Here is a 100,426-nt window from a genome sequence, read left to right as displayed (position 1 = left end):
AATCATCGACGTGGCAAAACAAAGCTTCTAAACTAAGCATGGGCGGGTAGATACTTGAGAACTCAGCACTTTCAGCGTATCTGCTCCGCCCTTTTTTATCCCGAACTCACGTTGTTGAAACAACCTAGATTAATAACTTAATTTTAAAAACGATTAAGACCCAAGGATACAAAGACTATTGTATTTTTGATAGGCTGTTAACTCTGTCTGCCCTCACTAAAAGGCCATGCTCAATCCCAATCTGGATGAAATCCAGCTTTCCAAAGAAGAATACGAACGCTACTCTCGCCACCTAATCCTGCCCAAAGTTGGACTGGAAGGACAAAAACGCCTCAAAGCCGCCAGTGTCCTGTGTGTTGGTACAGGTGGACTGGGTTCGCCCCTGCTGCTGTATCTCGCAGCTGCTGGTATCGGACGCATCGGCATTGTCGATTTTGATGTCGTTGATAGTTCCAACTTACAACGGCAAGTCATTCACGGCACCTCTTGGGTAGGGAAACCCAAAATTGAATCGGCAAAAAACCGGATTTTAGAAATTAATCCTGATTGCCAAGTTGATTTGTACGAAACCCGCCTGAGTTCAGAGAACGCCCTGCAAATTCTTGAACCCTACGATGTTGTCGTAGATGGCACCGATAACTTCCCCACACGTTATCTCGTTAATGATGCTTGCGTGCTGTTAAACAAGCCCAACGTCTACGCCTCTATCCTCTTTTTTGAAGGTCAAGCAACGGTATTTAACTACGAAGGGGGTCCCAATTACCGCGACCTCTATCCGGAACCGCCACCACCCGGATTAGTTCCTTCTTGTGCTGAAGGAGGCGTTCTCGGCGTTCTGTGCGGCGTGATTGGCACCATCCAGGCAACTGAAGCCATCAAAATCATCTTAGGTCAGGGGAATACCCTGAGTGGGCGGTTGTTGCTGTATGACGCCTTGCAAATGAAGTTCCGGGAACTGAAACTGCGTCCGAACCCGGAAAGACCAGTCATTGACAAGTTAATTGATTACGAAGAATTCTGCGGTATTCCACAAGCAAAAGCAGAAGAGGCAAAACAGCAGATGGAAATGTCAGAAATGACAGTTCGGGAATTGAAGGACTTGCTCGATAGCGGTGCAAATGATTTTGTCCTGCTTGATGTTCGCAATCCTAACGAGTACGAAATTGCTAAAATTCCGGGTTCCGTTTTGGTGCCGTTACCCGATATTGAAAACGGTGCGGGTGTCGCCCAAGTGAAAGAATTGCTCAACGGTCATCGCTTGATTGCCCACTGTAAGATGGGTGGACGTTCGGCGAAGGCGCTGGGTATTTTGAAACAAGCTGGAATAGAAGGCACCAACGTCAAAGGCGGAATTACCGCTTGGAGTCGAGAAATTGACCCTTCGGTGCCTGAATACTAAAAAGGTTTAAGGTTACAGCTTTGAATTTAGTAACCTTTAATAGAGGCGTTCTGTGAGAACGTCTCTATTTTTCTAGATTTGATTCTAGATTTTAACTTGCTAACTTCTTGGGTGCAGATGTGGGGTTCGATTGTTATTCGCTTTTGGAGTGCGATAGCCTAGCGCCGACCTGTCGGTTCGCTTCCCTAGGCGCATTTTTAGTTGCAGCCGATAATATTAGACTGAGTGCAAAGGTGCAAACTGCTACCAATGTCCAAGTAGGATAGCTTGTGACCTACTTATGTAGAACTATCATGCAAAACAAAAGTAGCGAACGTGCCTTGTCTCGTTCCCGACGATTATCCACGACTGGGCTAGCCCTTACCGCAGGATTTTTGGCGATCGCTGTTGAGACCGTTCCTGCCACCGCCACCCATTTCAGCCCCTTTCAATACTGCGCTGCCGAATTAAGGGCGGTTGGTATCTCTACAGAACTCTCTGCCTCTAGCTGTTCGGATGCCCTTAAACCCACAGATTTATCTGCTTGCGTGTTTAATATTAACCGAGAAACTCAGATTGCCTCACAAGATGCTCTGGCTGCCTGTCTCCGAGTGCGACGTCCCATCGAGTTAGGCAGGTGCGTGATTAATATTTCCCAAGATACCAAAAACCCGCCGTTGCTTGAGGTACTCGAATCCTGTCGTCGTAGCCTCCTACCCGTCCGCTTTGCTGAATGCGTTGTTGGCTTGAATCGTCAGTTAGAGATTTCTGCCACTAAGGCGCTGGATACCTGCATTTCCGCAGATAATTTGCCCCGCAACTTATCCCCCACCTTTGCGCCACCGCCACCCGCAAAGCCGACGCCTGACTTTACGCCGCCACAGGCACCTCTTCCTCAGTTGTCACCATTGCCCAATTTGGAAGCAGAACCAGTTGTTCCGGCTGCGCCGGTTAATCCTTAAATGGTAATCGGTAATGGGTAATCGGTAGTAGGTAATGAGTAAAAGGTAAAAAGTTTATTGCGTCTCTACAACTCAAAATTCAAAACTCTTATTACCCATTACCTCTCCCAAGTCAGCTGGTGTGTTGCAATTAAATAAGAGCGATCGCTCAGTTAGGGGCAGTTCTTGTACGGGATGTTGAGACAACCATTGCTGAAAGGATCTGCCCCCTTTATTAATGAATTCAGTCAAGCTAGGCAAACAGCGACGGCGATAAAAACCGCATAACGGTTCCCAGCCTTTGGGATGTCGGGGGAGGAAGGCAATACAATCTTCTGGTACCTCTGGTAAATGCTGTACCCAATTCTGCAAAACTTCCTCTTTCAAATTGGGCAAGTCGCAAGCAAGTAACAGCACCCATTCTGTTTGCACTGGCGCGAGTCCTTGGGCAAAGCCAATCAGTGGCCCGTGGGGTTTCTCCTCTGTAGAAAAAGGGCGGGGTTCTCCTGTCCCGACTTCTTGAATTAATTGACAGGTGCTGGGTACAATATCTTGGTATCGTTCGATCCACGGCGTTACTACATACACTTTTGAAGCACACGCTTGGGCAATTTCACAAACCCGCCGAATCAGGGGAACGCCGTTAACAGAAATCAAGGCTTTATCCCGCCCCATACGAGAACTTTTTCCACCTGCCAAAACAATTGCTGTCAGCGATACAGCCGAGGATGGGTTCATTGAATATTCATTAAACAATCGGGGAATCGGGAATCGGTAATTTTAGAGCGATCGCGCATAAGCGGTGAGTCATGAGTGATTTATTCAAAACTCAAAAATTTAACCGATTATAAATTACCCATGACCCAATAAATTGAAAGCAAATTAATAGGTTGTTAAAACGACTGTGCGGGTTGGATTGTCCCATTTAACGGATACTTTAAATGGCTGCAAATCTACCGCTTTGATATATTCGAGATTCCGGTGAGTAGTGGTGCGGAAGTCTGCGACTTTACTCGGATCGATTCCTAAAGACTTTAGGAAAACAACCGGAATACAAGCATTCCCATTCACCAAAATTCCTTGATTTTGATATAGCTGGGCGTTGATTTTGACACTAATAACGGGGTAGCTAGGAGGAGGGGGAGGCGTTAAGCCCTGCCTCTGAGCTTCCTTCCGACTCCATGCTTCTAGACCGTCCGCCAATCCACGGGCGAAGTCTGGACGCTTCGTTTGAAATAAAGAGCGATCGCTTGGATTGGTAATAAACCCCAACTCCATCAGCACAGAGGGAATATCCACTTGACGGCAGAAACCTAAACTACCAACACCCGTGGCAATATCCGATTTAACGCCACGAGACGGCAAACTGGGAACTGCCTTGAGTAAGGATTGCAGCAGCAACTGGGCATCGGTTTCGCGTTGCTCGTTGCCATCAGTATAGAAGGCGCTGGCACCCCGGATATTGGTGTTCCCGACGGAATCGGCGTGAATTTCTAAAGCGACGTCGCCACGGCGGGAGTAGGCGTTGATCCAAGTAATCGTTTCCTTCAAACTCAGGGAATCGGGAACCGAGGAAACCTCTAAACCGCGCGATCGCATTTCCTTAACCGCAGCATCGCGGGTAAGCCGCATTTCTCTGTCTTCTGTAGTGCCTCCAGATTGTGCGCCCGGATCGCCAGCACCATGTCCAGCGGAAAGAAAAATTCGTACCATTTTACGATCTCTCCAAAATTTTAATCGCCTTGAATGTTGTCGTAATTCATTCCGATCCATCCCCACAAAGATAGAATCCCCAGGCTCAGATGATACTTTCTTGCCCACACATCCAGGCTATGATACGCCGTATTGTAACTTAGCCCTGAGAGAGTCGATGGAGCGGTTGATTTCAGCACTGGGGTTGGCTGTTTTTGTAGGATTATCTTATGCCTTCTCAGTGAACCGGCGTGCTGTGCGTTGGCGTCCGGTATTTTGGGGGCTTGGGTTAGAGTTTATTTTTGCACTGCTGATTCTGAAAACTCCCGGCGGTTTAGCTGTATTTAAGTTTCTCGGCGATGTCGTTAGCCGCTTTTTAGAATTCTCTGATGTGGGTGCCAAATTTGTCTTTGGAGATAACTTTGTCGAACACTTTTTTGCTTTTAAAGTGCTGCCGACGATTATCTTTTTTTCTTCCTTCATCACGGTGCTATACCACTACGGCATTGTGCAGCGAGTGGTGAATGGGATGGCGTGGGTCATGATGAAGACGATGGGAACATCAGGGGCTGAGTCTTTATCGTGTGCGGGGAACGTCTTTTTAGGGCCAACGGAGTCACCGTTACTGGTGAAGCCTTATGTGGCGACGATGACGCAATCAGAACTTCATGCAGTAATGACCGCGGGCTTTGGGACAATTGCGGGTGGCGTATTAGGGGCATATCTCTCCTTTGGGATTCCACCGGCACATCTGATTGCCGCTTTCTTCATGACTGCCCCGACTTCGCTGGTTGCCTCAAAATTGCTTTATCCAGAAACGGAAGTCCCCAAGACGGTTGGCAAGGCAGGGATAGAGGTGGAGAGTACCTTTGTGAATGCGATTGACGCAGCAGCTGGGGGAGCAATTGACGGGACGAAACTGGCAGTGAATGTCGCGGCGATGATTATTGCCTTTTTGGGGTTACTGGCTTTCGTCAATGCGCTCCTGGGATGGTTGGGGGGGCTTCTTGGCGTGCCTTTGCTGTCGTTGGAGTGGATGTTGTCTTTTGTAATGGCTCCCGTTGCGTGGCTGCTCGGAGTGCCTTGGGCTGACTGCGCTCAGGTGGGGGTGTTGTTAGGAAAAAAGACGATTTTGAATGATTTTATCGCCTATCTGGATCTGAAGACGCTGATTGAGCAGAAGGCGATATCCGAACGGGCGGTAATTATCTCAACCTACGCTTTGTGCAACTTTGCCAATATTGGCTCGATTGGAATCACAATCGGCGGGATTGGCGGGATGGCACCGAACCGTCAGAAAGATTTAGCGAGAATGGGTGTCAGGGCGATGATAGGCGGTTTGTTCGCGGGTTTTATGACTGCTGCGATCGCGGGAATATTATTGTGAGCAAGGCATTCAGTTGAAGAATTCTCTAGAAGCACTAATTCTCTAGAAGCACTATTGTTATGTTAATTCGCTATAGCTAGAGGTTCGGGTAGTCGCAGCAAAGGATATCATTGGCGGTGGTGAAGGCGATCGCTTATCCCGTTACTTTGCTTCCCGCCCGGATGTTGTTGTAAGTTAAAAGCGAAGCGATCGCAGGTATCAATATGGAAAAATACATCCCCCTCATAGCACGGGCTTTCTTAGCCGCCATTTTTTTAAAGTCTGGCTTTGACAAGATTACGGGCTTTAGTGGCACGCAGCAGTTTATGGCTAGCAAGGGCTTACCCCTGACAGCATTGTTGCTCGTTGCGGCAATTATTCTTGAATTGGCTGGCGGATTATCAATATTGCTTGGTTACAAAGCGCGTTGGGGAGCGATCGCACTAATTATCTTTATGATTCCGGCTACGCTAATTTTTCACACCGATTTTGCCGACCGAATGCAAGTAAATGCCTTCATGAAAAATTTAGCAATTATCGGTGGATTACTGATGGTGTACTATATTGGGTCTGGGCCAGTGAGTTTAGACGAACAGATGGCATCTAGGCGTTCTGATTAGCTCACTAACGTGGTTGATGAAAGATGCGATCGCGTCAGGAATGTGGATTAAATAACTTAACAAAATTCACAATAAGTAGGGGCACTGCCATGCCCCTACTTATTTGCAGTGCTTTCTAAATTTATCCTTGTATCTCCTCCACCATCTGCTGCTCTAATCGCTCTAGCAATGTATTAACATCTGCGGCGATTTTCTCAAAGCAAGCGGGAGGTGGAGGTTCTGGTTGAAACTGAACTAGCTTTATTTGCCCCTCACCAATTCCAATGATCAGAACCTCCACTTCAGGGTTATGAGCCTCCACAACTCCTACCATCTCCTGAAGCTGGTTTTCGACTTTATTATTGAGTGTTTCTATTGCCTCTTTTGGACAATAGACGAAATGCGGCTTTGGTTGCACATCGATCCCTAGATAACCTTGAGTGTCTCCATTTTCTAACCACAAACCCCAAGATAATGCTGCCAATTCTTGCTGATTAGCTTTGACAAACTGAGCCAGCTGGTTTCGCCAGTTTTTTTCTCCGGAATCAGAAGGAGTTTTACCAAATTGAATCATTGCTTATCTTCTTGGGTGGTTACAGATGCATTTGGCGCTGCGAATGAGAGAAAAACTCAACAGCGAGATCGCTGGTCAAGTCTGAATTCTCGCTGACGCGATCGCGCAGCGGATGCGCCTAAGCAGAGAATATTAACTCTCAGGAGACTTTAAAGCTTGATCTAACACGCTCCGAGCTTGCTCTGCTTTTGAGCGAGCCTCGTGGTAGCGCAGATTCACTTGAGCAAAGGTTTTGAGAACCTTAAAACCGTCCTTGAGTTGCGCGATTTCCTCTTCACTCACCGACTTTTCTGAAAACAGGATATCTACTTGAGCGCGAACCTTCAGCGCCTCGGCGCGTGATTCCTGCACCTTCAGCTTCAGTGTGGCAAGGTTGCTCAGAACTTGTACAGCTTGGGTTACGGCGTCTTCATCGCTAGTCCCATCCGCTTCTAGCTCTTTGACTTCAATCAGTTGTTCCGGACTAAATCCATCTTCAAGATCGGTGGGTAGCTTGTCTGCATCCATGAGTTCCATGAGCTGCTCCATCGCTTTCTCACGGGCTTTTTTTGAATCTTTGCCTGAAACAGTCAGGATGACTTCTGGGCTTTGTGCGAGAGTGTACTGAACCATATCTAATGCAGGGAGAATGCAGAGAGAACTTGTCTAGCCGTAACTTGTCTAGCCGTAAAAGGCTGGTTAGTTTAACCAAGCCGACAGGATTATTTTAAGGCAAACGAAAGCTGTTCCTGTAGGAGATATGCTGACTGGGGGAAAATGAGAACTGACAAGTCAGCGCGAGGCTAATCCCTTGCTTCGCTGTTTTCATGCCCAAAGGGCTGTACGCGATCGCGCCTTTGGCATATCTGCCAAGTATGCGTTACCGAATCCAAAGAGGTTGCATACAACGTCTCTAGACAAAATTCTCGCTCATCAAGACTGATTTTCAACCCCCTTCCTTTGCGTAGCCGCAAATTTCTCTTCGCTAGGGGAATATGTTTTAAGTCTGCCAAGCTTTGAGAACCTTATCCCAAACAGTGGTCAGTGATTGTTTCAATTGGTACTGACGATACCATTTCTGAAAGGCTTTTTCGTAATCTTCGCCTCCAGATTGAAAGGTATTCAAAGCATTAAGCCCCAGAGCTAATCCCCAGAATAAGGCGATATATAAAGACCAAGAAAGCTGACCGGCATTCACGATATTCAGCAGCATCAAAAACGAATTGACGATTGTATATTTGCCAGCTTGTTTCTGTAATTTGGTGCGTCGGTAGAGATTAAAATCCTGCCGCTTTTGGATTTCTCCCTGTTTGGCTTGCCACTGCTGTTCTGCCACCTGAAGACACTCTGGAGAGATTTCTAATTCAGAGGCGATTTCCAGTAGCTGTTCGCGGGTAAATTCTGTGTCGTCAGTTTGACGCGCGATCGCAATCTGGAGAATTTGCTGAATCTCTTCTTGATTGTAAGAGCGGGTGATTTGAGTTTCGGAGACGGGCATAGGGAAACACCTGCGGTCGTCGAGGTTGGGAGAGCTTTTCTGCCCCAAGGACGTGATGCAGAAGTCAGCCTTTCAAGAGCAGTACTGATTCTATTATGCCGAGGCAAAAGTAAGAATGGCTCACACTAGGCTATTCCAAAACCGAACCTTAACGGACGGATAGTACGGTAGCTGAAAGATTAAAATCCTCGTTACATATCGTTACGATGAAGAGGTGCAAGAAAGAGAGGTTCAATTTAAGCCTCTCAGATGTTAAAGCAGAGGTGGCGTAATGAACGGCACGATTCGCGTCGGCAATTTATTCGGAATTCCCTTCAACGTACATCCAACCTGGTTCTTTGTCCTGGCTTGGGTGACGGTGAGTTATGGCAGTGGACTAGCGGCTCAATTTCCCGGACTCGGCGGGGGATTACCCTGGCTACTGGGATTAATTGCGGCGCTGCTGTTGTTTGCATCCGTCTTGGCGCACGAACTGGGACACAGTTTTGTGGCTATCAAGCAGGGAATTGAAGTTAAATCTATCAACTTATTTCTGTTTGGTGGTCTCGCCAGCTTAGAAAAAGAATCAAAGACCCCAGCAGGAGCATTCTGGCTGGCAATCGCAGGGCCTTTAGTCAGTTTGGCGCTGTTTGGTCTAATTAGCGCGATTGGCTTTACCACGAGCATTTCCGGGCCGTTTGGAGCAATCCTCGGAGTGCTGGCTTACGTCAACTTAGTGCTGGCGCTGTTTAACCTGATTCCTGGCTTGCCCCTGGATGGTGGGAATATCCTCAAGGCGTTGGTTTGGAAGATCACCGGCAATCCTTATAAAGGTGTCGTGTTTGCGGGTCGCGCCGGTCAAGTCATTGGTTGGATAGCGATCGCTTCTGGTCTGGTTCCGCTACTATTAGGCGGCGGTCTTAACTTCTGGAACTTGTTAATCGGTTGGTTCTTGCTGCAAAACGCGGGTCGAGCAACCCAGGCTGCTAGAGTGCAGGAACAACTAGCCGCTTTGACCGCAGAAGACGCAGTTATGAGTGATAGCCCAATTGTGTCTGAATCGCTTTCCCTGAGAGAGTTTGTTAACGAGTACATCATTGGCAAAAACGAAGCGTCGCGGTTCTTAGTTACCAATGAGGAAGGACAATTAGTGGGAGCGATCGCAGTTGACGATCTCAAAGCTGTCCCAACCTCCCAGTGGACTGAAATATCAGTCGCACAGCTAACAAAACCCGTCGAATTCTCCACAACCGTCAAATCCGATCAATCTTTACTAGAAGTGGTGACACTGCTAGAACAAGAAAAACTCACTCAACTACCCGTGATTCGTGAAAACGGCGTGCTAGTAGGACTTCTGGAAAAAGCTTCGATTCTCAACTTACTCCAGAGAAGAGCGCAAGCAAATCCTGCTTAATCAATTTCGGATTTTGAATTCAGCTAAATAACAAGTGCGCTTAGATGTAGGGGCGGGTTATTAACCCGCCCCTACTGCTATACATCCCAATCTTGCAAATATTCCTGGCGATTAGAAATCGCGGCTACGCCAACCCCCTTACCCCCCTTCAAGAAGACGGGGGGCAGAAGTTGCTTCGCTTCTATTCAACAAAATCCGCTTATGCGCTAACGCACACGCTACGCTAACGCGGACTTTTGAAACCCGCATAGGTGGGTTTAGTCTGTATAGATGCGAATTCTATTCGCCCTCTTTACTAAGAGTATTTACAGCAACCAACTTTTTGAGGCAAAATCAGCAGGCTCATCGGTTGGAGGTTCAGAGAAGATGTTAGATACCCGCTCAGATGTTTTGTGCTTCTGTGGTTGAGCAGCTTGCGGCGCTTTGTGTAGAGCATTGGCTTCTTCAATTAGCTTAGAGTTCGCTTCTGCAAGTTGCATCGCTGCTTTTTTGGCTTGCTCCAGCTCTGCTTTCAACTGTTTGGCTTGCTCTTGAGCTTTTTGATGCTTGTTTAGCAATTTTTTTTGCTCATCCAAATCCGCCTGCAAATTGGCAATTTGCTGGTGTAAAGAGGTTTCCACTTTGCGTGTTTCCTTCACAACACCTTTCAAGTCAGCCATCAGTGATTTTTGCTCATCCAAATTCGATTGCAAATCGGTGATTTGCTTCTGTAGAGCTTCCTCCCTTTGGCGTGCTTGATCCAGAGCTGTTTTTAACTCTGTCACACTTGCTTCTAAGTCAGCCTTCGTTGGATTTGAGTTTTTAGCAGGAGTTTTATCGGACGTATCTGTTGATGAATCCTCTATTATTTCCGCCTCTACTTCTATAACTTCCTCAACGGTCGCCTCTAGAACAGGTTCAGCTTCTGAATCTGGCGATTTTTGTGCTTCTTCGTGTAGTAAGTCTGAGATACGTTTTTTAGCCATTATTTTTAGTCTCTCCAATCACGCTGTATTTCATTAGCCACGCGGCGATAGTCTGCTTCCGCCTCCCGCGCCTTTTTCCCCGCCCATTGATGAATCGGCACCCCCTCAAGAGCCGCTCGTTCGTGGGCTTTGTAGGCACGGACAAAGCTATGGCAAGCAGGAATTCCTAGCTCTTGAAGTGTGTTTTGAGCCTCCAGTGCTTCCCCCAAACTTCGCGCATCCACCTTTGTCAGAAGTACCCGGTGGGCGATTCCAACTGGCATGACGGTTTCCCTTACTGTCTCAATGAGTACAGCCAGATCCATCGGCGCACAAGGCGTGGGTAAAACCAGATAATCAGCGATCGCTACTACCGCCGCTAATGCTTCCGATCGCAATGCTGGAGGCGTATCCACTACTACTAAATCGTAGCCTTCTATCTTACGTAAACGACCTAAAAGTTTTGGATCTGTCTCTTGAGCGAGATCGAAGCCCATTCCTTTCTCGCTACGCTCAACCCACCAAGTCGCCGAACCCTGAATATCTGCATCGACCAGAAGAACCCGTTTTTCTTCCGAGAAGGTTGCAGCCAGATTGACTGCTGTAGTGGTTTTACCGACTCCTCCCTTTCCGTTGAGAATCGCAATTATTCTTGGCACTGCTCGCTTGTGATGCTGACTCCACCGAATATACCGCTTAATGGGATCGAGGGGAGCTTTTTGTGCCTTAGCGCAGCGCTTGACTGGCGCAATCTTTGTCAATCGCTACGATAAGAAGCAAGCGATCGCCCTCTGAGGACATCGGGTTGAAAGCCAACACTCCGCCCTCCAAACTCGCCACAATAGAATCGAATAGCTCTGAACACAAAACGCCTCAATGGAACTCACTCATAACCTGCCTAAGGGGCCAAACACTCCGCGATCGCTGCGGTTAATGAAATTTATTTTTCAGCCCATCAAGTACCTGGATGATTATGCAAAAGCTTATGGTGACACCTTCACCATCCAGGGAAGCCAGGGGACTCCGATTGTCTATTTCAGCCAACCCCAAGACCTACAAACGATTTTCACTGCTGATTCTAGTCAGTTAGACGCTGGGCGAGGGAACAGCGGGTTAGAGTTTTTAATGGGAGAAAATTCTCTGCTACTGCTGGATGGCGATCGCCATCAGCGCCAACGACAGATGTTAACCCCTCCCTTTCACGGGGAACGGATGCGGGCTTACGGTCAGATTATCTCTGAAATCGCCGAGCAGGTGATGAATCAATGGACGGTTGGCAAACCCTTCAACATCCGTGCGTCGATGCAAGAAATCACCCTGCGCGTCATCTTACGGGTGCTGTTTGGACTGGATGAGGGGTCGCGTTTGGAACAACTACGCAGCTTAATCGGTTCAACCCTGGACTTAATGACTTCCCGCTTCAACTCCAGCGCCTTCTTTTTTGAGTTTCTTAAACAAGATTTAGGCGATTGGAGTCCTTGGGGTCGGATGCTGCGCCAAATCAAACAAATTGACGAACTGATTTACGCTCAGATTGCAGAACGTCGAGCGGAAGCTAACCCGAATCGGCAAGATATCCTCAGTTTGATGATGTCTGCTCGCGATGAAGCGGGTCAACCGATGACGGATATAGAGTTACGCGATGAGTTAATGACTCTGCTAGTCGCCGGACATGAAACCACCGCTTCTGCGCTGACGTGGGCTTTGTACTGGGTTGACCAATTACCGCAGGTGCGCGACAAACTGCTCGCTGAGTTGGACTCGGTTGACGCCGATCCAGATCCAAGTGCCATTGCCAAACTACCCTATCTAACAGCGGTTTGCTCTGAAACGCTTCGTATCTATCCAATTGCTGCGAATACCTTTGTTCGGGTTGTGCGATCGCCCATTGAGATATCCGGCTACAAATTGCCCCCAGGAACGGTTATCGTCCCCAGTATCTATTTAGCCCACCATCGGGAGGAAACTTTTCCGCAGCCGAAGCATTTCAAGCCAGAGCGCTTTTTAGAACGGCAATTTTCTCCATACGAGTATTTGCCTTTTGGTGGCGGAAATCGTCGCTGTATCGGGATGGCATTTGCCATGTATGAAATGAAATTGGTTCTCGCGACAATTGTGTCGCATTTTCAAGTGTCGCTCGTTAATAAGCGTCCGGTGATTCCAGTGCGTCGGGGTTTGACTTTAGCCGCACCGGAAGGAATGAAAATGGTTGCAACTCCTCGGCTAAAGAAGCTTGTAAATACTCCAGTCTCGGTGTAATTCGGTTTTTGAAAACTTAAAATCAAACTCCCTCAGATCATCTGGGGGAGTTTTTATCGATTTATTGCCAATGAACATGGACTAAATAACTTACAAAAGTCCCAATCTGTAGGGGTATGGCAATGCCATACCCCTACGCCGGAAATGGGGGGTTAATCAACCCATACTCCTAAGCGCCCAATCCGTGTCAATAGATGTAACTTAATAGCTGTCTCCGCCTGCAACTTGGTCGCTATCAGTAGGCACGCAAAAGTCTTGATCTAGGGAAGCATCGCGGATGGCTTGCCACTTACAAATGAGTTCAGTACCGCTGATATCGCTAGTGATGTATTGCTCAACGGCTTGTTCCAATTCTTGTGGGGTTTTGGGAACGGGAACAGTACAGATAAGTTCTGGCATAAGACAACCTCTGCTGATAGAACGGGTGCGCGGTAAGACCGTATAAGTCATATTTTAATGACATTTTCAGTAAAAAGTAGCTAAAGTTACATTTTTGAAACATGAGTTAGGGTAAAGACTTGAAAGGCCCCAAGCATAAGCGCGATCGCGTTTATGGATGAATTGCAAATGACAAGCACAGTTTGTCAAGCGATCGCTACTCGCTCAGCCATCTACCAGAAACTTTGCTACAAGGAGAAAGCGGCTGGTGATAACTCTAATCGGATCTTCTGGGGATGTTCATGAAAAAGTTGTGCATGGCGAGTGCCAAAGCAGCGATCGCAAAGCCTCGGCGCGTCCTTGCGCTTCTCACTCTCTTCAGCGTTTTGGGATTTCCGAATCCGGCTTCGGCAGAGAATTTTAATCAGATTTATGTTTTTGGAGACAGCCTCTCCGATGTTGGCAATGTATTAGAGGCTACCAACGGGCAATATCCTCCAAATCCACCCTACTTTCAAGGACGCTATTCCAATGGCCCGGTTTGGGCAGATTATCTCGCCTCTAAGCTGAAATTAAAATCCAGTACAGAGACGAATTTCGCCTACGGAGGCGCGACTACAGGCAATTCTAAGCAGATTCCCCCTGGATTGCTGGCACAAATCGAGAGCTTTAAGGCAACCCATTCCTCGGCTAACCCAAAGGCTCTGTATGTTGTGTGGGCTGGTGCGAATGATTACCTAAGAGGCGCTACCGACTCTACCGTGCCAATTAACAATTTAGCGATCGCGGTGAAGTCCCTCTCGGCAGCAGGCGCAAAAAATATCGTAGTTGTTAACTTACCAGATTTAGGAAAGCTTCCCGGCACGCGCACAACTCAACGTTCCGGCTCCCTCAACGTTTTAACAAAGAAGCATAATTCTGGATTAGCCGCATCCCTCAACGGTTTGCGTCAGCAACTCAACTCTGATATCAAAATCACCTATCTTGATGTCAATTCTCTTTACAATCAAGTCACCAACAATCCAAAAAAATTCGGTTTCACGAATGTAACCAACGCCTGCGTTAGCAGATCCAAAATATGTAACATTCCAAACGAATATTTATTTTGGGATAGCATTCATCCTACGACTGCCGCCCATAAGTTATTTGTAGAATTAGCCTTCCCAGCGCTAAAATCTACGCTCGAACCTCGCACAGTTTCTAGCTCTCAAACCACGGTTGAACCTACTATCGCAGTAGGCGGGATTATATTATTAGGTGCTGTTGGTGGCGGATTAATCGTGACGCGCATTCAGGGGATGAAAAACAAATCCTAAGAAGCGATTTGCCCTTTCCTGCGTGGCTAGTATAAGAAGGACGCGATCGCGTTAGCATCGCTAACTTGTCAGTTTGCATTTTTCTCTTTTGCTAAGGGCTAATAATCTCCAACACATTTAGCGATTAGTGAGGTTCTCAATGAACGTGCAATACATATTGTTTGTAAGGACACGGCAATGCCGTGTCCCTGAGAGTTAACAAGGTAGAGACTTCAAACTGAAGACATCTGCAAAAATACCATTCGGCTTCACGACTCTATTCTCATCCGGAGAATCATAAACCACCATTAGAGAATTTGGTTGTCCTAAACAGGGAAACAGTGCCAACCCTTCCGCATGATCGGAACCAAATCTGAAAGGCAGATCAAACAACACTTCCAAATCTCCCTCTTTCTGCCAAGAGATGCTGTTTTCATCACGTTGTAAGGCATTTTTCAGGCGGAAGACTCTCAGCGCACCTTCTAAATCCATCGTGGGTCCCGCTAGAACGATCAAGTCTTCACCATCCAGACATAGTTCCCGGACACCTAACCCATTCAACTCTACAAAATGTTTTTTGTATTGCTTCCCATCTTTGCCAATTTTCTTCAGCGTTAAAATTCCTGGCTCGGTTTCTGCAACTTCAACCTCTAAAATAATTGCCCACCCTCTCAGTACAGGGCCTCGCAAGCCGATAAAAATCCTATCTCCCCGAATCGCTAAGCCTTCGATATCAAATCCATTTTCTTTAGAGGGGATAGAAGTTGTTAGAAATGCCCCTAGGTGCCGATCCTGTTTGAGTGCTTCTATCAGAACGTTACTATTTCCTATTTTTTGCAGACAGGCTGCTGTCAGTTTTTTATCTGGCTGTTCTGGGTGAGAGACTGATTTAACTAATTCACCTTTTACTACAGGAATCCGGGCAAGTAAATAACGGTTTGGTTCAAACTTTATGGTTGCTAGTTTATCAAGATCCTTCTCAAGGTCTTTGCCCTTTATTTTTTTACGCTTTGTACTGTGGGAACCGATGAACCAAAGATAATGGTTTGTATAATCCATTCCCTCGATATCGATTTCGCCTTCCGGATCGGCTAAATCGATGAAATCTTTTACAAAAAATTGCTGATGTTTGCTGAAGATATATGGCTCGACAGGGGATAAGCGCTCAATCGTTCTCGTTTCATCAGAACCTACCCACAAGCTGCCATCAGGTGTCAAAGCAGCCGCTGATAAATCTTGGCTAAGAGGTTCATCAGCTTTGCCGTTGAAGCGAATTAGTACGCGGCTGAGCAAGAAACTTTCTGGCATAACGGCTGCTTTCCTAAAACGGTTTGGACTCGATAGAAATCACTGCCAGCATAGCTCACGCTTAACTGGTTTTTACCCTCTACCGGAAGACAGAAGTTTTGGAAGTATTTGAGGAGGCAAACTGGAAGGTAAGGCGATCGATGCTCACCCGACTATCTTGAGAGTGCGATCGCTTAGAGGCTATTGATCAACTCCGCCGTATCATTCATTGGTTTATTTACCTTTGTGCTGACTGGATAAGTTGCCATTTCTTCTGCTGAATATGGACGCAACAAAGGCTGTAATAACTCCGGCTTTTGCACCTGTGAATCCAACCACAAATCATAATCTTTTGGATCGAGAATGACTGGCATTCGGTTGTGAATCGGGCGCATTACCTCATTGGGTTCTGTTGTCAAAATTGTGCAAGAATCTATTTCCTCACCATCCTCTCCTTCCCAATGCTCCCACAAACCAGCAAAGCCGAAAGGTTGTCCATCATTGACGCGACAATAAAATGGCTGCTTTTTCCCGTCTTGCTGCTTCCACTCATAAAAACCATCCGCCACGACTAAGCAACGGCGTTGTTTAAAAGCTGCCCGAAAAGCTGGTTTTTCTGCCACCGTTTCCGCCCGTGCATTAATTAGCTTTGCTCCCATTTTGGTGTCTTTTGCCCAGCGGGGAATCAGCCCCCAATGCAACATCTTGAACTGTCGTTGAGACTGTTCTGTATTTTGTAAAACTGTCTGTACTGACTGGGTAGGGGCAATGTTATAACGAGGCGTCAGGAGAGGAACATCATTTACCTGGAATGCTTGGGCGATTGTCTCAGCGGACTTACTTTGGGTAAATCTTCCACACATACTTCTATCCCACGCGGTAAATTACAAATTTGCAACCTTATTTCAATCGAGCAATTAACACTCAACGGTCGAATAATATATACATCCTATTATAACAAATACCAATAATTCAATAAAATTGTACGGCAAATACTTTACGTTATTTTATGGGTAAACAGTTATCTTGCATAAGATGTGATTAATAATTCAGATATTTTACCCCGTTTTCTAGCGTTGGAATTAATCATTCTGGAAGCTGATATTTCATAAATATTAAAATTGCTGTAAATTTCTCGGATAAACAGACAGTCAGAATTAGAAAGCATCACTTTGACACCACGATTCGCAAGCTCTGCAAAGACATCCCTAAGCCGAATTTGGTCAGCTTCATTAAAAGAATTACGGCTATAGGCGGTAAAGTTACTAGTAGGGCTTAGAGGATAATAAGGTGGGTCAAAGAAAACAAAATCTTCAGCGGTCTTTGCAGATTGCAAGACAGCTTCAAAAGGTCTAACATCAATCAGGGCACTCTGAAGCGCAGCGGAAACCGATCTGAGTAAAGCTGGATTACAAATCTTTGGATTTTTGTATTTCCCAATGGGAACATTAAATTCCCCTTTTGAGTTTTCTCGATATAATCCGTTAAAGCAAGTTTTGTTGAGGTAAATAAATCGAGCAGCTCTTTCTAGAGGGGTGTTAGGTTGCATCAATCGCACGCAGTAATAATACTCCTTACTATGATTCATTTGATGCTGGTGCAAGAATTCAATTAGCGGTCCTACTTCATCCCTTACACATCGGAAAACATTGACTAACTCGCCATTAATATCCGTCAAAATAGATACTTTCGGCAATAAATGAAAGAAAAGAGCGCCGCCACCCAAAAATGGCTCATAGTAAGTTGTAAATTTTGGGGGAAAATAGGGAATATATTGCTGAATTAGCTGGCTTTTCCCACCAGCCCATTTTAGAAAGGGACGCGCTATTTCTTGTTGTGTCGCCTGAGTTGACATTGCTTCTAGCTATCTAAAAAAATTAAAGCGTTTGTAACAGTTGTTGTGGAAGTGGGGGGATATGATTTAATTTAGAATACCTAGCGGGTTCGACAAGAGGAAAAAAATGACTATCACCGCGACCAAAACACGCGATCGCTCTTATGAGTCCGTGTGTTATCGGGCAATGTGTTATGAGTCAATGGGTCGCGGTTGGACAAATATAGCGGGTAGTAACCTGCTACCACCGAACGCTTGGCGAACCATCTCTCGACGAAACCCCATTTAGGGGCGATGCCGAGCTTGTCGAACTCGCAGACAAATGTTACCAGTTAAGATGCAGTGACTTATCGCCGCTTTTTGTGTCGGCTACTTTAAATAATATGTTTGATGGCTTTTGGGAAAATATCTCTCGCTACCCCCGCTACTTTGTCACCATTATCCTAGGGGTATTCTTTTATACCTTTGGGTGGTTGAAACCGCTACTCCAAAATCGAACCAGCGCGATCGCTTTGATGGGCTTTCTGGTGGCAGCCTTAACTTTTATTACCCTAACCCTACGGGCGATGCTGGGAGTGAGTCCGATTTAGGTAGGATGAGTAAAAGCATTGCTCACACTGTCTTAAAGGCAGCAGATGATTATGGCTACAAGTCGCCGCGTTTCTCGCGTTGCCGCATTGATTAAACGCGAAATCAGCCAAATGCTGCTAACCGAAATCAAAGATGATCGCGTGGGTGCTGGCATGGTCAGCGTCACCGATGTGGATGTGTCAGGCGACCTACAACACGCTAAAATCTTCGTCAGCATCTATGGCACCGAGGAAGCAAAGGTAGAAACGATGGCTGGGTTAAGAGCAGCAACTGGCTTTGTCCGCAGCGAACTCGGTCAACGGTTGCGACTGCGTCGGACACCAGAGTTACTGTTTCAGGAAGATCGTTCTCTGGAAAGAGGCGATCGCATTTTGTCTTTGTTGAATCAGCTTAATCAAGACCGTCCGGCTGCGAGAGTGGAAGAAGAAGACATCGTTGAGGCAGAAGATTGAAATCTGTGGCATTGCTGCCGGAGTGGGAATCGCTCTCTCTAGCAGAACAGGTAGCGCAAATGGTCGTGGTACGGGCGTCAGGCTACCTGTTCGACCACCAAATTCAGTATCCAGATTGGGAACCCCCGGCGGCAGTTCTGCAACACTGGGTGCAGGATTTGGGCGTCGGGGGGGTCATTTTGTTGGGAGGCAGTGCTGGAGAATTAGCACTGCGATCGCAACAACTCCAAGATTGGGCAAAAACCCCCTTGCTGATCGCGGCTGATATTGAAGAAGGCGTCGGACAACGCTTTTCTGGGGCAACTTGGTTTCCGCCACCGATGGCAATCGGGGCAGTATTCCGGAAAGATGCCTCTCTTGCCTTGAAATACGCCGAACAAATGGGAGGCATCATCGCCTCAGAAGCCCTAGCAATTGGCATCAACTGGGTGCTTGCGCCGGTTGTGGATGTGAATAACAATCCTAATAATCCAGTGATTAACGTCCGGGCATTTGGCGAAAACCCAGAGGAAGTGACTCAACTAGCGTCTGCTTTCATCCGGGGGGCGAAAGCTTATCCGGTGTTAACGACTGCTAAGCATTTTCCCGGACATGGCGATACGGCGGTGGATTCCCATCTAGATTTGCCCGTCTTGCCCCATTCCCCGGCACGACTGGCTGAGATTGAGTTACTGCCGTTTCAAGAAGCAATCGGTACAGGTACAGCCTCCGGTGTAGATGCCGTAATGAGTGCCCATCTCCTGATCCCGGCTTGGGATGCCGAACGCCCTGCCACCCTTTCCCAACCGATTTTGACTCAACTGCTGCGGCAACAGCTGGGATTTGAAGGATTAATTGTTACCGATGCATTGGTGATGGGAGCGATCGCCAACCGCTATGGAGCAAATGAAGCTCCAGTCTTAGCTGTCGAAGCCGGTGCAGATATTTTGCTGATGCCAGTCGATCCTGCGGGTGCTATCCAAGCGGTGTGCGACGCGGTAGCACAGGGACGCATTTCAGAGGCGCGAATTCGTGCCTCTGTTGAGCGTATCTGGACAGCCAAGCGCCGAGTCCAACAAGGCACAGCACAGCCGCCTGTAGAGGCAAGGGCGATCGCGCCTGAAGTCCAACCAGCGCCTTCCCCATTCCCTCCCCATCTCCTCCAACTAGCTCAACCACACGCCCTCGCCACATCTGCCAACATCGTGCGAGAGGCGCTCGTCGTTCATGGCGAAATTCCTTTACTTCCCAGTCAGGGCAACTTACGCAACTTAATCGTGGTGGATGACACCCTGAATTGTGATTTTCTCGATAAACAAGCACCGGCTGTGGCTCTGCCAAAACAGCACGGCTATCAACTCCAACTACTCGATCCCCACACCACCTTAATTCCTGGCTGGGTGTTTTATCATAAATCGGGTTTAAATGCCCAGCCAACCCTACTCCAGCTGTTCATCCGTGGGAATCCTTTCCGAGGCAGTGCTGGCTTGACACCGTTGGCTCAGGACTTGTTTAAAAAACTCTTAGGCAATGCCGAACTCCAAGCGCTAGTGATTTACGGCAGTCCTTATCTTCTGGAACAGTTTCTCCCACACCTGCCCCCACACATCCCTTGTGTGTTTTCTTACGGACAGATGCCAGCAGCTCAGGCGATCGCCCTTGAAGTTTTGTTCGGTGCCCCAGCTCTAAGCATTTAGCAACTGTGCAGCACATTGATTAATTTTGTTAATCAATGTCATAACCGTTATCACCGATTATTTACGGTGTCTTCAATTTGAAAATACAGGCTTAATTATAAATAGATCCGTTCTTCGACAATTTCATCAGCATAAGGATATATTTTTATGTCAAAGTTCCCTGACTTTTGAAATCCTTATTAAACGAATAAATTCATTTGTAACTTGATATACTGTTCAAAAATTATTTCCGCGCTAGGCAGTATTGGATTATATTAAGTTATAGTCGTAGCTCGTTAGTTTCGAGGCTGAGACCATGACTGCTGATATAATGCCGCCTAAATCATCTGTGCAATACTCCATCGACGTTCTTCAAGAAGAAGCCCGTCAATTAGTGGAGAAAGGAATTGTGACTCGTCAGCAACCCATCTACGTTCTGTGCCAGTACATCCCTGCACGGGAGTGGGTTTGTGTTGAGTGTGAATTAGAAAGATGCAATATCTTACTCCGCGATCGCATCGGCGATCTGATGGGGCAAGAACAATGGGACAACGATTGATATTTTTTTACCTTTAAGACAATCCTACAGTTCCACTGAAAACAGTGAAACTCAGGACAAGCTTGATTCCACGCTTGTCTCAACTTAAGGAAAGACTGCTTTTATTCTTTCACCTGTTGATTCTTAATTAGCCTGGTTTGGAGAATATTCTGATTCTTTCTAGTGCGAATAATTAAGTTCGCTTCTTAGACCTATCCAAAAAGTGAAGATGCCATTCTGAGCAAAACGTAGTGGAGCGTTGGCGTAACGTTGCGATCAACAATCGCGCTGCGATCGCGCAAATCTCTTTGCAGGATCTCTGCTCAAACCGAGATGCGTGACAACACTTCAACTCCTTCGTTTTGCTCAGCACAAACTTTCAGATAGGCTACTAGGAGCAAGCCTAATAAATGCTTTGATAAAGCTGCTAGCAATCCCCGACCTAAATCCCTGAGTTGGGGTCGCGCAGCTTTTCTAACTCAGTTCGCATTGCAGCAATTTGTGCAGTTAGCTCCTCTAGCTCCAATTGCGTATCTGGCTGGGCAACCGTTGTCACCGGCGTTGTCGCAGGGCGGCTCGGAGTTCCAGAAGATTGTGTGCTAGCTGCATCATTGGCTTGCGCCATTAGAGAATTCAGGAAAGTGCGGGCTTCAAGCTCCGTAATCTCTCCTTTTTCTGCTAGTTGTTGAACCACCAGATTGACGTCTGACTTTAACAGCTCAAGATTTTGCTCTCGCTTTTGAGTGTCTTGTACGCTCTCAACTAGAGAAGCGGTTGCACCCAAAGTAACGCGAAATCCTTTTTGTACTAACTCCAGCAGATTATTAGAGTTCATTAGATAAATCAGTCAGATTGAATGAAGGTTAGACAGCCCTTAGCGATCGCTTTCGATAAATAACCGCTCGGCACCACTCACTTTTAAGTTTCTAGCTTTCGGCTTTCCGCCAAGCGAGTAAACAAACGCAGGATCTGGCGTCTTAATGCTACCATTTAGCACACACAAAGGGACATTTTGCAGACTTCTTAGGGGAGTAGCATCCGTCCTAAGAAAGAATCTAAAGCAACCATTTGCCCGCCCAGTTTTAGCCCATCTGTTCTAAATACTGATTAACATCCTCAATTAAGCGAGTGAGTTCTGCCTCCGTAGTCAGGCGAATGCGGTCATCTCGGAGGGAGATCAAAACTTTAGCGGCAAAGGGAGTCGGCCAGATATTAGGATTGCAGAAAATCTCTAGAAAGACATCCCCCGTGTATCGATATTCCATTGGTTTTTGGGGATTGGTTTTGCCGCCGCCACCTGCAATGACTTTGAGACTCTGCATCAACTGAGCGATCGCGCCTTGTAAATCTTGGGCTGCCTGGGGCGTAAAGCTGAAGGAAACAGAACCTTCAACTAAGTTGAGGATGAGTTTTGAAGAAGACATGAGCAATCAAGAGTTTTGAATTGTGAATCAACTTATCACTCATAACTTAGAACAGACAGCATTTACAAGAGGATATATGCAAGGTGAAGCCACAAGCTTTAGACTGAATGCCATAGAACTCTAAATGGCGAGTGAGGAAAATTCTGTGGTAGCAGATAACCGCTCGGCAGTGCGTAAGGTTTTAATCATTACCCTACTGCTCAATCTGTTCGTCATGACGTTGAAGGCAGTGCTGGGGTCATGGACGGGTTCTCTCAGCTTGCTAGCGGATGCCTTGCATAGCGTTACCGATAGCGCCAACAACATTTTGGGATTAATTGCCAGCCGATTTTCTTCGCCCCAACCCGATCGGGATCATCCTTACGGACACCAGAAATTTGAGGGCGTGGGAGCGTTAGGAATTGCCGCCTTCTTAGGAATTGCCTGCTTTGAAATTCTGCAAGGGGCAATTGAACGAATTCTCAGCGGCGGTGGTAAACCCGTCATCATTTCCCCCTCTGAGCTGTGGTTACTGCTGATTGTGCTGGGCGTGAATATTTTTGTCACGTTCTACGAACGCCATGTTGGGCAGCAGGTAGGCAGCCCCATTTTAATTGCAGATGCCCAGCACACCATGAGCGATGTCTGGGTGACAATTGCTGTTTTGGGTGGGTTGATTGGCGTCTGGCAAGGACAGGTATTGAATCTGCCGCAACTTCAGTGGTTGGATATTATTCTCTCCTTTCCCGTTGCCTTGTTAGTGTTTCGCAGTGGTTGGAACGTGATTAAAGATAATTTGCCCTGGCTAGTCGATGAGATGGCGATCGCGCCCGAAGCCATTCATGGGATCGTCATCCAAGTTCCAGGAGTGATTAATTGTCACGAAATTGCTTCTAGAGGCGTTGTTGGGCGTCAGGTATTCATCGAAATGCACTTGATTGTAGACGTCACCGATGTAGAAACTGCCCACCAAATTACAGAAGAAGTCGAGAACCGCCTAAAAGAAAGATTTAGCCCCGTCCGAATTTTGATTCACATCGAGCCACCTGCTTACCAATCCGATCAAATTACCTACGAAGCAGAATCAAAATCTAGGTAGTTTTCCACAGATGAGGGGACTTTTCCACAGAATTTTACGAGTTTTCCACAAAAGTTAAAGAAAACATAATTTATTTCAAAATCCAGTTGAACCGCTCTTTCAAGCCAAAAAGAGACAGAGCTTTCACTCCGTCTCTTAAACTTTGCGTACCTTGGCGCTAACCTTTGGGTACCTTTGCGTTAAAAATTCTTACTACTTTATTATTCCCACTCGATAGTTCCAGGTGGCTTAGAAGTAATATCGTAAACCACTCGATTCACACCCCGAACTTCATTCACAATTCGGGTGGAAATCGTTTCCAACAAATCGTAGGGAACACGCGCCCAGTCTGCCGTCATGCCATCTTCGCTAGAAACAAAGCGCAAGACAATCGGGTAAGCGTAGGTGCGCTGATCGCCCATTACGCCTACGCTGCGGATCGGCAGCAACACGGCAAAAGCTTGCCAGAAGTCGTGGTACATCCCCTGGCGATTAATTTCCTGACGAACAATTAAGTCAGCATCCCGCAGGATATTTAACCGTTCTGGCGTCACTTCGCCTAAAATGCGAATCGCCAGTCCCGGACCAGGGAAGGGTTGCCGTTGTACAATTTCCTCTGGCAATCCAATCGAGCGACCGACTTTTCGCACTTCATCTTTGAACAATTTTCGTAAAGGTTCGATCAACTTGAAGCGCAAATCTTTGGGCAAGCCGCCGACGTTGTGATGACTCTTAATTTTCACTGCCACCCGTTCGCCACTTTTGGGATCGACGTTCGTGTCGGCTGATTCAATGACGTCGGGGTAGAGAGTACCTTGGGCAAGGTAGTCAAAGGGGCCAAGGCGTCGAGATTCTTCTTCAAATACGCGGATAAATTCGTGCCCGATGCGGCGACGCTTTTCTTCAGGATCGCTAATTCCTTCAATTTGATTGAGGAAGCGATCGCGTGCTTGCACATACTCGACAGAAATGTGAAATTGCTCGTGGAACAGCTTCACCAACCGTTCTGGTTCATACTTACGCATGAAGCCTTGGTCGATAAATACGCACGTCAGTTGGTCGCCAATTGCCTTGTGCAGCAAAAAGGCAAGCGTGGAAGAATCAACGCCGCCAGAAAGTGCTAGCAACACCCGCTTATCGCCGACTTTTGCCCGAATCTCTCGAATCGACTCCTCAACAAACGCCGCTGTTGTCCAAGTCGGTTCGCAGTCGCAGATGTGATAGACAAAGTTACGGATTAAGGCAATTCCCCCAATCGAATGGACGACTTCGGGGTGGAATTGAACTCCGTATAGCTTTTTCTCGTGATGAGCGATCGCTGCGGCTGGCGTATTTATCGTGTGTGCCAACACTTCAAACCCCGACGGCATCTTGGTTACAGAGTCCCCGTGGCTCATCCACATGGTCGTGCCATCTTCCACATTGGTGAGCAAATCTGTGGGATCGTCAATCAATAGCGACGCCTTGCCATACTCACCCCGGTCAGCTTTGGTGACTTCCCCACCCAATTGCTGCACCATTATCTGCATCCCGTAACAGACTCCCAGGACGGGAATCCCCAGGTTCCATATTTCCGGATCGCAATGGGGGGCACCCGTGTCATACACCGAACTTGGACCACCGGAGAAGATAATCCCCTTGGGATTTAGCTGTCGTAGCTGTTCGGCAGTGGTGCGATAGGAAAGAACTTCCGAGTAAACTTGTGTTTCCCGAATCCGACGGGCAATCAGTTCAGAATACTGAGAGCCGAAGTCAAGAATCACAATCATTTGGCGATTTAGTTGCCCCAAATACTCGATTTGAGGCGGTGTTTCAGTCTGGAGAGTCACCGGCTTATCCTGAGTAGGTAGAGTACAGATGTACAGATAGTCTTTAATGGATTAAAAACTGGCTAATTGTTTATTGCTATTAGCCAGTCTTCCATGATTCGATTACGCCACTGACAATAGCGGCAGATAAAAAACTTCTTTATTGCTATTTATTAAGTTGATGTGTATTCATATAAAACTAACACACTTGATACAGTAACGAGGTACCTGTTTTACTTTTAACGATAATTTGGCGATCGCGGTCAAACAGGACGGAACCGACCGTAACGAGTTGTTCGCTGTGAGTGCGGATGTAATCGTGCGATCGCTTGTCAATGCTTTGAGCGATCGCGCCATAAACTTGCCCCACCCAATCGGTACTACCTGCTGCATCCAATTGGCGCAGGTATTTCAAGGCGTCTTCAGCAGTGGCGCTCTTCAAAACTGCCTGCAATACCGGCGTTGGTAAACCGAGATTCGCACAATGAGCGGTCAAAATTTCCTGACGTCCATCTGCCAAGTGATGATGGGTGTGAAAAATCCCACCCGCAAGTTTCATCAATTTTCCGTGGTAGCCAAATAATAAGATATTCTTGACTTTTTGCACTCCTGATGATGCTAGCAATGGTCCCAGCCAATTCGCTGTCTTAATCATTCTTTCTGGATTGATTCCCAACCGCTGGGCTAAATCTAAGCCATTTTCCCCGATACAAAACACCAAACAATCAAAACAGTTAGCCTTCTGTTGCAGTTCCTCGCGGAAAGCCTCCAGTTGTCCGGGGGCACTCAGGGGTTGGGAAATGCCGCTTGTTCCGAGTAAGGAGAGTCCTTCCACAACCCCAAAGGCTTCATTTGAGGTGCGTTGAGCGAGTTTACGCCCTTCTGGCAAAATAATCGTCACCTGGATTTTCTCGTCAGGTTCCAGCATCCGCTCCAAATTCTCTCGGATCAGCCGCTGAGCATAACGATAAATAGCAGGTTGATCGTCAGCACTCACCAAACGCCCGATCCCTTCACCGCCTTTGATCGTGACTGAGGGCGGAGGATCTAAAAACTCTTTTTGTTCATTATTAATTTTTAATCCTTGATTTTTAATTTCTACCAGCGCCCAGACTGGCGTGTTGCGGGTAAGGTCAAGGTTATCGCCAGGATCGCTACGAGCGATCGCTAACGCCATCCCTTCACCGATACCGGCAACCTGCTCAATCGGAATCAACACCGTTTCGGCGGGTTCAATTAAATCTACTGGCACGGCGTCCAACGGTGACGCTCCTTGCTGCAACCAGCGCAAGGCGGCAACAGCAGCGGCACAGGCAAACACGGGCAATGTATATCCAGACCGGGGTTGGGGACAGATCATTGTTTAATAGCGATCGCAAACACTGACAAGCGTGACATTTGACATCAGAACCTTCGGGATTTTAGTGGAATGTGTTTGTAGATAGGTTGTGTTCTTCGATTGACGACACGTTTTAAAAAATCCCATGAAAGCTATTATGAACTCAGTCACCAAGCCTCGCGCTCAAGTTAGCTGCCAGGAAATTCGCCCTAGCACAGTGGTACTAAGACCCAGCGGTTGTCTAGATAGTGTCACCAGCCCCGCCTTCAGCAAGTCTCTAGAGCAAGCCTTGGAGTTGGCAACTGACACTGTCGTAGTAGATCTGCTGTCAGTCAACGCCGTGAAAAGGGACGGAGTCAAGTGCTTACTGACTGGAATGAAGCGAGCCGTAGCACTAGGCAAGAATCTTTCGATTGAATTTCTGGATGTGGCGACGCAAACAGTCCTGGAATCGGCTCAGAACAACTTTGCGTTATAGCAGTTGTCAATGAGCGTTCTAATACATCGGGAGGTTAACACAGAGCTAGCTGTACTAACCTCCCGATGTATTAAACGTCAGTGAGAACCGCTCAATCATCCCAGTTGTGAGCCAAGATGGAGACTCATATTATTTCGGAGCGGACAAACTTAACTCCTTACCTTACTGCTTTGTCTGGTTCAGGAGTCACTTCATCAGTACAAGTGAATTCAGCAATGGCAGTCTTTTCAGAATTCATTCGCTTGTTATTGGTCATAAAGCGATCGCCTTAACGAATTGACAGGAAAAACGGTTCTCGACTCAACATTTGGGTGGTATAGATTTCTTCTCCAACAGTCGATTTATTACATTGTGTTGCTATATCTAACTCTCCGAAATTAGAAAACCCGTAAATATACTCTACTGATCCCGTGAGTTCTCGCTTAGGTTCTATCTATGAGCCTGATGGCTCTCAATTATTCCTTAACTGAACTAAATAGAAGAAGTTATTTGTGACTATGGCAACGCGATCGCACGACCCCCAAAAAGCTCCGCAAAATTCTACTTTCGTACCAGTTAACAGCCAGTTTAAGCCGCGCCCTTTCCCAGTTCAGGAGAAACCCCAAACTCACGAAACACCAGACCTACAGGCACAACTGGAAAGTGCCCAGCGTTTTGGTCACAATTTCGCCAATATTTCAAGCCAAAGTCCTGACATCCCAATCCCAACACCGTCACTGATTCAACCGAAACTCACGATTGGAGAGCCAGGGGATAAATACGAACAGGAAGCAGACAAGACAGCAGCAGAAGTGGTGCAACGGCTTCATGCACCCATGCCGAGTTATGGAAGGGATCTTAGCCAGCCAGAAAGTAAGTTGGCTCAAACCATAAAAGCTGGCATGGTGCAAAGCTCCAACGCGATGCATCAACAGGGAATCCCGAATCATCAAAACAAATTGATGAGAAAGTTGGATGTACCCACTCTGCAACGCGAGGTGATGCCAGAAGAGGAAGAAGAAAAAGAACTCCAGATGAAGCCGATGATACAGTGTCAGTCTAGTGAGGATGGGAAACCCGCCTCAGCGGATCTCGAAGCAACCATCCAACAGGCACGAGGAAGCGGACAGCCACTGGCGCAGAGTATTCGCGAACCGATGGAGCAGGCGTTTGGGGCTGACTTCAGTGGGGTGAAGATTCATACGGATGCTCAATCTAACCAGTTGAATCGCTCAATCCAGGCGAAGGCATTTACAACAGGGCAGGATATTTTCTTCCGGGCGGGAGCATATGAGCCGGGAAGCCGGGGCGGACAAGAGTTGATCGCCCATGAACTTACTCACGTTGTTCAGCAGAATGGCAGTGCAGTGCAGCGATCGCTGCAACCGCAGCAAAAGTCCGTTATTCAGCGCCAAGGCGATCAAAGTCCTGCACAGTCAACAGCAGGATTTAGTGGAGATGTGGCAGGAGATTTAGACAAACTCTACAAACAAGCAGAAGAAGCTCAACCGGAACTGTACGAAAAAGTCACTCAAATTGCCAGTGAGACCTCTGGGGTGGCAAAGCTACCTCAAGCCTTAAAAGGGCGAGAACGAGCAATGGAGAAAACAATGGCTGATTACAAGGGGGATGTTTCTAAATTAGTAGATATTGCACGCGGTTCTATAGTTTACAAGTCATTTCCTGACTTAATGGGTGGGCTAGATGTCTGCAATCGAAATTTAACGCTGGTGCGAGAAAAGAATCGCTTTGCACAACCTACCCCAGCTGGCTATCGCGATATTCTTCTAAACGTTCAGCTATCAAATGGTCATATTGCAGAATTGCAACTCCATCTAACCCAAATTCTAGAGGTTAAGTCAGGTGCAGGGCATAAAATATACGAAGAGGTTCGGAAAATAGAGGCAGCAGCTCAAACAGCCGATCGGGCTTTAAGCTCAGAAGAAAAAGCAAAAATTGATCAGCTTAATGCAGAAGCAAAAGCACTTTACGATCAGGCTTTAGCTAACGCGGGTGGATGATTGACATTGACTGGATAACTCAAAGTAATGTCGGTATGCACTCAATAGAATCGGTACAAGCAGCGAATCAAGTTAACTAGCGGATCATCATATTATGGACTTACCACTCTACTGCATTGTAGGAGATCGACCCGTTAAGGCAATCGAGACCGAAGACGGGGGCATGGATGTTCTTGCCTATGAGTGGGATACTGGCGAGTTTAAGCGTGCAATGCAGTATCTTTCAAAGATTACTTTGGGAGACGGGGAAATAGATTATGTTTCTGAGCAAGAGTTTGAGCAGTATGTCGAAAAACTGCGTCAACAAGCATCATAGGCAGTAAAACCCCTGCAATCATCGTGCAGGGGTAAGGTATCAGGTAGAAGATAACGATCGATCAATGATTGTTATCGCAAGTTGCCACCGATCTCAATCAACCGCCTAATAAAGCCCTTGCCTTCGCTTCAGCAGGGACAATGACTTTGTTCTTAAAAGAGGCGATCGCTTCCTCAAAGGCGTTATACCAATATGTTTCCAACACCCAAGGATAGCGTTGGAAATCTTCAAACATCGCGTATTCTTTCTGGGCTGAAGTATGTAGCAATGGCTGCACCGGCACCGATTGCAGATTGGGAATAATGGCGTGCAATTCTTGAGGAATACTTCTAGGATCGGTGAGATCGGCAATGATGAACCGCGAAATTTGAGCCAGCGTCGAGATGGTTTCCGTCAGGTCTTTACTTGTCGATGTCTCGCAGTCTATAACCACCGGCAAATAGTTATATTTGCGAAGTGCATCCAAGATTGGCTTGCGCTCCTGGGTGCAGCGACCCAGAACCAGTATGACTTTAGAAGAGATAGTGTTATTGAAATCGGGGATTTTTTGAGTGTTGAGCAACCGACTGATAAACTCGGCAACTTCCAGATTGTCCACTGCGATCGCGGGTTCACTGCCAGAAGTGATGGCTAGACTCAACTGCTTGGCTCCCTTCAGTTTTAATCCCAAAGTGGAAATTCCACAAATTGAACACTCCTCAAGGTTGGCTCCCTCTAAATTTGTCCGCACCACTTGAGCCTCACTCAAGTTTGCCCATCTCAGGTCTGTCTTGCGGAAGTCTGCCACGCTGACGACTGCTCGTCTCAGGTTTGCCCATCTCAGGTCTGCCCCACTGAAGTTGGCTTCACTGATTTCTGAATTGCTCAAGTTGCTTCCGCTCAGGACTGTCCCTTTTAAGTTGGTTTTGTTGAATTTTGCCTTGCTGAGATTGGCAGCACTTAGGAGTGCGCCATTGAGGTCTGTCCCATCTAGGAGTGCGCCGCTGAGGTCTGCCCATCTCAAGTCTGCCCCGCTGAGGTTGGCTCTACTGAGGTTGGCTCCGCTCAGGTTAGCCGAGGTCAGATTAGCCCCGCTGAAGTTGACTAAGGAGAGGTCTGCCCCACTGAGATTGGCTGTGCTGAGGTTGGCTCGTTTAAGGTTAGCCATCTTTAGGTCTGCTCGGATTTGAGGATTCTGTTGTCTTTCCTCATTCCAGGCTTTCACTCCTTGTTTGAGCAGATCCAATTGTTGCTTATTTGTCCGATTTTTCAACCGGGTTTCAATCTCAATTCCTGTCGGGTTTGTTTTAAAATCTATGTTGTTTTTTGCCATATAGCTTTCCATAAATCCTCTCTAAATTCACAAACATTCAATACTTGAACTCAGATATCCAAACATACTTCAAGTGATTGCGACCAGCGACTTTACGCTTTTGCTGGCAGCTAATTTTTGTAATTTTGGATTTAACAAATTAAGTAACTACGTAATTACACGTAAATGGTTTAATTTGATGATCTATATCTTAAGGAATACGCCTTGAGTCTGACTACCATTAAGAGTACATATTTACACAATCTTTAAACAAGTAGTATATTTACTGAGCTTAAAGATAAATTTCGCCATAAATGTTACTAAGTATACAGACAAGAATGACATAATATGTAGAACAACAAAAAAGGCTTTTGTTTTGAACTAGGTGAGATTACGGGGGCACACCAGAAGAAGAGGGGAAAAGCGATCGCATTTAGCGATACTGCCAAGGGTTTTATTTAGACTAAAAAGCATACTGTGATTGCTTTATAGCCGTTCTTGGATAAGGTGAAAAACATTTGTCAGTTTAATCGCTTTGTTATCGGCTTCGCGATCGCTCATCCGCTCGGTACGCAATTCTAGAAAAACTACTCGGTAAAATTGAAACTCAGTTTCCGCCGAAGTAAGCAGAGCTTTGTCAAGAGCCTTGCCAGTTTTTTTCGACACGCGCCCGCAAATTCCGGAAAAATTTACCAGGTGTGCCATGCCAATAGGAACGGTAGTTTGTAGTCTTAGCTACAAACACCGTTTCCGTAGTTACGGAAGACATCCTAAGCAAGATGGCGATTTCAGCGAACAATCAAATCAGCGTCAACCATCGTAGAGGTAATAGAGAGGTACGGGATTGGCGTGCCTAACGTCCGGTCAGTAAATCATTCGCCTTTGCCTCAGCGGGGGCAATAATTTTTTCTTCTACAGAAGCGATCGCATCTTCAAGGCTCTGATACTGGTAAATGGGTTGAGCGTAAGGATATTCCTGAAACTCCTCCGACACAGCCACCTCTTTGCTATCCACTTGTACTAACGGTTGAACCGGCACCAAAGGGATACCTTGGAGAATTTTTAGTAATTCTTGGGGGATGCTGCTGGCGTCCGTGAAATCCACAATCACAAACTTCGCCATCCCAGCTACCGTGGAGATTGCCTCTGTGAGTTCCGGCGTCGCTGCTTTTTCTAACTCCACCGACAAAGGCAAATAGTCATGTTGGCGAAGGGCATTCCGAATCTCCTCCAGCAAATCTTTCCGGCGATCTGCTTTGAAACTGCCCAAGATCGGCACGATATTGGAAGCAATCGTGGGGAAAACCTCGCGGATTTTTTGATGATTCAGCAACAAGTAAATAAACGTCGCCACTTCCAGATTATCCAGTGCGATCGCTGGATAATCTGGCGGAGTAATCACCAAATTTGACTGGTTGGCTCCTTCCAACTTTAACCCCCAAGACGAAATCCCATAAACTAAACAACCCTCTAGGTTTGCATTCTCAAAGTTAGTCTTGAGCAACCTTGCCCCCATTAAGTTAGCCTCACCCAAATTCGTCCCGCGCAGATCGGCTCCTTGTAAATCCGCCCCAATTAGATTCGCTTTAAACAAATCCGCCTCGCGGAGGTTCGCCCCGATTAGATTGGCTCCCCGCATATCTACCTCTCTAAGGTTCGCCCCAACCAAATTCGCCCCAGACAAATCAGCTTTACCCAGGTAGACCCAGTGCATATCTGCACCTTCAAGGTTTACTCGGCTCAGGTTCGCCTCAAAGAGGTAGGCTTCGCTGAGATTAGCTTCAGTGATATCTGCCTCTGACAAGTCCGCTTTACTCAGGGATGCTCCCCTCAAATCCGCACCCCGAAGGTCTGTTCGATGCAGAGATGCCTGCATCAGATTGGCTCCACTCAGGTCAGCACTGCACAGAGACGCCCCCGCCAGGTTAACTCCACCCAAATCTTCCTGGCGTAAATCGGCTCCAATTAAATTTGGCGGGATTCCCGGACTCAATTTACGCCACTTATTCCAAGCTTCTACTCCTTGCTTGAGTAAAGCTCGCTGTTGCTTGTTTGCCATGCACTTCAGCTCCCCTCTCTTTTGGCAGATGCGATGATTTTTGGTTAGGCACCCCTAAAGGGTACCAACGATGTCTTGGCGGTTTAAATCGGTTCTCCTGCGCCCTGATATAGAGATGATACTGGTTACAAATTCTCAAAAGACTACTGAAATCGCCGTTTTCTGAAAGAAAAGGCTTTGGACAATGGCAGTTCGAGCAATTCATTAACCGGCTTGTAGATATTCACTGAGGTTTCTTGGGAACCCTAGAAGAGGCAGCGACTCTACTCTGACGAAGAGAACCGAGATTTCAAGTGCTGTTACTCGCCAGTCCGTCTTTGGGTAGAAAAAGTGGGAAAGGGATGTTTAAGGGAGAAAAGTTTGGCGCTCAATTTTTCCTCCACTCAGACAAATCTAACCCCTGAATCCTTCCTTACAAGGCCAGGGGAAACCACGAAATCAGCCTTTTCTAGGGGAAAGGTTAAGTGAAGATGTATTGGTTTTACGTCCACTGGTCTGATACACAATTGCTACCATTTATTAACTAGCGGCAGAGAGATTTAATTATTTTGAATGTTTGTTTCAAAGGATTGAGAAAGTTATCTGACTGCGGGAAGCTGCCCAACCTAGAATTCTCAGTCTATCCTTCTAAAACGTCCATCTTCGAGCCAAGACAGACAAGGCTGTCGTCCGTGCTGTCGGCAAGAGGGTTCTTTAATAGAGACAAAGTCAGTGGTTCCCTATTCCAGCCTATCTAAACCAGTCGAGGAGTTTACCGTTGCAAGTCCCAGCTGAAACCGTATCTCTTCCAGCTTTGGAGGTTTTAGAAACTCCCGCCGCTTCCCCGCTGGTAGTTTCTTCCAATTCACCTTCCAAACTTTCCAAACAGGTAATTCGGTCTAGCCTAAAAGCGTCTACTTGGGATGCTGTCTTTGCTGTCGTGTTTGGCGGCATTACCGGCGGCGTCCTGCTCAGTAATTTCTTACTCCAATTAGGTGCAAGCCCAATGGAGATTGGGATGTTGTCGTCCGTCCCCATGCTGGTGAATTTGCTGCAACCACTAGGAGCGTATCTGTCAGAACGAACCATCAGTCGCCACTGGTTTAATGTCTGGATCTACGGCCCGTCGCGGCTGCTGTGGCTAATTTTAGTGGCAGGAATTAGTTGGAGTTGCTGGCACCCAACGGATTCGCCCAACCTGGTCAGCTGGACATTAGCAATCGTCTTGGCAACCAATATCATTGGCAGCTTGGGCAGTGCTAACTGGCTCAGCTGGATGGCGGCGTTGGTTCCGGAACAGTTGCGGGGGCGATATTTTGGCTTTCGCAACAGTGCTATCAGCTTGACCACTCTGCTCTCCGTACCCCTGCTCGGTCTAGCCGTGTCGGTTTGGCCTGGCGGGCCGCTTCAGGGATACGGTGTGGTCTTGTTCTTGGGAGTCATCATTGGGTTAATTAGTTTGGGCTGTCAGTTCTTCATGGTGGATGTGAATCCCCAGACGCAGCACGGCACTGCTGACGAGGCAGGGGAAACTGAGCGTTGGGGAACTGCGATCGCTCTGCTCAAAAATGGCAATTTTGTCAGGTTTCTGCTTTACTTTAGCTTTTGGGCATTTGCGGTTAATATCTGCACTCCTTTCTTCGGTCTCTATCTGCTGGACAACCTGAATATCGATGTCAGCTGGGTAACGCTCTATAGCAGCTTAACGGCGGCGGCTACCTTGGTAATGATGGTGGTATGGGGGAAGCTGGCAGACCGAATTGGGAATCGTCCACTTCTGGTATTTGTGGGGGTGTTGGCAGCACTGACACCTTTACTCTGGCTGGGGCTGGGAGCTGACCCAGTTTCGGTTTGGGTTTGGTTCCCGCTTTTACACCTGTTCATGGGTGGCACCTGGGCAGCGATTGACTTGTGTACCAACAATTTGCAAATGGCTGTGGCAGCAGGACGCCATCAATCTGCTTACTTTGCGATCGCTGCGGCGGTTGCGGGTGTCAGTGGCGCACTGGGAACGACTGTCGGGGGATTTCTGGCTGAGTTGGACAATTTCGGTGGCTTGCCAACCGTGTTTGCTCTGTCTGCTGTTTTACGACTTGTGGCTATCCTGCCTTTAGTCTTTGTCAAGGAGCATCGCAGTCATCCGATTCGGAAGGTTTGGCGATCGCTCATTTCGCCGAAACTGCAACTTGTGCCGCTTCGGGCCCCAATTACTGTAGATCCACTGACAAATGGATCAGAATAAGGGTAGGGGTTAGGGGTTGGTGTTCTCATCAACCCCAAAAAAACATGAATCAGGTAGACTACCTTCGGATTAGCTTAATTGACCGCTGCAATTTCCGGTGTCAGTACTGTATGCCGGAGGGTGCTGAGCTTGACTACATTTTGCAGCAACAGCTGTTAACTGATGAAGAATTGCTCACCCTGATCGAAGAGGTATTTATCCCGGTAGGATTTACTCGATTTCGTCTAACTGGGGGCGAACCGCTACTGCGTCCGCGGGTGGTGGAGTTGGTGGAGGCGATCGCGTCCCTGCCGGAAACGCAAGACCTCTCAATGACCACCAACGGGTTTTTACTCGCCCCAATCGCCCAACAACTCTACGACGCCGGGTTGCGACGCCTGAATATCAGTCTGGATTCGCTCAATCCCGAAACCTTTGACAAAATTATCGGCAATCGCGGTCGTTCTCAGTGGCAGAAAGTTTGGGACGGAATTCAAGCCACCCATCGCGTCGGGTTCGATCCTCTGAAGCTGAATGTGGTGGTCATTCCCGGTGTGAACGACCAAGAAGTGCTGGATCTCGCTGCGTTAACAATTGACCGGCATTGGCACGTCCGGTTTATTGAGTTTATGCCAATTGGCAACGATCGGTTATTTGTCGGAAATGGTTGGGTGGCATCCGCCGATTTGCGCCAACGCATCCGCGACATCTTTGGATTGACAGAATCTTTTGTTCGGGGTAACGGTCCCGCCGATGTCTTCCAGATTCCCGGAGCCAAAGGGACGCTAGGATTTATTAGTCAGATGTCCGAGTGTTTTTGCGATCGCTGTAACCGGATGCGTCTATCTGCGGATGGCTGGTTGCGTCCCTGTCTGCTGAATGAGACGGGTCAAATTGACCTAAAAACCGCCCTTCGCGCCGGTGTTAATACCGCCGAACTCCGCAATCAAGTGCAGCAATTGCTGTTAATGAAACCAGAGATTAACTATAAGCAGAGAGATGCTGGCACGACTGGTGCGTATAGCCGCACCATGTCGCAAATTGGGGGCTAAAAAATAATTTTGAGTTTTGAATGAGTCCTGAATTATTCAAAACTCAAAACTCAAAACTATCTTAAGCTTGGCGTGAGTAGTACTCAACCACCAGCAGTTCGTTGATTTGCAGCGCGATCCATTCGCGCTCAATCACGCCGTTGACTCTGCCAGTCATCTTGGTTTTGTCAAACTCTAGATGGCTGGGCATATTTGCCAAACCTGGATATTCCAGGTTCTGTTGCACTAACCGGCGAGATCCTTCCTTATCTCGGACACTGATGACCTCTCCCGGACGGCACTGATAGCTGGGAATATTCACCGCACGACCATTCACCAACACATGACCGTGATTGACTAGCTGACGCGCCCCAGGAATCGTGGGAGCCATCCCCATCCGGAAAACGGTGTTATCCAGACGCATTTCTAACAGTTGCAGCAATGCTTGACCCGTGGAACCCGTGGCGCGACGTGCTTTCCGCACGTAACGCAGCAGCTGCTTTTCACTTAAGCCATAATTGAAGCGGAGTTTCTGCTTTTCCTCTAGTCGGACAGCATACTCTGAGCGCTTCTTCCGGGCTTGACCATGCTGTCCTGGTGGATATGCACGGCGGGCTGATTTGCGAGTTAAACCGGGCAGATCGCCCAAGCGACGCACAATTCTGAGGCGTGGGCCTCGATATCGGGACATATAGCTTCCTCTTGTGTACCCTTCAGACTTTAACCAAAACTATCATTGTAAGCCCAATCTAGGAGAAATTTAAAGTGAGCAGAAAAATATTTTTTGGTTCGCTTTTTCTATTCTGGGGGGAGTTTGACGATGGTGAGCCAGAAGTCCTCGATTGACTGCACCACCCGCAGGAACCGATCTAGGTCAATCGGCTTACTGATGAAACAGTTGGCATGTAAATCGTAGCTGCTGAGAATATCTGGTTCGGCTTGGGAGGAGGTCAGAACGATGACGGGAATCCTTTTAAGCTGGTCATCCTGCTTGATTTCTGTCAACACTTCAATACCGTTGCGCTTCGGTAAATTGAGGTCAAGGAGGATAATATCGGGACGAACGGCATTGGCATACTTTTCTTCTCTTTTGAGGAAGGCGATCGCTTCAACACCATCCCGGACAACAGTCAGGTGATTCCCAACCTGACTGTCTCTAAATGCTTCTTGGGTGAGCCGAATATCACCCTCATTGTCTTCAACTAGCAGGATTTCTACGGGTCTATTACCCAGATTCACCTTGGGTTCTCTCCTGTTCTGGGAATTGTAAAGTAGAATACACTTCCCTGTCCCCATTCAGAATCCACCCAGATCCGCCCACCGTGTCGATCGACGATTTTTTTGCAGATAGCTAAACCAATTCCGTTACCAGGATAGGTTTCGCGTGCGTGCAAACGTTGAAAAATGACAAAAATTCGTGCTTGATGAGCTGGGGCAATCCCAATACCGTTATCGCGGACTGAGAAGACCCATTCATTTTCGCTTGTTTGAGCGGAAACGTGAACCTGGGGGGGGGCATCTTTACGAAACTTGATTCCATTCCCAATTAAGTTCTGTAACAGCTGCCCGATTTGAGTCGCATCCCCCCTCACCGAGGGTAGGGGATCGCGGGTAATGGTGGCATTATTTTCGGCGATCGCAATTTGCAGATTGGCGATCGCTTCCTCAAAAGAGCGATCGCAATCCACCATCTCAAATTCCCGACTTCGCGTTCCCAGGCGCGAATACTCCAACAAATCTTGAATCAGCCGTTGCATGCGGTTCGCGCCATCGACGGCAAAATCAATAAAATCGTCGGCGTCCTCATCCAGTCTCCCTTTGTAGCGCCGAGACAGAAGCTGGGTGTAGCTGGCAACCATTCGCAGCGGTTCCTGCAAGTCATGGGAAGCTACATAAGCGAATTGTTCCAGTTCCGCATTAGAACGAGCGAGTTCCTGTGCTTGTTTGAAGAGAGCCTCCTCCATCCGCTTACGCTCAGTGATGTCAATGACAAAGCACACACCTTTATCTTGAGATCCTTCCAGCACAGCACCGCCGAGCAAAACAGGGATGCGACTGCCATCTTTACGAATATATTCCTTCTCAAAGGGGCTACAAATCCCCGTCACGGCTAGCTCCTGGATGCCCTTTTCATCGAGATAGTTATATTCCACAGGAGTCATCTTTTTCCAATCCACTTTTCCTAAAAGCAGATCCTCCCGCGTGTACCCGACCATCTCTAAGAAGGCGTTGTTGGCTTCTGTAACGTTACCTGACACATCCCAGAAGAGAATCCCAATCATGTTGGATTCAACGACGCGCCTAAACCGAGCTTCGCTTTCTTGTAATGCCTCCTCGGCTCGTTTGCGTTTGGTGATGTCGGTGGAGATGCCGCAAACTCCATAAGGAACTCCAGCCGCGTCGCACAGGGGAAACTTAGTCGAAATGTACGTGTGTAGTCCGTCATCTTGAGGCACAACTTCTTCCCACTCCACAGCAGTTCTGGCTTCAAGTACCTTTCGATCGTTCGCCCGAAATACATCCGCCATTTCTTTGGGGAAGAGATCGTAATCAGTCTTGCTTTTAACCTTTTCTCCATCAATATGAAAAAGAATTTCAAACTGGTGATTAATAAAAATAAACTTGCCCTCAGTGTCCTTGAGGTAGATAACTGCCGGAATGTTATCTAGAATCGCCTGCAACCGCGCCTCGCTTTCTCGCAGCGCCTCCGCCGTATGTTTCTGGTCGTCGATGTCTGTGCAGGTGCCGAACCACTTAACGATTCGTCCGGTAGGATCTTTCATCGGCACTGCGCGAGTTAGGTGCCAGCGATATTGTCCGTCCGCAGCCCGTTTGAAGCGATTTTCGATTTCGTAACTCTCGCCCGCCTCCGCAGATTGATGGCACCGCTCTATCGACACCAGCCGATCGTCCGGATGTAGGACAGAGAACCATCCGTCACCCTGGCTTTGTGAGAGGGTTAATCCGCTGTAATCAACCCAGCGCTGATTGACGTAATCGAAATCACTATCTGAGTCTACAGTCCAGACTATCTGCGGGATGGATTCAGCGAGAAAGCGATAGCGCTGTTCGCTTGCTTCGGCTAATTCACGAGCTTCCTGTTCGCGGAGCAAGAGTTGGGCGCGTTCTTCTTCTGCCCGCTGACGCTCGCTGATTTCACTTTGCAATGCTTGGTTGATTAGCCTTAGCTCTGCTGTCCGCTCGTTCACTCGCCCCTCAAGATCGGCGTTCAGGGCGCGAATGTGTTCCTCTACCTGCTTGCGTTCGGTGATGTCGGTGGAGATGCCACAAACTGCATAAAGAACGCCACTAGAGTCATAAAGGGGAAACTTGATCGAAATGTAGGTGTGTAACCCGTCGTCGTGAGGGGCAACTTCTTCAATTTCTATCGGAATTTTACCGGCGAGTACCTTTTGGTTATTCTTGACAAAGGCATCAGCGATCGCAAACGGCCAGATATCGTACAGGCTTTTACCGAGGAGCTGCTCTCTATTGATGTGAAACAAATCTTCAAACCTGTTGTTGATCAGCAGGATTCTGTGCTGAATATCCGTTAGATAAATCAGCGCTGTGGAATTATCCACGATTGCCTGTAGCCGTTCCTCGCTTTCTCGCAGTGCCTCCTCGGCTCGTTTGCGCTCGGTGATATCGTGCATGGCAACAACAGCACCCAGCTTGGTTCCCTGCAAATCAAAAAATGCCTGCCCGCTAGCTAATAAGGTGCGAACTTTGCCTGATTTTGGGGCGATGACCATTTCTACATCGCGGACATGCTCCCCTTGTAACGCTCGAAACAGCGGGATATCTTCCCGCTTCATAGGCGTTTTGCCGTCGGACATATATAAATCGTAGTATTCTGCCCACTGCTCAGCCGGAAGCGGTTGTTCTGGCAAGCCATGAAAGGCTCGTGAAGCCTGATTAAACAGAGTCAGGACACCGTTGGCATCACAAGCAACGATTCCGGCTTCTACGTTATCTAGCAATACTTTTAAGAATTCTCGTTCTTTTTGGAGAGCTGCCTCGGCGCGTTTGAGATCGCTGATGTCGCGGCTCACAACCAAGGCAGTTTCGATTTCACCTTGCTGGTTAAACTCCGGAACCACACGCGATTGAAAGTTGCGGAATCCGTTTACCGTGACAGTCTGGAATTCAATCGCTTGTTCTTGACCTGTTTCAAAAACCATCCGCAGGGTATCTTCCCAAAGCTGGCACAACTCTTTTGGTGAGCCGGCTTCTTCAGGAGTCTTACCGATGAATGCCAGCGCGGGCATTGCCGTGCTCCGCTCGACAAATGAATTGACGTAAACATAACGCATTTGTTTGTCAAGACGCATCATCGCATCGGGCGCATTTTCAAGCACGGCTTTGAATTCCTGCTGGCGGTGAGAGAGTGTCTCCTCTGCTTGCTTGCGTTCGGCAATTTCGCTTGCCAATTGTTCGTTGGCTTGCCTCAATTGTGCCGTACTCTGCTCGACTCGCTCCTCCAGTTCTGCATTGAGTTGGCGCAGTTCTTCTTCTGCTTGTTGCCGTTGGGAGTCTATGGTTTTTAATGTTTTCGCATTCCACCAAACCAGGATGCCAAAAACCACCGCGTTCATCACTCCAAGGATTGCCAGTCCGATGTCGCTGTGGGAGTGCTGTGGAAATACATTCTTGAGGAAAGGAAGCTCGAACAGCCAATCGAGCATCACCAAACAGCCAAGTGGAAACGCGATCGCGATCGCAACTGGAGACGCGATTTGCAGGAAAGAAAGTAGACGAGAATGAGATTGAGGCATATTCGTGGTTTAGCCCTAACCAAAGGAGCTGTTTTCTTTAACGGCGTCAGCGCCATCCTGGAACTGTTTGATAGCAAGAATTGATGATGAGTTCTCGATCGAGGCTGCTAAAGGAGTTGGAAAAGTGACTCATTCAAACCTAAAAATTGTCTCTCTGATTCCCAGCGCTACGGAAATTTTAGCGATCTTGGGGCTAACTCAGGCGATTGTCGGGCGATCGCATGAATGCGACTATCCGCCAGAAATCCAAAATTTGCCCGTCTGCACCCAGCCCAAATTTAACCCCGAAGGCACCAGTCCGGAAATTCACGATCGCGTTACAGATTTGTTGCAATCTGCTCTGAGTGTTTACCAAGTCAAAACCGACGTTCTCGAACAGCTGCAACCCACCCACATTTTGACTCAAGCTCAGTGTGAAGTCTGTGCTGTCAGCCTCTCAGAAGTCGAGCAAGCGGTTGCTACGCTCACGCACTCTCAGCCGCAGATTATTTCCTTACAGCCTAATTTTTTAAGCGATGTCTGGGCAGATATTCAACGAGTCGCTGATGCCTTGGGTATCGCAGCGCCACCCGTGCTAGCTGGGTTACAGTCTCGCATCGACGCTTGCGTGCAAAAGACGCAAGCACTTCCTGACAGCGCCCGTCCTACAGTTGCCTGTATCGAGTGGATCGATCCTCTAATGGCAGCAGGAAATTGGATTCCCGAATTAGTCAAAATGGCTGGAGGTCAATCTCTGTTCGGTGTTGAGGGCGAACATTCGCCGTGGTTGAAGTGGGAAGCGATCGCCACCTCTAACCCCACCGCCATCATCTTCATGCCCTGTGGCTTCGATTTAAACCGCACTCGTGCTGAGGCAATGCCGCTACTCCAACGTCCCGAATGGCAAAGCTTGCAAGCGGTACAAACCGGCAGGGTTTACATCACCGATGGCAACGCCTACTTCAACCGTCCCGGCCCCCGTTTGGTAGATTCCCTGGAAATCTTAGCCGAAATTCTGCATCCCGAAAGCTTCCATTTTGGATACGAGGGTACTGGCTGGGAGTGCTTATTAAATCATTCTCCGGTATAGAATACATACTTTCTTCACAAAAAAATCTATCTTAGGGCTGACCTCGCTCTACTGTCCAGATGAAGATAGTAGTTTAGAAGTGCTGTCACCTGAAGGTGTGTCTGCCCGAATCTAGCTGAGGGTTGATTTTTTTCGTCTGACTCGCTGCGGAACTTGCAAAGAAGTTGCACGTAGCATGACAACGGAAATATCGGATTTCTGTAGTCTTTACGGAAGCCATATCCTTGACTTTATAAAACAGGCATTGCTGGTTCCATGAATTATGCAGCACTGCAATTAAGGGGAACTACCAAGATTATGAAGCCTGTCGAAGAATTACAAATTTTACCAAGCAAGCCGGAACCGTTATCATGCACTAGACTTGACTGGATTGATTATGCCAAAGGCATCGGCATCATTTTAGTTGTCTATGTCCATGTTTTGACCAATTTAAAAAATGCTGGAATGGGAATGCATGATTTATTTTATGATTACTCTTTTAATTTTATTTCTAGCTTTCATATGCCACTTTTCTTTTTTCTCTCCGGTTTATTTGTAGAAAAAAGCTTATTGAAGGGTAAGAAGAAATTCTGGGGGGATAAATTCAATACAATTGTGTATCCCTACTTACTTTGGTCTGTTATCCAAGGTAATATTTTGGTTTTGATGTCAACCTATACGAATAATCCCATTAAATTGCAGTTTAAAGATTTACCATTTTACATGGCTTTTAACCCTATTCCTTTAATTACTCTTTGGTTCTTATATGTTTTATTTGCGTCTTATTTAGTCTTTGCGATCGCTCGAAAATTTATCAATCTATATATATTGCTTTCTTTCTCTATTTTAATTTACTTGCTAAATCCCTATGCGCCTAGCGAAATTATGACTAAATTCATGAGTATGTTTGTGTTTTTCGTCGTTGGGGTAATTGTGGCACGCTGGTTGCACAACGACTTGAGAAATATTCCGAGTACCTTGTATAAATTGAACAAGCAACAAATCAGCGCGATCGCGCTGATATTTGTCATCTTTCAAATGACACTTTTACAATTTGGTTTAAGCGAACAACCAGGAACTAGATTTTTTATGGCATCTGGAGGAATCATAGTTACCCTAGGCATATCTTTCTACTTGGCAGAAACCAAAAAATTAGATATTATTCGCTACCTGGGTTTTTTATCGATGCCCATTTATTTAGCTCATATGTTAGCAATGGGAGCGACTCGAATATTCCTCCAAAAAGGTCTTCACATCAATCATGTGGTTTTACATATCATTCTGGTAACTATTTTTAGTCTAATATTACCAATCCTGTTGTATGAGCTAACAAAAAAGATAAAATTTCCTTACCTATTTTCCTTAAGTAAAGGTTCAGCCCTATCCTCAGCAATTTTGGCAAAGAAAGGTACTCAAGCATTACAGCAGTAGGATTGGGATTACTACCGTTGACAGAGTTAGATAAGGATTTCCCACCATAAATTGGGGTTAAAAGCTTATCCTACAAAGCCGCCAAATACGGCTAAACCGTAATATTTCCAAGGAATAGCCACTGTAGTAAACCCAGAATTTGTCAGCATTTCTAAGTGGGAGGTTAGAGTCGCTAATTGATCTTGACTAGAGTAACCTTGAGGATTGCTCTTACCAATTTTGTTGCGAATTTCTGCCAGCGTTGTTTCTTGCTGCAATGTCCATTCTTCCCGCGCTGTTTGGTAAATTTCCTGCATCACTGGTGATTCCGGCAGGATGGGATCTGCGTTCCAAAAGACGCCGCCTGGGTTGAGGCTTTCACCAATCCGCTGAAATAATTTCAACTTCATTTCGTCGGCGAGATGGTGAATTGCCAAGGATGAGACACAGGCATCAAAGCTTTCTCCCAGTTCCAACGCATGATTCGCCCAATCTCCGAAGTCGGCTTCAATTCCCGTCCACCTTTCTGCATAGCCTGCTGCGTGGATTTTCTTTTTTGCAAACTGGATCATCCGAGGAGAGTAATCTACAGCAACCAGTTGGGCATCAGGACAGCGGTTGAGGATTTTTAAACTGAGTTCGCCGGTGCCGCAGCCGAGTTCTAGTATAGCTTTGGTGCTAGAGGGTAGACAGAGGGCAATCGCATCCAGCATTTCGTCATAGCGTGGCAACAGATGGCGAATCCCAGTGTCAAAATCAGCGGTGTTGGCGAATACTTCTCCAGGAAACATAATTTAAACCACAGAGGTACAGAGAATACGAGGAAATAGAGAATAGTAAGATTCTATTAGGTTTGAGCAAGGCGAAGGATGCAGGAACACGAGCAACTGACAATTGCGGAGTACCAAGCGACAGCAGAATCGTTTCGGGAGGGAACTTGGGATCACGATGTTTCCCAAAATCGTGATGCCTTGGTAGCGGCGATGCCTAAAAATCCGGGTAAAATCCTCGATCTAGGCTGTGGTCCCGGACGAGATTTGCTGGCATTCAAACGCCAAGGGCATACTGTGATTGGCTTGGATGCAACGCCTGCGTTTGTGGAAATGGCACGACAGGCTGCGGATTGTGAGGTTTGGCAGCAGTCGTTTTTCAATCTCGATCTGCCGCCAGAAACCTTTGATGGGATTTTTGCGAATGCATCGCTACTTCACGTTCCTCATTCCCAAATGGTGAAAGTGCTGAAGGATTTGCATCAAGCGCTGGTTCCTGGCGGTGCAATTATTATTTCTATTTGTCGTGGAGATAGCGAAGGCTATAGCGTTCGTCCAACCGGCTATCGCTTTGTTTCTGGGTGGGAATATGAAACTTTGGCACCCTGTCTAGAACAAGCTGATTTTGAGATTCTCCACCACTACTATCGTCCCCCAGGATTGCCCTGTGAAGCTCAATCTTGGCTGGTGATGGTGGCAAGGAGAAGATTAAAAATTTAAAATTAAAAATGCAAAATTGAAGAATAGGTTTGGGAATTTTACATTTTTTCTTCGCCCTAATTACGGCAAAATATGAAATATAAAGTTAGGACAGTAAGAAATTTAAGATGACAAGTGAATCCTATATTTTTCTAGCGGGTGCCAGTCGGGGCGTTGGTCGAGAAATTGCCAACTACTTAATACAGGAAAACCAGAAGGTGAAGGCATTGTTGCGATCGCCAGCATCTGCTGCCGAATTGGAAGCGATGGGAATTAAAGGGGTGATGGGAGATGCTTTAAACGTTGCCGAAGTTGAGCAGGCAATCTTAGGAGATGAACCGATTCATGCTGCGATTAGCACCATCGGCGGTTTGCCCAAAGACGGCGAAAGAGCTGATTTTTTGGGGAACAAAAATCTTATTGACGCTGCTGTGAAAGCAGGGGTAAAAAAGTTTATTCTCATTTCTTCGATTGGAAGTGGAGATAGTGTCGGAGCTATCCCTCCACAAGCTTTAGAAACGCTGAAGCCAGTGTTAATTGAAAAGGAGAAAGCCGAGAAGTATCTGATTGACAGCGGACTGACTTACACTATTATCCGCCCCGGCGGATTGAAGTCTGAACCAGCAACTGGCAATGGCGTTTTGACGGAAGATCCGCGAGTTGCGGGGACGATTCATCGCGCGGATGTCGCGCAGTTGACTTGCCAGTGTCTTAATTCTGATGCTGCGAACCAGAAAATCCTCTCAGCGGTTGACCGAAATATGATGTATGGGCAACCAGAGTTTGCGGAATTTAGCTTGACTTAAACGGTTTTACCCAGCCTAGCTGAATTGTCCAGTCGAGGAGGAGACGAGCGATCGCAAATAGCAAAATACTCTCTCCTCCTAGAATCCCAAACGACCAGAAGGCATCGGGGAAATTTAACCCAGCCTCCACTTGCCCTAATCCCCGCACCAACCCAAAGGCAAACACTGCGCCAGTCTTGAGGTGCGGATTGGGGTCTTCCCGAATAATATAGCGGTAGGTGACGCCAAACAGAAAGCCGCTCAAAAGAGCGATCGCCATACTCACCAGAAAGTGAACGCTATTGGTGACTTTCAGATTGGCGAGTGTCTCAAACTGCTCCGACAGCACGAGAATATTGCTCAGGGTAGCAATGCCATAACCCAGGAAAAAAGACAAAGCAGCAACAGTTCCTGCCTTGATAGATTCTATTCGCTCAAGCCGATCAACCATCTCGTGCAATATCCTGTGAAAATCGCTCCTAGTTCAGTTAAAGGTTTTTTTGGCAACCTCGTCATTCGCCGAGGTCTGCCATAGATGCCTCAAATTGAATTATGATAGGCGCTGGAGTGATTATTGGGCACTTATCTTTACATACAACTATGGATATTTTGAGTCTCGGTTGGGTTTCAGTTTTGGTTCTGTTTACTTGGTCGATTTCAATGGTCATTTGGGGTCGTAACGGCTTCTAAAAGCATTGTGGAAACTTCTGTTCTGACTGTTCTGGCTTTTTCTACCTTCGCCCTGTTAACGGTGGTTTCTGGGGGCATTATCTATCTGACGCTGATAGAATGGCGCGATCGCCGTCGCCAAGATCGGGAGAGGCGAGACAATAAGCCCTCTCGTCGTCGCTCAACTAAAGTCTAGGGTCTATAAAAGGCAAAAGTAAATTTTTACTTTTGCCTTTTGCCTTTTGAGCGAAAAAGTCTTCAGGAGTGAGGACTGAGGACTGAGGACTGAGGAGTGAGGAGTGAGGACTGAGGAGTGAGGAGTGAGGACTGAGGAGTGAGGAGTGAGGACTGAGGAGTGAGGAGTGAGGGCTGAGGAGTGAGGAGTGAGGGCTGAGGAGTGAGGACTGAGGAGTGAGGAGTGAGGACTCAGTAAAAAAGAAGTTGGCATCCTCAGCAGACACGGTTTCCAGCCCTTGGCTCTAGCCATGAAGAAGAAAGAAAAGACTTTTGCGTCAAGAAGTTTAACTTAGTCCGTGTTCCGGTGTTATTCAACCATCGCCTCCCATTCCTGCTTCAAGATCCCGTATACGAGCGTGTCATGCCACCGTCCCCGGATGCTGACATTCTCTCGCAAGCGACCTTCTTCGGTCATCCCAAGCTTCTGCACCAATGACACCGCCCCTCTATTTTCAGCAATACAGTGTGCATAAATGCGATGCAGTCCAAGTTCTGTAAAGCCAAATTGCAGTAGCGGACGGCTCATTTCAATAGGATAATTTCGCCCCCAGTGTTCGGGAGCCAATTCACACCCAATTTCTGCTTCTGAGGCATCGCGATCGCTTTTGCGAATACCGCAATTACCAATCAGTCCGTCCTGTCTCCGGACGACTGCCCATTGATACCTCCATCGGGGCGTTTCCTGCTGCCACAGGAGGAAGCGATTAACGAAGGCGCGAGCGTCTGCCTCAGTGCGCCCGACCTCTGGATAAAAGCGTTGATATGCTGGCGTGGATTGATAAGCTAAAACGGCAGACCAGTCGGCTTCCGTAAATTCCCGCAGCAGGAGACGATGAGTTTGAATAAACATGACTCAATTCCGAAGTGAAAACCTACTTCATCTTCAACGTTGCTCGCAGCGGGTTAACAACTGATACAGACTCCGAAGATTAGCTTCGAGCGCAATTATCGCAGTGTCCGCATCGCCAGCCAGCTGCCTCTTGGGTGAAGCCAAAAGCCTGTAACAAAAACTGCCAACGGCACTGTCGTGTGTTCAGGTATTGAGCCATCTGGGACTGAACTTGCTGCTGCTGGCTACTGAGTTCCCCAAAAGAGCGAGATTTTCCAACCGAACGCCGAACATAATTGAAGGGATCTTGCCACTCCAATTGTCCAGCACTGTGGAGGAGAGCAAGCGCTATAGCACCGTCTCGAAACTGTTTGGTTACGGCGGTTACTTCCCCTTTTGGTGGGAGTTTGGATGCGAGTTGCTGAGCTTCTTGATATTGCGATCGCATCTTTCCCGCAAAAAATTCCCGTCTTTGCTTATCCTCCGGGTTCAGCCACCCCGTCCGTTCGCTCACCAAGGTTAAAGCTTCAGATAATTTACCATCTCGTCCAGCTCTCCCTACTTCCTGCACGTACTCGGAAAGTAGTAAAGGCGAGTGAAAATGAACAACCCACCTAACATTGCTTTTGTTAATCCCCATCCCGAAGGCGCAGGTACACACCACAAAAGGCATTTCATCACTCAGCCAGCTTGCTTCAATTGAGCGCCGTTCCTCTGGACTCAACCCCGCGTGATAAGCTGCGGTTGCATAACCGCGATCGCTAAGTAACTGAGTTAATTCTTCGCTATCTCGCCTGGTGCGGACGTAGACTAACCCTGCTTGTTTGGGTCTTTCCTGAATAAACTTCAATAACCCTTGGCGGCGTCCTCTGGGTGTCCAAATGGTTTGCACTTTCAGGTGTAGATTTTGCCGATAGGGGCTATTTTTAAAAACCGCTGGCTGTTGGAGTTGTAAGACTTGTTGGATGGTTTGCTGCGCTGCGGGATCGGCAGTGGCAGTGAAAGCAGCGATCGCGATTTTTGTCCCAGATGGCTTTAATTTTAGCAGCGCCGGTCGCACTGCTCCCAGTCGTCGATAAGTTGGTCGAAATGTCTCTCCCCACTGCACTAAGCAATGCGCTTCATCGAGAATTAAGCCGTTAATTTTTAGTTTTGGTTGACACAACTTTTCCCAAACTTGGGCACTCAGCAGCGTTTCTGGGGATAAGTACAATAATCTGAAATGTTCGAGAGTTTGCAGCGTTTGCCGTCGCTGGGGAGTTGGCACTTCACTATGCAACAAGGCAGCGGGTAAATTGCGATCGCGCAATTCCTGCACTTGATTTTCCATTAGCGCTACCAAGGGCGAAATCACTAACGTTAGTCCCGTTTGCAGTAGCGCCGGGAGTTGAAAACAAATCGACTTTCCCCCGCCCGTTGGCATCACAATTAGGGCATCTTGCTTTTGCAACAAGCTGCGAATAATTTCTCCTTGTGGAGGTCGAAAATCATCATATCCCCAGATTTTTTTGAAGGCGACGCGGACTTCTTCCCAGGATTTTGTTTCGGAATTATTCATCATTACGTATGTAGATGCGATCGCTTCTATAGCAATCCTAAATGATTCGTGAATAAGAGATCCCCGACTTCTTTCTCGAAATTGGGAATCTGAAGGGCTAGCATCTACAGCTCAAATAGGATTGATTCTAGTGGCTGATCTTAGCAATAAGATATATTAAGCTTTAGCGCAATATAACGTAGTTTGTTTTAGTTTTTTCTTAAAAAGGAGTGCCCTCAATGGTTAACTACGGTTTAAATTTAGCCTCGATACTCGGTTTAGTGTATTGGATTATCGGTTTAATTTATCCGATAATGGCTATAATTCTAATAATTAAACTTCAAGACAGACGAGTGCTTTGTTCCTAATTCTTTATGTTATTCAAATCGTATTTTTACCAATAATAATGTTCTTGTGTGGCTTTATTTTATTTTCTCAAAGTTGGCGTTTATATCCAATCCTTCAATTTGAACAATTTCTTTTAACAGGGGTGATTATTTGCATAATTACCAAAGATATTTATAGGGATTTTATTTAGAATCGGAAAGAAGTTAATAAAATGATAAATTTTGGTTTAAATTCAGCATCGATTTTAGGGATACTATATATTATTCTGGCTATCACCTACCTAAGTTTAATTAGAGGTGCAGCATCGAGACGAACAAATAACTTGAGTGCCTCAGTTTTAAAATTAGATAAATTTGTACCTGTAATTATAAGAAGTTTGCTGCTAATTTCCGGGATAATTTTATTTTTGCAAGGTTGGCGTTTAGATCCAGTTTTACAATTTGGGCAATTTCTTTTATTTTTATTAATCCTTTATATGATACTGAAAGATATTGTACTTGAGCGGATAGAGCGACGTAGATAAATTAAGAAGAGTGTCCGGTGAAAGAGTGGTAATTCTTCAGAGCGATCGCTCTTTTATCTCCCCTTAATAAACCTAATTAAACATAACTACGTTTTTCATGTAAAAAAGGTAATAAGAATTGGAGGGTAGCACAGTTCGGTGGGCTACCCTCCTATTTGTGGTCAGTTGCAAGTAATGCTAACTGTTGAAAATTCCCGGCGATCAATTACCCATTACTATTCCCAACAAATTCAGTTTATTTTTACCAACCTGCCTAACTTCAGCTAATTAATAAAACTGGTAGGATTTCCCGCCGTAATCGGCTTGGGAATTGGGCTAGAGATGCCTGAAGGCGCTTCCGTCGAACTGGGTGGTGTCGCCGGTTGGTTGAAGTGTTGATAAGCGGTACGAGATATCTGGCGAATCAACTCTGATGCCTTAGCGTCATTGTGGGGGCGTTGCACCATCACAGCGGCAATGTAGCGCTTGCCAGTGGGCATATCAATCAAGCCAACGTCCGCGATTAGAGAGCCAATATCGCCGGTTTTGTGGGCGATGTTAGCGCCTTTCCCCAGTCCCCGTGGCAGCAACGAATCTGTTACCGTTTGTTGCATGATATGCAAGATGCGATCGCGCGATGGCACCGAGACCACATTGCCTTGATTGACCATTGCCATCACTGTCGCCAACTCCTTAGGACTCGTAGTGTTCGTTCCTTCCAAGTCCGGTAGGGCGTTGTGGATAACAGTTGACGTCAATCCCCAAGATTGGAACCGCTGATTCAGCGCCTCAGCACCGCCCAAACGCTGAATCAGCATATTGGTAGCGGTGTTGTCACTAATCGCAATCATCTTAGTTGCCACCTCTAGGGCGGTGTACTTTGTCCCTGGCTTTTTGTACTGCAAATCGCCGGAACCAGAACCCATCAGATTTTTCTCTAACGTTAACGGTTCATCCAGACGAATTTTTCCAGCATCCACATCTTGGAAAAAGGCGACGAGAATTGGCACTTTAATGGTGCTAGCAGCTGGGAAGATTTCGCTACCCGAAAAGTCGAGATAGGCACCCGTCTCCAACTCTACTAAAAAGACGCCTGGATTTAATTTGGAATTTTGTGTCACCAGCGCCTGTACGTGTGCTTTCAGCGCTGGGATTTCTTGATTCAGCGTCAGAACAGAAGTACCCGCCGCCGTACCCATCGCCGCGTCAGCTTGAGCTGGTGATTTTTGTCCCGGCGCTTGACCAATCGCCCCGACTGCTGACTGCTGATGGAGGGCGGAATCCTTGTTAGCAGCGCCTGCTAGCTGGCGGGTTGCCGGGTCCCAAGCAGATAAAACAGTTCCCGCGATCGCACCAATTCCCACTCCCAAGATGAGCAGACGCGCACCGTACAGCCAGGGAGAAACCGGGCGTCCGGGCGATCGTGTCCGGCGCTGAGGTAAAGTTCCCCCGCTCTTATGCGTGCCTGTGGGCTGAGCTGGCTGGGCAGGAGGGCGTTTCTGGAAGCGCCTCACATTCCCCTGTGACGGGACGGGGTAAGGGCGCACTGCCTCGCGCAGACTTTGATTGGGGATTGAACCGCCTTGACGCGATCGATCGCGACGGCTTGTTTGGGGTGCAGGTGCTTCTATCCCTTGCCTTCCCTGATTCACATCGGAAGCGAATCGCGAGAGTGATTTCCTCATTGGCGTGGTGGATCTTAAGGAACGATTGGGAGCAGAATTTGACTGCACCTGCCGCAGTGACAGACTGGCGCGGGAGGAGTTTCGAGTACGTAGGGACGGAGAAGATTTTTTTTGTTCTGTGTCTAGGGGCGCATTTTTCAAACCGAAACCCATCCTTGCTGAACTTTGATTCTTTCCTCGCGGCGTCGCAGCCACTTCACGGCTCACGCTCAAGGGTGTCGTTTTGAGTGCGTCGCGTCGATTCCGCGACGCGGGTTGTCTTTTTTGTTGCTCCCGCCGACGTTCGCGGATGTCAGAACGATTGTGTTGGTTCGGTGAGGATGAACTATTTGGGCTTTGCCCATTATCTTTTAACGTACTTCCTCCTGATACCGCTGACACAACTGACTGAGTTTCAGACTGCTGAGTCACTCCTAACTCCTCCACCACTATGGTTATTGTTAATTGTTAGCTGTTAAAAAGAGTGACTAACCACTGTACCGGCTAAGCCTTGGCTTTACTTTTCCAGGGTCTATCACTTGCATCAGGGAACGAATGCTTTTGCGTATCGCAACACCGCTAACGGACAAAAGAGCGTTAACGTTAACGTTCCTAGCAACTTTTGCTTATTTTATGGTGCGTCTTGCTGTTCTGGTTCATTAGCAACAGAATGTGGCAAAAATTGTAGCGCCCAGTCCATCTGGCTGAAAATGCCTCGGAGCATTGCCACTTCTGCTTTGCTGGGATTGGCTCGATTGAACAGACGCCGGAATTTTTCCATACGGCTGCCGGCGGTGTGGGGATAGAGATAACCCATTTTTAATAACACGGCTTCCATCTGTTGATAATACCCCTCCAAAACTTCTAATGAGGCAGGGTCAATGGTCAGTTGTGGGTTGTCAGTTGGGAGAGGCACGGTACTGCCATGCCCGTACTGTTGATTGTCAGTAGTTTGCGACTGACTGCTGAGTGCTGACCAATTTTGGTAAAGCTCGTAACAACAAATCCCAACTGCTTGAGCCAGATTTAATGAAGGATACTCCGGATTCGTGGTAATGCGTACAAATCGCTGAGCATAGTTTAATTCCACATTACTTAACCCGCGATCTTCTGGGCCAAAGAGCAAGGCTGATGGCAGCGGTTCTTCCAGCAACCAAGGTAAAGCGATTCTGGGATTTTCTAGCGGCGTGTCTAACGTTCGGGAGCGGGTAGTGGTGGCGATCGCTTTCACGCACCCTTGTAATGCCTCTGGGATCGTCGCGACTACCTGAGCCGATTCCAGGACGTCTATGGCATGAACTGCCATATCCGTTGCTTCTTTCGAGAGGCGATCGCATTGGGGATTCACCAGTACCAACTGCCGCAACCCCATATTTTTCATCGCGCGAGCTACAGAACCTACGTTCAGCGGGCCTGCTGGCTCTACCAATACAATCCGCACCTTAGCTAATCTAGTCTCATCCATAAGTAAAAAGAATAAAATAGTCTAAAAGCGCATCCCTCTATGGGCGGACATAATTACCTGACTTCCGATCTATTTCGTAAAATTGAATATTGGTAATGTACCGTCAAATTAACATGAAGCGCGTTCGATCCAAGTCCGACTTACCCAGCAAAATTTGCCCGGTATGTCAGCGTCCCTTTACCTGGCGCAAAAAATGGGCTGATTGTTGGGATGATGTGAAATACTGTTCGGAGCGCTGTCGCCGCCGCCGCAACCAAGCCAATGAGTCCGCGTAAAAGCCCAAGTTTAGATTTTCGATACTGGATTGAAAACATCACAAATCTAAAATCTCAAATCAAGGCTGAGTCTTGGTATTTATTAAAAATTACAAAGGATTGAAATATGTCACTCAATCAGGTGCAACCCAAGGTGATTATTCACGGTGGTGCCGGTAGCGCCCTCAAAAGTCAAGAGGGGGCTGACGCAGTCCGCAAATCACTTTACAAAGTCGTGGAAGAAGTTTATACCCTGCTTTTGGCAGGAGCAACTGCCCAAGCAGCAGTGGTACATGGTTGCCACTTGATGGAGGACGATCCCCGCTTTAATGCGGGAACAGGTTCGGTACTGCAATCAGATGGTCAAATTCGCATGAGTGCCTCCCTGATGGATGGGGCATTTCAGCGCTTGAGTGGCGTGATTAATGTATCCCGCATTCAACATCCCATCGATCTGGCCCAAGCTTTACAAGCTTCACCCGATCGTGTGCTATCAGATTACGGGTCGGCAGAACTCGTGCGGGAATTGCAGGTTCCGATTTACAATCCGATGATCGAGATTCGCTTGCAAGAGTGGCTGCAAGAGCGGAGCGAGAATTTTATTAAAGAAGCCGCTGGGGTGGTAGCGGAAAAAGAGCTGGTGGATGACCCGGAGGCTGGACGCGGCACGATTGGAGTCGTGGTTTTGGACGGTCAGGGAAATTTAGCCGCAGGCACTTCGACGGGAGGCAAGGGTTTCGAGCGGATTGGTCGAGTCAGCGATTCCGCAATGCCTGCGGGGAACTACGCCACCGCTCAAGCGGCAATTAGCTGTACGGGAATTGGAGAAGACATTATTGATGAATGTCTGGCAGCGCGGATTGTGGTGCGGGTGACGGATGGTTTGTCTCTTGCAGATGCCTTCGAGCGCTCCTTTACGGAAGCGCGTGGGCGTCAGCGGGATTTTGGGGCGATTGGGATTGATGCAACCGGAGCGATCGCATTTGGGAAAACGAGCGAAGTCCTCCTCGCTGCTTTTCACACTGGCGAACAGATGGGCGATACCTTGGAATGGACGGGTGACACCCTATCCGGCTTCATTTCTTAAGTGCAAGTAGGGTGGCAGGTTGCAGCCTGCTTGCAGTTAGGGTGTAAAAATATTAACCCCTAGGCGCATACATAACGACCAGCGTGCCAAGCAGAGCAATCCAACCTCCTAACAAGTCAAATTTGTCTGGAGCTATCTTATCTACTTGCCATCCCCAAAGAATAGAAAGAACGATGAAGACACCTCCATAAGCTGCATAAACTCTCGCAAAATTCGCAGGTTGCAGCGTCGCAATGATTCCGTAGAGAATCATTGCGATCGCTCCTAAGAAAGCAAACCAAATACTCTTATTTTCCCGCAGCCAAAGCCATATCAGATATCCTCCACCTATTTCGCATAACCCGGCTAAGACGAAATAGAATACAGACTTGATAATTGGCATCTTGATTTACTCCTGCTGGGGTTTTAAGCGCCAGCCTTTTCTGACGACTTGACGGGCACGGGCAATTACCAAAGAATCATCTAGAACGTCTTTCGTGACCACAGACCCGGCGGCAACGGTTACGTCTTCTCCCAGTGTCACTGGCGCAACCAGAACGCTGTTGGAGCCGGTTTTCGTGCGATCGCCGATTTTGGTACGATGCTTCTTCACGCCGTCATAATTAGCAGTAATTGTCCCCGCCCCGATGTTCACTTTATTTCCTAAAGTGGCATCGCCTAAATAGGACAGGTGGGCCGCATTGGTGCGATCGCCCAAGGTGCTATTTTTCAGTTCCACAAAATTTCCAATGCGGCAAGATTCCCCGACTTCTACATGACCGCGCAAATGGGCGTAGGGGCCAATTCGGGTGCCCTTTTTAACCACACTGTCCGTCACCACAGAATAAACCACCGTCACATTTTCCCCAATCTGGCTATTTTCAATCAAGCTACCAGGGCCAATGCGACTCCCAGATGCGATCGTGGTATTTCCCCGCAGATGAGTTTGCGGTTCGATCGCTACATCCGGTTGCAACTCTACCGTGTCATCAATGGTGATCGTGTCTGGACTCACGAGAGTCACACCCGCCGCCATCCAGGCATCCTTGACTCGCTCTTGTAAAATTTCGTAAGCATTACTCAGTTGTTTGCGGTCGTTAATTCCCAGAATTTCCTGGTAATCCTCCACATCCACAGCCATCACCGGCTCCATGAATTTAACCGCATCGGTTAGATAGTATTCCTGCTGGTCATTGTTGGGTACCAGTTGCGGCAATACTTTTTCCAGTTGAGGCCAATTGAAGCAGTAAACTCCTGCGTTAATCCGGCGATTTTGCTTTTGAGCAGGCGAGCAGTCCCGGTCTTCTACAATCTCTTTGACCAGATTTTGACCATTACAAAAAACCCGCCCATAGCCTTTGGGGTTGGGCATTTGGGCGGTAAGGAGGGTGGCGGCGTTCTGATGCTCTTGGTGAGTTTGCAGCAGATTTTTGAGAGTTTGCGATCGCAACAAAGGGACATCCCCATTTAAAACCAGCAAATCGCCGGTGAAGCCTTCCAGATGGGGGAGTAATTGCTGGACGGCATGACCCGTGCCCAACTGCTGGGTTTGTTCGACAAACTCCAGATTGGGAAGTGGGGGCAATCGATCGATGACTTCTATCAAGGCATCTTTGATGCGATCGCCTTGATACCCAACGATGACGAGGCACCGCGATGGTTCGACTTCAGACAAACTATGGAGAACCCGTTCGACGAGCGATCGCCCTCCCAAGGAATGTAGGACCTTGGGCAGATCCGATTTCATCCGCGTCCCACGTCCCGCTGCAAGAATTGCTACTGCTACCATATTCAGCTTTTCGCGTTATCAGACCAGCTAAAAGAATAAAGGATGAAGCATGAACCATGAAAGAGCGTTCGTGGTTCTTTCCGGGTGAAACATTGGCTCAGTCAGCCGACGCCAGCATCCGACTAAATTTTTGAGTCAATCCGAGCTTGCCCCTACACGGCTTCTGGCATCGCCTCAGCAACGCGAGCTGATTGAATAAACTCAGTAAACTTCTCTACTAATTGAGGATTTCTCCAACCTTTTGCCGTTTCTTCTGCAAAAATTTCTAAGGCTTGTGCTGATGTAAACGCGCGTTTGTAGGGACGTTCGCTTGTCAGGGCATCGTAAATATCAATAATTTGAAAAACCTGCGCCAAAAAGGGAATCTCCTCATTAGCTAAACCATCGGGATAACCCGTTCCATCCCAGCGTTCGTGGTGATTGCGAATAATTGGAATGACGCCCCGCATGGTTCGCAGCGGCTGACAAATTTTCTCACCAATCAGGACGTGCTGCTTCATAATTACCCATTCTTCGTCGTTGAGTTTCCCGGTTTTGAGCAGCACGGCGTCGGGAATGCCCACTTTACCGATGTCATGGAGATAACCGCCCCACATCAAATCCCGAACTTCGTTGCGAGAAAGATTCAGAAATTCACCAAAAGCTTTACCCATTTCCACCAGCCGTTCGCAGTGATCGCCTGTCGCCGGATCGCGGCTTTCAACACTACGGGCGATCGAGAACAGGACTTGTTCGGCGTGATCCAGGTCTTCATTCAAACGCTTTTGCTGGACGAGAGACCGGACTCTGGCAGAGAGTTCTAAGCGATCGAAGGGTTTGGTCAGAAAATCATCTCCACCTGCTTCAATGCCCAGAATGCGCGATCGCCTATCATTTAGCGCCGTGATGAAAACGACCGGGATCAAGCGGGTTTGTTCGTCTTGTTTTAACTTCCGACATACCTCAAACCCATCCATCCCCGGCATCATTACATCCAGCAGAATTAAATCTGGGTTGCACTCGACTACACGCTTCAATGCATCTGGCCCACTTTCTGCCTCCAAAACTTCGTAGCCTTCCACCGATAGCAGTGCTACCGCCGTCATCCGACTGGAGGGATGATCGTCAACCACCAGAATTTTGGGCAACTCCGAACCTAGAAAGCTCACTGAAGACAACCTTGTTTGAGAAGAAGCAGCCGTTGATAAATTGAGCATGATTTATAACATAAATTTGTTTTTAGTATGAGCGAATAGCTTAACCGTGGAATCGGGTTTTTCACGGATATTAACAGCACTTAGCAGACATCTTGATTGCAGCTTCCGTCTTCTGGCATCAGGCATCGATTTAATCTTCTGATAACCTACAAAATTCGGAGATTCTTTAGCTGTCCGGGTTCGGTCAGGCAGTTCTTAAAAGTTAATAATCTTTCACTTGAGCGATTGCAAAGAATGCTACGATTATACACCGCCGTTTGAGACCTAGACCATTGCGGCGATCGCATTCAATCCCGATCGCGGACTGTAATAACCCGCACTGTTTGCAAGCAGAGGTTTGTTCTAAAGCACTTGCTTGTAGAGCTATTGAATTCTGAGCTGAGATTGAAATAACCAACGCTTTTTCCAATGAGAGGTTGGCTCTAAAGCACTGGCTTGTTGATCGATTTGACGACGCTGCAAAATCGCATCAGCAGGTTCGCACAGATGAGGGTCGCGGTAGGGAATGGCAGCTTTGGTGTGCAAATGCTCTTGTTCTTGTACTGAAAGCGCCGCTATATCTAGGTTTGTAAAACTAGCGACCGTTCCAGGCGATCGCCTTCCCACAGGGAATGTCGCACCAATTTGTAACCCAGCGGCGATTAAAGCAGCCCGCACCGCCGCCGCACAAGAATAAGTGGCAAGCCTCCCATCGGGTTTTAAGCACTTGGCAACCCAGCTTAAGAATTCCACCGTCCACAATTGCGGACATCGGGGGGGTGAAAAAGGATCGAGAAAAATCGCATCTGCCCGGAAGTTTGAGTGGTATATCTGCTGAATTGTGGCTCTGGCATCTCCCACGATTAGCTGAGCATTCAGGCGTTCGGTCTGAACTTTGCCAGAAGTGGCTAGCTGGTGGAAAATTTGAGCGTTTTCTGGGTTCCAGTGGTTCAAGAGATGGTGCGCGATCGCTGCTTTTGGTACCGATGCATCTAATTCCAGCCCCACCCACTCCACTCGGCAATTTGGATTCACTTCCCAAATCGTTTCCAAAGCCGCCGCGGTGTTGTAGCCCAGACCATAACAAATATCCAACAAATGTAATGTTGGTTGCTGTGCTTTCTGCCTAAGTTGAGTCGGTTCGACAAACTTAAGTTCGGCTTCCTTCTTCGCACCCTGCTGACTATGAAAAGTTTCGCCAAACTCTTCTGAAAAGAAGGTGAATGAGCCATCAGCGGTGAGTTGAGGTGTGAAGATGCCCATGTCTTGCATTTTTTAGAGAGGAAGGCAGGTTAATAAAGCACTGCAAAAACTGCTTAAGCTCAGTTGAAACTAAATTTAATTTTTCCAGATGACGAGTGACTCTTAGGCAAACTGCACGACTTCGGCTACGCTTGCCCACTCCTGAACCCACTTTTTACATAATGCATCAATCACTTCAGCCTCTTTAATACGAGATAACATGAAGCCCTGATTACCAAGATGCTGCTCTATGGAAGCTCTAAAGTGAGAAATTTTCGGTCATTTATTCTTGAAAACCGCTCGTGAAATCTTTCTAATAAGCAAATCAAAAGTTTATCATACCGCTGATTAAATGCATTACCAACGGGTTGCAGTTTATTTGGTGAAACTGGTTTAGTTTTGGTCAAAATGTAACCTTTACAGCTTAGCGATAATTTCGTGTCTTGCTATCTATTTTATTGGTTCTAACACTCAGCTAACTCTATAAATTGTAAGTGAGTCGCATGGATACTTGGAGTTGAATTCTAAACAGAAACGCGATAGCTTCTCCACTATTGCCGTGGCAACACAGATGCGATCGCTCCCTGAAGACTTGTACACTGTTTTGATTGCAAACAGTCAAGTCAATGACCGATACCCCTTTTGTCGTTTCCGCCCAGTGGCTTTCCGAACACCTGAACCTTAGCGCAGCGGCTCCGGAGCTTTCGCAAGTTATCGTTGTGGATTGTCGCTTTTCCCTTGCCAATCCGGAATTGGGACACCAGCAGTATCTCACCAGTCACATTCCCGGTGCCTACTATCTGGATCTCAACAAAGACCTTTCTGCACCCGTCGGACAGCACGGGGGAAGGCATCCATTGCCCAATCCCGATGAATTAGCCAAGAAGTTAGCAGCCATTGGGGTAAATTTTCAGGAAACCTTGGTTGTTGCCTATGATGATTCCCGATTTGCCTTTGCTGCACGTCTCTGGTGGCTGTTGCGCTACCTAGGGCACGATCGCGTGGCTTTGTTAGATGGCGGCTTTTCGGGATGGCAGGCAGAGGAATATCCGGTTACAGACGTTCTTCCAACGCCACACAAAGGCAAGTTTGTGCCTCAGGTGCGACAAGACTGGGTAGTAGATATTGAAACCGTCAAAGCTAGAAAAGACTTGCCAGGAGTGGTATTGGTAGATTCGCGGGAAGGCGATCGCTTTTCTGGCGAACAAGAACCCATTGACCCAATTGCCGGTCATATCCCCGGAGCCGTAAACTATCCTTGGCAGGAAGTATCGAGTAGTCAATCTTACCTACGACCGATGACGGAACAACGCGCACGATGGGTAGGCTTAGAGCAAGCTGAGGAGGTTTTAGTCTACTGTGGTTCTGGCGTTACCGCCTGCGTAAATCTGTTGTCTTTAGAAATAGCGGGAGTTCATACGGGCAAGCTATATGCTGGTAGTTGGAGTGATTGGTGTTCTTACCTGTAAATACTATAAAGGCAGTGCTTAAGTACTTGCCCTAACTATACGATAGTGTCCACTAGGACAGTAATAGAGTCCTCAACTAAGGTAGAGTTTAAAGAAGAAGTTATGTTTGACTTTATCGGTGCTGTTCCCCTTTTTCGACTTTAATCGCCGATTTTGCCCTAAAAACCTCCTGAATGCCAGCAGGTTTTGGGGAGATCCGGAAAGATAAAAAAGAATAGGGATTGCACTAAAGTACTTATGAATAATTATTCGTAACAAATTGCTAGAATAAATCATTCCACTAAAATTCTTTTCTACAAATTTTAGGTTTTAGTTTCTATGGCTTTCTTAATGAACCGTCTTTCTATTTTTGTAGACGGGAACAATATGTTCTACGCTCAACAAAAAAATGGTTGGTTTTTCGATCCTAGGCGAGTATTGGAATACTTTAGAAAGGAACAGCCCGATACAAATCTCATCAACGCCTTCTGGTACACCGGGCTAAAAGATCCGCAGGATCAGCGAGGATTTCGAGACGCACTAATTAGTTTGGGATACACCGTCCGTACAAAAATTCTTAAAGAATATTACGATGACACTTCCGGTCGCTATTCGCAAAAAGCGAACTTAGATATTGAAATTGTTGTTGATATGTTTAATACAGTAGAACAGTACGATCGAGTAGTTTTATTCAGTGGAGATGGCGATTTTGAAAGAGCCATCGAACTGTTACGTTCTAAAAATACGCATATTACAGTAGTTTCCACAGAAGGAATGATAGCGAGAGAGCTAAGAAACGCTACAGACCGCTACATAGACCTGAATGAAATTCGGGAATTTATTGAAAAAACTGAATATTAGTCTTCAAACCTTAGTTTTTTTGGCTATAACTAATTAGCAAGAACTAATGACTAACGGCGAATGAATCAAAGTTGAAGGATGTGTTTTTTTGACCTATGAACGTTGAACCTAGCCAAGACCGGATTATTATTTTCGATACGACCCTTCGAGATGGGGAACAGTGCCCCGGCGCAACTCTGAATGTAGACGAAAAGCTGAGTATCGCGCGACAATTGGCTCGTTTGGGCGTGGATGTGATTGAAGCGGGGTTCGCTTATGCTAGCCCAGGAGATTTCGAGGCAGTTCAGAAAATTGCCAAGACAGTCGGGACAGAAGATGGCCCAGTTATCTGTAGTTTGGCAAGAGCGATCAAAGCAGATATTGAAGCCGCGGCAGAAGCGCTAAAACCGGCGGTAAAAGGTAGGATTCACACCTTTATTTCGACATCTGATATTCACTTAGAATATCAGCTAAGAAAGACAAGGGCTGAAGTGTTAGCGATCGCAGAAGAAATGGTCGCCTACGCTAAATCCTTCATGGACGATGTAGAATTCTCCCCAATGGATGCCGCTCGCTCCGATCCAGAGTTCCTCTACCAAGTGCTAGAGCGGACAATTGCGGCGGGTGCCAAAACTGTCAATATTCCCGATACCGTTGGTTACATGACTCCCAGCGAGTTTGGTGACTTAATTAAGGGAATTAAAGAGAATGTGCCGAATATTGACCAAGCAATCATTTCCGTACACGGTCATAATGACTTAGGCTTGGCGGTGGCGAACTTCTTGGAAGCCGTGAAAAATGGCGCACGACAGCTAGAATGCACCATTAACGGCATTGGCGAAAGAGCCGGGAATGCTTCACTCGAAGAATTGGTGATGGCACTCCATGTCCGGCGTCAGTATTACAATCCATTTTTAGGACGCCCAGAGGAGTCAGAAGAACCCCTCACGAATATTGACACAAAGCAGATTTACAAAACATCTCGGTTAGTTTCCAACTTAACAGGGATGTTGGTGCAGCCGAATAAAGCAATTGTGGGCGCAAATGCTTTTGCACACGAGTCTGGCATTCACCAAGATGGGGTGCTGAAAAACAAGCTCACCTACGAAATCATGGATGCCCAATCTATCGGTTTAACCGATAATCAGATTGTACTGGGCAAACATTCCGGTCGCCATGCCTTCAGCGCTCGACTGAAAGAATTGGGATTTGAACTATCAGAAAGTGAGTTAAATAAAGCCTTTCTGAAGTTTAAAGACTTAGCGGATAAAAAGAAAGAAATCACCGATTGGGATTTGGAAGCGATCGCTAACGATGAAATCCAACAAGCCCCAGAACTTTTCCGCTTAGAATTGGTGCAAGTCTCTTGCGGCAGCAACTCTCAGCCCACCGCAACCGTTACACTTCGCACTCCAGCCGGCGAAGAACTCACAGACGCCGCCATCGGGACGGGACCCGTAGATGCCGTTTATAAGGCAATCAACCGCGTCGTCAACGTCCCCAACCAACTGATTGAATTTTCCGTTCAATCGGTAACGGCTGGAATTGACGCTATCGGAGAAGTCACGATTCGCCTACGGCACCAAGATCGAGTATTTTCCGGTCATGCTGCCAACACCGATATCATCGTCGCCTCCGCCCAAGCCTATGTCAACGCCCTGAATCGGTTGTATGTTGTCTTGGAAAAAGATGAGACGCGATCAGCCGTAATTTCTCAAAAAGTATAAACCGCAAACAGCAATAGAGGTACGCAAAGTGAGAAAATCCTTTGCGTACCTTTTTATTTAATTCTGAATACCCAGCATGAAAGAAGATATTTTTGACAAAGAGAAAAAATTCCACGATCAATGGGCATCTACCATTGATGTAGAGGGAATTAAAGTCAAAGATTATTTTGAGGCTTGTACTGCCCCTGAAAACCGTTTCATCCTCAGACGACTGGGAGATATCAGAGGCAAAAAGCTTCTCGATTTAGGGTGTGGTGCTGGGGAAAATAGCGTTTACTTTGCCAAAAAAGGGGCGCTGTGCGTGGCATCTGACTACTCTCCCGGCATGGTGGAAGTCGCCCTACAACTGGCAGAGAAAAACGGCGTCGAGATTGAGGGGCGAACCATGAATGCGATCGCGCTCGATTGCCCCGATAATAGTTTTGATATTGTCTACGCCTCGAATTTGTTGCACCATTTACCCAATCCGAAACTCGCCATTCGGGAAATGCACCGGGTGCTTAAACCGGGTGGAAAAGCTTGTTTTTGGGACCCTCTGAAACACAATCCAGTCATTAATGTGTACCGCCGGATTGCGACGAAAGTGCGGACTGAAGATGAAACGCCGCTGGATATTAATATTGTTAATTTTGTCAAATCCCAGTTTTCAGAAACGTCTTACGATACGTTTTGGTTGGCAACGCTGTGGATTTTTCTACGCTTCTATTTAATTGAAAAAATCGATCCGAATAAGGAACGTTACTGGAAGAAAATTATTATTGAACATGAAAGATTGGCACCCAATTATCAACGGTTAGAGAAGATGGATGGCGTTTTGAAAAAGATTCCTTTAATGAAGCGTTTTGCCTGGAATCTTGCTGTAGTCGCAACGAAATAATTTGTATTTCTCAAGTAAGCGGAGGATGAGATTAATTACTGAAAATTGTTAGCTTGTTTTGAGAAAAAACTCACACTGGTTAGGTTTCTAACCTCAAACGAAGCTAAGAATTCAGTAATTTGTAAGCGTTATTAGGACTAATCCCCAGCAAAAGTCACAAGTAAAAATTAAAAATGAAAGATAAATTCTTGCATTTTTAATTTTTAGTTATTAATGATTAATGGTGGCTAGTTCATCCAGTTGAGCGAGGGTCTGCCAAACTTCGTGCAACATTTGATCTAGCCCAATGCCAGCAACCCCTGAAATCAGGAATACGGGTGCATGACTTAACTGACGAAGCTGTTGCGCGATCGCTTCCACATCACGATCGGGATCGATAGCATCCACCTTGTTCAGCGCCACAATCTGCGGACGATTTGCTAGTCCGCGACCGTAAGAGTGCAGCTCCTGCTGTATCGTTTGATACGCAACAATGGGATCTTCGCTAGTCCCATCAATCAAGTGCAGCAGTAATCGGGTACGCTCGATATGACGCAAAAAGTCGTGTCCCAACCCGGCACCCATATGGGCACCCTCAATTAAACCTGGAATATCAGCAAATACGGTGCCGTCACCGCTGGGTTTGCGTACCACCCCCAAATTCGGCACCAAGGTTGTAAAAGGATAATCTGCTACCTTCGGTCGTGCCGCTGAAATCGCCGAAATCAGCGTAGACTTACCGGCATTGGGTAAACCAATAATCCCCACCTCAGCTAAGAGCTTCAGTTCTAAACGCAGCTGCCGTTTTTCACCTGGCAACCCGTCTAAAGCATAATCCGGCGCTCGATTGCGGTTGCTCAGGAAGTGCTGATTTCCCAAACCTCCCTTGCCACCCTTCGCCACACAAAAAGTTTGCCCGGTCTCAACCAAATCGCTCAGCAACTCATCCGTTTCGGCATCATAAACCATCGTGCCACGGGGAACATGAATCACGCGATCGCGTCCCGCTGCACCCGTGCGATTATTTGGCCCTCCGCGCGAACCGTCTTCAGCCTTGAAACGATGGGTATACTTGAAGTCCAGCAAGGTTTGTAAATTCTCAACCACCTCTAGAATCAGCGAACCACCGCGACCGCCATTCCCCCCGGATGGCCCCCCAGCTGGCACATATTTTTCCCGTCGGAAAGCGACAATTCCATCGCCCCCTTTCCCCGCCTCCACTTCAACTTCTACCTGATCGATAAATTGCATAAATTTCCTTTGCTAATTGCTAATTGTTACTGATTGATCGTTTGCTCCGGGATGCCATGAACCATGAACCATGAATCATGAACCATTAGCCATTAGCCAGTCTTCCACTAACAATACGGTGACACATCTTCACCACAATCATCCGCCAAATAGGATAAAGCGCGGAAGCGCAAACCTACTAACTGTTCGTAGATGGGATTGAGCTTACACAGCGGTGGAATGTGGACAATTTTGTGACCAAATAGCTTGACATCGCGCTCAAACGGGCACTGGGCAGGAATCATTTTGCACAAGAATCTCGCCAATCGCGGATCGTGAATTTCTAGCCCATCAAGCCATACCCGTACTGGGCGCAGCACATCCCGCTGCCGAATCCGAGCCGCTGCTCCTTTGTCCGAGTCAGCGGAAATCTCGCTTTCTGAGGTAGGAATCAGCGTTTGCCGCAGCAATGAAAGCGCTTTCGGCTGCTGTCCTAATGCCTCACAAAACTGGAATAGCAATTCATCCTCGCTGGAGGAATAAACGCCATCTGCGACTGCCACCATCACAGCGGTACGCAGGAAATCTTCTGCGCTTCTGGCATCTTGCTTAAAAGCCGCTGCTAATTCATCGGCAGTAATCGGTTCGAGCGATCCCAAATCCATTGTGGGCGCTACTTGGTTCTGAGTCAGCGATGAAATTAATTTCTGTTCTTCGGCGTCAAAATTGCCGTCTGCCCAAGCAACCATTAGCAAGCCGCGTATCCAAACCGCCATTTGCTCGCTGGTATAGGGAGACTGAAGTACGCTCGTCATAACACTCTGATTTGCTTGAATTTACGTTGCGATCCCTTTGAGTCGATTCTAGCTCTGGCTCAGCCTCGGATGGCTGTAAACTTAGAGACGGATCTCCTCACTTTATTGATATTTCTGTGAATTCACCAGAATTTGGATTATTCCTGATTTCGATCCTAGCGAGCGTTGCAGGGCAATTTTTGCTCAAAGCTGGAGCTTTGAAGTTAGGCAGAGTCAATGCAGCTAATTGGATCGGTCATCTTTTAAGCATTCTCGGTACACCAGAACTTCTAGCGGGTCTGGCTTGCTATGGTTTAGGGGCTTTTGTTTATATTTTGCTACTGACGCGGGTGAATCTCAGCATCGCTGGCCCTGCGGTAAGTCTGACTTATGTATTCTCTGTGCTGCTGGGTTATTTTATTTTCCGAGAAGCGATTCCTTTGAGCCGCGTGGTGGGTTTGGGTCTGATTATCAGCGGCGTGGTGTTGGTGATTTGGAAAAATTAAATTTCGTGCATTACGCCCTGCGCTACTTTTTCTTAACCCCCATTGATTGGGCGAAAATACAGAAAGTTGCACACCGGGTGTCATTAGTAATTGCTAATTGGTTCGTATCAACCATCATCCTTCACCCTTTTAGGAGTCGCGACTGCAACTAAACCATATACTCGGATGCCATGTCGTGCGAGCGTTTGAGCCGCAGATTGAGCCGTCGCTCCTGTCGTATAAATGTCATCTAATAACAACACTGGCGTAGATGGACGGCTACGAAGAAATTCTTTTCCAAGGGAGAAAGCGCCAGCTAAGTTTTTTTCTCGCTCGGTGCCAGATAAGCTAAACTGAGCCTCTGTCGCCCGTACCCGTTCCAAACCCAGAGATCGCATGGGGTAGCCGGTATAATCGCAAAAGCTTTGAGCCAGTAAATCTGCCTGATTGTAGCCTCGCTGACTCACTTTGGAGGGGTGCATGGGGATGGGCACTATGGTTAATTTGAGCTGAGCGGATACCGGAGAATTCAGCCATGCTTGAGCAAGCCAATGACCCAACGGACGAGCCAGTTGGGGATGGTTTTCATATTTTAGGGCAGCGATCGCTCTCTTCATTGCCCCTCCATATCCGCCCCAAGCAAACACGGGTAGTTGCCCTTGCCAAAATTGGTTAGGATTGGACATCTGACAGCGTTGCAGTTGCCGCTGACAGTCTTCGCAAAATTCTTGAGAAGTCGGGCGCTGGCAGAGTGGGCAGTTGGACTTCAGAAATAGATTTAGCAAACCTTTTACAGTCTGGCTCCAATGCCCCATTTTGAGTACCTCCTCCTTTGGGGAGATTTCTTTAAAATACAAGTAGGTTTGTAAGCGATCGCGCAAGTAACGTCTAGCTTAATCTTTTACAAAATTAATGAATTTAACTTTAAGAATCAGAGTTTTTTTAAACTTTCACACCGAATTACACCAAAAAATTAGCTGAAGTTCCAGAATAATGGCTGACTCTAATCATGTCAGAAAAAAGTCGTCGAACACGAGCTTCGGGTCGCAGGTCATTGGCCCCATCCTAACAGTGGTGACGCTTGTCGCCATTGAGGTGCTGTCTCAGACAAAATTTGCCATCCCCAACCCAGGCCCGATTTCCCTCACCACGGTTGTTTATGCTACCTTCAGCGGCAGTTTTTGGGCTGGGTTGATTAGCGCAGCGATTTCGCTGGTGTATGCCCTTGGCTTCTTTTCCAACCCCGGACATTTGTTTGAGTACACAGACGAAAATGCCCGTCACTTGCTCGTACTAGCCTTCACCACACCAGCTCTGGTGTTGATGGTCGGGTTTCTAAAGCGCCGCGCAGAACAAGCTTTGAGGCTAGAGGCGACTAACGACATTCTGAATCAGCAACTGGGCGAACGCAAACAGGTCGAGGAAAAGCTGAGGAGGGCAAACGAGCGCTTTGAGCTGGCGGCTGCGGCAATTAATGGGATTATCTACGAATTGGATCTGACTCAGAACACGATAGAAAGGACACAAGGGCTGAGTGAGGTTCTAGGCTATCAAATTGAAGAAGCCCAAACAACTGTTCAGTGGTGGATGGAGCGGATTCATCCGGATGACCGACAGCGGGTACACGAGGAAATAAACAGCAAGATCGCCGCCAGTAGTAGTTTTACCGTTGAATATCGGATTCGCCACAAAAACGATCGGTATCTATATGTTTGGGATAGAGGGCTAATCGTGCGAGATGCTGATGGGCGTGCAGTGCGCGTGGTTGGCTGTACTTTAGACATCAGCGAAAGCCGAATTGCTCAAGACGAATGCGATCGCGCTCATTCGCAATTGGAAACCGAACGCGCCCTCCTAGAAGCGGTGCTGCGGCAGCTACCAGTCGGCGCGATTGTTGCGGAAGCTCCCTCCGGGAAGCTGATCCTCGGCAACGAGCAGGTGGATCGGATTTGGCGTCATCCTTTTCGGCAATCTAGGGATATTGAGGAGTACCGCGAGTACCAAGGCTTCCACGCCGACGGGCGACCTTATCAGCCGCAGGAATGGCCTTTGGCACGTTCCATCAGCACCGGCGAAGTCGTCATTGATGAAGAAATTCAATTTTTGCGGGGGGATGATACGCGGGGCACAATGCACGTCAGCTCCTCTCCGGTATGCGATCGCGCGGGCAAACTCGTCGCTGCTGTTGTCACCTTTTTCGACATCACCCAGCGCTCTTCAAACCAAGCTTTGTTAGCGACGCAAAACACGGTCTTGGAAATGATTGCCAAAGGTGCCGCCCTCCCCTCCGTACTGGATGTTCTCGCCCGGTTGATCGAACAACAGTCGGATGGCGCTCTGTGTTCCATTCTGCTGATGAACAAAGAAAAGCAAAAACTCTATCGCGGTGCAGCACCCAGCATTCCAAACAGCTACTTTCAAGCAGTCCCTGACGGGATTCCCATCGGTGCTGTAGCTTGCAGTTGCGGTACGGCGGTTTATCGGCGCGAACCAGTAGTTGTGTCGGATATTGCCAACGATTTCCTGTGGGCAGAATACAAAGATTTGCCCTTGTCTCATGGATTCCAAGCGTGTTGGTCAGTCCCGATTTTTGCCACGAATGGAGATATCTTAGGCACTTTTGCGATGTATTACCGCAAGCCGCAACAGCCTAGTTTGCACGACCAGAAACTGGTCGAGATATCGACCAATCTGGCAGGCATCGCCATTGAGCGTCACTGCACCGAAGAGGCAAAGCGGCAAAGCGAAGCCCGATTTCGGCGTCTGGTGGAATCCAATATCATCGGGGTCGTCTTCGCCGACTTTAACGGCAATGTCACCGATACCAACGACGCCTTTTTGAATCTGCTTGGCTACACCCGCCAAGAGCTGCAAACGGGCAAAGTGCGTTGGGATATCATGACCCCGGAGGAATTCGACGATTTGGATCGGCACAAAAACCAAGAAATGCTGAACTCCGGCACGTGTACGCCTTGGGAAAAAGAATACGTTCGTAAAGATGGCAGCCGCGTTCCAGTTCTCGTCGGGTTGGCTCGGTTGGAAGAATCTCCCGATAGTTGCGTTGCTTTTGTCCTCGACCGCACCCAACGCAAGCGTGCAGAGGAAGCACTCAAAGAAAGTGAAAAGCGGTTCCGTCAGCTGGCAGAAAACATCGATGAAGTGTTCTGGATTCGTTCGGACGCTCCGAAACAGTTACTCTATGTTAGTCCCGCCTATGAAAAAATCTGGGGTCGCACGACCGTAAGCCTTTACGAAGACCCTTCATCCTGGGTGAATTCCATCCATCCAGAAGATCGAGAGCGGGTAATCGCTGCGGCGAAAAAGCAGAGCTACGAAAAGTACGATCAAGAGTATCGGATTGCCCGACCCGACGGCGAGGAGCGCTGGATACGCGATCGCGCTTTTCCGATCCAAAACGATCGGGGAGAGGTTTACCGCATTGTTGGCATTGCCGAGGACATCACTCGCGCCAAGCAGTTAGAAGCGACTCTGCGGCAACAGGCAGAAGAATTAGAGAGAGCAAGCCGGATCAAAGACGAATTTTTGGCAATCGTCTCCCACGAACTGCGGACGCCCTTAAACGCGATGCTGGGTTGGGCGACGATGCTCCGGACGCGGAAACTCAATGAAACCACCACCGCGCGGGCGCTAGAGACGATTGAGCGCAACGCCAAATCACAGGTAAAACTGATTGAGGATTTATTAGATGTCTCGCGCCTAATTCGCGGGCAAATCCGCCTGAATATTCGTCCAGTTGACCTGATATCGGTAATTGAGTCATCCATCAATACCGTCTTACCTTCCTGCGAAGCCAAAGCGATCGCTCTAGAATCAATGCTCGTTCCTGATATTGGCGTTGTGATGGGTGATGCAGAACGCTTGCAGCAAATCGTCTGGAATCTCCTTTCCAATGCCATTAAGTTCACACCGGAAGGCGGACGAGTCACGGTAAAGTTGTCAACGGTCAAGGGGAATGAGTCATCGGGAATCGAGAATAGCAACCCATCGAACCCATTCCCCATTCCCAACCACGCCCAAATTGAAATCAGCGACACCGGATTGGGCATCAGTCCTGACTTTCTGCCCTACGTCTTCGAGCGCTTTCGGCAAGCGGATAGTACAACGACGCGATCGCAAGCGGGTTTGGGGCTAGGGTTAGCCATCGTCCGCCAACTGGTGGAACTGCATGGCGGCACCGTTGAGGTGACGAGTCCAGGAGAAGGACTCGGAGCGACCTTTACAGTGCGGTTGCCCCTCTTAGAAAGGACACAGGTAGGACTAAAAACTTCAGGAGTGTTAGCGCAGCGGCAGGAAGTGCAGATTGACCTAGAACAAGCAAATGAGAAAACTCAAAATTCCTCTTACTCCTCAACCCTCAACCCTCAGCCCTCAGCCCTCAGCCCTCTTCCCTCCTCTTCTGTCAGTCCTCAGTCCTCAGCCCTCAGTCCTCTTCCCTCCTCTTCCCTCACTCCTCCTGTCCTGAACATTCTGAGTGGAGTGCGGATACTGGTTGTAGATGATGAAGCAGACGCACGAGAATTTCTTTCCACAGCCTTGGAACAGTATGGAGGAAAGATACTTGCTGTGGCATCCGTTCTCGATGCCTTAGAAGCACTCGAACAGTTTCAGCCGGATGTCCTTGTCAGCGACATCGGAATGCCCTTGGAGGATGGCTATTCGCTAATTGCCAAAGTTAGGAACCATTCGGCAGAACGAGTGAGGCGGCTGCCAGCACTCACACTCACCGCCTATGCAAGTTCGGCAGATACCGAGCGAGCGAGCGCTGCGGGTTTCGATGGACACATCGCTAAGCCAGTTGAGCCATCCCTGTTAGCAGAAGCGATCGCTAAGCTTATTCGCTAGACGCACTGCTTGCTCAATTGGCTGAAAGAACGAGAGCGGCGCGATCCCCAAAGTCGGGATTTAACCCTCAAAATAGTATCAGGAGGGGAAAAGCAATCTATGCATATCATACCTTGGGCCGCTCTCGGCTACGGGCTAGTAGTATCTATTTGTACTTTGCTGGGTCTGTGGCTAGGGCCGGAATTATTAAACAATCTTTTTGCAGCGAATGGTTTTATCCCACATGGACATTGCTACTTGTGGAAACCAGGGTTGGTGTCACTTCATGTTGCCACCGATACGTTAATCGGACTGGCGTATGTTTCGATTTCAGTGACGCTAGTTTATTTAGTCCACAAAGCGCGTCGAGATATTCCTTTTCATTCAGTATTTATCGCCTTTGGATTTTTCATTATTGCCTGCGGTGCCACGCATTTTATAGAAGTGTGGACACTATGGATGCCCGTTTATTGGCTATCCGGAACGATTAAATTAATTACAGCGATCGCTTCAGTAACGACAGCCTTGGTAATCCCGCCATTAGTTCCTCAAGTCCTGACCCTGATTGCCTCTGCAAAAACCTCTGAAGATCGTAAACTCCAACTAGAAACGGCAAACGTTGAGTTAGAGACGCTTTACCAAAAACTTAAGGAACTCGACCAATTAAAAACCCAATTTTTTGCCAACGTTAGCCACGACTTGCGGACACCACTTGCCTTGATCTTGGGGCCAACGGAGAAACTGCTTTCCGAGCCGAATCTGACCAACCCAGAACAACGTCACGACCTAGAATTGGTGGATCGTAACGCCCGTACCCTGCTCAAACGGGTCAACGATTTGCTGGATGTCTCCAAGCTGGAGGCAGGCAAAATGGAAGTGAACTACGCACTCAGCGACGTGGCTGAGCTGGTGCGGCTGATTGCTGCCAACTTTGAAACCATTGCGGAAGACCGTCAGATATCCTTCGTTGTCGAAACTCCTTCATCTCTTAGGGCGAGTGTCGATCCAGATAAGTGGCAGCGCATCTGCTTCAATCTACTTTCCAACGCCTTCAAATTCACCCCGATGGGGGGTAGTATCCGCTGCATCCTTGCGGAAGTCAGTCCTCAGGAGCAGGGGCACAGAGGCACAGAGGAGCAAGTCTTCGCCCTGGACTCCCTGTCGTCTTCATCCTTCACCCTCACCATTGAAGATACTGGCCCAGGCGTGCCACCAGAACTCCGGGAAGCCATTTTTGAGCCGTATCGCCAAGAGGAATTCGTTACTCAGCAAGGATTTGGCGGTACTGGTCTGGGGCTAGCCATTGTTAAGGAGTTCGTTGAATTGCACGGCGGCTCCATAGAAGTTAACCAGGCTCCAAAAGGCGGGGCAGTTTTCACGACCTGGATGCCGCAAGCAGCACCCTCAGACGTTCTAAGTACCAATACAGAAGGGTTGCTAGTACCCGATGGGAATCGCGATTTTCATCTGGATGGGGAGACGATTGCGATCGCGCAACCAGCTGCTACAGACTCCGACAAGCTGACTTCGACAAATCTTCAAATCGATTCGACGCGATCGCCCCAGGCGAAAACATCCACAAATTACAAGGAAATTGCCCTTTCTGTAATGGCAGAACTGGGGCATCAACCCAACGATTTGGAATCGGGATTAAATTACCAGTCATCAAAAATTTTCCCATCAGAACAGTCCGCGCAAAATCCTCAAGGTGAAATTTCTAATTCTCAATCCCCACTCGTGCTGGTAGTTGAAGACAATCCGGAAATGAATCGCTTCATCGTCGAGAGTTTAGCGCCAGAGAATCGGGTCGTAAGTGCCCGGAATGGGCAGGAAGGATTGGACAAAGCGATCGCCCTGCATCCTGACTTAATCCTCACCGATATGATGATGCCTCAAATGAACGGCGACCAGCTAGTGCGGGAAGTCAGAGCCATCAAGGAACTCGATACGATCCCGATTGTTCTGCTGACGGCGAAAGCAGACGACGAGCTACGGGTGCAGATGTTACGAGAAGGCGTACAAGATTACCTGATGAAGCCCTTTCATATCGAGGAACTCCGGGCGCGGGTGGGCAATGCGATCGCTATGAAACGCACCCGTGAGATTCTTCAGCAGGAGTTACAAACTCTGGATATAGACCTCGCCACCTTAGCCAAAGAACTCACCTCCCGCCAGCGCGAATTGCAGGCTTCCCATCAAAATTTAGAAATTCGGGTTCGGGAAAGAACTGCCGAACTCGCAACAGCGAATGAATTACTTCAAGAACAAATCGCCCTGGCTCAACAAGCCGAACAAGAGCTGCGGAAGAGCGAACAACGCTTCCGCAGCTACTTTGAACTTCCTTTAGTCGGAATCGCCATCAGTTCGCCAGACAAAGGTTGGCTGGACGCCAACGATAAATTGTGCGACATCTTTGGCTATTCCCGGCAGGAACTCACGCAAATGACTTGGGATCAATTAACTCATCCCGATGATTTGCCAGCCGATGTAGAGCAATTCCAGCGGATTTTAGCAGGCGAAATTGAAGCCTACTCAATGGACAAGCGGTTTATCCGCAAAGATGGTCAAACGATCCACGCCAGCATCTCGACTCGCTGCGTGCGCCGTACTGACGGCTCAATTGATTACTTCGTGGCTCTCGTTCAGGACATCACCGAACGGCACCAAGCACTTCAAGCACTCAAATGGGAAAGATCCATCCTTCGCAGCTTCTTCGATAGCGCTTCTTTGATGATGGGGATTGTCGAGTTGGTGGAAGATGACATCCGGCATATTTCTGATAACTCCACCTCAGCAAAGTTCTTTGGGCTAACTCCCGAAGCGATGCAAAATCGACTGAGTAGCAGTTTGGGCGTCCCGCCGCAATACCTGCGATTGTGGATTCATCAATATCGGTTGGCTCAACGCACCCAGACAACCATCCGCTTTGAATACCCTCACGAGACTGACTTAGGTAAGAAGTGGCTGTCTGCTAGCGTCTGTCCCATCGAGGGAGCTTCCAGTTTGCATCCGAAATTTGCGTATGTGATTGAGGACATCACCAACCGCAAGAAATCTGAGAAAGAACGGCTCCAGCTCGTCCGCGAACAGGAAGCGCGTGCCCAAGCTGAAGAGGCGCAGCAGCGTTATCTCTCCCTAGCAGAGGCGATACCGCAGATGGTGTGGACGGCACAGCCAGATGGGTCAGTGGATTACTACAACCAACGCTGGTTTGACTACACGGGAACGACGCTGGAGCAAGCCCAAGGCTGGGGATGGCAGCCTATACTTCATCCAGACGATTTGCAGGCATCGGTAGACGGCTGGAACAATGCCATTGATACGGGTGAGACTTACGAAGCCGAATGCCGTTTTAAGAGAGCCTCAGATGGCGTTTACCGTTGGCATCTGGTTCGGGCGTTGCCGCTACGCGATCGCCATCAATGGGTCGTCAAGTGGTTCGGGACTTGCACCGACATTGACGATCGCAAACGCGCGGAACAGTCACGGCAATTCCTCTCGGAAGCTGGCGTCGTGCTGGCTGACTCGCTGGATTATCAAGCTACGTTAGAACGCCTCGTACATCTGGCGGTGCCGCACCTTGCCGACTGGTGCGCCGTTCATACAGTTGAGCCGGATGGCTCGATTCGCCAACGAGCGGTTGCCCATGCAGACGCCTCAAAGGTTGAGCTGGCATGGGAGGTAGAGCGTCGTTATCCCTTCGATCCCAAGGTGCCCCGTGGTTTGGCGAAAGTGTTGCATACAGGTGAGGCAAAACTCGCTCCGGAGGTTTCCGATGAATTGCTCGTCGCGATCGCCCGCGATCCGGAACACTTGGAAATCCTCCGCAAGGCAGATTTCAAATCTTATATGTGCCTACCATTAATTGCCCGTGGACGAATCTTGGGAGCGATCGCCTTTATTACTGCCGAATCGGGTCGCCACTACAATCAGGCGGATCTCTCCTTGGCTTCTGAACTGGCTCACCGCGCTGCCCTGGCGGTAGACAATGCGCGACTTTACCACGAAGCTCAAGAAGCCAATCGCATGAAAGACCAGTTCCTGGCGATTGTCTCCCACGAACTGCGAACTCCGATCAACGCCGTCCTGGGTTGGGCACAGCTACTCCGCAGTCGCAAGTTTGATGAAAACCGGACGGCGCAAGCGTTGGAAACTATCGAGCGCAATGCCAAGGCACAGACGCAGCTGATTGAGTCGCTTTTGGATGTCTCGCGCATGATCCGGGGGAACTTGCCCCTTAGTCTCCTCCCAGTTGACCTAGTGCCGGTGATTCAAACTTCCATTAATTCTGTACTGGCAACAGCTCAGACACGGGAAATTCAAGTAGAGACAGTGCTAGACCCTTCTTGCGGACGTGTCCAAGGCGATCCCGTCCGATTGCAGCAGGTGATGTCAAATCTACTCTCGAATGCCCTCAAGTTCACACCGAACGGCGGACAAGTGACGGTGCGAATGTCAATCGTTATTGGGAATAGGTCATCGGTAATGGCTAATGCGGAAGAATCTCACCCATTACCAATTACCAATTACCAATTACCAATGACTCACTATGCCCAAATCCAAATCAGCGACACCGGAGTGGGTATTACTCCTGACTTTTTGCCCCATGTCTTTGACTTGTTCCGTCAGGCTGATAGTACAACCACGCGATCGCATGGCGGTCTAGGGCTAGGACTCGCGATTGTCCGCTATCTTGTAGAAATGCATGGCGGCACCGTCAGCGCCCAAAGTCCAGGCGAAGGACTCGGAGCCACTTTTACAGTGCGCCTACCTCTTTTAGAGAGTACGCAAGTAGGGCTGAAAACTTCAGGACTGTTAGCGCACCAGCACGAAGTGCCGACTGAGGTAGAAAACACAAATCAAGAAAGAAAAAATTCCTCTTCCCCTTCCCCTTCCCTCAATCCTCAATCCTCTTCCCTGAATCCTCAATCCTCTTCACTCAATCCTCACTCCTCATCCCCTTCCTCTTCCCTGAATCCTCAGCCCTCAGTCCTCAGCCCTCAGTCCTCTTCCCTGAATCCTCAGTCCTCAGTCCTCAGCCCTCAGTCCTCTTCCCTCAATCCTCATGCTCTCAGCGGATTGCGCCTTCTGTTAGTGGAAGATGATGCCGATATCCGCGAAGTCGTTGTCACCACTCTAGAGGAGGCAGGAGCAAGTGTGAGAGCCGTGGCATCAGTGCCAGAAGCCATAAAGGCACTGGATCGAGAGTTGCCAGACCTGGTGATTAGCGATATCGGAATGCCGTTAGAGGACGGCTATGGGCTGATTCGCCAACTGCGGAATCGAGAAGCCGAACGCGGAGGCAAGATTCCCGCGATCGCGCTGACCGCCTACACCACTGAGGAAGACCAGCAGCAAACTCTTGCCGCTGGCTATCAGCGCCATCTTTCTAAGCCGGTGGAAACCGCCCAGTTGGTAGCAGTCGTGGCGAATCTTTGGAAATCGCCGGGTCAAATTCGGAATGATGAATAAATAATTAAGTTATGATGCATTGTTCCCTATTTACCCTTTCACCTGAGTGGAAAAACTCCACTGGCTCGACCAAATTCAACCCTTCGACCGCACCCTGGTAGGCGACAAAGCTTTTTCCTTGAGCCGAGTCATACAGCGTGGCTATCCGGTCGTGCCCGGTTTTGTCGTTCCGGCAACCGCAGCCCGTCAATTTCTCGAAAGCATTCAATGGTCGGCACCGCTTGGCTTAGACCTGCCCTATTCTTCGCTACATCTGGATGTAGATAATCCCCGCCAACTACAGAGCGTTGCTCAAACGATTCGGCAGGAAATTACAGCCGCTACGCTACCGTCGTCTTGGATGTCGGAGATAGAATCGGCACAAGCGCATTGGCAAACGAAGGTGCTGATTTTGCGCCCCTCTTTGGCTTTAGATCCGGCGTCTAAAGTTCAGGCAACCGGGGTGCTTTTACCAGAGTCTGGGCTTTTAGAATCCCACGTTTGTCTGGCGACGCCAGAGAGCTTGGCGATGGGTTTGAAGCTGGCTTGGGCAGAGCTGTTTCGTGCCAGAAGTTTGTTTTATTGGCACTGTTGGGGTATTCAGACTGCTCAGCTGAACTTGGCGATTTTAGTGCAACCCGTCTTAGATGCGATCGCTTCCGGGACTCTTCAAGCAACTCCAGAGTGCTGGGAAATTCAGTCAACTTGGGGACTGGGCAAGGCGCTAGTCTTGGGAGAAGTGGTTCCAGATTTCTATCAGGTGCAACCAGAAACGGGGGAAGTGCAAACTCGATATCTGGGCAGTAAAACCCGTGCTTATCGTCTTGAGAACTTTAGGGACGCCCAAACCAACACAAACAGCACGGAGAATTTCACAAACACCCACCCTTCTCGATTAAGGGTAGATAATTGTCTAGAAGCTTATCTGCTCAACGAAGAGCAACAAAATTATTACGCCCTGGAAGAAAAACACTTAGATGTTCTTATTCAACTGGCGAAGCAACTGAGGACTGAACTCGGCCCAACTTTTACTTTGGAGTGGACGCTCTCTCCAGGAAAAGAAAATGAAGGCAACCAGTTGTATCTCACACAAGTCATCGTTGGGCACTCAGCAATGAGCTTGAAGGAGTCCAAAATTAAAGTAGGAGCGGTTAAGGAATCCTTACAGCACTCAGTAGAGATCGGTCATTCCTCCTTGATGCTCGCTCCTTTATCCTTCTTTTCGCCCCAGACTCAGCACCGCCTACAGGAAGGGAAAGTGCCTACAGTGCCAGAACCAGACCTAAAGCCTTTGATCGAAGGGCTGGGAGCGTCAGCAGGACGGACAATTGCGATCGCTCATGTATTAACTGATTCCAATCATCTCCACTTCCCGGATACCGATGGAGATGAAAACTCGCCTGTTAATGGGAAAATTTTAGTCGTCAAAAGCATTACTCCCGATCGGCTGGTACTGCTAAAACAGGCTGTCGCTGTGGTTGCCGAACAGGGTGCGATGACTTGTCACGCTGCCATTATTGCCAGGGAATTAGGCATCCCAGCGGTTGTTGGTGCTGTCGGTGCCACCCGGCTGATTCAAACCGGCGACGCCGTGCTAGTAGATGGTGACAAGGGAGCAGTTTATCGCGTTGAGGCTCAAGCAGGCGAGCGGGAGAAAATTCTTCCGCACTCCTCTCTCTCCACCCCACACGCTGCACTTTCCACCCCGCACTCTGGAGTCCCCACTCCACACGCTGCACTTTCCACCCCGCACTCTGGAGTCCCCACTCCACACGCTGCACTTTCCACCCCGCACTCTGGACTCCCCACTCTACACGCTGCACTTTCCACTCCTCGTCCCTCAGCCCTCAGCCCTCAGCCCTCAGCCCTCAGCCCTCAGCCCTCAGCCCTCAGCCCTCAGCCCTCAGCCCTCAGCCCTCAGTCCTCAGTCCTCGCCACTCAACTGCTGGTCAACCTCAGTCAACCCAGCAGTATCCAACGCGCGGCTCAGATGCCGGTGGATGGGGTAGGATTATTGCGCTCTGAACTGATGCTGCTGGAAGTTTTGCAGGGACAACATCCTCAACGATGGCTCCAGCAGCAGCGTGAAGACGAGTTGAGGGAAATTCTTGCCCAACAACTGTGTCAGTTTGCCGAGGCATTTGCGCCGCGCCCAGTATTTTATCGCTCTCTAGATTTGCGATCGCATGAATTTCAATACTTAGTCGGGGGTTCTTTGGCGCACCCGGAAGCCAATCCGATGCTAGGGATGAGGGGAACATTTAGCTATGTTTCCAATCCTGCCTTGTTCGATTTAGAACTAGCAGCTTTAGTACAGGTGCAGCAATCGGGATATACCAATGTCCGCCTGTTGTTGCCTTTTGTCCGTACAGTGGAAGAGTTTTCCTTCTGTCGCCGCCGCGTTGAACAAGCCGGACTCAGTCAATCGCCTCAATTCCAACTCTGGATCGTGGCTGAAGTGCCGTCGGTTCTCTTTTTACTACCCGATTATGTGAAAGCAGGTGTCCAAGGCATCTCGATCGGCACCAACGATCTCACCCAGCTGCTGCTGGGAGTTGACCGAGACCAAGCGCAGATGGCGGCGGCGTTTGATGAGCGTCATCCAGCAGTCACGCAAGCGATCGCGCAACTCATCCAAATGGCAAAACAGGCAGGAATTCCCTGCTGCATCTGCGGTCAAGCACCGGCTCAATACCCAGAGTTGATCGATCAGCTTGTGCAGTGGGGCATTCCCTCAATTTCTGTGGAACTAGATGCCGTTGAGCGAACCTATAACGCGATCGCTCGTGCCGAACAACGCCTTCTCTTAGCAGCCGCCCGTCGTCAGTTGAATCAATAAGTAGCGATCGGCAAAAATCTGGTAGAGACGGTTTCAAATCCACACCCACTTTTTGCCCTTTGTCTTAAGTCATCCTATTTTCAAGGGTTGTCTTTCAAGGGGTGTCTGCCAACCGATTTTTCTAATAATTCCCTTCCGAGAAAGGTTAATAGATACTACTTAAGGCTGTTGCGCTTTTGCTTCTAATCGTGAACAACTAAAGAGTATACCTATCATAGAATTCGTGTGGTTTCACCTTGGCGAAATCCACTCCTGCTGGAAGAGTACACAATGAGCCGCGTCGTTGTCTGTTTTTACAGTGGCAGATGGATTCCAATTATGTTTTGTCCCTTGGTAGAAGCGATCGCGTTTCACCAGAATGCACTAAAAGAGGGAAAGGAAATTTTTATTTTTCCCCCTAATTGCGATCCAAACGATTTCTTGAGTGACCTAACTTATATTCAACCCCCCGTCCTTGGGGAAGCGGGGGGGTTGACAAACTTAGCAATTTTGAAACCCTACGATCGATCGCAGTCAATCGCTGATTAATAGCGGAAAATTGCTGCTACCGGAGCCTCATCCGGTACTTTTTCCGGCTCCACTGCATAGACTTTACCACCGTTCAAAATTGTATGAGTAGCGGCAAAATCCAACATATCTTCGTCGTCCACCTGTGGTTCAGGGTGTAAATCTACGGTCATGGTTTCAGGGTCAAAGTGACCCCAGCGCTGCTCGCCGACCGCCACAAACAAAGAATCAACCCGGTGATAATAAGCAGATTGGATGATTTCTTTGATATCGTGGGATACTTTACTCGTATCGTTTCCAGCCAGTTCTTTGTATACCTCTACAACCCCCTCAATATTCTCTTGTAACAGAGGCTCCACAATCGGTAAAGCGAGTTCGTGCAATTCTTCTGGCTTGAATATTTCAGGATTTCCAGTAATCCCTTGCTCTACCAAATGTTGATAAGTATTTGCCTCTTTGTAAATCGGGAAAAGATACTCAACTCCCGCTAACACTAAAGGCCCTTTCTTATTCCGGAAGAAGTCGTGCAATGCACCATCAATCTGATGGAAAAATTGCAGGAGATCCTTCTTGATATCATCCTGATCCGGGCTTCCCTGCCCGTGGAAACTACCGGGTTGCTGAAAAGTATTGTTGGTTCCCCCCTTTGATGTGGCAATCCGGATCTGACCGTCCTTGGAAGTCGCGTCATATTGGAGAGCTTCATCCTTGCTTTTCGGTAAGTTTTCAATATGCACCTCTTTGACCGTAGTGCGCGTTGCCTGAAGCAGCCGGACATCCTTTTGGCTAAGCGCTAGGATGTAGAACCGTCCATCGTTGTTGACGATAGGCAACAGTGGCTTAATGTGGAAGCGATCGCTAACGATTACCAATTCTTCAACATCAACGGGAAGCTGGTAGTAACGAAAGATTTCGGGAGAGATAAAAATTGCTATCCCCTCGCCTTGGTTTTCTTCCCAAAATTCAGAGTTATCAATCCCATTCGCTTGCTCAAGCCATGCCCTCGCCTCATCCGGGTCTATCCCCATTTCCTCCAAGCGGTTCTCAGCCTCACGCATGAGATTCTTGAAGCGAATCGGGTTTTGTCGAATCTCTGGCCCTGCCTTTTCCATCGGCATATAAATCGAGATACAGGGACTAGCGGAATTTTCTATCAAACTTTTTAATTCATCAGTAGACAATAGCGGCATCTGATTGGACTCCTTTCAAAAATATTCAGAAAGGACGACAAAAATTGGCAATCTCTAAAGAAAGATATGGCGGAAAAGGCCATACAGGAAATCCGCCCTTCTAGGGAAATAATTATGGTTGCGGCTGCGGGAAATTCTTAAATGCAAAACCCAACCTAAATTCATTTCAGACTAAGACAGGTGCGATGCCATCTTTCTTTTGATAGGAACTTTGGCTCACACCTGATCAAAATCCCAGCAAAAATCCCAGCAAGTCTTTATCTGTCAAAAAGATTCAGGGAGAATAATAAGATTGAGGGTTTCCCTGTTCCATTCCACCGCAATCGGCATTTTTATGATTGATAGCGATCGCATTCACCAGCGGGAAGTCATTGGACTGCTACCAGCAGGAGGGCAAGCAACGCGAATCGCCCCCTTACCGATGAGCAAAGAGCTGTACCCGATTGGATTTCGTCCGGTAGATAGCGGCAGCGGCACCTTACGCCCCAAAGTCGTGAGTCATTACTTACTAGAGAAAATGCGGTTGGCAGGGATTAAGAAGGCATACACCGTACTGCGTCCGGGAAAGTGGGATATTCCGGCTTATTTTGGGGACGGCACCCTGCTAGACATGAACCTCGGCTATCTGATGCTGGGGTTGCCTTATGGCGTTCCTTATACCTTGGATCAAGCCTATCCCTTCGTGCAAGACGCGGTGGTAGCACTGGGCTTTCCCGACATCCTTTTTCAGCCCGAAGACGCCTTTGTGCGTTTACTGGCACGGCTTGCGGCTGGGAATGCCGATGCAGTTTTGGGATTATTTCCGAACGATCAGCCTCATAAAGCCGGGATGGTTGATTTTGATGCCGAAGGACGAGTCCACTTCGTGGTCGAAAAACCGCCGATTAGCGATTTAAAGTATATGTGGGCGATCGCGGTTTGGACGCCAGCTTTTACCCAGTTTATGCACGAGTATCTCGCTGCAATCCAAGCTGGGCAAGTGCCACAGGCGAAAGAGTTACCGATTAGCGATGTGGTTCAGGCGGCGATTGACAGCGGCTTGCGGGTGGAAGCCGAAACGTTTCCGGATGGAACCTACCTGGATATCGGCACCCCTACGGATCTTGTGAAAGCAGTTCGTCAATTTGCGGCTGATGAGATTGATATCTAAATTGATTGATTCTCTCTCGGCTTAGCTTGAAAGAAGCAAAGGCTTAAGCAGTCGGGGAATCTGTATGATTGTGATTGGATGGCGGCTGGATACCTTTTAACCGCCTTCGCAAAATTATCCCCAAAGTCACCTGCTTCATCAGCCAGTACAAGCCAGAAATGATGACAAAGGTGACAACCATAACCACCACAGGCCATTTGCCGACTAAGTCATCCAGTACGCTAGTAAATACGGCATCCGGTTGAGTAACAAAATCCCAACTGTTGAAGCGTAGGAATCGCCCTAAATAAATGCCAATGGCGCTAAGACCATGCAAAGTTAGCTCCATCCAAAGAATGTATTTACTACGTTCGTGGCGATGTAAATAGTAACCTAGATTAATTAAAGATATAACGTAAGCTTCAAAGCCAGCCAGGATAACTAACAAATACTGGGGGATGAGAACTAGCGTAATCATCCACACCGAGTAGTTAGCGCGAATATCATGAATCAAGTGAATGATATCTGTCAACAAATAGGGCGCATTCGGCAAAAACGCGATAAAAACTAAGACTCCCGCCCACCAGATCGGCGAGCGCTTTTGCCTGCTGCGAAATAGCCAAATACTCAAAAGCAGAGGTACAAACGCCAAAAACAGATTCCACGTCATCCAGTCCAGATTGCGGGACAAAACCCGCAATATATTGGAAGTCCAGCGAACCAGCTCAAATTTCATACACGCTGTCTCATTGTTGAATCAGCAGTTTTAGTTCACATTGAAGCTACCAGTATAACTACTGATTCCGGGATGACCACTCTGCCGCAGGGGGATGACGATCTGGAATGTTGCCCCTAATCCTGGCTGCGATAGACAGATGAGTTGTCCTTGATGATTTTCTACCACAATTTGATAGCAAGTCGATAAACCTAAGCCGGTGCCTTTGCCGACTTGTTTGGTGGTAAAAAATGGTTCAAAAATATGGTTTTTGACTTCCGGAGTCATGCCGATGCCATTGTCGGAAATTTCAATCTGCACCTGAGTGGGTGACAAAATTTGGGTGGTGAGGGCGATCGCAAACGGCTGAGGTGAAAATCCTGAAAGGGTAATTTCATCCTTGGCCTTTTCTTCCTCTTTCATTCTTTCTTCTAAGGCATCAATGGCATTACTAAGCAGGTTGAGAAACACCTGATTGAGTTGTTTCGGATAGCACTCCACGAGGGGTAAGTCACCGTAATTTTTAACCACTTCGATGCCTGGATGTCCCGGACGCGCTTTCAGGCGACGCTGTAAAATCAGCAACGTACTATCGATGCCTTCATGAATATCCACCGGCTTCATATCGGCTTCATCCAGACGGGAGAAGCTGCGTAAGGATATCACAATCTGACGGATACGTTCTGCACCCGTTTTCATGGACTCTAGAAGATTCGGTAAATCCTCAATCACAAAGTCCAGTTCAACCGTTTCGCTATACGCTTGAATCGCCGGGGGTGGGGTGGGATAATTTTGCTGGTAAAGGTTCAGGATGTCGAGGAGGTCTTGAATATAAGCAGTAATATGGCTAATATTGCCAGTGATAAAGTTAATGGGGTTATTAATTTCATGAGCAATTCCTGCTACTAATTGCCCCAAACTCGACATTTTTTCAGCTTGAATTAATTGCTGTTGGGCTTGTTTGAGCGAGGTGAGCGATCGCGCGAGTTCATTATTCTTTTCTTCTAACTCCAGAGTTCTTTCGGTTACTTTCCGATCGAGATTGTGGGCAAGTTCGAGTAATTGAGCTTCCGATTGCAGCAGTGCTTGCTCGATTCTTTTTTGTTCTGTAACGTCTTGAATCGTGCCGATGAGTCGAGCGGCTTTCCCTCCTTGCTCCTGAATAATTTTGCCAGTGCCGTGGACAATGCGCTCAGAACGATCGGATAAAACAACTCTAAAGTCAGTGCTGAAGGCTTGCTTGAAATACGATGCGGCGTCTATCAATTCTCTGACCCGTTCTCGGTCATCTGGGTGAACGGATGTCAGCAATCGTTCCATACTTGGCTCAAATTCTGCTGGTGAAAAACCCAAGATGCGATAAAGTTCATCCGACCATCGCAGTTGTTGTTTAACCAAGTCTAAATCCCAGTTACCGAGATGGGCGATCCGTTGGGCGTTGGCGAGACTGGCTTCGCTAGAGCGCAGTGACGCTTCAGCTGAGGCGCGTTCCGCAACCGCCGCCCCCAAAACCAAAGCAGTGACTGCGATAACGCCCATGAAGGCTTGTAAAAATTGCAAAGCTTGGTCGGTATTAATGGCAACTGCCGCAAACGGCCCATCCCCCAAGGCGGTGCCCCAGATAGCAATGCAGGAGACAAGTAGAGTTGCCAATACAGCGCCTTGCTGATTAAATCGGAGGGCTGCCCAAGCGACCAAAGGGAAGGGCATGTAGGCAAGGGGATAGTGAGCGATCGCTGTAGCAGTTTTGGCGAAGAAAACTGACTGGGTGACGGTTGCAAGCAAAGTCAGCAAAAGCATCGCCTCGATGATTCGCTCTCGTCTTGTGTCTAAGCGAGGAAGGACACTCCAAGTCAAGATCGCCGGGACTAACACTAAAACTGCCATGCCATCCCCTAACCACCACGTCCACCACGTCGTCGCATAGTCGCTCCAAGGGATAAGATTTGCCCAGCAAAGAGTCGTCAAACCCAGAGTGGAAGCGACTAGAGTAGACAGCATCACAGACAAGCCGAGAAAACCGAAAACATCTCGCAGGCGATCCAGAGAGGGGCGCAAACGAATCGAACGAAGCAACGTGACCCCGACTAGAGCCTGCAAGGTGGTAGCCAAGCTGCCAGCAATGGCAACAGATAGGGGTACGTGCAGAACTACTTTGGCAAATAAAAATTCACCTAGCACGACTCCAGGCCAAAGCTTTCGCCCCCCGATAAACAGCACGCCTTGGGTAATCCCCGCCGGAGGCCAAACCGGCGTTACGTACTTATTCAACACCGGAAGCGCCAGTGATAGTTTTGCTGCACCAATGTAGATGGCAGTCAGTATGGCGACGCTGGCTAAGTATCGCCAAAGCCGAGTTTGGGACATAATACGGCGGTTTAGGGGTTCAAAATGCGAGATGTTTTCTCCTTGCAACCATAATCCGCTGAGCTAGATGTTGCAAAGGTAAATATAGACAAATTTTTAACTGAAGGGAGAAATCCGATAATTAATCTGATTTCACCTTCGGTTTAGTACAAATTAAGCAATAATCCAGTGCCAATCGATTTAAGCAGCCTGCCCTAACAATCGCCTAGAATCCCTATCAGGGGCTAAATAAAAGGATTAAAAAGTGGAAACTTCTATGCAAGATCGGTTACAGGCAGCGATCACTCCTTATCGCACAGCGGTAGATTATCTAGAAATTCGCTTAGAACAAAGTGAGTCTACCTCTATCTCCTTTCGCGGTCATCAGCTGGATGCCGTAGATCGTAACTTTACCCTGGCTGGGGGCATTCGCGCTTGCCACATGGGCGGCTGGAGTTTTGTCACTTTCAATGGTTTAGCTGAGTTGCAAGACCGGATTGAAGAAGCGATTTCTCAAGCACATCTGGTCGGAAAAGAAACGACGATGCTAGCGCCAGTGGAACCCATTCAAGATTATGTGGCGGTGGAAATCGGGCGCGATCCACGTGGGGTTTCTCTGGCAGAAAAGCGGCGGTTATTGGAGGGATATAACCAACTGCTGCTAGATTTTGACCCCCGAATTCAAACGACAATGGTGAATTTGCGCGATCGCTTCGGCATCACCTATTTTGCCAATTCTCTCGGCACCTGTATTGCCCAAGAACGCTTGGATGTGTCGGGTCGATTTGGGGCGATCGCTAGGGAAGACGGTTCTGCCCCCCGCCAAGGCTTTGAATCTGTCCATTCCCGCACAGACTATAACATTCTCGAAGGAATTGAAGACCAGGTACTGGGAGCCGCCAAACGCGCTGTCGGTCAATTGGAAGCCAAATCAGTCAAAGGCGGACAATATACTGTCGTTCTCGACCCCTATCTCGCGGGTGTCTTCATTCACGAAGCTTTTGGACATCTTTCGGAAGCTGATTTTGTCTACGAAAATCCCCGGATGCAGGAATTGCTCACCTTGGGCAAACCCTTAGCCATTAAGCAACTAAATGTGGTTGATGATGCCACGATGCCCGATTTACCCGGTTCTCTCAAGTATGACGATGAAGGTGTCCCCGCTCAACGCAAATATTTAATTAAAGACGGTATCCTCACCCAGCGCTTGCATAATCGCGAAACTGCTGGCAAGCTACACGAAGCTCCGACTGGCAACGCTAGGGCACTTAACGCGACTTATCCTCCGTTGGTGCGGATGACCAATACCGGCATTGAACCGGGGGAACACTCCTTCGATGACATGATTGGGGATATCGAGGAAGGCGTCTATGCGGTGCGGATGCTTGGCGGACAAACCAACGGCGAGATGTTTACCTTTGCCGCTGCTGAAGGCTATATGATTCGCAATGGCAAGATAGCTGAAAGAGTGACTGATGTCAGTCTGACTGGCAATGTCTTCCAAACGCTCAAAGATATTGAGGCGATTGGGAACGACTCCATCTATATCAACGGCGGTTGCGGTAAAGGCGGACAAATGCCGCTACCAGTAAGTGTGGGGGGTCCCCATCTGCGAATTAAAAATGTCGTGGTGGGCGGGCGCTAGGAGGAACCGGGAAGCTATGAAGAATTCTCTCTCTTTCTCGAATGACCCATTACCGTATAGCAATTCTAAATGATTCGTGAACGCGAGATCCCCGACTTCTTAAGGAAGTCGGGAATCTGAATCGATAGACGCTCTAATCAAAAAGGGGATGCCGCTAGTAAACGGCATCCCCTTTTGTTTTATTTAATTAACGTGCATAGCATGGCATTTGTGGCGGTTTTGCCCCAGTACACTTGCACGGAAACAGCAGACTCCGAAGGCTCGGTATTTGAGACTGAGAGTATCGCTTAATTCAGGTTTAGTGGAAGTAGTTGGCTTCCGCTTCCAACTGGCGAATCAAAGCTTCGTCACCTTTGGCTCTGGCAATTTCTAGACGATGCTGCAAGCTTTTTTGAATGTTTTCGCGGTGAGCCGCATCCGCATTTTTCTGGTTATCTTGGCGTCTTCCGTTCATAATGGACATTATTTTTAAGCGACTTGAGGTATCTGCTACTTTCCTAATATAGCCTAAATCCCCAAAAAATGGTAGTTTTTGTTACAGAATATTCATAGTTTGTTAGCTAGGTTTAAGGGTTAAAGCTTTGCAACGAATACGGGTTTGAGAGCGATCGCCCTTGCTGAAGGTAAGCTAGACTCTGAAAACGTTCAAATAAGACGTTCAAACCACCGCACGTTCTGGTCGCATCAACAGCATCGCACCCACGCTTGGCACAAAGAATCCTTCTTAACAAAGATGTATCAAAACCGGATCGTTACTCTGACGAGCGATTTTGGCTTGAGTGATGTTTATGTAGGGGTGATGAAAGGAGCGATCGCCCAAATCAACCCGACGCTGACGGTGGTGGATCTCACTCATGAGATTCCCCCTCAGAATCTTACAGCCGCAAGATTTTGTTTAATGAATGCCTACCCTTATTTCCCAAAAGGGACAGTGCATATTGCTGTTGTCGATCCGGGAGTGGGGAGTAGCCGTAGAGCGATCGCAGTTAAACTTGCAGATGGTTTCCTGGTGGGACCCGATAACGGGCTATTTAGTGGCATTCTGAGTAATAAAGGGGTTTCTCAGTCCTTACCCGAAATTGCCGCTGTCGAACTCACGAACCCCGACTATTGGCGCGCAACCGAACCCAGTTCAACGTTTCACGGTCGAGATATCTTTGCTCCCGTAGGTGCCCATCTTGCCAGCGGCGTTCCACTAGAACAACTGGGAGACGCTATCGATTTAGCCAGCTTAGTTCAACTGCCCATCCCTGAATGCGTCAAGACAGAGGCGGGTATCACGGGTTGCATTCAGTATATCGATCGCTTTGGCAACTTAATTACAAATATTCCAGGTACCTTCGTCCAAGGAAAAATCTGGTCTGTGGTTGTGGGATTTAGGCTACCCAGTTGCCAGACTTACAGCGACAGTCCAATCGGAGAAGCGATCGCTTTAATTGGCAGTCACGGTTGGGTCGAAATTGCCGTCAACGGAGGCAATGCTCAGTCGCAACTGCAACTAGACTGGGGAGATGAGGTGCTTCTTCAGCTGGATTAATTCAATTCCTAATCGGGATTTATACATCCGCATCGCTGATATTGTATAGCAATTTTCGGATAGGTTTTATGACTCAGTTAAATGCGTCAGATTCGGCAGTTTATCAAGGTCAGTTTGGAGAATTTACGATAACCGAGAGCGATCGCACTGGAGTGATCGTTTACCGTAGCGGCTTAATGGTAGCGGCTTTAAGCTTTGCTTTAGGTAGCTTTCTGGTGCTAAAGACCAACATGGGATTGTCACTCCTCACCCCGCTGTACGCTTGTTTTTGTTTGGCATTGGGCGTCAGTTTATTTACCATCCATATTTACCTAGAACCGCTACACCGACTCCTTCAAGCTTTTTGGGCAATTGGTGTTTTATCAGCGACAGTGCTGGCGCTGCAAAGTAGCGAACCTCTTGCCCTATATGTCTACAATCACCCAATAACCCTTTTTGGAGTTGGCTTCACCTTTGCGGCATTAACGGGGATTTACTTCAAAGAAGCCTTTTGCTTCAACCGTCTGGAAACTAAAGTTCTCACGCCTTTGCTGCCAATGTTGCTGTTGGGACACCTGACGGGTGTATTGCCAGTGTCAGTAGAACGGGGATTATTGGCAGTTTGGGCAATTCTATTTGTCATATTTGCCTTGCGTAAGGTTGTGCAAGAAATTCCACCGGATATTGGTGATAAGTCGGTGTTTGTCTATCTCAAACAACAGCATTCGGCGAAGGCTTGAGGAAAGCGATTCAACCCAATAAAATGACTTCTCCCCCAACTCCTCCCCTGCTAGGAAGCTGTTGGCGAATTAAAACCTAACCCCCTAACCCCCTTCCCTGCGAGGGAAGGGGAAATCATTAGCCTCTCTCCTCGCAGGGAAACGTTAAAGCGAAAATTCGCCAACAAAATCTACTAAAGGAGGGGAGTTAGGTTTCCTGTATTGCCAATCATTTAACTGTCATGGAAGAACGTGCCTTCTGGCTAGCATGGTCGCAAATCCCTGGAATTGGCCCAATTTTGCTCAGGCGCTTGCACCAGCATTTTGGCACGCTCAGTGAAGCCTGGAAAGCCAATCCAGCCGCTTTGAGGGAGGTGGAGGGTTTTGGGCGTCAAACAATTGAAGGGGTGGTAGAGAAGCGATCGCGCCTGCATCCCCAACAATTTTTAGAAGAACACTTGGTAAAAAATCCCTGTTTCTGGACGCCAGCAGATGCTGATTATCCCCGCTTACTTCTAGAGACGCCTACCCCACCGCCAGTGCTGTATTATCGCGGCAAAGTGCAACTCAAAGAAAATCATGGCATTACGCCAACGATTGGCATTGTCGGTACTCGCCAACCCTCTGAATATGGCAGACGCTGGACTGGCAAAATCACTGCTGCATTGACGAAAAGCGGCTTCACGGTTGTTTCCGGCATGGCAGATGGCATTGATACGGAAGCGCATCGCGTTTGTATAGAAGCTGGGGGAAGGACGCTGGCAGTTTTTGGTACTGGCGTGGATGTCGTCTATCCTTGGCGCAACAAGTCCCTATACGAACAGATATGCGATCGCGGGTTAGCGCTGAGTGAGTATCCTGCTGGCACCCAACCGAAGCGCGAACACTTTCCCCCTCGCAATCGGATTATCGCCGGGTTGAGTCGTGCGGTGCTGGTAATGGAAGCGCCTACGAGATCCGGTTCATTAATTACTGCTGATTATGCCAATGAATTCTGTCGAGATGTCTATGCTTTGCCTGCAAGGTTGGACGATCGGCAGTCCCTTGGTTGTTTAAAATTAATCAGTAAGGGAGCGACGCCTTTTTTAGATGAAAATCATTTATTAGAGATGCTGGGAGCGATTCCAAAACTCGATCCAGTGCAACAGCTAGACTTATTTAATCAGCCTCCTGTACCCGATTTGGAACCAGAACTCAAACAAATTTGGCAGGCAATTTCCTCAGAACCTACGGCTTTTGATTTAATTGTGCAGCAAACGGGTAAGTCAGCGAACTTAGTCTCCAGTGCGCTGTTGCAGTTAGAACTTATGGGGTTAGTGTCCCAATTGCCGGGGATGAGGTATCAGAAATCTTAAGCGCGATCGCTACCCTTACCATTCCCAAATCGAATGTCTTAAATTGCTACTGCACTCGCCAAATTTTGATACTAAAGTCCTGACTTCCACTCGCCAGCGTCCGTCCATCGCGGCTGAAAGCCAGGGAAACAACGTTGTTAAAATGTCCTTTAAGGGTGTAGAGTTCCCTGCCAGTGTTTGGATTCCACAATTTAATCGTATCGTCCATACCACCACTGGCAAGGGTTTGCATATCTGGGCTGAATCTGACAGCATAAACCGCTTTTAAATGTCCATGCAACGTGCGAATTTCCTGCCCATTATTCAAATTCCATAATTTAACCGTATTATCCCAACTGCCACTCGCTAGCATCTGTCCATCCGGGCTAAAGGCAACCGAATTAATATAGTTGGAATGCCCATGCAACGTGCGAATTTCCTGCCCATTATTCAAATTCCACAATTTAACCGTATTATCCCAACTGCCACTCGCTAGCATCTGTCCATCTGGGCTAAAAGCGATAGAAACAACCCAGTTAGAATGCCCACTTAAATTGTGAATTTCCTGACCTGTTTTTAAATCCCATAATTTAATCGTATTATCTAAACTGCTACTCGCTAAAATCTCTCCATTGGGACTGAATACGACAGAAACAACCTGGCTCGAATGCCCGATTAACGTGCGAACTTTATCTGCTTTTTTAAGGTTCCACAATCTAATCGTGTTGTCCCAACTGCCACTAGCCAGAATTTGTCCATCTGGACTGATGGCAACAGCACCCACTGACTTTGAATGCCCCTTCAAAGTGTAAATTTCCTGCCCCGTGTTCAGATTCCACAATTTAATCGTGTTGTCTAAACTCCCACTAGCTAGCATCTCTCCATTTGGACTGATGGTGACAGAAGCAACTGACTTTGAATGTCCTTTTAGAGTGTTCGCTAAAGCAAATCTTTTTCTAAAAATTGGTTGATTCGGACTTAAGGTTAGATTACTAATTGAAAAATTATTTGGATTGACGTGTTTAAAATAACTATATCCAAATAACAATAATATTAACGTAGTACTACCTGCTAAAACTTGATTTGTAAAGTTGTTTCTAACCAGTGTAACCGCTGAAGACGTAATTTTAAAAGGCTTATTACTTCTAGACGGCGCTACAGATATTTTAGGCGTTAAATTTTGCGGACTCCGCATCAAATCATGAATAACCTCGTCTACCGAATGGTAGCGGCGATCAAAATTTTTTTGCAATAGCTTATCTAATATATTACCCAAATTACTACTAATTGAATATTTTAGATATTTCCGCCACTGACAAACCCAATCGTAGCCATAATCAAGAAATAATAAGTGGGGATTGACATTACTTAGCAAATGAAAACAAGTTACACCTAGACTAAATAAATCGCTAGCTGGATAAACTTCACCGCCTTGCATTTGTTCGTAGGAAGTATATCCAAAAGAACCAATTTTTGTACCTCGTTGAGTTGCCTTTATTGCAGTTAACTGCTTAGCTGCACCAAAATCAATCAGTACTAACTCCCGCTTTCCTCCCCTTGTTAAGCGGCAACGCATAATATTTTCGGGTTTGATATCTCTGTGAATTACATTTTTGTCATGAACGAATTTGAGAACAGGTAAAATATCCAGTAACATCTCTCGAATTTGTTTTTCACTGAAAGCACCTTGTTGTTCCAACTCCTGCAATAAATCCTGCCCATCGATAAACTGCTGCACTAAATATAAATAATTTCCTTCTTCAAAATAGCCATAGAGCGTAGGAATCTGCGGATGATGTCCCATCTCTTGCAGACGTTTTGCCTCCTGTTTAAACAGTTGAATAGACTTGTTGAGTGCCGCAGTTCCTTGGACTTGGGGTCTAAATTGCTTGACAACGCAGGGTTCATTCATCCTATCTATGTCTTCTGCCAGATAAGTTCTACCAAATCCTCCCTCATTGGAAATAAGCTGGATAATGCGATAGTGTCCTCTCAGCAACGGCATTAGTTTTGTCCCGCAACTTCGGCAAAACTTTGTCGTATCAGGATTGAGAGGATTCTGACAATCGGGGTTGAGGCAACAGCTCATACGTAGAAGATGCAACATTTGGTTGAGTCTATGATAAATGTGCCCCTCAATTTTCTCTGTAGTGGTTCAAGCATGAAACGCCAAATTTTCTTAGCTTTAATGCTGCTGACGGCTACAGTTTTGATGCTTTTTATTGGACACGGTGCGATTACGAAACCAGCAAACACGGCGACTATTTCACTGCGATCGCTAGCAGACACGCGGGGGATTGGAATGAGTATGGCGGTGGCGATGCAACCCTGATGTCACGATTCTACCTATCGGGAGGTGGTGGCGCGTGAGTTCAATCCCATCGTGGCAGAGAATAAGATGAAGTTTCAGGCAGTTCATCCAGAACGCGATGTCCTCAAAGGACAACCTTCGGTTCGCTTCGATTTCACAGACGCAGATAATTATGGCCGATCGTAAAAAAATTAATCAGCAATTAGCAGCCTAATATGACAAATAACTTTGAATTCGGCTCGATTTCTAATCCTGAAGAAGCGAAACAGCTTGGGCAAATCTTAAGCCAGTGCTTCAATTCACCGCCAGATAGCTGGCAGATGTATTTAAATCGGATTGGGTTGGAGAACTTCCGCGTCATCCGCCAAGGAAGACAGACGGCTGGGGGCTTAGGCATTCTCAACATGGCTCAGTGGTTCGGATCTTCTCGCGTACCCATCGCCGGAATTGCCGCCGTTGGCATTGCGCCAGAGTATCGAGGCACAGGGGTAGCGGCGGCGCTGATGACTAATATTGTTAAGGAGTGTCACGCTAAGGGAATTCCCCTATCGACGCTCTACGCCTCTACCAGCGCCCTTTATCGAAAAGTAGGTTACGAACAAGCTGGGAACTATTGCCGTTTGACGGTGCCGACAGAGACGATTCTGCTCAAAGATCGCACTTTGCCGATGCAGCGCGTGGAAGCGACTCACCACGAATTTCACGAACTCTACCGTCAACGAGCGATCGCTTCCAGTGGCAACTTGGATCGCCACCAAGCCATTTGGCAAGGCATTGTCGAGTCCCCAGAAGACGTGATTTACGCCTACCGGATTGGCTTTGAAGACAAAGCAGAAGGTTACATCATTTTCAGCCAAAAGAGGGGCGACACAAGCTATCACCTTGAAGTCAGAGACATGGTGGCATTAACACCAGCAGCAGCACGTCGGTTGTGGACTTTCTTTGCCGATCACCGTTCTCTGGCAGACAAGGTGATTTGGCAAGGTCAGGCAGGAGACCCGCTTTTGTCTTTACTCACAGAACAAACTTACAAAATTGCCCATTTAGAACGATGGTTGGTGCGAGTCGTTGATGTGCCAAAAGCACTATCAATGCGCGGCTATCCGATTGGGTTAGAAGCCGAATTACATCTTGAAATTCAAGATAATGTATTGCCCGATAACAATGGAAAATTTGTTTTGGCAGTTTCCGGCGGACGCGGTGAAGTGACAAGAGGCGGACGCGGTGAATTACGGTTAGATGTGCGAGGCTTAGCACCTTTATTCACAGGGTTACTGACAGCTCATCAGTTACAAACAATTGGGAAAATTGAAGGGGATGCCGATTCTTTATCGACCGCTATGCTGCTCTTTGCCAGTCCCGAACCGTGGATGCCAGATCATTTTTAGCGGCTCATTAGTTAGGGGCAAGGTAGGTAATGGCTATTATCTTACTAGCTACAATTCACCAATCATTTTTTTGAACCGCTCATGTTGCCGAATTCGATAAAAACTTGATTCATTTTTGGCATAGGTTTTAAATGTATTGGGATCGAGATTAATTGCCTGTTCTAGAGAATCAAGCGCTAAAGAAGCTTTGCCTTGTAGGGCACAGGAGCAAGCTTTGTTATACCAAGCATAAGGGTAGTGAGGATTGATTTCGATGGCTCTGTCACAACAGGCGATCGCTTCTTCGTATCGTTGCAATGCAGCGAGTGCCCCACTCCAGTCAGTCCAGATAGCGGGGTTATCTGGTTTGAGGACAATTGCTTGCTCGTAGGAAGCGATCGCTTCTTTATACCGTTGTAGGCTTCCTAACGCCCAGGCTCGGTGATGCCACGCTTCCCAAAAATCGTGTTTTAGTTTAATCGCTTTGTCATAGGAAGCGATCGCTTCTTCGTACTGTTGTGATTTGAGTAGCTGATTGCCTTTTTCGTAACAAGCGTGATGCGGACTCATCACTCTACGAATTAGCAAAAAAACACCAATCGCCGCTACTAACAAAATGCCAGCATCTGCATTGAAAGATTCGTATCCCTTCCATACGAATTCCATTGGAACACCAAGCAGTGCCCCAATTGTAAAAGCTGATTTCCAAAAAAGCAGATTTAACGGTTTTACGAATGAGAGCAGAATGAAGAGGGCAATAATTCCATATTTGCTCAGCTTTCTCAGTTTAATTTGAGTTTGATTCGGCAACCACGGCTCGATAATGCCATAACCATCCAGCGGTGGAATTGGCAGAAAGTTGAACTGAATAACGGAAATTTGTAGAATAATTAGGAATGCTAAAGCTGGGCCAATCCAGTGTTCACTGAATGGCGTCACCCAACCCAGCCAAAAGGGAATCGTGAGCAATAAAGTCACGATTACACTAGCGATGGGACCCGCTGCGGAGACAGCACTTTTCCACCAACGATTGCGTAATTGGCTTTGATTGATGTAAACTGCGGCACCCGGTAAGGCAATCCCACCGATGAGAAGAAAGACGACGGGCAGAACCAAACTCAAAGTTGGATCGGTATATTTGAGGGGATTCAGGGTCAAATACCCCTTATCTTTAACTGAGGTATCCCCGCCCCAATAAGCAACTACCGCATGACCAAACTCGTGTATACAAACAGACACAATCCAGCCAAGACAGACGAAAACTGCGACAGGTAACATTGCTGCCCACCCTGAGGAAAAGCGGTTGAAAAGATGTTTTAATCTAACTCAGCCGCGAGGCAAATGGCAAAGTTGCAACGCGATCCGGTTCGGGTTAAATACGTTTAGATAAATCAGTATTTGAAAGAAGATCCCCCAACCCGCTGATAAATTGGGGGCGATGAGAAAAAAATCTCCTTTTTCAGGAGGCGAAGGGGGTGCAAATAGGTTGCCTCAAAACGTTAACTTAACTGTATTTGAAGCTTAATCTCCTACGTTGACTGTCGCTATGAGCGACTGGCCAGGAAAGTGTCCAAACTTGGGACATCCACCCAGCAACCCGTCTGATGGGATTCATGGGCTAAATCCATCAGCAGCTGCGAATAAACTCCCTCTCGCAGCGATGGCGCGATCGCTTTCCCGGCGTCAATTGCCTGCACCCAGTTGTCTACAACTCGGATAAAGGGTGCCAGACGCCCATCCGTATAGGTTTGGGGAAACGCCAGCAGATTCGGAATTTCCACCTCAGCGAGGGATTTACCCGCAGGTGCCGCCCAGAGGCGAAAACCATGTACGTAATCTTTCTGATTTTCACTGCCCAAGACTAACGTACCGCGATCGCCATAGACTTCGATCCCGTGCGTCCGCGATGCATAAACCACCGAACTGATACACAGTTGGCAGGGCGTCCCATCCGCCAGTTCCAGCATCAGCATACACGTATCATCAGCATCCACCGGCTTCATTTCACCCGTGTTAGAGTCTGGACGAACAGAGATTCCTGTAATCAGCTGGGCACACAGTCGCCGCACAGGTGCAAACAACCAGCTAATGTAATCAAAAGCGTGAGAACCGACGGCTCCCAATGCTCCTCCTCCCTGGTCTTTCCGAGAATACCAGTTCCACGGGCGCGTGGCATCGGCACGACTCGACACCAGCCAATCAATCTTGATCAGGCGCTGCTGTCCCACATATCCTTCTGCTAAAAGTTCCGCAAATCGCTGCCATGCGGGGACAAAGCGAAATTCAAAATCGAGGGTAGCGATCGCGCCGTTTTCTCTCGCCAACTGATACAACTGACGTGCCTCAGTCGCTGACAGGGCTGTGGGTTTTTCTAATAATAGATGCTTCCCAGCTTGCAACACCGTCTTCGCCATTTCATAGTGCAAAAAGGGTGGCGTTGAAATACTGACAGCGGCGACATCTGGCAAAGCGACGATTTTTTCTAGGGTGTCGCAAGCGTGGGGGATATTCTGGGCAGAAGCGAGAGCGATCGCTTTATTCAAATCCCGATTGTAAACGGCAACCACCTGAGTACGCGGGTGTGCCTGGAATCCGGGGATGTGGATTTTCTGACCAAATCCAGTCCCCACCACTGCTACGCCAATCGGGTTCGATGCTTGGGCTGAATTGCTGAATGTCATGCAGGGTTTTCCGATCTAAACTTTTCCACCCATTCAATCACTTGATAGCCGAGACGGGTGCCATCAAGTCGATCGATTTCTCGGATGCCAGTAGGACTGGTGACATTCACTTCCGTGAGGTAGCCGCCAATCACATCAATCCCGACAAAAATTAAACCATCCTGGCGCAGTGTAGGAGCCAGTTGGGCGCAGATTTCGCGCTCTCGTTGGGTAATTTCTGTCTGAGCGACTCTACCCCCGACTGCCATATTGCCACGAAATTCTTTACCCGTAGGAATGCGATTCACGGCTCCAATCGGTTCGCCATTGAGCAAAATAATTCGCTTGTCTCCTTCTTTAGCGGCGGGTAAGTAGGTTTGCACCATCACTGGAACTCGTGCCTGAAGGGTACTGAGTTCTATCAGGGAATTAAAGTTGCGATCGCTCGGATCTAAGAATAAAATCCCTTCCCCCGCCTTATTTCCCAACGGCTTCAGGATCGCCGCCCCTTTTGCTTCCAGAAACTGGCGGATCACCTGTTTATCCGCACTGACAATCGTTTCCGGAATCGCCTCCTTAAACTGGAGTGCGTACATCTTCTCATTTGCCGCCCGCAACCCATTGGGGGCGTTGATGACCAAGGTTTTCGCTGGATCGATATAGTCCAGAATGTAGGTGGCGTAGAGGTAAGGAACGGTCACTGGCGGATCTGTTCGCATGAAAACCGCGTCCATTGCCTCCAGCGGTTGCAAGACGCGATCGCCTACAGAAAACCACCGCGACTCCGCCACCCAGCGTCCTTCCACCAGATGCACCGGCGTCAGTTGCACCGGCTCCAGCAACGCCCAAGCCTTGCCATCCCCCACACTCAATAAATTCGCCTGAGTAATCCAAACTTCGTGTCCCAGTGCTTGTGCTGCTTCCATCAGCGCCACACTGGTATCGTGACCGGGATCTAGGCGTTCGATGGGGTCAATAATAAAAGCATGTTTCATGTTAGCTATCAGCTTTTTGTCTTTTGTCCATTGTCCGTTGTCCGTTGTCCGTTGTCCGCAAACAGTAGCTCAGGACGAATAACAAATGACGAATGACTATGCTGATTGTAGGAGTGGATCGAGCTTGCCTTGAGCTTCTAGCGCATAGGTATCATCACAGCCACCAATATGCCGATCGTTGATAAAAACTTGAGGTACGGAACGCCGCCCATTTGCGCGTTTTGCCATCTCCGCCCGTGCCGCCTCATCCCCATCAATGCCGTATTCGATATAATCAACCCCTTTTTTATCGAGCAAAGCCTTGGCACGGATGCAGAAGGGGCAGCTGCTCCAGGTATAAATTTCCACTTTAGGAGCCATCTTGTCCTCAAATATTAAGTAATTTTTCTTGATCTTAGTCTAGTCAAACCCATCTATATCTTGTTTTCCGAGTAGAGTTGACTGAAAATCTTAGTTCGCTTAGTTAGCACGTCCCGTACCGGAAGTCCCACTCCATCCTAAAAAGCTCCCCGCTTAATCAAAGCGGAGAGCTTCTTGTGGAAATTTCCCAGAAATCAATCCTTAAGGGAAAAAGAGCCATTTAATATTGCTTAGCGCTGAAGCTAGAGAAAAAAATCTGGCTGAAGGCGCAAAAATATCAACGTCGAACCCATCCGTTAATCGTAAAGCGACTATCTGCGAAGGCTTTTGAGGGACATTGCACAGGTAATACTTCATGCATATAACGACTGAGAAAAAGCACAATGCTATTATTACGAGGCTCAACTGTTTTAAAGGAATCAGCCTTCACGTAAAAGTTATTTTCAATCTTGCTGTCATAAATTAGTAGCTCTCCACCAGAGAAAGCTTTGGGTTCTCGGTAAAAGTAGTAAACATAGGTTAATTCTCTGGTAGCAGTATCAGGACTACCATTATCATTGTGAACTTTGTAGTAATTTCCATCATTGTGAGAGGTTAATTGTGACTCAATTTGAGATACAGGAAATGATGGAATCCCTAATTTACTAAATATATCCGGTAAAATTGCTCGCAGGCGATTGACTATCCGTTCTGAAAACTCAGGGAAAGAGTAGAGAGCCATAGACCGACGATAATCAGTCGCATCGGTTGAAATGCTGGTAGGTACAAAGGCTGGCTCTTTTTTAAACACATAGTCGAGTAGTTGTTTGTGTTCCTCTTGAGTCAGAAAATTGTCAATTTGCACGTAGGGAGACGCTAAAACATCCGTTGGTTGAGGTTTCAGTTCCTCTTGCATGACAAAAACTGAGGGTTCGGTAACTACACCAACCAGATGTTCGCTTGGAAAACACAGAGAAGCGCGACCCTCATCAATCGGAATCTGGAACAACCCATAAAAACCATCTTCTTGCTTATAAGAGCGAGCCACAACAGTTTTTAACAGATTTTCTAGCATAGGGGCGTCTGACTTTAGAAAGACAGTGTATTGATGCCCCCCTGCTAAAAGCAGTTTGACTTTTATCTCCTTGACTTGAGCAGATGTTTCCATAAGTTTTCCTACTTTCACATACCTATCGCATTGAGATTTTTGGCTTGAAGTAAATTCACCCTGAGCAAAAGCTTCTCACCGTATCGTAAGTGAGAAGCTCTTTTTGAAATATGTATCTCTAGGGGAGGTAAAACAGTCGCTTAACTAGCGCTTAACGCTACTGTGCGCTTGTCTTCCGTCTTTTGCCAAACCGCATGGCGGCAAAACTTGTCAGCATGAGTGCGCCCACTGTACTGGGTTCGGGTACTGGTTTAGGGTTACTCTTAGTGCCGCCGGTACTGGGATTGGTGCCGGAACCGTAGTCAACTCCCGTTCCGCCATTGCTGTAATCAACGCCGGTGGTGCCACCTGGTGTTGGAGCTGGTGCCGGAGCTGGCGCTGGTGCGGGTGCTGGAGCAGGTGCGGGTGCTGGCGCTGGTGCTGGCGCTGGTGCGGGTGCTGGTGCGGGTGCTGGAGCAGGTGCTGGTGCGGGTGCTGGAGCAGGTGCTGGAGCAGGTGCTGGAGCAGGTGCTGGCGCTGGTGCGGGTGCTGGAGCAGGTGCTGGAGCAGGTGCTGGAGCAGGTGCTGGCGCTGGACCTGCGGTTCCGATTAGTTTGCTACTTTCCTGACGAGATTTTTCATCATTGGTATCTCCTACGCTCATCAGGCGCACTCCGAATTCCTGACCGTAAAACTGAGAGAGGGTTAAAGCTGTTGTGGCATGGGACAGGGTAAAAACGGCCGTTTGAAAGTCGTCCTTACCGCCCTTCAAACCTGTGTCACCAATTTCTATGCCAAATTCAAATGAGTGATTGCCTCCATCGCCATTCAAATTAGCTTGACCAACAGTGCTAAGGTTGTCGCTGGTGCTATAGGCAGTCGTGGTTATTAATTGGTTTTGACCTAGTTGGTTTTGACCAACTACGCTCAGACCACTTAGGAGCGAGTTATCAAGAATGTCGAAGAAGATTCCACGAATGTCCCCAAATGAGAATTTCGTGTCAACAGCCACTGTGAACTGAATCTTGCCTACTCCTGCTGCGGTGTCATCCAAAGTAAAGTTGACCTTTGCGTCAGCACCTGTAAAGTCATTGGCGCTAAAAGTCATAGAGGCAGCATTGGCTGGGGAAAATGCAGAAGATGCGATCGCAACACCAGCAGCCAAGAAGGAATAACTAAGTAGAGATGGGATTGTCCTTTTCATCGTAATTAAAACCTTTACCAATTTAAGAGTGAACTGAAGTTGCGTTATGGAATCTGCGATCTTTGCACTACAGTGCAAGGTTGTATATCACAGGATGTTTAAACATCAATGAAATGCCTTGAACCTGTAGATTTCCCCTGATTTTCCTGAAAATTAATCATGTTCCTTTTGCTGTTACCTCTACTGTAAAGAGTATTTTTTTAGTTGTCTATCGATTTTTTAAAACTTCTTCGTATCTTTATTTAAACTCAATTTCTGAGTATTTCTTTGCTGATGTCCGAGAATTTTTCTGGGCATTCACCTATAAGAGCCACTACGATTAAAACTGATGCTTGGCCTTGAAATTCTTTCTAGTCAATCATTCTGGGCAGCGATTGCAAGATTTCAACTTTTGCAATTACCGCAAAATGTCGAGCTTCAATATTAAGTGTTCCACATTGATAGGTGTAACGTCTTCAGCAGAACTACGCACTTATTTTGGTAATACAAATCCTATAAAAGCCTTCTTCAGTATTTACCGAGTCGAAACACGAGGTTGAATATTTTAGGCAGGTTACTTTACCGCCAAAATCATAAGTAAATTCTTTTTGGCACTGATATCAATACGGATTGATTTAGCGATTAGCTAAATCAATCCTGCTTGCTTTGAGTATTTACCGAGGGTAAACAGCCTTCTCAAGGGTAAGTATGCGAAGCCCTGAAGTGGTATTACTGCTATACATAAGACTTAATCGGAAATAGAGTAGTTTAGAAGTGAAGGGTTGTTGCTCGAAGACCGAGGTGTTTACGATGTTGAGCTACGGCGCTATCCACAATAAACCTCATGTGTTTCAAAGCTTGACTGGACTCAAAGTAGAAGAATTTGAG

89 protein-coding genes and 1 pseudogene are annotated in these 100,426 nt (G+C 47.7%); 44 read left to right on the top strand and 46 right to left on the bottom strand.

What is annotated here, in order from left to right:
* Positions 1 to 226 precede the first annotated feature (226 nt).
* Entirely contained in the window at positions 227 to 1,399 is a 1,173-nt protein-coding gene (gene moeB, locus NC996_RS15585; RefSeq protein WP_190534159.1) for a molybdopterin-synthase adenylyltransferase MoeB, read from the top strand.
* 293 nt (positions 1,400 to 1,692) lie between these two features.
* On the top strand, positions 1,693 to 2,340 hold the full coding sequence (locus tag NC996_RS15580) for a hypothetical protein (protein WP_190534154.1): 648 nt from the start codon (positions 1,693 to 1,695) through the stop codon (positions 2,338 to 2,340).
* 72 nt (positions 2,341 to 2,412) lie between these two features.
* On the opposite strand, the gene NC996_RS15575 is transcribed toward NC996_RS15580, so the two are convergent.
* Together NC996_RS15575 and NC996_RS15570 are read right to left on the bottom strand one after the other, a co-directional pair.
* Positions 2,413 to 3,057 (bottom strand): molybdenum cofactor guanylyltransferase, encoded by a 645-nt coding sequence (locus tag NC996_RS15575; RefSeq protein WP_190673621.1) that lies wholly within the window; start codon positions 3,055 to 3,057, stop codon positions 2,413 to 2,415.
* Between the two features lie 144 nt (positions 3,058 to 3,201).
* Positions 3,202 to 4,032, bottom strand: coding sequence for an N-acetylmuramoyl-L-alanine amidase (locus tag NC996_RS15570; RefSeq protein WP_190666606.1), 831 nt, complete (start codon positions 4,030 to 4,032; stop codon positions 3,202 to 3,204).
* Between the two features lie 157 nt (positions 4,033 to 4,189).
* Between NC996_RS15570 and NC996_RS15565 the strand changes: the two genes are divergently transcribed.
* Positions 4,190 to 5,398, top strand: a complete 1,209-nt coding sequence (locus NC996_RS15565) for a NupC/NupG family nucleoside CNT transporter (RefSeq protein WP_190437462.1) — start codon at positions 4,190 to 4,192, stop codon at positions 5,396 to 5,398.
* Positions 5,399 to 5,601: 203 nt separating this feature from the next.
* Positions 5,602 to 5,997, top strand: a complete 396-nt coding sequence (locus tag NC996_RS15560; RefSeq protein ID WP_190534144.1) for a DoxX family protein — start codon at positions 5,602 to 5,604, stop codon at positions 5,995 to 5,997.
* 121 nt (positions 5,998 to 6,118) lie between these two features.
* Here the strand turns inward: NC996_RS15560 and NC996_RS15555 are convergent, their stop codons facing one another.
* From NC996_RS15555 to NC996_RS15545, 3 genes are all read right to left on the bottom strand, one after another.
* A complete protein-coding gene (locus NC996_RS15555; protein ID WP_190686326.1) occupies positions 6,119 to 6,550 on the bottom strand; it encodes a hypothetical protein in 432 nt (143 codons plus the stop codon).
* Between the two features lie 132 nt (positions 6,551 to 6,682).
* The gene (locus NC996_RS15550) at positions 6,683 to 7,162 is read right to left on the bottom strand and encodes a hypothetical protein (RefSeq protein WP_190414745.1); all 480 of its coding nucleotides are present in this window, start codon (positions 7,160 to 7,162) and stop codon (positions 6,683 to 6,685) included.
* A gap of 367 nt (positions 7,163 to 7,529) precedes the next feature.
* Positions 7,530 to 8,027: a 2TM domain-containing protein gene (locus NC996_RS15545; protein WP_190534138.1), complete on the bottom strand. Its 498-nt coding sequence runs from the start codon at positions 8,025 to 8,027 to the stop codon at positions 7,530 to 7,532.
* 271 nt (positions 8,028 to 8,298) lie between these two features.
* On the opposite strand from NC996_RS15545, the gene NC996_RS15540 reads away from it, so the two are divergent.
* The gene (locus NC996_RS15540) at positions 8,299 to 9,420 is read left to right on the top strand and encodes a site-2 protease family protein (RefSeq protein ID WP_190429797.1); all 1,122 of its coding nucleotides are present in this window, start codon (positions 8,299 to 8,301) and stop codon (positions 9,418 to 9,420) included.
* Positions 9,421 to 9,725: 305 nt separating this feature from the next.
* On the opposite strand, the gene NC996_RS15535 is transcribed toward NC996_RS15540, so the two are convergent.
* Complete coding sequence (locus tag NC996_RS15535) at positions 9,726 to 10,385, bottom strand: hypothetical protein (RefSeq protein ID WP_190686319.1); 660 nt, start codon at positions 10,383 to 10,385, stop codon at positions 9,726 to 9,728.
* Positions 10,386 to 10,390: 5 nt separating this feature from the next.
* A complete protein-coding gene (locus NC996_RS15530; protein WP_190673642.1) occupies positions 10,391 to 11,023 on the bottom strand; it encodes an AAA family ATPase in 633 nt (210 codons plus the stop codon).
* 217 nt (positions 11,024 to 11,240) lie between these two features.
* Between NC996_RS15530 and NC996_RS15525 the strand changes: the two genes are divergently transcribed.
* Positions 11,241 to 12,623: a cytochrome P450 gene (locus tag NC996_RS15525; RefSeq protein WP_190686316.1), complete on the top strand. Its 1,383-nt coding sequence runs from the start codon at positions 11,241 to 11,243 to the stop codon at positions 12,621 to 12,623.
* Positions 12,624 to 12,824: 201 nt separating this feature from the next.
* On the opposite strand, the gene NC996_RS15520 is transcribed toward NC996_RS15525, so the two are convergent.
* A complete protein-coding gene (locus tag NC996_RS15520; RefSeq protein WP_190414739.1) occupies positions 12,825 to 13,022 on the bottom strand; it encodes a hypothetical protein in 198 nt (65 codons plus the stop codon).
* A gap of 281 nt (positions 13,023 to 13,303) precedes the next feature.
* Between NC996_RS15520 and NC996_RS15515 the strand changes: the two genes are divergently transcribed.
* Complete coding sequence (locus tag NC996_RS15515) at positions 13,304 to 14,317, top strand: SGNH/GDSL hydrolase family protein (protein WP_242037573.1); 1,014 nt, start codon at positions 13,304 to 13,306, stop codon at positions 14,315 to 14,317.
* A 195-nt stretch (positions 14,318 to 14,512) separates the two neighbouring features.
* Here the strand turns inward: NC996_RS15515 and NC996_RS15510 are convergent, their stop codons facing one another.
* The 3 genes from NC996_RS15510 to NC996_RS15500 all read right to left on the bottom strand — a co-directional run bounded on the left by NC996_RS15510 (position 14,513) and on the right by NC996_RS15500 (position 17,438).
* The gene (locus NC996_RS15510) at positions 14,513 to 15,604 is read right to left on the bottom strand and encodes a DUF3616 domain-containing protein (protein ID WP_190429801.1); all 1,092 of its coding nucleotides are present in this window, start codon (positions 15,602 to 15,604) and stop codon (positions 14,513 to 14,515) included.
* Between the two features lie 173 nt (positions 15,605 to 15,777).
* The gene (locus tag NC996_RS15505) at positions 15,778 to 16,446 is read right to left on the bottom strand and encodes an SOS response-associated peptidase (RefSeq protein ID WP_190686311.1); all 669 of its coding nucleotides are present in this window, start codon (positions 16,444 to 16,446) and stop codon (positions 15,778 to 15,780) included.
* A gap of 158 nt (positions 16,447 to 16,604) precedes the next feature.
* Positions 16,605 to 17,438, bottom strand: coding sequence for a DNA adenine methylase (locus NC996_RS15500; RefSeq protein WP_190686307.1), 834 nt, complete (start codon positions 17,436 to 17,438; stop codon positions 16,605 to 16,607).
* Between the two features lie 106 nt (positions 17,439 to 17,544).
* On the opposite strand from NC996_RS15500, the gene NC996_RS15495 reads away from it, so the two are divergent.
* From NC996_RS15495 to NC996_RS15475, 5 genes are all read left to right on the top strand, one after another.
* Positions 17,545 to 17,706 carry a hypothetical protein gene (locus NC996_RS15495; RefSeq protein WP_190686303.1) on the top strand — a complete coding sequence of 54 codons (162 nt, stop codon included), beginning with the start codon at positions 17,545 to 17,547 and terminating at the stop codon, positions 17,704 to 17,706.
* A gap of 94 nt (positions 17,707 to 17,800) precedes the next feature.
* Positions 17,801 to 18,007, top strand: coding sequence for a DUF751 family protein (locus NC996_RS15490; protein ID WP_190414768.1), 207 nt, complete (start codon positions 17,801 to 17,803; stop codon positions 18,005 to 18,007).
* Between the two features lie 51 nt (positions 18,008 to 18,058).
* Complete coding sequence (gene rbfA / locus NC996_RS15485) at positions 18,059 to 18,460, top strand: 30S ribosome-binding factor RbfA (protein ID WP_190414734.1); 402 nt, start codon at positions 18,059 to 18,061, stop codon at positions 18,458 to 18,460.
* Between the two features lie 5 nt (positions 18,461 to 18,465).
* On the top strand, positions 18,466 to 20,136 hold the full coding sequence (locus NC996_RS15480; RefSeq protein ID WP_190686335.1) for a glycoside hydrolase family 3 N-terminal domain-containing protein: 1,671 nt from the start codon (positions 18,466 to 18,468) through the stop codon (positions 20,134 to 20,136).
* Positions 20,137 to 20,431: 295 nt separating this feature from the next.
* A complete protein-coding gene (locus NC996_RS15475; RefSeq protein ID WP_190414732.1) occupies positions 20,432 to 20,674 on the top strand; it encodes a DUF4327 family protein in 243 nt (80 codons plus the stop codon).
* A gap of 421 nt (positions 20,675 to 21,095) precedes the next feature.
* On the opposite strand, the gene NC996_RS15470 is transcribed toward NC996_RS15475, so the two are convergent.
* Positions 21,096 to 21,488 (bottom strand): hypothetical protein, encoded by a 393-nt coding sequence (locus NC996_RS15470; RefSeq protein WP_190414731.1) that lies wholly within the window; start codon positions 21,486 to 21,488, stop codon positions 21,096 to 21,098.
* Between the two features lie 247 nt (positions 21,489 to 21,735).
* Positions 21,736 to 22,077 (bottom strand): hypothetical protein, encoded by a 342-nt coding sequence (locus NC996_RS15465; protein WP_190414730.1) that lies wholly within the window; start codon positions 22,075 to 22,077, stop codon positions 21,736 to 21,738.
* Between the two features lie 145 nt (positions 22,078 to 22,222).
* Between NC996_RS15465 and NC996_RS15460 the strand changes: the two genes are divergently transcribed.
* Positions 22,223 to 23,155, top strand: coding sequence for a cation diffusion facilitator family transporter (locus NC996_RS15460; protein ID WP_190437619.1), 933 nt, complete (start codon positions 22,223 to 22,225; stop codon positions 23,153 to 23,155).
* Between the two features lie 200 nt (positions 23,156 to 23,355).
* On the opposite strand, the gene guaA is transcribed toward NC996_RS15460, so the two are convergent.
* Positions 23,356 to 24,903 carry a glutamine-hydrolyzing GMP synthase gene (gene guaA / locus NC996_RS15455; RefSeq protein ID WP_199303124.1) on the bottom strand — a complete coding sequence of 516 codons (1,548 nt, stop codon included), beginning with the start codon at positions 24,901 to 24,903 and terminating at the stop codon, positions 23,356 to 23,358.
* Positions 24,904 to 25,141: 238 nt separating this feature from the next.
* On the bottom strand, positions 25,142 to 26,302 hold the full coding sequence (gene cbiD / locus NC996_RS15450; protein ID WP_190414728.1) for a cobalt-precorrin-5B (C(1))-methyltransferase CbiD: 1,161 nt from the start codon (positions 26,300 to 26,302) through the stop codon (positions 25,142 to 25,144).
* 136 nt (positions 26,303 to 26,438) lie between these two features.
* Here cbiD and NC996_RS15445 point away from each other — a divergent pair, with 136 nt between their 5' ends.
* From NC996_RS15445 to NC996_RS15435, 3 genes are all read left to right on the top strand, one after another.
* Complete coding sequence (locus NC996_RS15445; protein ID WP_348260003.1) at positions 26,439 to 26,759, top strand: hypothetical protein; 321 nt, start codon at positions 26,439 to 26,441, stop codon at positions 26,757 to 26,759.
* A gap of 497 nt (positions 26,760 to 27,256) precedes the next feature.
* Entirely contained in the window at positions 27,257 to 28,759 is a 1,503-nt protein-coding gene (locus tag NC996_RS15440) for a DUF4157 domain-containing protein (RefSeq protein ID WP_190686333.1), read from the top strand.
* A 94-nt stretch (positions 28,760 to 28,853) separates the two neighbouring features.
* The gene (locus NC996_RS15435) at positions 28,854 to 29,075 is read left to right on the top strand and encodes a hypothetical protein (RefSeq protein ID WP_190414726.1); all 222 of its coding nucleotides are present in this window, start codon (positions 28,854 to 28,856) and stop codon (positions 29,073 to 29,075) included.
* A 97-nt stretch (positions 29,076 to 29,172) separates the two neighbouring features.
* Here the strand turns inward: NC996_RS15435 and NC996_RS15430 are convergent, their stop codons facing one another.
* The 3 genes from NC996_RS15430 to NC996_RS15420 all read right to left on the bottom strand — a co-directional run bounded on the left by NC996_RS15430 (position 29,173) and on the right by NC996_RS15420 (position 32,425).
* Entirely contained in the window at positions 29,173 to 30,387 is a 1,215-nt protein-coding gene (locus NC996_RS15430; RefSeq protein WP_190686291.1) for a pentapeptide repeat-containing protein, read from the bottom strand.
* Positions 30,388 to 30,852: 465 nt separating this feature from the next.
* Positions 30,853 to 31,032, bottom strand: a complete 180-nt coding sequence (locus NC996_RS15425; RefSeq protein ID WP_348260002.1) for a hypothetical protein — start codon at positions 31,030 to 31,032, stop codon at positions 30,853 to 30,855.
* 187 nt (positions 31,033 to 31,219) lie between these two features.
* The gene (locus NC996_RS15420) at positions 31,220 to 32,425 is read right to left on the bottom strand and encodes a pentapeptide repeat-containing protein (protein WP_190686285.1); all 1,206 of its coding nucleotides are present in this window, start codon (positions 32,423 to 32,425) and stop codon (positions 31,220 to 31,222) included.
* Positions 32,426 to 33,182: 757 nt separating this feature from the next.
* Between NC996_RS15420 and NC996_RS15415 the strand changes: the two genes are divergently transcribed.
* Positions 33,183 to 34,646, top strand: a complete 1,464-nt coding sequence (locus NC996_RS15415) for an MFS transporter (RefSeq protein ID WP_190673668.1) — start codon at positions 33,183 to 33,185, stop codon at positions 34,644 to 34,646.
* 44 nt (positions 34,647 to 34,690) lie between these two features.
* Positions 34,691 to 35,677: a GTP 3',8-cyclase MoaA gene (gene moaA, locus NC996_RS15410; protein WP_190686283.1), complete on the top strand. Its 987-nt coding sequence runs from the start codon at positions 34,691 to 34,693 to the stop codon at positions 35,675 to 35,677.
* A 61-nt stretch (positions 35,678 to 35,738) separates the two neighbouring features.
* Here moaA and rpsD read toward each other — a convergent pair whose 3' ends face one another.
* The 3 genes from rpsD to NC996_RS15395 form a co-directional block, all read right to left on the bottom strand.
* Complete coding sequence (gene rpsD, locus NC996_RS15405) at positions 35,739 to 36,347, bottom strand: 30S ribosomal protein S4 (RefSeq protein ID WP_190414721.1); 609 nt, start codon at positions 36,345 to 36,347, stop codon at positions 35,739 to 35,741.
* Between the two features lie 107 nt (positions 36,348 to 36,454).
* Entirely contained in the window at positions 36,455 to 36,895 is a 441-nt protein-coding gene (locus NC996_RS15400; RefSeq protein ID WP_339380342.1) for a response regulator, read from the bottom strand.
* A complete protein-coding gene (locus tag NC996_RS15395) occupies positions 36,892 to 40,434 on the bottom strand; it encodes a PAS domain S-box protein (protein ID WP_190686277.1) in 3,543 nt (1,180 codons plus the stop codon). The genes NC996_RS15400 and NC996_RS15395 overlap by 4 nt, the downstream gene beginning before the upstream one ends.
* Before the next feature lie 124 nt (positions 40,435 to 40,558).
* Here NC996_RS15395 and NC996_RS15390 point away from each other — a divergent pair, with 124 nt between their 5' ends.
* Positions 40,559 to 41,503: an ABC transporter substrate-binding protein gene (locus NC996_RS15390; protein ID WP_190686275.1), complete on the top strand. Its 945-nt coding sequence runs from the start codon at positions 40,559 to 40,561 to the stop codon at positions 41,501 to 41,503.
* A gap of 255 nt (positions 41,504 to 41,758) precedes the next feature.
* Entirely contained in the window at positions 41,759 to 42,913 is a 1,155-nt protein-coding gene (locus tag NC996_RS15385) for an acyltransferase (protein ID WP_339380341.1), read from the top strand.
* Between the two features lie 65 nt (positions 42,914 to 42,978).
* Here the strand turns inward: NC996_RS15385 and NC996_RS15380 are convergent, their stop codons facing one another.
* A complete protein-coding gene (locus tag NC996_RS15380) occupies positions 42,979 to 43,683 on the bottom strand; it encodes a class I SAM-dependent methyltransferase (protein ID WP_190686270.1) in 705 nt (234 codons plus the stop codon).
* A 78-nt stretch (positions 43,684 to 43,761) separates the two neighbouring features.
* Between NC996_RS15380 and NC996_RS15375 the strand changes: the two genes are divergently transcribed.
* A complete protein-coding gene (locus NC996_RS15375) occupies positions 43,762 to 44,382 on the top strand; it encodes a class I SAM-dependent methyltransferase (RefSeq protein ID WP_190686268.1) in 621 nt (206 codons plus the stop codon).
* Positions 44,383 to 44,489: 107 nt separating this feature from the next.
* Positions 44,490 to 45,167 carry an SDR family oxidoreductase gene (locus NC996_RS15370; protein WP_190430646.1) on the top strand — a complete coding sequence of 226 codons (678 nt, stop codon included), beginning with the start codon at positions 44,490 to 44,492 and terminating at the stop codon, positions 45,165 to 45,167.
* Here NC996_RS15370 and NC996_RS15365 read toward each other — a convergent pair.
* On the bottom strand, positions 45,154 to 45,597 hold the full coding sequence (locus tag NC996_RS15365; protein ID WP_190686265.1) for a hypothetical protein: 444 nt from the start codon (positions 45,595 to 45,597) through the stop codon (positions 45,154 to 45,156). The genes NC996_RS15370 and NC996_RS15365 overlap by 14 nt on opposite strands.
* Before the next feature lie 149 nt (positions 45,598 to 45,746).
* Here NC996_RS15365 and petN point away from each other — a divergent pair, with 149 nt between their 5' ends.
* Positions 45,747 to 45,836 (top strand): cytochrome b6-f complex subunit PetN, encoded by a 90-nt coding sequence (gene petN / locus NC996_RS15360; protein ID WP_190430645.1) that lies wholly within the window; start codon positions 45,747 to 45,749, stop codon positions 45,834 to 45,836.
* Between the two features lie 7 nt (positions 45,837 to 45,843).
* On the top strand, positions 45,844 to 46,011 hold the full coding sequence (locus tag NC996_RS15355) for a hypothetical protein (protein WP_190686262.1): 168 nt from the start codon (positions 45,844 to 45,846) through the stop codon (positions 46,009 to 46,011).
* Here the strand turns inward: NC996_RS15355 and NC996_RS15350 are convergent.
* From NC996_RS15350 to NC996_RS15340, 3 genes are all read right to left on the bottom strand, one after another.
* On the bottom strand, positions 46,001 to 46,276 hold the full coding sequence (locus NC996_RS15350; protein WP_190686259.1) for a hypothetical protein: 276 nt from the start codon (positions 46,274 to 46,276) through the stop codon (positions 46,001 to 46,003). The genes NC996_RS15355 and NC996_RS15350 overlap by 11 nt on opposite strands.
* Positions 46,277 to 46,359: 83 nt before the next feature.
* A complete protein-coding gene (locus NC996_RS15345) occupies positions 46,360 to 46,902 on the bottom strand; it encodes a GNAT family N-acetyltransferase (protein WP_190686257.1) in 543 nt (180 codons plus the stop codon).
* Positions 46,903 to 46,981: 79 nt separating this feature from the next.
* A complete protein-coding gene (locus NC996_RS15340; RefSeq protein WP_190686331.1) occupies positions 46,982 to 48,439 on the bottom strand; it encodes an ATP-dependent DNA helicase RecQ in 1,458 nt (485 codons plus the stop codon).
* A 337-nt stretch (positions 48,440 to 48,776) separates the two neighbouring features.
* Between NC996_RS15340 and NC996_RS15335 the strand changes: the two genes are divergently transcribed.
* Entirely contained in the window at positions 48,777 to 48,956 is a 180-nt protein-coding gene (locus NC996_RS15335) for a Ycf66 family protein (protein WP_277879752.1), read from the top strand.
* Positions 48,957 to 49,552: 596 nt separating this feature from the next.
* On the opposite strand, the gene NC996_RS15330 is transcribed toward NC996_RS15335, so the two are convergent.
* Both NC996_RS15330 and NC996_RS15325 read right to left on the bottom strand, forming a co-directional pair.
* Complete coding sequence (locus tag NC996_RS15330; RefSeq protein WP_339380339.1) at positions 49,553 to 51,364, bottom strand: serine hydrolase; 1,812 nt, start codon at positions 51,362 to 51,364, stop codon at positions 49,553 to 49,555.
* 199 nt (positions 51,365 to 51,563) lie between these two features.
* Entirely contained in the window at positions 51,564 to 52,397 is an 834-nt protein-coding gene (locus tag NC996_RS15325) for an RNA methyltransferase (RefSeq protein ID WP_190686251.1), read from the bottom strand.
* Positions 52,398 to 52,510: 113 nt separating this feature from the next.
* Here NC996_RS15325 and NC996_RS15320 point away from each other — a divergent pair, with 113 nt between their 5' ends.
* Together NC996_RS15320 and NC996_RS15315 are read left to right on the top strand one after the other, a co-directional pair.
* The gene (locus NC996_RS15320; RefSeq protein WP_190414705.1) at positions 52,511 to 52,672 is read left to right on the top strand and encodes a DUF2256 domain-containing protein; all 162 of its coding nucleotides are present in this window, start codon (positions 52,511 to 52,513) and stop codon (positions 52,670 to 52,672) included.
* 106 nt (positions 52,673 to 52,778) lie between these two features.
* Positions 52,779 to 53,738 (top strand): isoaspartyl peptidase/L-asparaginase, encoded by a 960-nt coding sequence (locus NC996_RS15315; RefSeq protein ID WP_190414704.1) that lies wholly within the window; start codon positions 52,779 to 52,781, stop codon positions 53,736 to 53,738.
* A 52-nt stretch (positions 53,739 to 53,790) separates the two neighbouring features.
* Here NC996_RS15315 and NC996_RS15310 read toward each other — a convergent pair whose 3' ends face one another.
* The 4 genes from NC996_RS15310 to NC996_RS15295 form a co-directional block, all read right to left on the bottom strand.
* The gene (locus NC996_RS15310) at positions 53,791 to 54,120 is read right to left on the bottom strand and encodes a YnfA family protein (protein ID WP_190414703.1); all 330 of its coding nucleotides are present in this window, start codon (positions 54,118 to 54,120) and stop codon (positions 53,791 to 53,793) included.
* Positions 54,121 to 54,126: 6 nt separating this feature from the next.
* Positions 54,127 to 55,506, bottom strand: coding sequence for a bifunctional UDP-N-acetylglucosamine diphosphorylase/glucosamine-1-phosphate N-acetyltransferase GlmU (gene glmU / locus NC996_RS15305; RefSeq protein WP_190414702.1), 1,380 nt, complete (start codon positions 55,504 to 55,506; stop codon positions 54,127 to 54,129).
* Between the two features lie 152 nt (positions 55,507 to 55,658).
* Complete coding sequence (locus NC996_RS15300) at positions 55,659 to 56,702, bottom strand: two-component system response regulator (protein ID WP_190414701.1); 1,044 nt, start codon at positions 56,700 to 56,702, stop codon at positions 55,659 to 55,661.
* A 363-nt stretch (positions 56,703 to 57,065) separates the two neighbouring features.
* Entirely contained in the window at positions 57,066 to 57,953 is an 888-nt protein-coding gene (locus NC996_RS15295; RefSeq protein WP_190426987.1) for an MnmC family methyltransferase, read from the bottom strand.
* Between the two features lie 596 nt (positions 57,954 to 58,549).
* On the opposite strand from NC996_RS15295, the gene NC996_RS15290 reads away from it, so the two are divergent.
* The 4 genes from NC996_RS15290 to NC996_RS15275 all read left to right on the top strand — a co-directional run bounded on the left by NC996_RS15290 (position 58,550) and on the right by NC996_RS15275 (position 62,815).
* On the top strand, positions 58,550 to 59,392 hold the full coding sequence (locus NC996_RS15290) for a sulfurtransferase (RefSeq protein ID WP_190673704.1): 843 nt from the start codon (positions 58,550 to 58,552) through the stop codon (positions 59,390 to 59,392).
* 318 nt (positions 59,393 to 59,710) lie between these two features.
* Positions 59,711 to 60,232 carry an NYN domain-containing protein gene (locus tag NC996_RS15285; protein ID WP_190414139.1) on the top strand — a complete coding sequence of 174 codons (522 nt, stop codon included), beginning with the start codon at positions 59,711 to 59,713 and terminating at the stop codon, positions 60,230 to 60,232.
* 95 nt (positions 60,233 to 60,327) lie between these two features.
* Positions 60,328 to 61,938, top strand: coding sequence for a 2-isopropylmalate synthase (locus tag NC996_RS15280; protein WP_190686248.1), 1,611 nt, complete (start codon positions 60,328 to 60,330; stop codon positions 61,936 to 61,938).
* 76 nt (positions 61,939 to 62,014) lie between these two features.
* Positions 62,015 to 62,815: a class I SAM-dependent methyltransferase gene (locus NC996_RS15275; protein WP_190686246.1), complete on the top strand. Its 801-nt coding sequence runs from the start codon at positions 62,015 to 62,017 to the stop codon at positions 62,813 to 62,815.
* A gap of 210 nt (positions 62,816 to 63,025) precedes the next feature.
* Here NC996_RS15275 and obgE read toward each other — a convergent pair whose 3' ends face one another.
* Entirely contained in the window at positions 63,026 to 64,045 is a 1,020-nt protein-coding gene (gene obgE / locus NC996_RS15270) for a GTPase ObgE (RefSeq protein WP_190414133.1), read from the bottom strand.
* A 107-nt stretch (positions 64,046 to 64,152) separates the two neighbouring features.
* Positions 64,153 to 64,839: a Mo-dependent nitrogenase C-terminal domain-containing protein gene (locus NC996_RS15265; RefSeq protein WP_190426999.1), complete on the bottom strand. Its 687-nt coding sequence runs from the start codon at positions 64,837 to 64,839 to the stop codon at positions 64,153 to 64,155.
* A 116-nt stretch (positions 64,840 to 64,955) separates the two neighbouring features.
* On the opposite strand from NC996_RS15265, the gene NC996_RS15260 reads away from it, so the two are divergent.
* Positions 64,956 to 65,324, top strand: coding sequence for an EamA family transporter (locus NC996_RS15260; RefSeq protein WP_190427002.1), 369 nt, complete (start codon positions 64,956 to 64,958; stop codon positions 65,322 to 65,324).
* 107 nt (positions 65,325 to 65,431) lie between these two features.
* On the opposite strand, the gene NC996_RS15255 is transcribed toward NC996_RS15260, so the two are convergent.
* Positions 65,432 to 66,118: a ComF family protein gene (locus tag NC996_RS15255; RefSeq protein ID WP_190686243.1), complete on the bottom strand. Its 687-nt coding sequence runs from the start codon at positions 66,116 to 66,118 to the stop codon at positions 65,432 to 65,434.
* 178 nt (positions 66,119 to 66,296) lie between these two features.
* Between NC996_RS15255 and NC996_RS15250 the strand changes: the two genes are divergently transcribed.
* The 4 genes from NC996_RS15250 (at position 66,297) to NC996_RS15235 (ending at position 78,963) form a co-directional block, all read left to right on the top strand.
* Positions 66,297 to 70,166, top strand: a complete 3,870-nt coding sequence (locus tag NC996_RS15250) for a PAS domain-containing protein (protein ID WP_190686240.1) — start codon at positions 66,297 to 66,299, stop codon at positions 70,164 to 70,166.
* A 99-nt stretch (positions 70,167 to 70,265) separates the two neighbouring features.
* A complete protein-coding gene (locus NC996_RS15245) occupies positions 70,266 to 75,617 on the top strand; it encodes a PAS domain S-box protein (protein WP_242037569.1) in 5,352 nt (1,783 codons plus the stop codon).
* A gap of 46 nt (positions 75,618 to 75,663) precedes the next feature.
* Entirely contained in the window at positions 75,664 to 78,435 is a 2,772-nt protein-coding gene (locus tag NC996_RS15240; RefSeq protein ID WP_190686238.1) for a putative PEP-binding protein, read from the top strand.
* A 270-nt stretch (positions 78,436 to 78,705) separates the two neighbouring features.
* Positions 78,706 to 78,963 (top strand): hypothetical protein, encoded by a 258-nt coding sequence (locus NC996_RS15235; protein ID WP_190414119.1) that lies wholly within the window; start codon positions 78,706 to 78,708, stop codon positions 78,961 to 78,963.
* Here the strand turns inward: NC996_RS15235 and NC996_RS15230 are convergent.
* A complete protein-coding gene (locus NC996_RS15230) occupies positions 78,960 to 80,132 on the bottom strand; it encodes a hypothetical protein (RefSeq protein ID WP_190686235.1) in 1,173 nt (390 codons plus the stop codon). The two genes, NC996_RS15235 and NC996_RS15230, sit on opposite strands and share 4 nt — an antisense overlap.
* A 352-nt stretch (positions 80,133 to 80,484) precedes the next feature.
* On the opposite strand from NC996_RS15230, the gene NC996_RS15225 reads away from it, so the two are divergent.
* Complete coding sequence (locus NC996_RS15225; RefSeq protein WP_190686329.1) at positions 80,485 to 81,282, top strand: sugar phosphate nucleotidyltransferase; 798 nt, start codon at positions 80,485 to 80,487, stop codon at positions 81,280 to 81,282.
* A 43-nt stretch (positions 81,283 to 81,325) separates the two neighbouring features.
* Here the strand turns inward: NC996_RS15225 and NC996_RS15220 are convergent, their stop codons facing one another.
* Together NC996_RS15220 and NC996_RS15215 are read right to left on the bottom strand one after the other, a co-directional pair.
* Complete coding sequence (locus NC996_RS15220) at positions 81,326 to 81,997, bottom strand: DUF1361 domain-containing protein (protein ID WP_190686232.1); 672 nt, start codon at positions 81,995 to 81,997, stop codon at positions 81,326 to 81,328.
* A gap of 30 nt (positions 81,998 to 82,027) precedes the next feature.
* Complete coding sequence (locus NC996_RS15215; protein ID WP_190686231.1) at positions 82,028 to 84,343, bottom strand: MASE1 domain-containing protein; 2,316 nt, start codon at positions 84,341 to 84,343, stop codon at positions 82,028 to 82,030.
* A 256-nt stretch (positions 84,344 to 84,599) separates the two neighbouring features.
* Between NC996_RS15215 and NC996_RS15210 the strand changes: the two genes are divergently transcribed.
* The gene (locus tag NC996_RS15210) at positions 84,600 to 85,967 is read left to right on the top strand and encodes a TldD/PmbA family protein (protein ID WP_190686228.1); all 1,368 of its coding nucleotides are present in this window, start codon (positions 84,600 to 84,602) and stop codon (positions 85,965 to 85,967) included.
* Between the two features lie 298 nt (positions 85,968 to 86,265).
* On the opposite strand, the gene NC996_RS15205 is transcribed toward NC996_RS15210, so the two are convergent.
* The gene (locus tag NC996_RS15205; protein ID WP_348260001.1) at positions 86,266 to 86,421 is read right to left on the bottom strand and encodes a hypothetical protein; all 156 of its coding nucleotides are present in this window, start codon (positions 86,419 to 86,421) and stop codon (positions 86,266 to 86,268) included.
* Between the two features lie 279 nt (positions 86,422 to 86,700).
* Between NC996_RS15205 and NC996_RS15200 the strand changes: the two genes are divergently transcribed.
* The 3 genes from NC996_RS15200 to dprA all read left to right on the top strand — a co-directional run bounded on the left by NC996_RS15200 (position 86,701) and on the right by dprA (position 89,557).
* On the top strand, positions 86,701 to 87,504 hold the full coding sequence (locus NC996_RS15200; RefSeq protein WP_190686224.1) for an SAM-dependent chlorinase/fluorinase: 804 nt from the start codon (positions 86,701 to 86,703) through the stop codon (positions 87,502 to 87,504).
* Between the two features lie 68 nt (positions 87,505 to 87,572).
* Positions 87,573 to 88,223 (top strand): DUF2301 domain-containing membrane protein, encoded by a 651-nt coding sequence (locus NC996_RS15195; RefSeq protein WP_190527371.1) that lies wholly within the window; start codon positions 87,573 to 87,575, stop codon positions 88,221 to 88,223.
* A 221-nt stretch (positions 88,224 to 88,444) separates the two neighbouring features.
* Positions 88,445 to 89,557, top strand: coding sequence for a DNA-processing protein DprA (gene dprA, locus NC996_RS15190; RefSeq protein WP_190686222.1), 1,113 nt, complete (start codon positions 88,445 to 88,447; stop codon positions 89,555 to 89,557).
* A gap of 46 nt (positions 89,558 to 89,603) precedes the next feature.
* Here the strand turns inward: dprA and NC996_RS15185 are convergent, their stop codons facing one another.
* The gene (locus NC996_RS15185; protein ID WP_190686219.1) at positions 89,604 to 91,625 is read right to left on the bottom strand and encodes a serine/threonine-protein kinase; all 2,022 of its coding nucleotides are present in this window, start codon (positions 91,623 to 91,625) and stop codon (positions 89,604 to 89,606) included.
* Positions 91,626 to 91,697: 72 nt separating this feature from the next.
* On the opposite strand from NC996_RS15185, the gene NC996_RS15180 reads away from it, so the two are divergent.
* From NC996_RS15180 to NC996_RS15170, 3 genes and pseudogenes are all read left to right on the top strand, one after another.
* Positions 91,698 to 91,868 (top strand): hypothetical protein, encoded by a 171-nt coding sequence (locus NC996_RS15180; RefSeq protein WP_190686216.1) that lies wholly within the window; start codon positions 91,698 to 91,700, stop codon positions 91,866 to 91,868.
* A gap of 21 nt (positions 91,869 to 91,889) precedes the next feature.
* Positions 91,890 to 92,033, top strand: a pseudogene (locus tag NC996_RS15175) (endo-1,4-beta-xylanase); the annotation flags it as partial.
* A gap of 29 nt (positions 92,034 to 92,062) precedes the next feature.
* Positions 92,063 to 93,235 (top strand): GNAT family N-acetyltransferase, encoded by a 1,173-nt coding sequence (locus tag NC996_RS15170; protein ID WP_190686211.1) that lies wholly within the window; start codon positions 92,063 to 92,065, stop codon positions 93,233 to 93,235.
* Between the two features lie 48 nt (positions 93,236 to 93,283).
* Here NC996_RS15170 and NC996_RS15165 read toward each other — a convergent pair whose 3' ends face one another.
* From NC996_RS15165 to NC996_RS15140, 6 genes are all read right to left on the bottom strand, one after another.
* Positions 93,284 to 94,492, bottom strand: coding sequence for a tetratricopeptide repeat protein (locus NC996_RS15165; protein ID WP_190686209.1), 1,209 nt, complete (start codon positions 94,490 to 94,492; stop codon positions 93,284 to 93,286).
* 266 nt (positions 94,493 to 94,758) lie between these two features.
* Positions 94,759 to 95,895 carry a Gfo/Idh/MocA family oxidoreductase gene (locus NC996_RS15160; RefSeq protein ID WP_190686206.1) on the bottom strand — a complete coding sequence of 379 codons (1,137 nt, stop codon included), beginning with the start codon at positions 95,893 to 95,895 and terminating at the stop codon, positions 94,759 to 94,761.
* The gene (gene gshB, locus NC996_RS15155; RefSeq protein WP_190686203.1) at positions 95,892 to 96,869 is read right to left on the bottom strand and encodes a glutathione synthase; all 978 of its coding nucleotides are present in this window, start codon (positions 96,867 to 96,869) and stop codon (positions 95,892 to 95,894) included. Before gshB ends, NC996_RS15160 begins: the two co-directional genes overlap by 4 nt.
* A 96-nt stretch (positions 96,870 to 96,965) precedes the next feature.
* Complete coding sequence (gene grxC / locus NC996_RS15150; protein ID WP_190686200.1) at positions 96,966 to 97,229, bottom strand: glutaredoxin 3; 264 nt, start codon at positions 97,227 to 97,229, stop codon at positions 96,966 to 96,968.
* A gap of 277 nt (positions 97,230 to 97,506) precedes the next feature.
* A complete protein-coding gene (locus NC996_RS15145) occupies positions 97,507 to 98,376 on the bottom strand; it encodes a 2OG-Fe(II) oxygenase (protein ID WP_190673749.1) in 870 nt (289 codons plus the stop codon).
* 157 nt (positions 98,377 to 98,533) lie between these two features.
* Entirely contained in the window at positions 98,534 to 99,559 is a 1,026-nt protein-coding gene (locus tag NC996_RS15140; RefSeq protein WP_190686197.1) for a PEP-CTERM sorting domain-containing protein, read from the bottom strand.
* Between the last annotated feature and the right edge of the window lie 867 nt (positions 99,560 to 100,426).

Source organism: Trichocoleus sp. ST-U2 (assembly GCF_039961875.1).
In the GTDB taxonomy this organism is placed as follows: domain Bacteria; phylum Cyanobacteriota; class Cyanobacteriia; order Cyanobacteriales; family FACHB-T130; genus FACHB-T130.
Note: the sequence above shows the minus strand (reverse complement) of the source record. Positions and strands in the feature narration are given on the sequence as shown.

Bases quoted from the DNA above. Each gene is read 5' to 3' on its own strand.
- moeB (WP_190534159.1), top strand. From the start codon at position 227: ATGCTCAATCCCAATCTGGATGAAATCCAGCTTTCCAAAGAAGAATAC.
- NC996_RS15580 (WP_190534154.1), top strand. From the start codon at position 1,693: ATGCAAAACAAAAGTAGCGAACGTGCCTTGTCTCGTTCCCGACGATTA.
- NC996_RS15575 (WP_190673621.1), bottom strand. From the start codon at position 3,057: ATGAACCCATCCTCGGCTGTATCGCTGACAGCAATTGTTTTGGCAGGT.
- NC996_RS15570 (WP_190666606.1), bottom strand. From the start codon at position 4,032: ATGGTACGAATTTTTCTTTCCGCTGGACATGGTGCTGGCGATCCGGGC.
- NC996_RS15565 (WP_190437462.1), top strand. From the start codon at position 4,190: ATGGAGCGGTTGATTTCAGCACTGGGGTTGGCTGTTTTTGTAGGATTA.
- NC996_RS15560 (WP_190534144.1), top strand. From the start codon at position 5,602: ATGGAAAAATACATCCCCCTCATAGCACGGGCTTTCTTAGCCGCCATT.
- NC996_RS15555 (WP_190686326.1), bottom strand. From the start codon at position 6,550: ATGATTCAATTTGGTAAAACTCCTTCTGATTCCGGAGAAAAAAACTGG.
- NC996_RS15550 (WP_190414745.1), bottom strand. From the start codon at position 7,162: ATGGTTCAGTACACTCTCGCACAAAGCCCAGAAGTCATCCTGACTGTT.
- NC996_RS15545 (WP_190534138.1), bottom strand. From the start codon at position 8,027: ATGCCCGTCTCCGAAACTCAAATCACCCGCTCTTACAATCAAGAAGAG.
- NC996_RS15540 (WP_190429797.1), top strand. From the start codon at position 8,299: ATGAACGGCACGATTCGCGTCGGCAATTTATTCGGAATTCCCTTCAAC.
- NC996_RS15535 (WP_190686319.1), bottom strand. From the start codon at position 10,385: ATGGCTAAAAAACGTATCTCAGACTTACTACACGAAGAAGCACAAAAA.
- NC996_RS15525 (WP_190686316.1), top strand. From the start codon at position 11,241: ATGGAACTCACTCATAACCTGCCTAAGGGGCCAAACACTCCGCGATCG.
- NC996_RS15520 (WP_190414739.1), bottom strand. From the start codon at position 13,022: ATGCCAGAACTTATCTGTACTGTTCCCGTTCCCAAAACCCCACAAGAA.
- NC996_RS15515 (WP_242037573.1), top strand. From the start codon at position 13,304: ATGAAAAAGTTGTGCATGGCGAGTGCCAAAGCAGCGATCGCAAAGCCT.
- NC996_RS15510 (WP_190429801.1), bottom strand. From the start codon at position 15,604: ATGCCAGAAAGTTTCTTGCTCAGCCGCGTACTAATTCGCTTCAACGGC.
- NC996_RS15505 (WP_190686311.1), bottom strand. From the start codon at position 16,446: ATGTGTGGAAGATTTACCCAAAGTAAGTCCGCTGAGACAATCGCCCAA.
- NC996_RS15500 (WP_190686307.1), bottom strand. From the start codon at position 17,438: ATGTCAACTCAGGCGACACAACAAGAAATAGCGCGTCCCTTTCTAAAA.
- NC996_RS15495 (WP_190686303.1), top strand. From the start codon at position 17,545: ATGACTATCACCGCGACCAAAACACGCGATCGCTCTTATGAGTCCGTG.
- NC996_RS15490 (WP_190414768.1), top strand. From the start codon at position 17,801: ATGTTTGATGGCTTTTGGGAAAATATCTCTCGCTACCCCCGCTACTTT.
- rbfA (WP_190414734.1), top strand. From the start codon at position 18,059: ATGGCTACAAGTCGCCGCGTTTCTCGCGTTGCCGCATTGATTAAACGC.
- NC996_RS15475 (WP_190414732.1), top strand. From the start codon at position 20,432: ATGACTGCTGATATAATGCCGCCTAAATCATCTGTGCAATACTCCATC.
- NC996_RS15470 (WP_190414731.1), bottom strand. From the start codon at position 21,488: ATGAACTCTAATAATCTGCTGGAGTTAGTACAAAAAGGATTTCGCGTT.
- NC996_RS15465 (WP_190414730.1), bottom strand. From the start codon at position 22,077: ATGTCTTCTTCAAAACTCATCCTCAACTTAGTTGAAGGTTCTGTTTCC.
- guaA (WP_199303124.1), bottom strand. From the start codon at position 24,903: ATGATTGTGATTCTTGACTTCGGCTCTCAGTATTCTGAACTGATTGCC.
- cbiD (WP_190414728.1), bottom strand. From the start codon at position 26,302: ATGATCTGTCCCCAACCCCGGTCTGGATATACATTGCCCGTGTTTGCC.
- NC996_RS15445 (WP_348260003.1), top strand. From the start codon at position 26,439: ATGAACTCAGTCACCAAGCCTCGCGCTCAAGTTAGCTGCCAGGAAATT.
- NC996_RS15440 (WP_190686333.1), top strand. From the start codon at position 27,257: ATGGCAACGCGATCGCACGACCCCCAAAAAGCTCCGCAAAATTCTACT.
- NC996_RS15435 (WP_190414726.1), top strand. From the start codon at position 28,854: ATGGACTTACCACTCTACTGCATTGTAGGAGATCGACCCGTTAAGGCA.
- NC996_RS15430 (WP_190686291.1), bottom strand. From the start codon at position 30,387: ATGGCAAAAAACAACATAGATTTTAAAACAAACCCGACAGGAATTGAG.
- NC996_RS15420 (WP_190686285.1), bottom strand. From the start codon at position 32,425: ATGGCAAACAAGCAACAGCGAGCTTTACTCAAGCAAGGAGTAGAAGCT.
- moaA (WP_190686283.1), top strand. From the start codon at position 34,691: ATGAATCAGGTAGACTACCTTCGGATTAGCTTAATTGACCGCTGCAAT.
- rpsD (WP_190414721.1), bottom strand. From the start codon at position 36,347: ATGTCCCGATATCGAGGCCCACGCCTCAGAATTGTGCGTCGCTTGGGC.
- NC996_RS15395 (WP_190686277.1), bottom strand. From the start codon at position 40,434: ATGCCTCAATCTCATTCTCGTCTACTTTCTTTCCTGCAAATCGCGTCT.
- NC996_RS15385 (WP_339380341.1), top strand. From the start codon at position 41,759: ATGAATTATGCAGCACTGCAATTAAGGGGAACTACCAAGATTATGAAG.
- NC996_RS15380 (WP_190686270.1), bottom strand. From the start codon at position 43,683: ATGTTTCCTGGAGAAGTATTCGCCAACACCGCTGATTTTGACACTGGG.
- NC996_RS15375 (WP_190686268.1), top strand. From the start codon at position 43,762: ATGCAGGAACACGAGCAACTGACAATTGCGGAGTACCAAGCGACAGCA.
- NC996_RS15370 (WP_190430646.1), top strand. From the start codon at position 44,490: ATGACAAGTGAATCCTATATTTTTCTAGCGGGTGCCAGTCGGGGCGTT.
- NC996_RS15365 (WP_190686265.1), bottom strand. From the start codon at position 45,597: ATGGTTGATCGGCTTGAGCGAATAGAATCTATCAAGGCAGGAACTGTT.
- petN (WP_190430645.1), top strand. From the start codon at position 45,747: ATGGATATTTTGAGTCTCGGTTGGGTTTCAGTTTTGGTTCTGTTTACT.
- NC996_RS15345 (WP_190686257.1), bottom strand. From the start codon at position 46,902: ATGTTTATTCAAACTCATCGTCTCCTGCTGCGGGAATTTACGGAAGCC.
- NC996_RS15340 (WP_190686331.1), bottom strand. From the start codon at position 48,439: ATGAATAATTCCGAAACAAAATCCTGGGAAGAAGTCCGCGTCGCCTTC.
- NC996_RS15325 (WP_190686251.1), bottom strand. From the start codon at position 52,397: ATGGATGAGACTAGATTAGCTAAGGTGCGGATTGTATTGGTAGAGCCA.
- NC996_RS15320 (WP_190414705.1), top strand. From the start codon at position 52,511: ATGAAGCGCGTTCGATCCAAGTCCGACTTACCCAGCAAAATTTGCCCG.
- NC996_RS15315 (WP_190414704.1), top strand. From the start codon at position 52,779: ATGTCACTCAATCAGGTGCAACCCAAGGTGATTATTCACGGTGGTGCC.
- NC996_RS15310 (WP_190414703.1), bottom strand. From the start codon at position 54,120: ATGCCAATTATCAAGTCTGTATTCTATTTCGTCTTAGCCGGGTTATGC.
- glmU (WP_190414702.1), bottom strand. From the start codon at position 55,506: ATGGTAGCAGTAGCAATTCTTGCAGCGGGACGTGGGACGCGGATGAAA.
- NC996_RS15300 (WP_190414701.1), bottom strand. From the start codon at position 56,702: ATGCTCAATTTATCAACGGCTGCTTCTTCTCAAACAAGGTTGTCTTCA.
- NC996_RS15295 (WP_190426987.1), bottom strand. From the start codon at position 57,953: ATGCAAGACATGGGCATCTTCACACCTCAACTCACCGCTGATGGCTCA.
- NC996_RS15290 (WP_190673704.1), top strand. From the start codon at position 58,550: ATGACCGATACCCCTTTTGTCGTTTCCGCCCAGTGGCTTTCCGAACAC.
- NC996_RS15285 (WP_190414139.1), top strand. From the start codon at position 59,711: ATGGCTTTCTTAATGAACCGTCTTTCTATTTTTGTAGACGGGAACAAT.
- NC996_RS15280 (WP_190686248.1), top strand. From the start codon at position 60,328: ATGAACGTTGAACCTAGCCAAGACCGGATTATTATTTTCGATACGACC.
- NC996_RS15275 (WP_190686246.1), top strand. From the start codon at position 62,015: ATGAAAGAAGATATTTTTGACAAAGAGAAAAAATTCCACGATCAATGG.
- obgE (WP_190414133.1), bottom strand. From the start codon at position 64,045: ATGCAATTTATCGATCAGGTAGAAGTTGAAGTGGAGGCGGGGAAAGGG.
- NC996_RS15265 (WP_190426999.1), bottom strand. From the start codon at position 64,839: ATGACGAGCGTACTTCAGTCTCCCTATACCAGCGAGCAAATGGCGGTT.
- NC996_RS15255 (WP_190686243.1), bottom strand. From the start codon at position 66,118: ATGGGGCATTGGAGCCAGACTGTAAAAGGTTTGCTAAATCTATTTCTG.
- NC996_RS15250 (WP_190686240.1), top strand. From the start codon at position 66,297: ATGGCTGACTCTAATCATGTCAGAAAAAAGTCGTCGAACACGAGCTTC.
- NC996_RS15245 (WP_242037569.1), top strand. From the start codon at position 70,266: ATGCATATCATACCTTGGGCCGCTCTCGGCTACGGGCTAGTAGTATCT.
- NC996_RS15235 (WP_190414119.1), top strand. From the start codon at position 78,706: ATGAGCCGCGTCGTTGTCTGTTTTTACAGTGGCAGATGGATTCCAATT.
- NC996_RS15230 (WP_190686235.1), bottom strand. From the start codon at position 80,132: ATGCCGCTATTGTCTACTGATGAATTAAAAAGTTTGATAGAAAATTCC.
- NC996_RS15220 (WP_190686232.1), bottom strand. From the start codon at position 81,997: ATGAAATTTGAGCTGGTTCGCTGGACTTCCAATATATTGCGGGTTTTG.
- NC996_RS15215 (WP_190686231.1), bottom strand. From the start codon at position 84,343: ATGTCCCAAACTCGGCTTTGGCGATACTTAGCCAGCGTCGCCATACTG.
- NC996_RS15210 (WP_190686228.1), top strand. From the start codon at position 84,600: ATGCAAGATCGGTTACAGGCAGCGATCACTCCTTATCGCACAGCGGTA.
- NC996_RS15205 (WP_348260001.1), bottom strand. From the start codon at position 86,421: ATGAACGGAAGACGCCAAGATAACCAGAAAAATGCGGATGCGGCTCAC.
- NC996_RS15200 (WP_190686224.1), top strand. From the start codon at position 86,701: ATGTATCAAAACCGGATCGTTACTCTGACGAGCGATTTTGGCTTGAGT.
- NC996_RS15195 (WP_190527371.1), top strand. From the start codon at position 87,573: ATGACTCAGTTAAATGCGTCAGATTCGGCAGTTTATCAAGGTCAGTTT.
- dprA (WP_190686222.1), top strand. From the start codon at position 88,445: ATGGAAGAACGTGCCTTCTGGCTAGCATGGTCGCAAATCCCTGGAATT.
- NC996_RS15185 (WP_190686219.1), bottom strand. From the start codon at position 91,625: ATGAGCTGTTGCCTCAACCCCGATTGTCAGAATCCTCTCAATCCTGAT.
- NC996_RS15180 (WP_190686216.1), top strand. From the start codon at position 91,698: ATGAAACGCCAAATTTTCTTAGCTTTAATGCTGCTGACGGCTACAGTT.
- NC996_RS15170 (WP_190686211.1), top strand. From the start codon at position 92,063: ATGACAAATAACTTTGAATTCGGCTCGATTTCTAATCCTGAAGAAGCG.
- NC996_RS15165 (WP_190686209.1), bottom strand. From the start codon at position 94,492: ATGTTACCTGTCGCAGTTTTCGTCTGTCTTGGCTGGATTGTGTCTGTT.
- NC996_RS15160 (WP_190686206.1), bottom strand. From the start codon at position 95,895: ATGACATTCAGCAATTCAGCCCAAGCATCGAACCCGATTGGCGTAGCA.
- gshB (WP_190686203.1), bottom strand. From the start codon at position 96,869: ATGAAACATGCTTTTATTATTGACCCCATCGAACGCCTAGATCCCGGT.
- grxC (WP_190686200.1), bottom strand. From the start codon at position 97,229: ATGGCTCCTAAAGTGGAAATTTATACCTGGAGCAGCTGCCCCTTCTGC.
- NC996_RS15145 (WP_190673749.1), bottom strand. From the start codon at position 98,376: ATGGAAACATCTGCTCAAGTCAAGGAGATAAAAGTCAAACTGCTTTTA.
- NC996_RS15140 (WP_190686197.1), bottom strand. From the start codon at position 99,559: ATGAAAAGGACAATCCCATCTCTACTTAGTTATTCCTTCTTGGCTGCT.